The following is a 113,943-nucleotide window of genomic DNA, read 5'->3' on the forward strand; positions in this document are numbered from 1 at the left end:
CCCGAACGCGGAGATCCTCGTCGTCACGACCCCGCAGCAGGCGGCGGCCGAGGTCGCCGAGCGGGCCGGCTCGATCGCCGTGCAGACCCACCAGAAGATCGTGGGCGTCGTCGAGAACATGGCGGGCCTGCCGTGCCCGCACTGCGACGAGATGGTCGACGTGTTCGGCACCGGCGGCGGCCAGAAGGTCGCGGACGGTCTGACGCAGACCACGGGCGCGACCGTCCCGGTCCTCGGCTCGATCCCGATCGACGTGCGGCTGCGCGAGGGTGGCGACGACGGCAAGCCGGTCGTCCTGTCCGACCCGGACTCCCCCGCGGGCGCCGCGCTCCGCGCGATCGCGGGCAAGCTCGGCGGCCGTCAGCGCGGCCTGTCGGGCATGAGCCTGGGCATCACGCCGAGGAACAAGTTCTGAGAGACACGACATGACCGAAGGGCGCCCCCGTGCGGGGGCGCCCTTCGCCGCTTCTACGCGCCGTACGCGCCGAGGTCCTTCACCTGCGAGAAGCCGAGCCCGTACGCGCTCATCCCCCGCCCGTACGCACCGATGTGGACGTCCCCGGCGGAGCCGGCGAGGACCCAGCCGAACTCGGACTCCCGGTAGTGGAACGGCACCGTCACCCCGTCCACCGGCAGCGACAGCGCCGACCAGGCCGGCCCGTCGAGGTCGTCGGCGAGCTCGAAGGCGGTCTCCGTCTGCTGGTCGAGCCAGTGGTCCCGCAGCGCGTGGTCGAGCGAGGCGGGCCAGGTGTGGGCGAGGAGCCCGGAGCCGGCCAGCCAGGCGGCGGAGGACACCGTCGTGGCGTCCAGGACGCCGGTGCCGTCGCCGGTGCGGCGCACGGGGTTCGCCGCGACGGTCACGACGACGGCGAAGCGCTCCTTCTCGGCGCCGCCGGCCTCGGACTTTATCGACGGCTCGTCACCGTGCCCCATCGAGCCGTGCTGGACGGTGCCGTCCGCCGCCGTGCCGATCTGCATCAGCCGGCGAGGACCGCTGAACGCCTCGTCCAGCCCGTACCAGGCGAAGGGTGCGCGCAGAAAGCCATCGGCTTCCACCCGACTCGTCGTCTTCATCTCGGCCGCCTCCTCGTTCCGTCAACAGAGGGAGGATAGCCACCGCTGAGGAGCGGTTCGGTGACAGGCCGTCGTCAGGTGGCGTCGGAGTCGTACGGAGGACGCTCAGGAGCGCCCGGATCGTCCCGCTTGTCCTGCTTCTTCAGCAGGTCCGGGGAGCCGTTGACGGCGGCCGGGGCGGACGCGGGCGCGCTCTCCCGGCCGTGGACGGCGTCGGCGACCTCGTTCATCTCCTTCTTGAGGTCGAACGTACCGCGCAGCTCCTTGAGCTCCTTGAGGTCCTCGTTGCTCTCCATCTGCTTGCGGAGGAACGTCTTGGGATTGAGGTCCTCGAACTCGAAGTCCTTGAACTCCGGCCCCAGCTCGCTGCGGATGTCCTGCTTCGCGCTGTCGGAGAACTCACGGACCTTGCGGATGAACCGCGAGACGTCCTGGATCACCTTCGGGAGCTTGTCCGGCCCGAAGACGAGCACGGCGAGGACCACGAGCGTCACCAGCTCGAGTGCGCCTATGTCGCTGAACACCTAGTAGCTCCTTCACGCCGGTCCAGGGCCCGGTCCACGGTACCCGCCGAAACTGCCGGACGGGTACCTCCGGGTGTCCGCCACGTGGCGCTCACGTGCCCTGCGAGGAGCCGAGCGTCAACGTCTTTGTCAGCTCTTTGCCGTCCCGGGTCAGGGTGAGCTCCAGCCGGTCGCCGGGCCGGTGGGCGCGGATCTTCACGATGAGCTCCTCGCCGTTGTGCACGCGCTGGCCGTCGACCTTGGTGATGACGTCGCCGGGCCGCAGTCCCGCCTGGGCGGCCGGGCCGCCGGCGGTGACGGAGGCGGAGCCGTCCTTGCCCTTCTCGCCGACGCGGGCGCCGTCGCCGTTGAACTGCATGTCGAGGCTCACACCGATGACGGGGTGGGTGGCCTTGCCGGTGTTGATCAGCTCCTCGGCGACGCGCTTGCCCTGGTTGATCGGTATCGCGAAGCCGAGACCGATGGAGCCGGGCTGGCTCGCGCCGCCCTCGCCCTCGCCGGAGCCGCCGCCGGCCGCGCGGATCGCGCTGTTGATGCCGATGACCCGGGCCTTGGAGTCGAGCAGCGGGCCGCCGGAGTTCCCGGGGTTGATGGGGGCGTCGGTCTGGAGCGCGTCCACGTAACTGACGTCGCTGCCGTCGCCCTTCTCCCCGCCGGCCGTGATCGGGCGCTCCTTGGCGCTGATGATCCCGGAGGTGACGGTGTTGGAGAGGTCGAAGGGGGCGCCGATGGCGACGACGGGGTCGCCGACGCGGACGTTGTCGGAGTTGCCCAGCGGCAGCGCCTTGAGGCCGGAGACGCCGGTGACCTGGACGACGGCCAGGTCGTAGCCGGTGTCCTTGCCGATGAGCTTGGCGCGGGCCGTCTCGCCGCTGGAGAAGGTCACCGAGATGCTCCCGGAGGCCCCGGCCCCGTCGACGACGTGGTTGTTGGTGAGGATGTGGCCCTTGGTGTCGAGGACGAACCCGGTGCCGGTGCCGGACGATCCGCTGCCGGTGACGTGCAGGGTGACCACGCCGGGAAGGGCGCTGGCCGCGATCCCGGCGACGCTGTCGGGGGCGCGGTCGGTGTCCCCGGCCTCGGCCTGCGGCAGCTCGACGGTGGTGAGTCCGCCGTTGCGCTCGACGTACGCGCCGATCCCGCCGCCGATGACGCCGGTGATCAGGGCGAAGACGAGCGCGCCCGCGATCGCGAGCCCCTTCCGGGACTTCTTCGCGGGGAGCGGCGGAACGCCGGTCCCGGGAGCGCCCCAGGGGTCGTACTGCACCCAGGGCGCGGCGGCCGGGCCCTGCGGCTGCGGATGCGGGTGCTGGTGGGGCTGAGGCTGCGGGTGGGGCTGGTGAGGTGCCTGCTGCGGCGGTACGGAGGCGGGCGGGCGCTGTACGGGCGGCGCGGGCGCCCACGGCCCCGGCTCGCCGTACGGCGGCGTGCGGTACTCGTCAGGCGCGTGCAACGGCTGCGGGGCCGGCTCCGCCGGGGGGACGGGGGCGACCTCGGCGACGGGCTCCGGCGCGGGCGCGGGCACGGGGGCGGCGACGCCCTCCGGCGCGGGCGCGGGGGGCGCGGGCGCGGGAGCCGGCCCCGGCGCGGGCACGGGGGCTGCGACGGCCTCCGGCGCGGGCGCGGACTTCGTCAGCTCGACGACCGGTTCGGGCCCTGCGGCTGCCGCCGGGGCGACGGAAACCGGCGCGGGCTCTCCGCCCTGCGCGGGCACGGCGGCCGGCGCGGGACCGTCGGGCGCCGCGGGGTCGGCCGACGCGTCCGGCGCGGCAGGCTCAGCGGCCGAGGCGGGCGCGGCAGGCTCAGCGGCCGAGGCAGGCTCAGCGGACCCGGCCGGCACCGCGGCCTGCGCGGGGGCCGTGGTCGGGGCCGGTTCGTGGGGCGGCTGGGGTGCGGGCAGGGGGAAGTCGCCGCCCTCGTCGGCCGGGGACGGCGTGGGTATCCGCGCCGCCTCCGGTGCGCTCGAAGGCCGGCTCCACCAGTTCGGCTTCCCGTTGTTCATGCTCTCCCCGCAACCGCTGACCCGTCCGCGCCCCTGGGTCGGGCGCCCCTGCCCCTGGATTCAACCAGGTCGCGGGTCAGCGGTGGGAGCCGAGCGGCTCGGTCGTCGGGCTCGCCATCGGGCTGGGCCCGGGGGCGAAGGCCAGCTGGAGCGCCGGACCCGTCGGCCGTATGAACGGCGAGAGCGCGAACAGCGACTGCGGGACCCGCTCCCGGAGCCGTACGGCCACCAGCGGAGCGGCCGCGGAGCGCACCGCGTCCGGAGGGACCGCGCCCGACGGGACCGTGCCCTGGGCCGTGGCCGCGACGGGTCCCTGCGGCACGGCGGCCGGGGTCACCGCGGCGAGCGGCTCGGCTGCGTCGACGGACCGGGCGCCCGAACGCTCCCCGGACCGCGTGCCGCGCCCGGTGGCCGACGTGCCCGAGGACGCGCCGGCGCCGGACGTGGTGGCGCGCAGCGGGGTGACGGCGGTGCCGGTGCCCTGGGTCCCGCGGGCGCTCGCGTTCACCGAGGCTTCGAGCGGCAGGGTGCCGCCGAGGGCGATCGCCGCGAACGAGACGGCTCCGGCCGCCGCGACGGCGAAGCGCCGCCCCCGGCCGGAGGGCCCGGAGGGGCGGTAGCCGACCTCGTGGATGCGGAAGCCCGTCCCGGGGGTGCCGGGGCGCGGGGTGACGACGGCGGCCGTGGCGAAGCCGTCGGACTTCACTCCGCCCGCGCCGAGGAGCTCGTCGAGGGGGCCGCGCGGTCCGCCGGGGCCGCCCGGCTCACCGGGTCCCCCGGGGAGGCCCTGCAGCCGGGCGAGGAAGCCCTCGGACGGCGGTGGCGGGGCCGCGGAGGCGAAGACGCTCTTCAGCCTGCGCTGGGCGTCGGCCTCGGCCTTGCAGCGGGCGCAGGTCGCGAGGTGGGCGAGGACCCGCTCGCGGGCGTCGTGGCCGAGCTCGCCGTCGACGAGCGCGGCCAGCCGGTCCCCGAGGTGGTGCTCCGCGGGGGTCGGCGACGTGGGACGTGTGCCGCTCACGCTGTCCCTGCCTCCCATCCGACGGAGGCCAGCGCACGCTCCGCCCGGGCCTCGGGCGAGCGGTGCTTGAGGGCCTTGCGCAGGTGGGAGCGGCCGCGGTGGATGCGGCTGCGGACGGTGCCGAGCTTCACGCCGAGGGTCGCGGCGATCTCCTCGTACGACAGCCCCTCGATGTCGCAGAGCACGACGGCCGCGCGGAACTCCGGCGCGAGGGTGTCGAGGGCCTGCTGCACGTCGGCGTCGAAATGGGTGTCGTTGAACGCCTGCTGCGGGGAGGGCTCGCGGCTCGGGAGCCGCTCGGCGGCGTCGTCGGCGAGCGCGTCGAAGCGGATGCGCTGCTTGCGGCGGACCATGTCGAGGAAGAGGTTGGTGGTGATGCGGTGGAGCCAGCCCTCGAAGGTGCCCGGGGTGTACGTCGACAGCGAGCGGAACACGCGGACGAAGACCTCCTGGGTGAGGTCCTCGGCGTCGTGCTGGTTGCCCGTCAGGCGGTAGGCGAGGCGGTAGACCCGGCCACTGTGCGTGCTGACGATCTCCTCCCAGGTGGGAGGGGTCCACGCCTGCGATTCCGCATCCGATGCGAAGGTCGCGGTGGTGGGAGCGGAGTCGGTGGTGCGGAAACGGTCAGCGGTGTCGGTCACGGATTTCGGCTCACCCGCCGACCTGAGAAGACGCCGAAGCACTCCTCCCCGATCCACAGGCGCAGCCGCACCTCCCCTGTCGGCTCTGGTGGTGTCCAGTGGAGCCCCTACCATAGCCACCTCGCCCGTTAGCTCCGGATAAGAATCTTTACGCGAATTTGGGGCCGGGTCGCCCGGCCGCCTCCTGTCGCGTCCTTCCCCTGGTGAACGCACGGTCCCATCTGCGGGTTCCCGCGCACAGCGGATACAGTCACCGTTGCGTCAACTACGGGGACAGGAGAGGGCCATTACCGCCAACCGGCAGACGAGCTGGTCGTTCGCCGACGCCTTCGTCGCCGAGGACGAGGCTCTGCGCTGGGCCCGGGAGCGGGCCCGGGAGGCAGGGCTGCCCTCGGTGTCGCCGGGCACCGGTGGGGCGCTGCGCCTGCTCGCCGCGACGGCGGACGCCAAGGCGGTGGCGGAGATCGGCACGGGCACGGGCGTGTCGGGCATCTACCTGCTGCTCGGGATGCGGCCGGACGGCGTCCTGACGACGGTGGACCTCCAGCCGGAGCGCCAGCAGCTCGCCAAGACGGCGTTCCGCGCGGCGGGCTTCGCCGGCAACCGGGCCCGCTTCATCCCCGGCCGCGCCCTGGACGTGCTGCCGCGGCTCGCGGACGGCGGGTACGACCTCGTCTTCTGCGACGGCGACCGTCTCGAGTACCTGGACTATCTCGCTGAATCGTTGCGCCTGCTGCGACCGGGGGGCCTCGTCTGCTTCGAGGGGGTCTTCGCGGACGGCCGCACGGTCGATTCGGGGGCCCAGCCGGCGGAGGTGCAGCGGATCCGCGAGCTGCTGCGCGCGGTGCGGGAGAGCCAGGAGCTCATCCCGTCGCTGCTGCCGGTGGGCGACGGCCTGCTCTGCGCGGTGCGCCGGGGCTGACCGCGCCCCCGTCCGTCCCGTACCGCCCCTGCTCTCCCCGTGGGCCCCGGCCCGCCCCGTACCGTCCCCGGAGACACCACTGCCCCGGGGCGGCGGACCGTCCCGGGGCAGTGCTGGAAATCATGGAGAAGAGGGTCAGCCGACGACCTTCTTGAGGGCGTCGCCCAGTGCCTCGGCCTCGTCCGGGGTCAGCTCGACGACAAGCCGACCGCCGCCTTCGAGCGGAACGCGCATGACGATGCCCCGCCCCTCCTTGGTCACCTCGAGCGGGCCGTCACCCGTCCGCGGCTTCATGGCCGCCATGCTTGTTCCCCTTCCTGAAACCAGCTCATCGTCAGCCGGGCAGCTCCTTGATGTGGAGCACGCGTCACCGGCTTCGAACACATTGCTTCCAGGTCATTATCCCGCATGGCAGGACCCGATGACCAACATCGATCGGCATCGCTTGTGCAACGCGCTCCCGCAAAACCCCACAATTCGGCGATCGGCCTGCGATACTTCGCCGCTCGACGTCGGACGGACCCCCTCCGATCTCCCTCGGAACTCCCTCGATTCTTTGACGCAGCTCACATGGGCGGCGCCGGTGATCTCCGCCATGCTGGGCAGGTCAACCACGCGATGAGGCGAAGGGATCCTGATGGCCGACACGGTGCTGTACGAGGTGAGCGACGGGCTCGCCACCATCACGCTCAACCGGCCCGAGGCCATGAACGCGATGAACGTGGCGACGAAGGTCGCCCTCCGGGACGCCGCGGAGACGGCCGCGGCCGACCCCGCCGTGCGGGCGGTGCTGCTCACGGCGGCCGGCGACCGGGCGTTCTGCGTGGGCCAGGACCTGAAGGAGCACGTCGGGCTGCTCACGGCGGACCAGGAGTCCGGCACGCGCGAGACCATGAACACGGTCCGTGACCACTACAACCCGATCGTCCGCGCGCTCACCGGCATGCGCAAGCCGGTCGTCGCGGGCGTGAACGGCGTCGCCGCCGGGGCCGGCTTCGGCTTCGCGCTCGCGGCGGACTACCGGGTGGTCGCGGACACGGCCTCGTTCAACACCTCGTTCGCGGGGGTGGCGCTCACCGCGGACTCGGGCGTGTCGTGGACGCTGCCCCGGCTGATCGGCGCGAGCCGCGCCTCCGACCTGCTGCTCTTCCCGCGCTCGATCGGCGCCCAGGAGGCGTACGAGCTGGGCATCGTGAACCGTCTGGTCCCGGCCGCCGAGCTGGCCGCCGAGGCGGAGAAGGTGGCCCGCACCCTCGCGGCGGGCCCGACGGTGGCGTACGCGGCCCTCAAGGAGTCCCTCGCCTACGGCGCCGACCACTCCCTCACCGAGGCCCTCGGCAAGGAGGAGGAGCTCCAGAACCTGGCGGGCGCCTCGGAGGACCACACGATCGCGGTCCGCGCCTTCATCGCCAAGGAGAAGCCGCGGTACGTGGGCCGCTGAGGCCCGTCGGCCCGGGGCCCGCGGACTACCGCGCGCCCCGGGCCACACAGCCCGCCAGGTGGTCGTCGACCAGGCCGCAGGCCTGCATCAGGGCGTAGGCCGTGGTGGGGCCGATGAAGCGCAGGCCGCGCTTCTTGAGGGCCTTGGAGAGCGCCGTCGACTCGTCGGTGACCGCGGGGACCTCGGCGAGCGTGCGCGGGGCCGGGCGGGTCGCCGGGTCGGGGGCGTGGGACCAGATCAGCGCGTCGAGCTCGCCCGGGGACCAGTCGGCGAGCAGCTTCGCGTTGGCCAGGGTCGCGTCGACCTTGGCGCGGTTGCGGATGATGCCCTCGTCGGCGAGGAGCCGCTCGCGGTCGGCGTCGGCGAAGCGGGCCACGTCGGCGATCCGGAAGCCGGAGAACGCCTTCCGGAAGCCCTCGCGGCGGCGCAGGATGGTGATCCACGACAGGCCCGACTGGAAGGCCTCCAGGCAGAGCCGCTCGAACAGCGCGTCGTCGCCGTGGACCGGCCGGCCCCACTCCTCGTCGTGGTACGCCACGTAGTCCTCGGCCGACAGGCCCCAGGGGCAGCGCAGCCGCCCGTCGGGCCCGGGGATCGCCTCGCCCGTCACCGCTCGCCGCCCCCGGCGTCCGCGTCCCCGGCCGGGCCGGCGCCGGCGAGCGCCTCCTCCAGTTCGGCGATCCGGGCGTCGCGCTCGGCGAGCTCGGCGCCGAGCCGGACGAGGACGTCGTCCACGTCGGCCATCCGGTAGCCGCGGGGCGCGACGGGGAGGCGGAGCGCCTCGACGTCGGCGCGGTCCACCGGGCGGGCGGTGGGGAGCGGGTCGACGAGCTGCTCGGGCGCCACCTCGGGCAGCACCTCGCTGTCGCCGCCGCCGACCACGGCGAGGGTCACCGCGGCCACGACCACCACCATCGTGATGAGCAGAAACCAGAACACTGCGCGCCTCTCCCCGGAGTGGAAAACGTCCCGTGCCGATCGTGCCATGCGCCACCGACGGTTAGGGTCGCAGGCGAACGGACGCGAGGGAGGACAAAAGGGATGCTGCGCTTGGGACGGCGTGAATTCGGGCCGCACGAGCCGGTGATCATGGCGATCGTGAACCGGACCCCGGACTCCTTCTACGACCAGGGCGCGACCTTCCGGGACGAGCCGGCGCTCGACCGGGTCGAGCAGGCCGTGGCGGAGGGCGCGGCGATCATCGACATCGGCGGGGTGAAGGCAGGTCCCGGCGAGGAGGTGACGGCCGAGGAGGAGGCGCGGCGCACGGTCGGTTTCGTCGCCGAGGTCCGCAGGCGCCACCCCGACGTGGTGATCAGCGTCGACACCTGGCGGGCGGACGTCGGCGAGGCGGTCTGCGAGGCCGGGGCGGACGTCCTGAACGACGCGTGGGGCGGCGTCGACCCCCGGCTCGCGGAGGTCGCCGCGAAGTACGGCGCGGGCCTGGTGTGCACGCACGCGGGCGGCGCGGAGCCCCGGACCCGGCCGCACCGGGTGGAGTACGAGGACGTGATGGCCGACATCCTGCGGGTGACGGTGGGGCTCGCGGAGCGCGCGGCCTCGCTCGGCGTGCGGCGCGACGGCATCATGATCGACCCCGGTCACGACTTCGGGAAGAACACCCGGCACAGCCTGGAGGCGACCCGGCGGCTCGGCGAGATGGCGGAGACGGGGTGGCCGGTGCTGGTGTCGCTGTCCAACAAGGACTTCGTGGGCGAGACGCTGGACCGGCCGGTGAAGGAGCGGGTGCTCGGCACCCTGGCCACGACGGCCGTCTCCGCGTGGCTCGGCGCGCAGGTGTACCGGGTGCACGAGGTCGCCGAGACCCGCCAGGTCCTGGACATGGTGGCGTCCATCGCCGGCCACCGCGCCCCGGCGGTGGCCCGGCGCGGGCTGGCGTAGGAGACGGAAAGGGGGCGCCGGGATCCGGCGCCCCCGCCGGGGAGGGACGGGCCTACTTGCCGGTCTCCTTCGTGACCAGCGCGACCGCCTCCTCCACGTCGTCCGTGACGTGGAAGAGCAGGAGGTCGCGCTCGGAGGCCTTGCCGCCCGCGACGACCGAGTCGCGCAGCCAGTCGACCAGGCCCTTCCAGTACTCCGTGCCGAAGAGCACGATCGGGAAGCGGGTGACCTTGCGGGTCTGGACCAGGGTCAGCGCCTCGAAGAGCTCGTCGAGGGTGCCGAGGCCGCCGGGCAGGACGACGAAGCCCTGCGCGTACTTCACGAACATCGTCTTGCGGACGAAGAAGTAGCGGAAGTTCACGCCGATGTCGACGTGCGGGTTCAGCCCCTGCTCGAAGGGCAGCTCGATGCCGAGGCCCACCGAGACGCCCTTGGCCTCCCTGGCCCCCTTGTTGGCCGCCTCCATGGCGCCCGGGCCGCCGCCGGTGATGACCGCGAACCCGGCCTCGACGAGCGCCCTGCCGATCCGTACGCCCGCCTCGTACTCCGGCGACTCCGGCTTCGTGCGGGCCGAGCCGAAGACGCTGATCGCGCTGGGCAGTTCGGCGAGGGCGCCGAAGCCCTCGACGAACTCGGACTGGATGCGCATGACCCGCCAGGGGTCGGTGTGCACCCATTCCGAGTCGCCCTCGGTGTCGAGCAGCCTCTGGTCCGTGGTGCCCGGCTGGACCTGGTCCCTGCGCCTGAGCACCGGTCCCAGCCGCTGCTCCTCCGGCTTCGTCTCCCCTTCGGGGATACCCATGGCCTGCTCCCTCCGTCGAACCGACGATCTTCTGGTTGGGTCAGCGTAGGACCACAGAGGTGACGAAATGCGAAATTACGGGAGTCAGGCGGTCAGCCAGTCGCGGAGCCGTGCCTCGCAGTGGTGGATCCGCTCGACGGGGACGTGCTCGTCGCGCTTGTGCGCGTAGATCGGGTCGCCGGGACCGTAGTTGACGGCGGGCACCCCGAGGGCGCTGAAGCGGGCGACGTCGGTCCAGCCGAACTTGGGCTGCGCGCTGCCGCCGACCGCCTTCATGAAGGCCTCGGCCGCGGGGTGGGAGAGGCCGGGCAGGGCGCCGGGGCTCTCGTCGTCGACGACGAACTCGGAGATGCCGCAGCCGTCGAAGAAGGCGCGGACGTAGGCCAGGGCCTCGGCCGGGGAGCGGTCGGGGGCGTACCGGTAGTTGACGGTGACGGCGCAGGCGTCGGGGATGACGTTGGTGGCGACGCCGCCCTCGATCCGTACGGCGTTGAGGCCCTCGTGGTACTGGAGGCCGTCGATGACGGGCTTCCGCGGCTCGTAGGCGGCGAGGCGCGCGAGGATCGGGGCGGCGGCGTGGATGGCGTTGGAGCCCATCCAGGAGCGGGCGGAGTGGGCGCGCTCACCGGCGGTGTGCAGGATGACGCGCAGGGTGCCCTGGCAGCCGCCCTCGACCTGGGCGTCGGAGGGCTCCAGGAGCACGGCGAAGTCGCCTTCCAGCCAGTCGGGGTGCGCGGCGGCGATCTTCCCGAGGCCGTTGAGGTCGGCGGCGACCTCCTCGTTGTCGTAGAAGACGAAGGTGAGGTCGCGGTTGGGCTCGGGGACGGTGGCGGCGATCCGCAGCTGGACGGCCACCCCGGACTTCATGTCGGAGGTGCCGCAGCCCCACAGGACGCCGTTCTCGTCGAGGCGCGAGGGGACGTTGTCGGCGATCGGCACGGTGTCGATGTGGCCGGCGAGGACGACGCGCTCGTCGCGGCCGAGGTTCGTCCGGGCGACGACGTTGTTGCCGTACCGGTCGACGGTGAGGTGCGGCAGGAGGCGCAGGGCCTGCTCGATCGCGTCCGCGAGCGGCTGCTCGGTACCGCTGACGGAGGGGAAGTCGACGAGGGCGGCGGTGAGCTCGCCCCCGTCGCGGGAGAGGTCGAGGGCGCCGTCGAGCGGGGTGATGTCAGCCATGTGCCGACCCTAACGCGGCCTCCAGTACGGTGGGCCCCGTGTCCGAGTCCACCCGCCCCCGCCGTCGCGGCCGCCTCGCCCGTTCCGCGGCCGCCTTCGCCGCGCTCCTCGGCCTCGCCGCGTACGTGGCCTTCCACCAGATGACGGGGAGCACGGGCACGCCCCGGTGCACCGTGGGCAGCGGGGACAACCGCTACGAGTTCACTCCGGAGCAGGCGTCCAACGCGGCGACGATCTCGGCGGTGGGCACGACCCGGGGGCTGCCGGAGCGCGCGGTGACGATCGCGCTCGCGACCGCGCTCCAGGAGTCGGCGCTGCGGAACATCGAGCACGGCGACCGGGACTCCCTCGGCCTCTTCCAGCAGCGGCCCTCGATGGGCTGGGGAACACCGGCGCAGATCATGGACCCGGTGTACGCGTCGGGGAAGTTCTACGAGGGCCTGGAGAAGGTCCCGGGGTATTCGCGGCTGCCGCTGACCGTGGCGGCGCAGAAGGTGCAGAAGAGCGGTTTCCCGCAGGCGTACGCGAAGCACGAGCCGGACGCCACCCTGCTCTCGGCCGCGCTGACCGGCCGGTCCCCCGCGGCGCTGAGCTGCACGGCGAGCGAGGCGAAGGGCCGGCCGGGCGATCCCGAGCAGGTGCGCCGGGAGCTGGTCCGTGCCTTCGGGGAGAAGGCGGCGCCGAAGGCGGTGACGGGCGGTCCGAGCGCGGGGCGTTCGGCCTCGGAGCCGACGGTGCTCGTGGTGCCGGTGCGGGCGGCGGGCGCGTCGGGCCCGCCGGGAGCCGGTTCGGACGAGCGGCGCGGCTGGGAGCTGGCGCAGTGGGCGGTGGCGCGGGCGGACGCGCTGCGCATCACGGAGGTCTCGTTCGGGAACCGGGTGTGGCGGGCGGGCGAGGCCCGCGGCGGCTGGTCGGCTTCCACGCTCGGGGACGCCGTCTCCGTGCGGATGCGGCTCGCGCAGTAGCCGTCGGGGACCGGGCATCCGTACGGTCCTTCACCCGGTCGTGGCATGGTCCGGCCTCGTGGCGGAAGGAAATCGCGCGGCTCGCGAGCCGTCACCCCCCGGTGTCACTCCCGCCCCGCACACCCCTTGCGGCACAAGGGAAGTGACGGTTCGGCAGCGCGCCACGCAATGACACGTTCGTCCGTTTTCCTCCCCACCCGACAATACGACGCATTGCCAACTCTTTACCTTCGGTCGCCGCAACCTCCCCCGCCCCAGGGCCGGTTGTCACGGCGTAATCGTCCTCTCCGCCGAAGGAGCACCATGTCCCTCTCCCTGACCCGCCGGATCGCCCGTGCCGCCCTCATCGTCGCGGCCGGAGCAGCCCCCGTGGTCGGTGCGGCCGGCTCCGCGAGCGCCCTGGACCAGGGCCTCGCCCCCACCGGCGCCCTGGGCGGCGTGACCGCCCTGGACGCCGCCGGCGCGGGGAGCGCCCTCGACGGCGCCTCGCAGACCGCGACCGGCGTGGTCGGCGAGACCGGCAGCAAGGCCGTCGGCACGGCCGTCCCCGCCGCCGGCAAGACCGTCGGCACTGCGGGCAAGACCGCCACCCCGGCCGCCCAGGAGGTCGTCGGCAAGACGGCCGGCAGCACGGGCGAGGTCGTCGGCCAGACCGCCGGCGCCGCCGCCGAGAGCGCCGAGGCCCCCACCGGCGGCGCCCTCGGCGGCGGCCTGGGCGGCCTGCCGACCGGCCAGACCCTGGGCGGCCTGCCGATCGGCGGCTGACAAGCACCACGCTGCGCGAAGGGCCCGGGGAGCACACGCTCCCCGGGCCCTCCCGCGTTCCGCTCCGCCCGTCAGCCCAGGCGCTTGACCGCGGCCTCGACCCGCTCGTCCGTCGCCGTGAACGCCACCCGCACGAACCGCTCCCCGGCCTCGCCGTAGAAGTCGCCGGGCGCCACCAGGACGCCCTTCTCCGCCAGGTACGCCACCGTCTCCCAGCAGGGCTCGTCCCGGGTCGCCCACAGGTAGAGGCTCGCCTCGCTGTGCTCGATCCGGAAGCCGTGCGCCTCCAGGGCCGCCCGCAGCGCCGCCCGCCGGGCCGCGTACCGCTCGCGCTGCTCCGCCACGTGCGCGTCGTCGCCGAGCGCCGCGACCGTCGCCGCCTGCACCGGGGCCGCGGTCATCATGCCGCCGTGCTTGCGGATCTGGAGCAGCTCGCCCAGGACGGCCGCGTCGCCCGCGATGAACGCCGCCCGGTAGCCCGCCAGATTGGAGCGCTTGGACAGCGAGTGGACCGCGACGACGCCCTCGTACGAGCCTCCGCAGACGTCCGGGTGCAGCACCGAGACCGGATCGGCCTCCCAGCCCAGCTCCAGGTAGCACTCGTCGGAGAAGACGAGGACGCCGTGCTCGCGCGCCCAGGCCACGATCCGGGTCAGCTCGTCCTTCGCGAGGACCTTGCCGGTCGGGTTGGACGGGGAGTTGAGCCAGAGCAGCTTCAGCCCCGCCGGGTCCAGCTCCGTCGGGTCGTCGTAGACGACGGGCGTGGCGCCGCAGAGCCGCGCGCCGACCTCGTACGTCGGGTACGCCAGCCGCGGGTAGGCCACCACGTCACCGGCGCCGAGCCCCAGCTGCGTCGGCAGCCAGGCCACCAGCTCCTTGGAGCCGACCACCGGCAGCACGTTCTCGTGGGCGAAGCCGGTCGCGCCCAGGCGCCGCTCGCACCAGCCGGTGAGCGCGTCCCGCAGCTCCTGCGTCCCCCACACCGTGGGATAGCCCGGCGAGTCCGCGGCCGCGACCAGGGCCTCCTGGATCAGCGCGGGGACCGGGTCCACGGGCGTGCCGACGGACAGGTCGACGATTCCGTCCGGATGCGCCAGGGCCGTCTTCTTGTACGGCTCCAGCTTGTCCCAGGGGAAGACGGGAAGGCGCGAAGAGACTGCGCTCACGGGTTGGCTCACTTCCTCGTACGTACGGAAAACGCTTCGGCCCCGTACAGCGGCGAGGCCGTACGGGACCGAGGGCGGCGAACGATCAGCCGTTCTGCGGAGGCAGGGCGGCGATGAAGGGGTGGTCGCGCTCGATCTCGCCGAGCTTGGAGGCGCCACCGGGCGAACCGAGCTCGTCGAAGAACTCGACGTTCGCCTTGTAGTAGTCCTTCCACTCCTCCGGGGTGTCGTCCTCGTAGAAGATCGCCTCGACCGGGCAGACCGGCTCACAGGCCCCGCAGTCGACGCATTCGTCCGGGTGGATGTACAAGGACCGCTTGCCCTCGTAGATGCAGTCGACGGGGCACTCCTCGATGCACGCCTTGTCCTTGACGTCGACACAAGGCTGCGCGATGACGTAGGTCACGCTGTCGTTCCTCCTCGATAGGGCTGGTCTGCGCGGGAGCGCGGCGTCGTCGATGCCCGCACCTAGTATCTCCGTTCTTGGGGGCGATCCGAACAGGAGGGGCGGAGAAGCTGTGGAAATCACCGGCGGAGGGCGCCTTGAGGTCCGAATTACCAGCGCTGACGTGGGAAAACGTGTCTCCGTTCGGTACGTGACGGACTCGGCGGAAGCGGGCGCGAGGTTCACCGACGCGGTCGGGGTTCTCACATCATGGGACACCGGTGTGCTGCTGATCACACGAAAGAGCGGTGAGAGCGTCCGGATCGCGGAATCCGCGCTGGCCGCGGGCAAGGTCGTGCCGGCCGCCCCGGCCCGCCGGCGCGGCCCCGCCGCCACCTTCCCGGAGCTCGCCCGCGCCACCGCGCGCGCGTGGCAGCCGGTCGAGAGCGAGGCCCTCGGCGAGTGGACCCTGCGGGCGGCCGACGGCTTCACCCGCCGCGCCAACTCCGCTCTTCCGCTCGGCGACCCGGGCATGCCCGTCGCCGAGGCCCTGACGCACGTGCGCGCGTGGTACGCGGCCCGGAATCTGCCCGCGTACATCCAGACGTCCACCGGAGCCGAGGGCACCCAGGAACTCCTCTGCGCCGACCTCGACCGGCACGGCTGGCGGCGCGAGGTGTCCGCCGAGGTACGGATCGCGGCGCTCGCCCCGATCGGCGACCTGGACGCCGACGTCTCCGCCGTACGCCTCTCCCGGACGGTCGACGAGCCGTGGCTGCGCCGCTACCAGCGCTTCTCCGGCGACGGGCCGGCGAGCCCCACGGTCCGCTCCGTCCTCGCGTCCGGCCCCCGTGTGTGGTTCGCGTCCGTCGCGGGCACGGGAGGGACACCGGCGGCGATCGGACGCTGTGTGGTCGACGGCCGCTGGGCCGGCTTCATGGCGGTCGAGGTCGACCCCGACAGGCGGCGCCAGGGCCTGGCGACGGCCGTCATGACCGCGCTCGCCCGACAGGCGCTCGACGAGGGCGCCTCGGCGGCCTGGCTCCAGGTCGAGGCGGACAACGACGGCGCGCGGACGCTCTACGACGGGATGGGCTTCGCTCCGCACCACCACTACCACCACTACCGATGGGCGGAGGCGTGAGCGAGGACGAACCACCGGTCGACGCGCACGACTGGCGGCGGGAGTTCGCCGAGGAGGCCCGGGCCGAGCGGCCCGACCTCGCCCGGCTCTGCCTGCTGATCGGCGCGGTGGCCGATCCCGGATTCACCCGGCACGACCTCGACGAGGCCGAGATCGAACTCGACCGCCTCGCCGGACTCGTCCCGTACGCGACCCGGATCACCGGCGACTGGGCCGCCGAACTCGCCGCGCTCCTCGGCCGCCACGAGGGCTTCGAGGGCGTGCCCGCCGATTACCAGCGCCTGGAGTCCTCGCTCCTCCACGAGGTGCTCCGGCGCCGCCGGGGCCTGCCCATCCTGCTCTCCGTGGTCTGGATGGAGGTCGCCCGCCGGGCCGGCGCCCCCGTGTACGGCCTCGGGCTGCCCGGTCACTTCGTCGTCGGCTTCGGCGACCCGGCCGACCTGGACCTCGCCGACCCGTTCGCGGGCGGACGGGCCATGACGGGCGCGGACGCCGAACTCCTGGTGGCGAGCGCGACGGGCGAGGCGCTCGACCGCTCGATGCTCCGCCCCGCCGAGCCCGGCGCGATCGCCCTGCGGATCCTCAACAACATCCGCGCCTGGGCGGCCCCCCGCCCCGAACGCTCCGACGTGGCGCTGTGGGCGGTGGAACTCGCCCTGCTGCTCCCCTCGCACCCGGCGAGACTCCGCTACGAGAGGGCCGAACTGCTCGTCCAGCGCGGCGAGTTCCTCACGGGCGCGGTGGAGATGGAGGCGTACGCCCAGGTGATGGACGCGGTGGACCCGGAATCGGCCACGATGATCCGCCGGCGGGCCCAGGCGGCGCGGGCGCTGCTCAACTAGACGGACGGGGTGACCGGACGCGAACCGGGGGAGGCGGCACGCGCGAGCCCCCGTCCCGGAGGGGCGGGGGCTCGCGCGGGTGGGCAGGTGCGGTCAGCCCTGTCCCGTGAGGTCGATGGTCTTCGTGCGCTCCGCGAGGTTCTTGCCCTTCAGGGCGTCGCGCATCACGAAGGCCACGTCGTCAGCGGAGACCTGGTGCTTGCTGCCGTCACCCTTGGTGATCATGACGCCGTCGAACGCGCCGTCCAGGAGCCGCTCGATCGCCTTCTTGTCGTAGACCTCGATCAGACGGCCGTCGACGGCCTTCATCGAGAGGATCTGCGGCAGCGACCGGGCCGGGCCGAAGTCGATGTGCCTGCCGCCCGCCTGGATCCTGATCAGACCGGACATGGCGGGCGTCGCGAACTCCTTCATCGCCCGGTCCAGCTCGGCCTTGGTGACCGTCGGCCGGAGCGTGGTGACCGGCAGCTCGACCAGAGTGTTCCGACCGGTCTCCACCTGGGCGCGGAAGGCGTCCTGGACGGAGATCATCGAGCGCTGGACGTCGAGGCCCTTGCCCGGCTTGCCCTCGACCGGGGTCACCTTGTTCGGGGCGAAGACGATCGTGCCCTCGCTCGCCGAGGCCGAGGAACCCGCCAGGTCCGTCAGGGCCACGGCGAGCTTCTCCTTGTCGACCGGGAACACCGGGTTCGCGACCCGCTCCTGGCCGAAGAGGGAGCCGATGACCGACATCGGGTTGTAGTCGCTGCCCGCCGCCGCGCGGACGGTCTCCTGGGCGTCGAGCTTCAGACCCGCCTTGTCCGGTGCCAGCTGGACCTTCTTGCCGCCGACGTCGAGCTGGAGCGGTGTGGTCGCCCGCTTGCCGAGCGCCGCGTCCAGCTTGTTGACGGCCTCCTCCTTCGTACCGCCGCCGATGTCCACCCCGAGCACCGTGGTGCCCTTGGGGACGTCGGAGTGGTTGAGGAGCAGCCCGGCGCCGTACGCGACGCCCGCGAGGCCGAAGACCCCGGCCGCGACGAGCACCAGCTTGGAGCGGCCCTTCTTCGCCGGGGCCCGGCCTGCCGCCGGCGCCTGGCGCGGCGCCGGGGCGGGGGCCGGGGCCGGCCGCTCCTCGATGCGCGGGGTCAGGTTCGGGCGGGCCGCCGTCGGCGGGACCACGGGGATGCCGCTGGTGAGCGTGTCCCCGGAGATGTGCCCGCCGTCGCCGGCCGCCGCTGCGGGACCGGACCCCGGCACCGGGGCGGGCTGCTGCGGCGTCAGGATCGCGGTGTCGTCGGACATGCGGGGCGCGCCGCCGCCGTCGGCGGCGAACGGGGAGCCCACGCCCTGGCCGGCCCCGAACGGGCGGGGGGCGGTGGTGGCGCCGCCGAGGGAGGCGGTGCCGGTGACCGGGCCCGTGGTGGGGCCGGTCGGCGCCTTCGGGCCGCCCGGGCCGCGGTAGGCCGGCGTGCCGGAGGCCGGGGTGCCGTCGTACATCGGGGTGCCCGCGGCGGGCGTCCCGTCGTACCGCGGCGTGCCCGCGGCCGGCGTTCCCTCGTACCTCGGGGTGCCGCCCGACGGGGTGCCGTCGTACATCGGGGTGCCGCCCGACGGGGTGCCGCTGTCGTACAGCGGGTTGCCCGGCGGGGTCGGGGCGGAGGCCGTGACCGGACGGCTCGACGGGGTCGTGCCGACCGTCGGGACGCCGGAGGTCGCCGAGCCCGCGAAGCCGGTGCCCGGGGCGTCCGGTCCGGGGAGCGCGGGCGCCTGCTTGGCGGCCGGCGCCGGGGCGGGCGCGGGGGCGGGGCTGGGGCTGGGGGCCGACGGCTTGCGCGGGGCGAACCAGTCGCTCGTCTCCTTCGCCTGGGGAGCCTGAGGAGCCGACGGAGCCGACGGGCCGGACGGGCCCGCAGCGGCCGACGGGCCCTGAGGCGCCGCCTCGGCCCGCTGCGGCTCCGGGGCCACCGGCTCGGGCTCGGGCTCCGCGACGACGGCCGCGGCCGGGGCGGCGGGCTCCGGCTCGGAGTTCGACGCGGACGCCTCGTTGACCGTCTTGCGGACCACGACGGGCGGAATCGGACGCGAACCCGGGATGTTGATCCGGATCCGGGTCGTCAGCGTCGTCTCGGTCTTGGGCTCCTCCGGCGGCGCGGACGCGGCGGGCTCCTCCGGCGCGTCCTGCGTGGGGTGGAGCGACGGATACTGGCGGGATCCGTACGGCGGGGTACCCGAGGGGTAGGCGGCTCCACCGCGCCCCTGGGCGCCGGAGGACGAAGTGTCAGTCTCTCGACCAGTTTCACGACTCAAAGCAGGATCTCCCGGTTGGCTCCACCGCCCGCTCTTGCTGATGCTCGTGATGACCCGGGCGGTTCGGCGGCGCGCACCACCATACTGAACGCCGCCGACTCATACCCGACCCCTGGGCCACGGACGACGGGCAATCCGGCCGAAGTCAGGACGTCCCCGGTATCAAGTCGTCCTGTTCACGGGGCCGGTCGCGGCAGCCGGGGCAGCGTGGCGCACATCACAGCGAGCGCCATGCCTCCGAAGAGGAAGAGCAGCTCGCCGCCGCCTCCGCCGAACACGCCGTCGCCCTCGGGGCGTCCGAGACTCAGCAGGATGACGGCGACGAGCCAGCCTCCGCCGGCGGAGGCGACGCCGACCTGGGTGCCGGTGGCACGCAGGCCTCCGTAGAAGAGTCCGGCGGTGGCGAGGAGCGCGAGGAGCAAGCCGCCGGGGAACCAGGCGGCTTGGACCAGGGAGCCCGCGACGCCGACGAGGGCGCCGAGGACGAGCAGGACGGCGTACGCGGCGTACCGGACGCCCGGGGGGACCGCGGTGTCGCTCACCCCGTCACCCCCGCGAAGAGGTCCGTCTCGCGCTCGCCCTCCGGGGCGCCCGAGGCGCCCTGGACGAGTTCGTAGTACTCGGTGGTGAAGATCGGCTGGCCCAGGTCGTTGGAGAGGGCGAAGAAGGGACCGTCGACGGCGACTTGGGTGGCGTGCGCGGCCATCGCGGCGCTCTTGCGGGCCGTGTACGCGGGATCGGCGGCGATCTCGGCGGTGATCCGGTCCTCGTCGACGACGCCGGGGACGTCGTCGATCTCCGCGACGGCCGGGAAGACGGAGCCCTCGGCGCGGAGCCGGGCGAAGGCGGCCTCGGCGACGGGGCGCGGGACGCGGTTCCAGTAGATCTTGGCGATCGTGTGGGCCGGTCCGAGGTCGGTGCGGTAGTCCGGGTCGGCGGCGAGTTCGGCGGCGCGGGTGGCGACCCGGTGGGCCTGGATGTGGTCGGGGTGGCCGTAGCCGCCGTCGGGGTCGTAGGTGATCAGGACCTGCGGGCGGGTCTCGCGGATCACCTCGACGAGGTGGGGCGCGGCGGTGTCGACGTCGGTGTTCCAGAAGGCGTGGGCACGCTTGTTCTGCTCGGCGCCCATCATCCCGGAGTCGCGGAAACGCCCGGGGCCACCGAGGAAGCGGTGGTCGGTCACGCCCAGCTCGGTCATCGCGGCGGCGAGTTCGCCGACGCGGTGCGGGCCGAGCCGGTCCTCCCGGTCGGGGGCCAGGTGCGCGAGATCGGGCGGGATGACCTCGCCCTCCTCGCCGAGGGTGCAGGTGACGAGGGTGACGAGGGCGCCCTCGGCCGCGTACCTGGCCATGGTCGCGCCGTTGTTGATCGACTCGTCGTCCGGGTGCGCGTGCACCAGCAGCAGACGGCGGGCGGGGAGATCGGACATGCCCCCACCCTACGAGGTCAGCCGGCCGGTGGCGTCAGAACTTGAGGCCGCCGATCATGCCCGCCACGTTCGTGGTGAGGGTGCTGATGGAGGGGGCGATGGAGGAGCTCGCCAGGTAGAAGCCCAGGAGCGCACAGATCGCCGCATGTCCAGCCTTCAGTCCGGATTTCCGGATCAGCAGGAAGACGACGATCGCCAGCAGCACCACCACGGAGATCGAGAGTGCCACGGCGGTTCACCTCCACCTTCGGTCGGATATTCGATCGGTTCGGTCGATCAGCATGTGCCAGAGGGCATGCCAGTCCGATGCATACCCACCTAGCGCTACGGATCATAACTATCCGTGCGGCCGCATCGATCGGCGGACGGAGGCACGAGGGGGGCGCACAGCGCTAGTTTCAGCCGCATGACCTTGTCTTCGCAGCAGCCGGCCACACCCTCGGCCGGGCTCTCCTTCCCCCGCCAGTACGCCCGTACGCAGCGGTTCACCCTGGGGGTCCCGCGCGGTTTCTCGGTCTCCCCGGACGGGGAGCGCGTGGCGTTCGTCAGATCCGGGTCCGGGACGGACCGCTCGCACCGGCTGTGGGTGCTCGACCTGCCCCGGGACGGCGAGCCCGTGGAGCGGGTCGCCGCCGACCCGGTGGCGCTGCTGGCGGGCGCGGAGGAGGAGTTGTCGCCGCAGGAGCGGGCGCGCCGGGAGCGGAGCCGTGAGGGCTCGGCGGGGATCGTGGCCTACGCGGTGGACGGGGCCGTGGAGTTGGCGGCGTTCGCGCTGTCGGGGCGGCTGTTCACGGCGGAGCTGCGGGCGGGGACGGCGCGGGAGCTGCCGGTGCCGGGCCCGGTGATCGACCCCCGCCCTTCGCCGGACGGACGGTTCGTGGCGTACGTGACGGAGGGCGCCCTGCGGGTGGTGGGCGCGGACGGTACGGGCGACCGGGAGCTGGCCGGCCCCGAGGGCGGGCACGTCTCCTACGGATTGGCCGAATTCATCGCCTCGGAGGAGATGGGCCGGGAGCGCGGGTTCTGGTGGTCGCCCGCCTCGGACCGGCTGCTGGCGGCGCGCGCGGACGACCGGGCGGTGGGGCGCTGGTGGATCGCGGACCCGGCGCACCCGGGGCGGGAGCCGCAGTCGGTGGGGTATCCGGCGGCGGGCACCGCCAACGCCGAGGTGCGGCTGTTCGTCCTGGGCCTGGACGGCTCGCGCACGGAGGTGGTGTGGGACCGGGAGCGGTATCCGTACCTCGCGCGGGCGCACTGGTCGGCGGCGGGGGCGCCGCTGCTGCTCGTGCAGGCGCGCGACCAGCGGGAGCAGGCGTTCCTCGCGGTGGACCCGGAGTCGGGCAGGACCGCGACCGTACGGACGGAGACGGACCCGGCGTGGGTCGAGTTGCACCCCGGGGTGCCGGCGTGGGGGCCGGACGGCGGGCTCGTCCGGGTGACGGACGAGGGCGGCGCCCGTGTCCTGGCCGTCGGGGAGGAGGCGTGGACGGGCCCGGAGCTGCACGTCCGGGCGGTCCTCGACATCGGGGCGGACGACGTCCTGGTGTCGGCCTCGGCGGGCGAGGCGGCGGCCGAGCCGGAGACCGGCGAGATCCATGTGTACCGGGTGTCGGGGCGGGGCGTCGAGCGGCTGACGGGGAGCGTCGGCGTGCACGGCGCGGTGCGCTCGGGCGCGGTGACCGTCCTGGTGTCGACGCGGCCGGATGAGCCGGGCGGCGTGGCGCGGGTGCTGCGGGACGGCGAGCGGGTCGCGGTGGTGGCCTCGTACGCGCAGCGGCCGGTGATCTCCGCGCGCGTGCGGCTGACCGAGGCGGGGGCGCGGCGGATCCCGTGCGCGGTGCTGCTGCCCGCGGGGTACGAGGAGGGCGACGGGCCGCTGCCGGTCCTGATGGATCCGTACGGCGGTCCGCACGGGCAGCGGGTGCTCGCCGCGCACAACCCGCACCTGACCTCGCAGTGGTTCGCCGACCAGGGCTTCGCGGTGGTCGTGGCCGACGGGCGGGGCATGCCGGGCCGCTCCCCCGCCTGGGAGAAGTCGCTGCTGCGCGACCTGACGCCGACGCTCGACGACCAGGTGGAGGCGCTCCGGGGCCTCGCCGGCCGGTATCCGCTCGATCTGGACCGGGTGGCCGTCCGCGGCTGGTCGTACGGCGGATACCTGGCGGCGCGGGCGGTGCTCCAGCGGCCCGACGTCTTCCGGGCGGCCGTGGTCGGGGCGCCGGTGACGGACTGGCGGCTGTACGACACGCACTACACCGAGCGGTACCTCGGCACCCCGCAGGACGACCCCGAGGTGTACGCGGCGCAGTCGCTGCTGACCGACGACGGTCTCTCCGCCCCGGAGGAGCCGGCCCGGCCGATGATGATCGTGCACGGTCTGGCGGACGACAACGTGGTGGTGGGGCACGCGCTGCGGCTCTCGTCGGCGCTGCTCGCGGCGGGCCGGCCGCACGAGGTGCTGCCGCTGTCCGGGGTGACGCACATGACCCCGCAGGAGCAGGTGGCGGAGAACCTGCTGCTGCTCCAGGTCGACTTCCTGCGGCGGGCGCTCGGTCTCGCCCGGTGAGTCACCAGCCCGGCGGCCGGCGGCGCGGCGGGGCCGGGGACGGCACCCCGGCCGCCGGGTACGGTCCGGGCGCGGCGGCGGGGGCGCCGCGCCCGGCCAGGAGCACGAGCACCGTGAGGCCGGCGAGCAGTTCGAAGGCGCTGGTGAGGACGTCGACCGCGTCCGGGGTGGCGAGCTCGCCGAGGCGGACGAGGGTCTCGTACCGGACGGCGCGGGCGACCCCGCCGAGGCCGCCGGCCGTCAGCAGCACGGCGGCGAGGAGCCCGAAGGCCCGGCCGTGGCGGGCCCGTAAGAGGCAGGAGACGGCGGCTGTTCCGTACAGCCCGACGGCGATCGCCGACAGCCAGCCGGGCGGGGGCGCGAGGGCCGGTTTGACGACGGAGCGGCCGCCGGTGAAGCGGTCGACGGTGATCTCCAGGGGCAGTTCGCCGGCCCAGTACAGCTCCCACAGGGTCACGCCGAGCGCGGCGAGCGCGAGGAGGACCCCGGCGGCGATCGCGGGGCCGGTACGGGGCCGGCCCGGCTCCCGCTCGTGCGGGGTGTCCGCCGGGCGGCGGCCGACGGCGGCGGTGAGGACGAGGCCGGCGGCGAGGGCCAGTTCGAGGAGGGCGGTGACGAGGGTGCCGGTTCCGGGCGCCCAGAGTCCGGGGAGGCGCAGGGCGAGGGTGACCGCGCCGGCGGCGGCGAGGGCGGAGGCCGCGTGCCGTGAGCGGAGGGCCGCGACGACGGCGGCGGCGTAGACGGCGAGGAGGACGGGGTCGATCAGGGAGGTGGTGGAGCGTCCCCGGATCAGGAAGTGGTGGTCCCCGGCCCAGTACCACGCGAGGTCGGCGGGCGATCCGAGTGCGGCGAGGTCCTTGAGGATCCACACGGCGGCGATGAGGGCGAGCGCGGCGCAGAGCGCGGCGCCCGTGAGACGTGCCGGGCGTGTCACAGTCACGGCCCCGATACTCACGGTCGCGACCGACCGAAACAAGCGGTTCCGCATGAACGGCTCATGGCGCCGGCCGGGACGCGTGATGCGTCCCGGCCGGCTCACGGCACCCGCACGGCCGTACGGAGCCACGCTCCCGCGCCCGTATATCGGAACCGATTCCGCCGGGTTGCCCGCGGGTTAAAGCGACTTGGGCGCCTCCCCTGGGCCCTTCCCCGGGCCCGCACCGGGCGTCTCCCCTGAGCCCTCCCCTGGGCCCGCACCGGGCGTCTCCCCTGAGCCCTCCCCTGGGCCCGCACCGGGCGTCTCCCCTGAGCCCTCCCCCGGGCCCGCACCGGGCGTCTCCCCTGAGCCCTCCCCCGGGCCCGCACCGGGCGTCTCCCCTGGGCCCGCACCGGGCTGCGCCCCGGGCGCCTCCCCGCCGTCCTCCGGCGGCACCACCTGCTTCTCCTCCGCGAAGTGGCAGGCCGAGTCGTGTTTCGCGGGGCTGTCCGTGAGGCGGAAGACGGCCGGGACGGCGAGCAGCGGGACCTCCAGTTCGCAGCGTTCCTGGGCCTTCCAGCAGCGGGTGCGGAAGCGGCAGCCGGACGGGATGTTCGCCGGGGAGGGGACGTCGCCGGTGAGGATGATCCGCTCGCGGTGGGCGCGCGCCTCGGGGTCGGGGACGGGGACGGCGGAGAGCAGCGCCTGGGTGTAGGGGTGGGTGGGGTGGTCGTAGATCTGGGCGTCCGTGCCGATCTCGACGATCCGGCCGAGGTACATGACGCCGACGCGGTCGGAGATGTGCCGCACGATCGACAGGTCGTGGGCGATGAAGACGTACGACAGGGAGAACTCGGACTGGAGGTTGTCCAGGAGGTTGACGACCTGCGCCTGGACGGACACGTCGAGCGCGGAGACCGGCTCGTCGGCGACGATGATCTCCGGCTGGAGGGCGAGGCCGCGGGCGATGCCGATGCGCTGGCGCTGGCCGCCGGAGAACTGGTGCGGATAGCGGTTGATGTACTCGGGGTTGAGGCCGACGACGTCGAGGAGGTCCTGGACCTTGCGGCGCCGGTCGCCCTTGGGCGCGACCTCGGGGTGGATCTCGTACGGCTCGCCGATGATGTCGCCGACCGTCATGCGCGGGTTCAGCGAGGTGTACGGGTCCTGGAAGACCATCTGGATGTTGCGGCGGACGGCCTTGAGGGCCCGCGGGGAGAGCTTGGTGAGGTCCTCGCCCTTGTAGCGGATGGTCCCGGAGGTCGGACGCTCCAGGTTGACCAGCATCTTCGCGACGGTCGACTTGCCGCAGCCGGATTCGCCGACGATGCCGAGGGTCTCGCCGGCGGCCAGGTCGAAGTCGACGCCGTCGACGGCCTTGACGGCGCCGACCTGCTTCTTGAAGAGGATGCCCTGGGTGAGCGGGTAGTGCTTGTGGAGGTCCCGGACTTCGAGAATCGCCTCAGCCATGGAGGCACTCCTTCCAGAAGTGGCAGGCGCTGGTGCGCGGCACCGGGGACTCGGTCACGTCGTACAGCGGGGGTACGTCGGTCCGGCAGCGGTCCCGGGCGAGCGGACAGCGCGGGTTGAAGGAGCAGCCGGAGGGAATGGCGAGGAGGTTGGGCGGCAGGCCCTTGATCGCGTAGAGCTCCTGGCCCTTCTGGTCCAGGCGCGGGATCGAGTCGAGCAGGCCCCGGGTGTACGGGTGGGCGGGGGCCTTGTAGATTTCGTGGACGGGCGCCTGTTCGACGATCTTCCCCGCGTACATCACGGCGATCTTGTCGGCGACGTCGGCGACGACGCCGAGGTCGTGGGTGATGAGGATGAGGCCCATGTTGAGCTCGCTCTGGAGCTCGGCGAGGAGGTCCATGACCTGGGCCTGGACGGTGACGTCGAGGGCGGTGGTCGGCTCGTCGGCGATGATCAGCTCGGGTTCGAGGGCGAGCGCCATCGCGATCATGATGCGCTGGCGCATGCCGCCGGAGAACTGGTGGGGGTACTGGCCGACGCGTTCCTTGGCGGCGGGGATGCGGACCCGGTCCATCAGCTCGATGGCCTTGGCCTTGGCGTCCTTGCGGGACATCCCCTTGTGGACCTGGAACATCTCGCCGAGCTGGTCGCCGACGCTGAGGACGGGGTTGAGGGAGGACAGCGCGTCCTGGAAGATCATCGCCATCTTGGCGCCGCGGATCTTGCGCCGTTCCTCCTCCTTGAGCTTGAGGAGGTCCTGGCCCTGGAAGAGGATCTCGCCGGCGCTGATCTTCCCGGGCGGGATGTCGAGGATGCCCATGACGGCCTGGGCGGTGACGGACTTGCCGGAGCCGGACTCGCCGAGGACGGCGAGGGTCTCCCCCGCGTCGACGGAGTAGTTGACGCCGTTGACCGCCTTGGCCACCCCGTCGCGGGTGTGGAACTCCACGTGCAGGTCGCGCACTTCGAGCAGCATGGGTCCCTACCTCAGCTTCGGGTCGAGGGCGTCGCGCACCGCGTCGCCGAGCATGATGAACGCGAGGACGGTGATGGCGAGCGCGCCGGCCGGCCAGAGCAGCATGTGGGGCGCGTTGCGGATGTACTGCGAGGCCGAGGAGATGTCGATGCCCCAGGAGACGGTCGGCGGCTTCAGTCCGACGCCGAGGTACGACAGGGTCGCTTCGAGGGAGATGTACGTACCGAGGGCGATGGTGGCGACGACGATCACCGGGGCGACGGCGTTGGGCGCGATGTGCCGGAGCATCATCCGGGAGTTGGAGGCTCCGAGGGCCCGGGCGGCCTGGACGTAGTCGTTCTGTTTGGCGGTGATGACCGAGCCGCGGGCGATCCGGGAGAGCTGCGGCCAGCCGAGCAGCACCATGAAGCCGATGACGGGCCAGACGGTGGAGCTGGTCACCACGGACAGGAGCACGAGGCCGCCGAGGACGACGGGGATGGCGAAGAAGACGTCGGTGATCCGGGAGAGGACGCCGTCCCAGGCTCCGCCGAAGAAGCCGGCGAGCCCGCCGAGGATGCTGCCGAGGATCGCCACGCCGAGGGTGGCGAGGACGCCGACGGTGACGGAGGTGCGGGCGCCGTAGACCGTACGGGTGTAGACGTCGCAGCCCTGGCCGTTGAAGCCGAAGGGGTGGCCGGGCTGGGAGCCCTCCTGCGCCTTGGACAGGTCGCAGTCGAGGGGGTCTCCGGAGGCGATCAGCTGGGGCCAGATGGAGATGATCACCAGGAAGAGGATGACGAGCCCGGAGATGATGAAGATCGGGTTGCGGCGCAGGTCGTGCCAGGCGTCGGACCAGAGGGAGCGGGGCTTCTTGTCGGGACCGCTGTTCTCGGGCCCGTCATGAAGGTCCTCCAGGGTCTCCGCCTCGGCGGTGGCGAGGTCCGACGCTCCTCCGGCGCCGGTCGAGGCGATGGCGCGTCCTTCCTCGCCGTACGACTCAAGCGGCTCAAACGGCTCGGGCTCAGGCATAGCGGATCCTCGGGTCAAGGACGGCGTACAGGAGGTCGACCAGGAGGTTGGCCAGCAGGAAGATCAGGACGAGGATGGTCACGAAGCCGACCACGGTCTGGGTGTTCTGGCGGACGATGCCCTGGTAGAGCTGGTAGCCGACGCCGTGGATGTTGAAGATCCGCTCGGTGACGATGGCGCCGCCCATGAGCGCGCCGATGTCGGCGCCGATGAAGGTCACCACGGGGATCAGGCTGTTGCGCAGCAGGTGGCGGCCGATGACCCGGCGGCGGGGCAGGCCCTTGGCGACGGCGGTGCGGACGTAGTCGGCGCGCTTGTTCTCGGCGATCGAGGTGCGGGTGAGCCGGGTGACGTACGCGAGGGAGACCGAGGCGAGGACCAGGCCGGGGACGATCAGCTCGTCGAAGGGGGCCTCGGGCGAGACGGCGGGCTTGATCCAGCCCCACTTCACGCCGAGGAGGAGCTGGACGAGCAGGCCGGTGACGAAGGTGGGGACGGAGAGGACGACCAGGGTCAGCAGCAGGACGGTGGTGTCGACGGGGCGGCCGCGCTTGAGGCCGGTGACGACGCCCAGGCTGATGCCGATGACGATCTCGAAGAGGATCGCGACGATGGTGAGCCGGATGGTGACCGGGAAGGCGTTGGCCATCAGCTCGGTGACGGGCTGGCCGTTGAAGGCCGTGCCGAAGTCCCCGGTGAAGACGTTGCCCATGTACGTCAGGTATTGCTGCCAGACCGGCTTGTCGAGGCCGAACTCCTTCTCCAGCTGGGCGGCGGTGGCCGGGTCGCACTGGCGGTCGCCGCACAGTCCGGCGATGGGGTCGCCCATCACGTTCACCATCAGGAAGATCAACAGCGTGGCGCCGAAGAAGACCGGGATCATCTGCAGCAGCCGCCGGATCACATATCGACCCACGGGAACCTCCAGGGTGGGTGGGGTGCGGGACGGCGTACGGCCCGGTGCGGGGGTCCGCGGCCCGGGCCGTACACCGCCGAACTGCTACGGCGTCACTTGACCTTGATCTGGTCGTAGACCGGGACGCTGAAGGGGTTCAGGGTCACGTTCTCGACCCGGTCCGAGTAGCCGGCGCTGCCGTTCTGGTACCAGAGCGGGATCGCGCCCATGTCGTCGCGGAGGACGCCCTCGGCCTGCTGGAAGAGTCCGACGGCCTTCGCGGTGTCGGCCTCGGCGTTGGCCTCGTTGACCAGCTTGTCGAACTCGGGGCTGGAGTACTTGCCGTCGTTGGACGAGGCGTTGGTGTAGTACAGCGGCTGGAGGAAGTTCTGGATGAGCGGGTAGTCCATCTGCCAGCCGGCCCGGAAGGGGCCGTCCATCTTCGACTGGGTGACCTGGTTGCGGAAGTCGGCGAAGGTGCCGACCGGGTTGCCGACGCAGGCCTTGTTGTTGCCGAGGGCGCGGTTGATGGAGTTGCAGACGGCGTCCACCCACTCCTTGTGGGAGCCGGTGTCGGCGTTGTACGAGATCTTCATGGTGCCGCCGGGGATGCCGCCGCCCTCGGCGACGAGCTTCTTGGCCTGGGCCGCGTCGTACTTGCAGAAGTCGCCGCAGACGTCCTTGAAGCCGCCGTCCTCGCCCAGGACCGGGGAGGTCCAGTCGACGGCGGGGGTGCGGGTCTTCTGGAAGATCGTCTCGGTGATCTGGTCGCGGTCGATGGCCATGGAGAGGCCCTGGCGGAGCTTCTCCTGCCCGGGCTTGTTCCAGGCCGGGTCGTAGAACGGGAAGGAGAGCGTCTGGATGATGCCGGCGGGGACGTTGATGTACCGGCCGCCGAGGTCGGCGTCGACGTTCTTGAGCTGGGAGGCGGGCACGTCGTCGACGAGGTCGAGGTTGCCGGCCGTCAGGTCCGTGTAGGCGGTGTTGTTGTCGGTGTAGACCTTGAGCGTGATGCCGCCGTTCTGGGCCTTGTCCGGGCCGGGGTAGGCGTCCCACTTCTTCAGGGCCATCTGGGAGCCCTTGGAGTACGAGTCGACGGTGTACGGGCCGTTGCCGACGGGCTTCGAGAGCCATCCGGCGTGGTCGGTGTAGAACGCCTGGGGCAGCGGCGAGAAGGCCGCGTAGCCGAGGGTGATGGGCCAGGTGGAGAACTTCTGGGTGAGCGCGACCGTGAAGGTCTGGGGGCCCGTCACCTTGAGGCCGGACATCGTCTCGGCGGTGGGTTCGCCCTGGTCGGGGTGGACCTTGTCGTAGCCCTGGATCTGACCGAAGAAGTAGGCGTTCTTCTGGTTGTTCTTGAGGTGGGCGCCGTAGTTCCAGGCGTCGACGAAGGACTTCGCGGTGACCTTCTCGCCGTTCGAGAAGGTCCAGCCGTCCTTGACCGTGATGGTGAAGTTCTGCGAGTCGGTGGTGTCGATCTTCTCGGCGAGCATGTCCTTGGCCTCGCCGGTCTTGGGGTCGTACTGCTTGAGCCCCCGGAAGATCATGGAGAGGACCTTGCCGCCCTGGACCTCGTTGGTGTTGGCGGGCTCCAGCGGGTTCTGCGGGTCGCCCCACGAGGAACTCACGATGCCGTCGGCCCCTCCGCCACCGCCGCTGTCGTCGCCGCCGCCACAGGCGGTCGCCGCGAGGGCGACGGCGGTGGCCAGTGCGGCCCACTTGGCGTGCGTGGCTCCGCGCATGGAGTGCCTCCCGAATGTCCCTGAATGTGACTTAGGGCTCAATATGACCCGTATTCAAGAGGACTGCATGTTGTCCGCACCCATCGGTGCGCGACGCCGTCGGCACGACGAAGGGCGCCCCGGACCGTCGACACGGTCCGGGGCGCCCTCCCCGCTCGGGGCGTCAGTGCGTCAGTGCACCGGGACGACCTGCTTCTCCTCGGCGAAGTGGCACGCCGAGGAGTGCGCGGCCGGGGTGTCCAGGCCCTTGAAGCGCTGCGGCACCGCGAGGAGGGGCACCTCCTGCGAGCACTTCTCCTGCGCCTTCCAGCAGCGGGTGCGGAAGCTGCAGCCCGACGGCGGGTTGGCCGGCGAGGGGACGTCACCGGTGAGGATGATCCGCTCGCGGTGCGCGCGGGCCTCCGGGTCCGGCACCGGCACCGCGGAGAGCAGCGCCTGGGTGTACGGGTGCGTCGGGTGCTCGTAGATCTGCTCGTCCGTACCGATCTCGGCCATCTTGCCGAGGTACATGACGCCGACGCGGTCCGAGATGTGCCGGACGATCGACAGGTCGTGCGCGATGAAGATGTAGGACAGGTTGAACTCGTCCTGGAGCTTCCCCATCAGGTTGATGACCTGCGCCTGGACGGAGACGTCCAGGGCCGAGACCGGCTCGTCGCAGATGATGATCTCCGGGTTCAGCGCCAGGCCGCGGGCGATGCCGATGCGCTGGCGCTGGCCGCCGGAGAACTGGTGCGGGTACCGGTTGATGTACTCCGGGTTCAGACCGACGACGTCGAGGAGCTCCTGCACCTTGCGGCGCCGGTCGCCCTTCGGGGCCACCTCGGGGTGGATGTCGAAGGGCTCCCCGATGATGTCGCCGACCGTCATGCGCGGGTTCAGCGAGGTGTACGGGTCCTGGAACACCATCTGGATGTTGCGGCGGACGGCCTTCAGCGCGCGCCCGGACAGCTTGGTGATGTCCTGGCCCTTGTAGAAGACCTCGCCGGCGGTGGCCCGCTCCAGGTTCATCAGGAGCTTGGCGACCGTGGACTTGCCACAGCCGGACTCGCCCACGATGCCGAGGGTCTCGCCCTGGAAGAGGTCGAAGGAGACCCCGTCCACGGCCTTGACCGCGCCGACCTGCTTCTTGAAGAGGATGCCCTGCGTCAGCGGGAAGTGCTTCTGCAGGTTGCGCACCTGGAGGATCGGCTCGCCGCGGCCCACGGGGGCCTCGATGGCGGCGGCCACGGCCTCGTCGTTGTTGCTGAGGTCAGCCATGGATCGTCTCCTTCCAGAAGTGGCAGGCGCTCTTGCGGCCCGGGAGGTCCGCGCCGTTCTGCTCGGTGACCGGCACCAGCGCCGGGATCTCCGTGCGGCAGATGTCGTCGGCCTTGGGGCAGCGCGGGTTGAAGGCGCAGCCGGTGGGCACCTTGAGCAGGTTGGGCGGCAGGCCCTTGATCGCGTAGAGCTCCTGGCCCTTCTGGTCCAGGCGCGGGATCGAGTCGAGCAGACCGCGGGTGTACGGGTGGGCCGGACGCTTGTACAGCTCGTGGACCGGCGCCTGCTCGACGATGCGGCCGGCGTACATCACGGCGATCTTGTCCGCGACGTCGGCGACGACGCCGAGGTCGTGGGTGATCAGGATCAGACCCATGTTGTATTCCTGCTGGAGCTCCGCGAGGAGGTCCATGACCTGGGCCTGGACGGTCACGTCGAGAGCCGTGGTGGGCTCGTCGGCGATGATCAGGTCCGGCTCCAGGGCGAGCGCCATGGCGATCATGATGCGCTGGCGCATACCGCCGGAGAACTGGTGGGGGTAGTCGGTGACCCGGGCCTTGGCGGCGGGGATCTTGACCTTGTCCATCAGCTCGATGGCCTTGACCGTGGCGTCCTTCTTGGACATGCCGTGGTGCACCCGGAACATCTCGCCGAGCTGGTAGCCGACGGTGAGGACCGGGTTCAGGGAGGACAGCGCGTCCTGGAAGATCATCGCGATCTTCCGGCCGCGGATCTTCCGGCGCTCCTCCTCGGACATCTTCAGCATGTCCTCGCCGCGGAACAGGATCTCGCCCTGCGGGATCTTGCCGGGAGGCATGTCGAGGATGCCCATGATGGCCTGGGCGGTGACGGACTTGCCGGAGCCGGACTCGCCGAGGACGGCGAGGGTCTCGCCGGCGTTCACCGAGTAGTTGACGCCGTTGACCGCCTTGGCCACACCGTCACGGGTGTGGAACTCGACGTGCAGGTCCTTGACTTCGAGCAGCGGACCGTTGTGGTCGGAGCCGCCGCGCGGCGCGGGGACGGCCGCGGTCTTGTCGATGATGCTCATCTGGTACGCCCTCCTCAGCGCAGCTTGGGGTCGAGGGCGTTGCGGACGGCTTCGCCGAGCATGATGAACGCCAGAACGGTGATGCTCAGCATGATCGAGGGCCAGAGCAGGACGTGCGGGGCCACTCGGATCTGGGCGACACCCGCGGAGATGTCGACGCCCCACGAGACGGTCGGGGCGGCGAGGCCCAGACCGAGGTAGGACAGGGTCGCCTCGGCCGAGATGTAGCCGCCGAGCGCGATGGTGGCGACGACGATCACGGGGGCCATGGCGTTCGGCAGGATGTGCCGGAAGAGGATCCGGACCGTGCCGGCGCCGAGGGCCTTCGCCGCGTGGACGTAGTCGGCCTGCTTGACGGTGATCACGGCACCGCGCATGACGCGGGTGATCTGGGTCCAGCCGAGGAACGCGAGGGCGAAGACGACGACCCAGACGGTCCGCTCGACGAAGGCCTGCAGGACGACCATGGCGCCGAGCAGGAAGGGGATGCCGAAGAAGACGTCGGTGAGCCGGGAGAGCACGACGTCGACCCAGCCGCCGAAGTAACCGGCGATCATGCCCATCACGCCGCCGATGATCGTGACGATCGCGGTGACGGCGATGCCGACGGTGACCGAGGCGCGGGTGCCGTGGATCAGTCGGGCGTAGACGGAGCGGCCCTGCTGGTCGTAGCCCAGCCACTCGGGCGAGCCGACGCTGCCGAGCTCCGGCTTGCCGAGGAAGTGGTGGACCAGGTCACCGGCGGTCGGGGACGCGCTGGTGAAGAGGGTCGGCCACGCCGAGATCAGCAGCAGCAGCGCGATCAGGATCGAGGAGACGATGAAGTACGGGTTGCGGCGCAGGTCGGCCCAGGCGTCGCCCCAGAGGCTACGGGCCTTCTCCGCCTTGGCCGCGGGTGCGGACGCGTCCACCGAGGGGGGAGCGACGGCGTCCTCGACGGCGGCAGCGGTCTTGGTCACGTCAGGCATACCGGATCCTCGGGTCCAGGACCGCGTACAGCAGGTCGATGAGCAGGCTGGTGACGAGGTAGACGATCACCAGGATGGTGACGAGGCCCACCAGGGTCGAACCTTCGCGCCGGGAGATCGACTCGGCGATGACGCCGCCGATGCCCTTGATGTTGAAGATCGACTCGGTGACGACCGCGCCGCCCATGAGGGCGCCGATGTCGGTGCCGAGGAAGGTCACGACGGGGATCATCGAGTTGCGCATCAGGTGCACCCCGATGACGCGGCGACGCGGCAGGCCCTTGGCGACGGCCGTGCGCATGTAGTCGGCGCGCAGGTTCTCCGCCATGGAGGTGCGGGTGAGCCGCGCCACATAGGCAAGGGAGAGTCCACCGAGGACGATGGCGGGGGCGATCATCTCGGCCCACTGCGGCTCGGTGCTGACGTTCGGGTCGATCCAGCCCAGGTTGAAGGCGAACACCATCTTGATGATGTAGCCGAGGACGAAGACCGGGATCGCGATGATCAGCAGCGTGAAGATCAGGATCAGGTTGTCGGCCAGGCGGCCGGCGCGCAGACCACCGATGATGCCGAGGCCCAGGCCGAAGATGAGCTCGACGGCGAAGGCCAGTGCGGCCAGCTGGAGCGTGATGGGGAACGCGTCGCCCAGCACCTCGGTGACCGGCAGACCGTTGCGGATCTGGGTACCGAAGTCCAGGTGAAGGATCATGTCCCGCATGTACGTGACGTACTGCACCGGCAAGGACCTGTCGAGACCCAGCTCATGGCGCTTCGCGGCGAGCGTCGCCGGGTCGGCGCCCTTGTCGCCGAACATCGCCAGCACGGGGTCACCGGGCAGGCTGTGCACCATGAGGAAGATCAGCAGGGTTGTCCCGAGGAATACCGGGATCATCTGGAGCAGTCGTCGTGCGACATAACGCCCCATCATGCCTCCGTTGAGATGTGACAGCGCAACCGACGGGCCCTCCCCCGACAGCATGCCCGGATCCGGGCATGCCGATGTCGTGGAAGGGCCCCCCAGCCGCTGCGTAAGGCACCGAGACGGGACTGACGTTCCGTCAGTCCCGTGACGGCGTGCGGACTACGCTTGGGTGATTACTTCTTGACCTCGACGCCGGTCAGGATCGGGTCGCCGTCCTGACCGTAGGCGACACCCGAAACCTTCTCGGAGAAGCCCGCGTTGACCTTGTAGTACCAGAGCGGGATGGACGGCATGTAGTTCTTGAGGTCCTTCTCGATCGCCTGGTAGGCCTTGACGGACTCGTCAAGGGTGGCGGCCGAGTCGGCCTTCGCGATCTTGGCGTCCAGCTCCTTGTTGGAGAAGTCGCCCTGGTTGCCGCCCGCACCCGTGCGGAACAGGTCCGAGATGAAGTTGGCGTTCACCGGGTAGTCGAGCACCCAGCCGGAGCGGTAGAGCGACTTGACCTGCTTCGTCTTACGAGCGGTCAGGTCGGCCTGGAAGTCCGGCTTGCCGTCGCCGACGCACTGGACGCTGGTGGCCTGCTGGATGGAGTTGCAGACAGCGTCCACCCACTCCTTGTGGCCACCGTCGGCGTTGTACTGGATGGAGATCTTGTTGCCGGGGACGCCGCCGCCGGCCTTGATGAGCTCCTTGGCCTTGTTCGGGTCGAACGTGGTGACGCCGGCGCCACCGTCCTCCTGGAAGCCCAGGACACCCTTGGCGACCCAGCCGGTCGCGGGCTCACGCGTGCCGTTCAGCACCGTCTTGGTGATGGTGGCGCGGTCGATCGCCATCGAAAGACCCTGGATGACGCGCGGGTCGATCTGCTTCGGCTTCTTCCACTGGTCGGAGTAGAAGGCGACGGCGATGGTCTGGATCGCGGAGTACGGCTGGTCCACGGCGCGGTCGCCGAGGTCCTGGCGGTAGACCGGGAGGTCCTTCGGCGCGATCTGACGCAGGACGTCGACGTTGCCGGACTTCAGGTCCTCGTACGCGGCCTCGAGGGTGGTGTAGTTCTTGAAGACCACACCGCCGTTCTTCGCCTTGTTCGGGCCCTTGTAGCCGTCGTACCGGGTGATCTCGATCTTCTTCTTGTGGTCCCAGCTCTTGAACTTGTAGGGACCGTTGCCGACGGGGGCCGCACCGCGGGCCTTCGCGTCGAGCTTGTAGAAGGAGTCCGGCAGCGGCGCGAACACGATGTACGCGAGCTTGTGCGCGAAGTACGGGACCGGCTTGACGAGCTCGATCTTGAAGGTGTTCTCGTCGACGACGGTCAGACCGTCCATCTTGTCGGCGGTCTGCTTGGCGCCCTCGGCGTCCGGGTGGACCTTGTCGTAGCCCTTGATGTCCGCGAACCAGGACGACAGGCCCTGGGCGTTCTTCAGGCCGGCGTTCCAGTTCCACGCGTCCACGAAGGACTTGGAGGTGACGGGGGTGCCGTCGTGGAAGGTCCAGCCCGGCTTGAGCTTGACGGTCCACGTCTTCGAGTCCGTCGTGGTGACCGACTCGGCGTTGATCATCTCCAGGGAACCGTCGGCCTTGTAGTCGACCAGGGTCGAGAACAGGCCGGCCATGACGGCGGAGCCGTTGGACTCCATCGTGTCACCGGTGAGCAGGGGCTTCTCGGGCTCGCCCAGCTCGATGGAGAAGATTCCGTTCGGGTCAACAGCGCCCTTGGCGTCGCTGCCGCCGTCGCTCTTACCCCCGCCACAGGCGGTCGCAGCAAGGGCGACGATGATCGCGCCCGTTACCCACTTGGCGCTCTTGGCACCGCGCATGGGTTCCTCCTCATGAGTCCACTTTGTCACTACAAGAGGGGCACTCCGAGTTTCGCCGACACCCCTGACGGCTTTGGACTCAAGTGCCCCGAGTGTGCTCGTGAGTCGGCACTCCCCACAGTGCGTGACCCATTGACCCGAGCTCAATGGAGCCAACTATTAAGTACGTCCGGGCTGTAAACCACACTTAAGTGGTCTCGTTTTGACAACATCGCCAAGGCCCCGAAGACCGAAATCCGGACAAACTGAGCACAGACAGACACGCCCGAAACGGACCGTTAACACACGTACCGGAGAGCGATCGCCGATAACCGGACACCTCTGCTCCGAAATGGAGTTGACGGAACTTGACGAAAAGCCCGGGCCCCCACAGCTTCTGTGGGGGCCCGGGCTCCGGTGCTGACGTCATGTCAGCCGAGAGCGGCGAAGATCACAGGACCATGATCTACCCCGCCGTACTCGGCCGTATGCGACCTTACTCAGCCGTTCTTGGCGCGGGAAGACGCACGGCCACGCGCGTTCTGGTCGAGGATGACCTTGCGGATGCGCACGGCCTCCGGGGTCACCTCGACGCACTCGTCGTCGCGGCAGAACTCCAGCGACTGCTCCAGGGAGAGCTTCCGCGGCGGGACGATCGCCTCGAAGGAGTCGGCGGAGGAGGAGCGCATGTTGGTGAGCTTCTTCTCCTTGGTGATGTTCACGTCCATGTCGTCGGAGCGGGAGTTCTCGCCGACGATCATGCCCTCGTACACCTCGGTGCCGGGGTCGGTGAACAGGACGCCGCGCTCCTGGAGGTTGGTCATCGCGAAGGCGGTGACCGCACCGGCGCGGTCGGCGACCAGCGAGCCGTTGTTACGGGTCGTCAGGGCGCCGAACCACGGCTCGTGACCCTCGTGGATCGAGTGGGCGATGCCCGTACCGCGGGTGTTGGTGAGGAACTCCGTACGGAAGCCGATGAGGCCACGGGACGGAACGACGAACTCCATGCGGACCCAGCCGGAGCCGTGGTTCGACATGTTGTCCATGCGGCCCTTGCGGACGCCCATGAGCTGCGTGACCGCGCCCATGTGCTCCTCGGGGACGTCGACCGTGAGGCGCTCGACGGGCTCGTGGACCTTGCCGTCGACCTCCTTGGTGACGACCTGCGGCTTGCCGATGGTGAGCTCGAAGCCCTCGCGGCGCATCTGCTCGACCAGGATGGCGAGCGCGAGCTCACCGCGGCCCTGGACCTCCCAGGCGTCGGGACGCTCGGTGTCGAGGACGCGGAGCGAGACGTTACCGATCAGCTCGCGGTCCAGACGGTCCTTGACCTGGCGGGCGGTGACCTTGCGGTTCTTGACCGCGGCCTTGGCGTCCGCGCCCTTGCCCGTGCCACCGCGGCCGACGAGCGGCGAGGTGTTGGTGCCGATGGTCATGGAGATGGCCGGCTGGTCGACCGTGATCAGCGGGAGCGCGATCGGGTTCTCCGGGTCGGCCAGGGTCTCGCCGATCATGATGTCGGGGATACCGGCGACGGCGCAGATGTCACCGGGGCCGGCGACCTCGGCGGGCTTGCGGGTGAGCGCCTCGGTCATCATCAGCTCGGTGATGCGGACGTTGGAGATGGTGCCGTCCCGCTTGATCCACGCGACCGTCTGGCCCTTGCGCAGCTCGCCCTGCTCGACGCGGAGGAGCGCGATGCGGCCGAGGAAGTTGTCGGCGTCCAGGTTGGTGACGTGGGCCTGGAGGGGGGCCTCCTCGTCGTACACCGGGGCCGGGACGTGCTCGAGGATGGCCGAGAAGAACGGCTCCAGGTTGTCGCTGTCCGCGGGGACCGTGCCGTTCTCCGGCTTGGTCAGCGAGGCGATGCCGTCACGGCCGCAGGCGTAGACGATCGGGAACTCGATCTGGTCCTCGTCGGCGTCCAGGTCGAGGAACAGGTCGTAGGTCTCGTTGACGACCTCGTCGATCCGGGAGTCCGGGCGGTCCGTCTTGTTGATGCAGAGGATGACGGGCTTGCGCTGCTGGAGGGCCTTGCGCAGCACGAAGCGGGTCTGCGGGAGCGGACCCTCGGAAGCGTCCACCAGGAGGACGACCGCGTCGACCATCGACAGACCGCGCTCGACCTCGCCACCGAAGTCGGCGTGGCCGGGGGTGTCGATGATGTTGATCGTGATCGGGGCCCCGCCGTCCTTGGGGTGATACTTCACCGCCGTGTTCTTGGCGAGGATCGTGATGCCCTTCTCACGCTCCAGGTCGTTCGAGTCCATCATGCGGTCGTCGAGCTGCTGGTGGGCGGCGAAGGCACCGGCCTGCTTGAGCATGGCGTCGACGATGGTCGTCTTGCCATGGTCGACGTGGGCGACGATGGCGACGTTACGGATGTCGTGGCGCGTGGGCATGGGTGCTTGCGCTTCTCTCGGATCGTGGGATGCGGCGTCAGTTCCTCGTACGCCCGCCGGGCGGACGCGCCACGGCTATGTCCTATGGTACGGGGCTGCCGCGCAAGGGGCTTCCCCGGCCAAGATCCGAGAGGTGTTACCGGTAGTTCTCAAGGGTGTGGGGCAGGTCGTGCGACCGGGTCAAAGGGCCGACGCGATCCTGCCCGCCGGGATCACCGGCGGGCAAGGAACTTGAGCTGCTTCTGAGGTTGTGACCTGCGGTTTCAGAGGTTTCAGCGGTTTCGTTCCGCTCCCTTGGAGGATTCGGGCTTCTTGAAGCCGATGTCCTGGTAGCGGGGAGCGGCGAGACCCCAGGCCCCGGCGTTCACGAGATCGGCCCTGGCGGCCACGAGCTGCGGGCGCTGGTAGAGCGGGATGGAACCGGCGGCGGCCCAGATCCGGGCGTCGGCCTGGCGCACCAGCTCACGGGACTCCTCCTCGTCGAGCGTCCCGGCCGCCTGGTCGAAGAGCTGGTCGATGCGGTCCGTGCCGACCCGGGAGTAGTTCTGCTCGACCAGGAGCGAGCCGTCCGAGGCCGGCTCGGGCTTGGCGAAGATCGGCCGGGCGTCGGTCGCCGGGAAGGCGGAGGCCGGCCAGGAGTACAGCGCCAGGTCGTAGTCGCCCGAGGCCACGTGGTCCTTGAAGAAGCTGTCGTCCGAGACCTTGGTGACCTCGGTGCGGATCCCGACCGCGTCCAGCATCCGGACGATCCGGTCCCCGACCGTCCGCAGCGACTCGGAGCCCGGTCCGGACGGCAGGACGAAGCGGAGGCTGAGTGCCTTGCCGTCCTTGCCGAGCGCCTTGCCGGCCTCGGGGGCCGTCACCGGGGCGGCGGTGCCGCGCGGGGCGTAGGCCCCGGCCATGCCCTGGTCCGGCTTGGCGGCCGACTGGGCGCCGCGGGTGGTTCCGGTGTCCAGGGCTTCGGCGCGGGCGAGGAGCGCGGCGCTCTGGCGGGCGGCGGCGGGGGCCGGGGCGAGGACGCCGGTGCCGCTCTCGGGGCCGTTCGCGCCGATGGCGGGGGCGGGGGCGTCGGGGTGATCGGCGGGCTTGTCGTCGCCGACGATGTAGAGGCCCTCGTCGGAGGCGGTGTCGCTGCTCTTCTTGGCGTCGGTGGAGCCCTCGGCCTTCTTCTCCCCTTCCTTCTTCTCCCCTTCCTTCTTCTCCCCTTCCTTCTTCTCGGTCTTCTTCTCGGCCTCCTTCTCCGCCTCGCTGCCCGCCTTGGTGCCGGCGGGCTTCCGGAGCGCGCCGCCGGGGACCCAGCCCGCGTCGGCGAGGAGCGCCTGTGCCTCCTTGGTGTCCTGACCGCCGAGCGCGTCGCTGCTGTCCGCGTACGCCGCCTGGCCCGCGAGGGCGAGGTGGCTGCCGGGGGGCTGGGCGGGGAGGCCGAGCGGCTTGAGTACGGATTCGGCCAGTTCCTGGCGGTTGATGGCGCGGGCCACCGCCCGCCGCACCCGCTCGTCGGCCAGCGGACCGGACTCGCCGTTCAGCGAGAGCTGGGTGTAGGCGGGCTCCAGGGACTTGCGGACCACGTACTTCGCCAGGGTGTCCTGGGCGCTCGCGTACCGGGCGATCGCCTCCTGGTTCTCCTTGCGGGCGGCCCGTACCTCCGCCGCCTTCTCGTCGTCGGAGCCATGGGCGAGGGCCCAGGACTTCAGTGCCTTCGAGGGGGTGATCGACGAGCCGGGGCCGTGGGCGGCGGCGGCCTCGGCGCCGTTCCGGCCGGCGCGGGCGTCCCGGAGGGCGAGGGAGATCCGCTCGGCCGTGGAGCGGTCGATCTCGGCCAGGTCGAGGGTGCCGGCGGCGAGCGCGGCGGACCGCTCGGCCCGGGGGACGGCCTTGAGGACGACGCTGTCGAGCTTGGCGGGCTGTCCCCACCAGCGGGGGTTGCGGGCGAGGGTGACGTCGCCGCTCTTCCGGTCGATCGTCTTGAGCAGGAACGGTCCTGCAGTGGCCTTGAGGGTGGTGCGCGCCCCGTCGTTGAAGGAGTTCGGGGAGCCCATCACCTGCTTGGGGTAGAGCGGGGTGAAGAGGGACTGCCAGTCGGCGTAGGGCTTGGCGAAGGTGACCCGGACCTCCAGGTCGTTCTTGCCGCGCTCGATCTTCTCGATCCGCTCGTAGCCGGAGTTGCGGGCGGTCCAGTACGCGGTGTCGCGGCCGCTCAGCGCGCGCCACTGGGCCACGAAGTCGGGGGCGCCGATCTCACGGCCGTCGCTCCACACCGCCTGCTGGTTGAGCTTGTAGAGGACGACCTGCTTGGGCTCGGTCTCGACGACCTGCGCGGACTCCAGGTAGTCGGGGTTGAGTCGCGGCCTGCCCCGCCCGTCGAGCGTGTAGAGGGAGGGGAGGACGGCTCCGGCGATCCGCGAGGTGGTGCCGTCGGCGTCGGCCTGGAAGGTGTTGAGCGTGGTGGGCAGTGCGTCGACGGCCCAGCGCAGGGTGCCGCCGTCGGCGACCCGGTCGCGCGGCGCGGGCGCGTTGTCCTGGGCCGCCGCCGGGCTCTCGTCGGCCTCGTCGCCGGAGCTGCAGCCGGCGAGGACGGTGACGGCGAGGACCGCGCTGGTGAGGGTGGCGACGGAGCGGAGCGTGCGGGAGCGGGGGCTCCTGGAGCATGTCCTCCCGCGAGGGGCGCCGATCTGGGACATGACTTGTACCCCTTCGTCCAGATTTATTCCATTTGGAGATGATCAGACCTATTGCTCATACACTGAAAAGGACGGATCGGATCCGGCCACGGCGACACGGCGGCACCGCCGCCAAACCCCACTCGTGCGGCCCAACCGCTCGTGCACACGACTTCCCAAGCGGGATGTGACGCGCGACACTCACGAAGGTGAGGCCAACCATGTCCGTTCAGGACGATCTGGCGGCCGTCAGGCGCCGCCTGCAGGACCTGGAGCACACGGTCGAGGAGCTGGAGCGCCGCGTCGGCGGGGAGCGGGGCGCGCCTCCCCCGCCGTCCGCCGGCCGTGCGAAGAGCATGGTGACCATCCCCGACGCCCCGTACGACGCCGGGAAGTGGACCGACGTCGACGACGAGGGCCTCGGCGCACGCGACCGGCACGCGCCGTAGGACCGGGAGCCGCTCCGGGCCGTACGGCAGGAGAGGCAGCGGACGAGCCGTACAGCCGCAGAGCAGTGGAGCCACAGAGGTAGAGCCGTAGAGGTGGAGCCGTAGAGCCGAGGAGGCCCTGTTGGCCACAGGTACGCAGCCCCCGACGAGTCACAGAGCCGCGACGGGGGTGCGCTCCCCGGGGCGCGCCGCCATCGCCGCCCGCCATCTGCGGACCGACCGCTGGTGGCTCTCCCCCGCCGTCACCGCGGCCGGACTGCTCGCCTTCGTCGCCTACTCGACCTGGCGGGCCTTCGCGAACGCCGACTACTACGCCGCCCCCTACGTCTCCCCGTTCTACTCGCCCTGCCTGGCCGAGAACTGCGTGCCCATGCGGGGCGGCCCGAACTGGGAGCTCTTCGGCAGCTGGTGGGGACTCTCCCCCGCCCTCCTGATCCTGGTCTTCCCGCTGGGCTTCCGGCTGACCTGCTACTACTACCGCAAGGCGTACTACCGGGGCTTCTGGGCGGCACCCCCGGCCTGCGCCGTCGCCGAGCCCCACCGCACGTACACCGGAGAGACCCGCTTCCCGCTGCTCCTGCAGAACCTCCACCGGTACTTCTTCTACGCGGCCGTGCCGGTCGCGGGCATCCTCACGTACGACACCGCGCTGACCTTCCGGAACGCGGACTACGCGTGGGGCCACGCCGGGCTCGGGACGCTGATCTTCCTCGTCAACATCGCCCTCATCTGGGCGTACACCCTCTCCTGCCACTCCTGCCGGCACATCGTCGGCGGCCGCCTACGGCACTTCTCCAAGCACCCCGTCCGCTACCGGCTGTGGACCTGGGTGGGACGCCTGAACCGGCGTCACATGCAACTCGCCTGGGCGTCGCTGATCAGCGTCGCCGTCTGCGACCTGTACGTGTACCTGCTCGCCACCGGTGCCTTCGACGACCCGAGGTTCTTCTGACATGAGTCCTGTGAGCTCCGTGGAACGGCAGCGGTGGGACGTGGTCGTGGTCGGCGCGGGCGGCGCCGGGCTGCGGGCCGCGATCGAGGCGCGCCGGGCCGGCGCCCGCACCGCCGTCATCTGCAAGTCCCTCTTCGGCAAGGCGCACACGGTGATGGCCGAGGGCGGCATCGCCGCGTCCATGGCGAACGCCAACGAGCACGACGACTGGAAGACGCACTTCCGGGACACCATGCGCGGCGGGAAGTTCCTCAACCAGTGGCGGATGGCCGAGCTGCACGCCCAGGAGGCCCCCGAGCGGGTCTGGGAGCTGGAGACCTGGGGCGCGCTCTTCGACCGTACGGCCGACGGCCGGATCTCCCAGCGGAACTTCGGCGGCCACGAGTACCCGCGGCTCGCGCACGTCGGCGACCGCACCGGCCTCGAACTCCTGCGGACCCTCCAGCAGAAGGTGGTCGGCCTCCAGCAGGAGGACCACCGCGAGACCGGCGACCACGAGGCGCGCCTGAAGGTCTTCCAGGAGTTCACCGTCACCCGCGTCCTCAAGGACGGGTCGGGGAACGTCGCCGGGGTCTTCTGTTACGAGCGGGAAAGCGGCCGCTTCCTCGTCCTGGAGGCGCCCGCCGTGGTCCTCGCGACGGGCGGCATCGGCAAGTCCTTCAAGGTGACCTCGAACTCCTGGGAGTACACGGGCGACGGCCACGCGCTCGCCCTGCTCGCCGGGGCGCCCCTGGTGAACATGGAGTTCGTCCAGTTCCACCCGACCGGCATGGTCTGGCCGCCGTCGGTGAAGGGCATCCTCGTCACCGAGTCCGTACGCGGCGACGGCGGCGTCCTGCGGAACTCCGAGGGCCGGCGCTTCATGTTCGACTACGTCCCCGACGTCTTCAAGGAGAAGTACGCCGAGTCGGAGGAGGAGGGCGACCGCTGGTACGCGGACCCCGACCACAACCGGCGCCCGCCCGAACTGCTGCCGCGCGACGAGGTGGCGCGGGCCATCAACTCCGAGGTGAAGGCCGGACGCGGCTCCCCGCACGGCGGGGTGTTCCTGGACGTGTCGACCCGGATGCCGGCGGAGACGATCAGGCGCCGGCTGCCCTCGATGTACCACCAGTTCAAGGAGCTCGCCGACGTCGACATCACCGCCGAGGCGATGGAGGTCGGACCGACCTGCCACTACGTGATGGGCGGTGTCGCCGTCGACTCGGAGACGGCGGCCACCGTCGGGGTGCCCGGCCTCTTCGCCGCCGGCGAGGTCGCCGGCGGCATGCACGGCTCCAACCGGCTCGGCGGGAACTCCCTCTCCGACCTGCTGGTCTTCGGGCGGCGGGCCGGGCTCCACGCCGCGCAGTACGCGATGTCGGGGAGCGGAGGCGGAGTCGTCGAGGACGACGTGGCCGCCGCGCGGACGGAGGCACTGGCCCCGTTCGACCCGGCCGGCGCGGGGCCGCCGGAGAATCCGTACACACTGCACCAGGAGCTCCAGCAGACCATGAACGACCTCGTCGGGATCATCCGGCGGGAGGGCGAGATGGCCGAGGCCCTGGAGCGGATCGCCGCCCTGCGGGAGCGGGCCGGACGGATCGAGGTCGAGGGCCACCGGCAGTTCAACCCCGGCTGGCACCTCGCCCTCGACCTGCGGAACATGCTCCTCGTGAGCGAGTGCGTGGCCCGGGCCGCCCTCGAACGCACCGAGTCCCGGGGCGGGCACACCCGCGAGGACCGGCCCGCGATGGAGCGGTCCTGGCGGCCGGTGAACCTGCTCTGCCGGGCCGCGGACGGCGGCGTCGCCCTGGAACGGGTCCGCACCGAGCCCATCAGGCCCGACCTGCTCGCCCTCTTCGACAAGGAGGAGCTGGCGAAGTACCTGGCGGAGGAGGAGCTGGACGCATGAGCACGTATCAGGCCCGCTTCCGGATCTGGCGCGGGGACTCCGACGGCGGGGAACTCACCGACTACACCGTCGAGGTGCACGACGGCGAGGTCGTCCTCGACATCGTCCACCGCCTCCAGGCCACCCAGGCCCCCGACCTGGCCGTGCGCTGGAACTGCAAGGCCGGCAAGTGCGGGTCGTGCTCGGCCGAGGTCAACGGGCGGCCCCGGCTGATGTGCATGACCCGGATGTCGGTCTTCACGCGGGACGAGGTGGTCACGATCACCCCGATGCGCGCCTTCCCGGTCGTCCGGGACCTGGTCACGGACGTCTCCTTCAACTACGCGAAGGCCCGGGAGATCCCGGCGTTCGTCCCGCCCGCCGGGCTCGGCCCCGGCGAGTACCGGATGCGGCAGGAGGACGTGGACCGCTCGCAGGAGTTCAGGAAGTGCATCGAGTGCTTCCTGTGCCAGGACACCTGCCACGTGGTGCGCGACCACGAGGAGAACAAGGAGGCCTTCGCCGGGCCCCGCTTCCTCATGCGGATCGCGGAGCTGGACATGCACCCCCTGGACGCGGCGGAGGAGGCCGGGCTCGACCGGCGGGCGACCGCGCAGGAGGAACACGGCCTCGGCTACTGCAACATCACCAAGTGCTGCACCGAGGTCTGCCCGGAGTCCATCCGCATCACCGACAACGCCCTGATCCCGCTGAAGGAGCGGGTCGTGGACCGGAAGTACGACCCGCTCGTCTGGCTCGGGAAGACGATCAGGCGGCGGAAGACCTAGCTCCGGCGTCGCCCGCGCCCGCGCTCCACCGGCCGAGGACCGGTTCGGCGAGGGTGCGGGCGGGGAGGCACAGGGTCTGCCCGTGGCGGTCGAACAGCTCGTCGCGCGAGTCGAAGCGGCCGAGGTCCGTCCGCAGGTGCGCGGACAGATCGCAGGGGGCCGAGCCGGCGCACGCCGCCGGGGCGTCCCAGTCGACGGTGGTCCGGGCGACGGCCTCGAAGAGCGTCTCGGCACCGGAGTTGGTGAATCCGCCGCCGTGCGCGGAGGGGGCGAGGCCGGTGAAGAGCTCGGCGATCGGGACCCAGGCGTCGTCGAGGAGGAACTCCGGCCAGGCCAGCAGGACCTCCTCGGGCACGAGGGGGCGCAGCCTCGGGAACCTCGGGTACCAGAAGGAGCCGTCCACGAGCAGGCCGCGCACCCGGGTCGCCACGCCGAGGGACCGGGCCACCGCCTCCAGGACCGCCATCCGGCGGCTGCACGAGCCGCGGCCGAGCCGGAGCGTGCGCGACACCCGGTGCCGGTCCTCGACCGAGTACACCGGCCGCACGGCGGTGACGAGGATGCCGTGCGCCACCTGGAGCCGGCCACGGTCCGTGACCGCTCCCCGCGCCTCGGACTCGCGCAGCACCCTGGCCACGAGCTCCGTCACGAGCGGATGCTCCAGGTCCAGGATCGGGGTGGCCCGGGTGGACCCGGGGACCTCGCGCACCGGTGTGCGCTCGCCACGGGTGCGGACGGGCATCAGCAGACGGCTGGTCATGACGTTCTCCCCCTCGCCGGGCGGCCCGCCCGGGCCACCCGCCACCATCCTCCTCCGCACGCCCGACCCGCCACGCACGGGGTCCTGCGGCCGAGCGTGCGGTCGCGCTGCCGGGCGGGCGTGCGGTCGCGCTGCCGGGCGGGGGGTCCCGCTGCCGCGCGGGCGTGCGGAGTCCCGGCTACCGGGGCGTGCGGTCGCGCTGCCGGGCGGGTGGTCCCGCTGCCGGGCGGGTGGTCCCGCTGGCGCGCGGGTGGTCCCGCTGCCGGGCGGGCGTGCGGAGTCCCGGCTACCGGGGCGTGCGGTCGCGCTGCCGGGCGCGTTCGCGCGAGGACTCGCTGCCCCGGCCGCGGGCGGCGGCCCGCTCAGAGCCAGCCCTCGCGATAGGCGGCCCAGTCCCCCTCCCTCGCGGCGAAGTCGACGTACAGCGCGAGGCCGAACCGCTCGCGGCCGGGGTCGGTGCGGCCCAGGCCGAGTCTCGCGCCCTTGACCGCCGCGGCGACCGTCTCCGCGTTCTCGTGGTGGCCGAGGTCGTCCTCGTGGAAGAAGGGGAGGCCCATGAGCAGGTCCGTGGACTCCGGTGTGACGTCGAGGGCGAGGGCCGTCTGCTGGGCGACGTACCCGCCGTACAGGCTCTCCAGCGGCATCCAGGTGTCGTACGACATGACGGCGATCTGGTCGACGCGCCGGGCGACCTCGCCGAAGAACTCCTGCGACCACCACTTCTCGCTCCCGCTGAGCGCGCCGTTCACCGCGTGCAGGCCCGGCAGCGGGTCGATCTGGTGGGCGGCGACCGAGAGCGGGACCTTTCTGGAGCGGGTCAGCTTCCCGAGGTCGTCGAGGAGCGAGAGGTAGTCGCGGTCGTCGGAGAGCAGCGGCTCCAGGTCGAAGTGGACCCCGTCGAAGCTGGCGTCGAGGACCTGCCGGGCCGACCCCACGACGGCCCGGCGCGACCCGGCGTCCTCCAGGCGCAGCCCCACGGGCCCCTCGGTGGCCAGGACGTCGCCGAGCCAGGCCTGGACGCGTATCCCGGGCATCGCGCGGTGCACGCCGTCGATCAGCCATCGGGCGCGGGGGTACTGCGCCGCGCTCAGGGTCCCGTCGTGCTCCAGGGGCCCGGCGTGCACGTACAGGTCGCGTATGCCGCTGTCCTTCAGCCGCGCGGCGAGGGCCGTGAGGTCGGCGTCCTTCTTCCGTCCGTCGACCCAGGCGTGCCCGATCCAGAAGGCGTCCTTGCCCCGGGTCCGCGCGTCGTCCCTGAGGTCGCCCGTGTAGCTGACGCGCAGGGCCAGGGCGCCGAACAGCGGGGGCACCACGAGCAGCAGGACCAGGCCGAGGGCGAACCAGCGCCCCCGCCTCCACACACGCCTCAGCCGTCCGTCCACCCGAGCCCCCCAAGAGCCGTCGCGTCACTGGAAACCACCGTAGCGGCGGCTACCGACAGTGACGTTCGGGCGAGGGGAACAGTTGCAGGCCGCACAGGTCCGGTCGCGGGCGGCGATACCCGGACATAACCTCCCCCATGTGACGCGAATAGCCACCCGAGCCCTCCTCGCGGTGCTGGTGGCGGCGTGGTGGCTCCTCGTGCCCGCCGTACACGGCGCCCACGCCGACGACCCCGTCGTCCTGTCCCGGGACGGCCAGATCACCGACCGCGTGGACGCGCTCGGCGACCGCCGCCCCTCCGTGGTCCAGGCCCTCGAACGGCTCTACGAGGACCGGCGCGTGCAGCTCTTCGTCGTCTACGTACGGGACTTCTCCGGGCGCTCCGGCCAGAGCTGGGCCGACGCCACCGCGGAGCGCAACGCGCTCGGTCTCGACGACGTCCTGCTCGCCGTGGCCACCCACGACCGGCAGTACGGCTACTCGGCCGACCCCGGCTCCCGCTTCACCCAGGCCCAGCTCGACGAGGTCGCGCGGACCGCGATCGAACCGGCCCTGCGGCAGAACGACTGGGCCGGCGCCGCCATCGGCGCGGCGAACGGCTACGACGCCGTCCTCGCCGGCCGGCCCGTGCCCACCCCGACGATCACCCCCGGGCCGGCGGACCCCGGCGCCGCCGCCGACGACGGCACCTCGGCGACCGACCTCGTGCTGCCCGTGGTCCTCGTCGGCGGCGCGGCGGCCGTGGCGGCGTACGCGTACACCAAACGGCGGCGGCGCGCCGAGACCCGCACCACGCCCGGCGGCGGGCAGGGATGGGGCCCTCCCACGGAGACCGCGCCACCGTCACTCGACGAGCTCGACGGGGAGGCCCGGCGGACCCTGGTCGCCACCGACGACGCCGTCCGCACCAGCCGGGAGGAACTCGGCTTCGCGTCGGCCCAGTTCGGCGAGGAGGCCGTCCGCCCCTTCACGGAGGCGGTCGACTTCGCCGGAGAACAGCTGACGGCCTCGTTCCGGCTGCGGCAGAAACTCGACGACTCCTTCCCCGAGGACGACTCGACCCGCCGGGGCATGCTGGACGAGATCCTGCGCCGCTGCGCCGAGGCGAACGCGCGGCTCGACGCCGAGACGGAGGACTTCGACCGCCTCCGGGCCCTGGAGCGCACGGCACCGCAGGCGCTGGACACGGTCGAGGCGGCCTTCCGCGAGCAGACCGGGCGGATCGGGACGGCCGGGGCGGCGCTGACGGCGATGCGCGAGCGGTACGCCGAGTCGGCCGCCGCGCCCGTCGCCGGTGACGTCGAGCAGGCGAAGGACCGGCTCGTGTTCGCGACGACCCACGTCAACCAGGCCCGCCAGCAGATCGACGCCGGTGACAACGGCGCGGCGGCCGTCCACATCCGGGCCGCCGAGGGCGCCGTGGACCAGGCGGCCCGGCTGATCGAGGCGGTGGACCGACGGGCCCAGGAGCTGGCGGAGGCCGTGGGGAAGCTGACGGGCGCGCTCGCGGAGACGGACGCGGACCTGGCGGAGGCCCGCGGTCTGCTGCGGGGGACCGCCGAGGGCGTGTCCACGGCCGATCTCCAGGGCCGGATCGCCCGCGCCGAGTCGGTGATCGCCGAGGTCCGGCGCGTCGTGGACGCCGGGCGGTACGACCCGATCGACGCCCTGCGCCGGGTCGAGGAGGCCGACGCGGTGCTCGACGAGGCGCTGGAGGGCGCACGGGAGCGCGAATCGGGCACGCGGCGCGCCCGCGCGCTCCTCGATCAGGTGATGCTGACGGCCCGTTCGGCGATCGGCGCGGCCTCCGACTACATCACCACGCACCGGGGCGCGGTGGGCAGCGAGGCCCGTACGCGCCTCGCCGAGGCCCAGCGCCGCTGGGAGAAGGCCCGGTCACTGGCGGCCGACGACGACCCGCAGACGGCGCTCGTGGAGGCGCAGCAGGCGGACGCGCTGGCCCGGCGGGCGCAGGAGGTCGCCGAGCAGGACGTCCGGAGGTATGGGAACCCGAACGGCCTGGGCGGTGTAACAGGGGTGGGAGGAAGCGGTGGCGGCGGGCTCGGCGGTGCGGTGCTCGGCGGCATCATCCTCGGCGGATTGTTCGGTGGGGGACGGGGAGGCGGACATGGGGGTTTCGGTGGAGGTTCCGGTGGTGGTGGCGGGGGGATCGGGGGCGGAGGCTTCGGCGGCGGGCCCGGCAGCTTCGGCGGCAGCGGCACGCGCGGCCGACTGGGCGGCGGAGGCCGTTTCTGAGTTCCACGAGTTCTCCAAGGAGCAGAGCGATGAGCAGCAAGCAGACGATCCTCGGCCGGGTCACCCAGCTGGCGAAGGCGAACATCAACGCCCTCCTCGACCAGGCGGAGGATCCGCGGAAGATGCTGGACCAGCTGATCCGCGACTACGCGAACAACATCGCGGAGGCGGAGGAGGCGGTGGCCGCGACCATCGGCAACCTCCGGCTGATGGAGCAGGACCACCAGGAGGACCTGGACGCGGCGAAGGAGTGGGGCGGCAAGGCGCTCGCCGCCAGCAGGAAGGGGGACGAGCTGCGGGCCGGCGGGCAGACGGCGGAGGCGGACCGCTTCGACAACCTGGCGAAGGTGGCGCTGGGCCGCCAGCTGCAGTCGGAGAAGGAGGCGAGGACCGCCGAGCCGACGATCGCCGCCCAGACCGAGGTCGTGGGGAAGCTCAAGGCGGGACTCGACCAGATGAAGGCCAAGCTCGGCGAACTCCAGGCCAAGCGCGACGAGCTGGTCGCCCGCGCCACGTCGGCCCAGGCGCAGAACCGGATGATGGACGCCGTGAAGAACATCGACGTGCTCGATCCGACGAGCGAGCTGAGCCGCTTCGAGGACAAGGTGCGCCGGGAGGAGGCGAAGGCGCTCGGCAAGCAGGAGCTGGCCGCCTCCTCGCTGGACGCCCAGTTCGAGCAGCTCGACGCGCTCGGCGACAGCGCCGAGATCGAGGCCCGGCTGGCCGCGCTCAAGGGCTGATCCGACGGCTCCTCGCGTCTGTGTCGGAGTCCTGGTCAGAACATGCTGAGGAGCTGTTCCACCGTGGGCTCCGCCGCGCCCTCGCCGTCCGGCAGGTCCAGTTCGAACCAGACCGTCTTGCCGCGCGGGGTGCGGCGCGAGCCCCAGGAGGCCGAGAGGAGCCCGACGAGCTGGAGGCCGCGGCCGCCCTCGTCGGTGTCCCGGGCCCTGCGGCGGCGCGGCTGGACCAGGCCGGCGTCCCAGACCTCGCAGACGAGGGTGCGGTCGCGCAGCAGACGGAGCCGGATCTCGCCCTCGCCGTAGCGCAGGGCGTTGGTGACGAGCTCGCTGACGAGGAGTTCGACGGTGTCGACGAGGGGTTCGAGGTCCCAGGCGGCGAGCTGGGCGCGGGCGAGCTCGCGGGCCCGGCCGACCGAGCGGGGTTCCCTGGGCAGCTGCCAGTCGCCGACGGCCTCGCTGGGCAGCCCCTGGATCCTGGCCATGAGGAGGGCGATGTCGTCCTCGCCGTGCCCGGTGTTCAGGCTGGTCAGGACCCGGTCGCAGACGTCCTCCAGGGGGCGGGCCGGGTCGGTGAGGGCGCGCCGGAAGGCCTGGAGGCCCTCGTCCAGGGGGTGGTCGCGGGACTCGACGAGCCCGTCGGTGTAGAGGGCGAGGAGCGCGCCCTCGGGGAGTTCGACCTCGACCTCCTCGAAGGGTTCCCCGCCGACGCCGAGCGGCATCCCCGGGGGGACGTCGAGGAGCAGGGCCGCCTCGCCCGGTTCGACGAGGACCGGCGGGAGGTGCCCCGCGTTGGCGAAGGTGCAGCGGCGGGTGACCGGGTCGTAGACGGCGTAGACGCAGGTGGCGAGGTAGACCTCGGAGAGTTCGGGGCCCCGGTTCTTGTGGGCGCGGGACTGCTGGGCGCCGATGGGGGCGCCCAGGCCGCGGGCGATCTCGTCGAGGTGCGAGAGGACCTCGGCGGGCTCCAGGTCGAGCTGGGCGAGGGTGCGGACGGCGGTGCGGAGTTCGCCCATGGCGACGGCGGCGCGCAGCCCCCTGCCCATGACGTCGCCGATGACGAGCGCGGTGCGGTGGCCGGGCAGTTCGATGACGTCGAACCAGTCGCCGCCCACCTCGGTGGCGGCGGTGCCGGGGAGGTAGCGGCAGGCGATGTCGAGGCCGGCGGCCTCGGGGTCGCCGGGCGGGAGCAGGCTGCGCTGGAGGATCAGGGCCCGCTCGTGCTCGCGGCGGTACAGGCGCGCGTTGTCGATGCAGACGGCGGCGCGGGCGGCGAGTTCGACGGCGAGGGCGCGGTCGCGCTCCCCGAACGGCTCGCTGCCCTTGGTGCGGGAGAACTGGACGAGGCCGACGACCGTGTCGTGGGCGACCATCGGGACGACCAGGGTGGACTGGACGAGGTCGCCCTCGGAGCCCGGGACCGTGCGGATGCGTCCGGTGCGCAGGGCTCCGGCGCAGGGCGAGTTGAAGGGGTAGCGGTGGACGGCCCCGACCTCGATGGGCACGGGTCCGCAACACCCGCTGCCGGGGCCGTGGCCCTCGTCGGTTCTGAGGGGGGTGTCGGAGACGGCGCTGGCGAAGGCGACCCTGCGGAGTTCGGCGCTGCCCGCCCCGTAGCCGACGTCGTGGGAGTTGCCCCAGCGGCCCGGCGGAGCCTCGTCGCCGGTGAGGAGGCCCTGGTAGAGGTCGACGGAGGCGAGGTCGCAGAAGCCGGGGACGGCGACGTCGAGGAGCTCGCGGGCGGTGGCCTCCAGGTCGAGGGAGTTGCCGATGCGGGCTCCGGCCTCGTTGAGCAGGGCCAGGTTGCGGCGGGCGCTGGCGGCTTCCCGGGCCGCGTTGTGGCGACGGGTGACGTCGATGCCGAGCCCGGCGACGCCGATCGGGCGGCCGGAACCGCTGTGCACGCGGTAGAGGTTGATGGACCAGTGGCGGCGGTCCCGGGCGCCGGGGGCGGCGCCGACGATCTGGAAGTCGGTGACGGACTCGCCGGTCTCCAGGACCCGCCGGAGGGCGGCGGTCATCCGGTCGGCCTCGGCCCGGCCCAGGTAGTCGTGGACGGTCCGGCCCCGGTGGTCGTCGGCCTCGCCGCCGAAGACGGTGGCGAAGCGCCGGTTGGCCCGCTTCACGGTGAGGTCGGTGCCGAAGAGAAGGAAGCCGAAGGGGGATTGGCCGAATATCGCCTGGGAGGCGGCGAGGTCCGTCTCGATGCGGCGGAGGGCGCGCACGTCGACGACGATGCACAGCGCGGCCCGCTCCCCGGTCTGGGTCTCGCTCGGCATGACGTACATCTCGGCGATGCCCCGGGGTCGGTCCTCGCCCGGCATGCGGAACGGGACGAGGCCGGTCCACTCCTTGCCGTCGAGGATCTCCTTGACCCGGCGGTGACCGCGCTCTCGCAGGTCGGCGGGCATGAAGGCCTCGACGGGGTCCTTGCCCCTGGCCTCCTCCGCGGTGACCCCGAAGAGGTCCACGGCCCGTCGGCTCCACTGCTCGACGAGGCCGTCGGGCCCGATCGAGAAGGAGGCCACCCGGATGTAGTCATAGATCGAGCCGGGCGGGCTGCTCTGCCACACGACGCCGCCGCTCGCCGTCTCAGGTATCTCGCTCACGCGACCGTCCCCTCCAGCTCACCGCACCGGACCGGCCATGCCCGCAGTATTCAATACGGCAGGCCCCGACGGCACGACGTTCACGATCACAGGGTGGTCTCGTTCGTCCCTCGCCGAGTACCGGTGATCGTTGTCCCACCCTGTTTACTCACCAGGGAGAGCCAGCTCGAACCATACGGTTTTGCCCGTCCTTCCTCTACGGGTTCCCCAGCGGCGTGCGGAACAGGCCACGAGACCGAGCCCGCGACCCCCTTCGTCCTCGGGTCCAGGGGCCCGCGCGGTCGGGGGATCCGGAAGCGGATCGGAGACCTCCACCAGGAGCGCCGGCGGATGCGCCGGGTCGGCGCCGTCGGAGCGGGGGCGGACGAGACGCACCCCGATGGGGCCGGAGGCGTACCGCAGGGAGTTGGTCACCAGCTCGCTGACCAGCAGGACGGTCAGATCGCCGAGGGCCGTGTCGAGCTCCCAGGCACGCAGGGTCTCGCGCACCGCGTGGCGAGCCGTGCGCACGGCGTTCGCCTCCGCCGGGAAGTTCCACTCCGCGCGGTCGCCGTCGGTGTCGATCACACCCGATCACTTCCCCAGCCGTGCGTCAGCAGGAAGGCCCATGCCCCCTCCCAGGGGGTCATTCTGGACATACCCGCTATTTGGGGCGGGATATCCCGCCGGGGGCGTGAGCGGGCGCACGGTGGCACGAACGGCGTAGGGAGTCAGTCGCGCGCTCCGGCGGCAGGGCCCCCGGGGGGATCACCGCGCGCTCCGGCGGCAGGATCCGCTGGGGATCAGCCGCGTGCTCCGTCGGCAGGGCCCGCGGGGAGTCTCAGCGCCGCCTCGGCGACGGCGGGGCGGTCCTGGTCGAGCCAGTCCACGGACTCCAGCTCGTCCCGGGTGAGCCAGCGGAGTTCGTCGTGGTCCTCCAGGGGCCGCGGTTCACCGGAGAGCAGCCGGGCGGTCCACACCCGAAGGACGTATCCGGGCTTCAGCGGCCACTCGCCGGGAATGCGCTCGCCCGGCTCGACCTCCACGCCGAGTTCCTCGCGCAGCTCGCGGACCAGGGCCTGTTCCGGGCTCTCGCCCGGTTCGAGCTTGCCGCCGGGCAGTTCCCAGCGGCCGGCGAGTTCGGCGGGGGCGCTGCGGCGCGCGGCGAGCAGTCGGCCGCGGTCGTACAGGGCGCCCGCGACGACCACGACGCCGGCTCCCTGGCCGGGGCCGGCGTCGCGGTGGGACTCGTGGGGCGCGGTGTGGTCGGTGGTGCGTTCGGTCATGGGCGCGAGGGTAGCCCGGCCCGCTCGGTGCCCGCCGGGGTCAGAGGGCGGGGGTGCCGATGCGTTCGACCCAGTAGAGCTGCTTGTGGCCGCGGTCGTCGAGACTGTCCGCGATCTTCTGGGCTTCGTCCTTGGTCGCGTACCGCCCCACTCGGTAGCGGTTGCCGTTGTCGTCCTGCCGTATGACGAGCCAGGGAAGGACGGGGCCGCTGTCGGTCATCAGGCTTCTCCCTCCGCCGGTCCGGGTGCCGCTGAGGGTCTCCGGGAAACCGCAATCCGCATATGCCGGAGCTTACGCCTGACCTTCACACAGCGGATACGGGTTTTCACAAAGAGGCACGGATCGGCCGGGAACCGACGGAGGGAGGCCGAAGGTCACACCCCGGGCGCCCCCGTGGGGACGGTGGGCACCGGCATCAGGACCGGGCCCCGGCCCGCGCCCCCGGGGTCCTCGCGGCAGGCGTCTCCGCACGTGGCGTCGAGCGAGCAGCACAGGGAGCAGACGGGCCCGGACCGCACCGGGCAGTCGGCGACGTCCGGCAGCTCGTAGGCCGTCTCGCACTCCGCGCAGGTGTGGGTCGCCCGCTCGTCGGCGACCTCGGCTCCGGGGCCGTTCACCGTGTTGGGGCGGGCCAGGTAGTAGCGGCCCCGGGTCGCCCACGCGATGAGCGGGCAGAGGACGAGGGCGAGACCGGCGGCAATGAAGGTGGAGAAGGCCTCGGCGTAGTCGCCGAAGAGACCGAAGAAGGCGAGGATCGACACGACGGACGCGATGACCATGGCGCCGAAGCCGGCCGGGTTCACGGCGTACAGATAGGCGCGCTTGAACTCGATGTACGGGGGGCTCCAGCCGGCCCGCTTGTTGATGACGAGATCGGCGGCGACGGCCGTGATCCAGGCGATGCCGACGTTGGAGTAGAACCCGAGCAGCTTGTTCAGGGCGGCGAACATGTTCATCTCCATCAGCGTCAGCGCGATGGCGAGGTTGAGGAAGATGTACCAGACGCGCCCGGGGTGCCGGTGGGTGACGCGGGAGAAGAAGTTCGACCAGGACAGCGAGCCGCTGTAGGCGTTGGTGACGTTGATCTTGATCTGGGAGACGATCACGAAGAGCGCGGCGGCGGGCAGCGCGAGCGAGCCGAGCCAGGGCCTGAGCGCCTCGATCTGCGGGGCGATCGGCTCCAGGGCGTGGGTCTTGCCGACGGCTTCCAGGGCGACGAAGGCGAGGAGGGCGCCGCCGAGCTGCTTGGCCGCGCCGATCACGACCCAGCCGGGTCCGGCGGCGAGCACGGCGAGGTTCCACCGGCGCCTGTTCGTCTCGGTCTTCGCCGGCATGAAGCGCAGATAGTCGGCCTGCTCGCCGATCTGGGCGATCAGGGAGAGCGCGACGCCCGTGCCGAGGCCGAAGCCGATCCACGAGAAGCCGGCGCCGGCGCCCTCCGTGCCGCCGAAGGAGGTGAAGGCGCCCCAGGCGTCGGGGGCTTCGAAGGCGAGCACGACGAAGGGCAGCACCAGGCCGATGAGCCAGATCGGCTGGGTCCAGGCCTGCACCTTGGCGAGGGCGCCCATGCCCCGGAAGACGATCGGGATGACGATCAGGGTGGTGACGAGGTAGCCGATCTGCACGGGAAGGCCGACGGCCTGGTGCATGGCCTGGGCCATGATCGACCCTTCGAGCGCGAAGAAGATGAAGGTGAAGGAGGCGTAGATCAGCGAGGTGAGCGTGGAGCCGAAGTAGCCGAACCCGGCGCCGCGCGTGATGAGGTCCATGTCCAGGCCGTACGTGGCGCAGGCGCGGGCGATGGGGATGCCGGTGAGGAAGATGACGGCGGCGGCGGTGAGGATCGAGGCGAGGCCGCTGGTGAAGCCGTAGGTGAAGACGATCGAGGCGCCGATCGCGAAGTCCGCGAGGTAGGCGATGCCGCCGAGCGCGGTGCCGGCGACGGTCCCGGGGGACCATCGGCGGAAGGAGTGCGGGGCGTACCGCAGGGAGTAGTCCTCACGGCTCTCGTCGGCGGCGAGCCTGGCGTAGCTGCGGCGGGGGCCGGTGGGCGGCGGCGCGGGGACCGCCTCCGGTTCCGGGGTGGGTGGGGTGACCGTGTCCGTCATGGGGCTTCCTGTCGTCCGACCGGGTCGCGGGTACGGACGAGGAAGGTAGGAGCCGTGCGTGTCGCCCGGCGGCGACGGGCCGTTGCCGGGCGGTTACGCGAGCTGACGCCCCGTTAACTCGCGGTAACCCACCCGGACGCCGGGATCCGCTGAACGATCGCCGGGGCTGACGCCCCGGACCTCCCCCGATTCCGGAACCGTCCCCGGACGGGCGCCCCGGGGGCTCACCGACCGGGCCCCACCGTCCCGGGCCTCACCGACCGGGCCTCACCGACCCGGACTCACCGACCCGGACTCACCGACCCGGACTCACCGACCCGGACTCACCGACCCGGACTCACCGACCCGGACTCACCGACCGGGCCTCACCGACCCGGACTCACCGACCCGGACTCACCGACCGGGCCTCACCGTCCCGGGACTCACCGGCCAGGTCCCACCACCCAGGTCCCACCGCCCAGGACTCACCGGCCAGGACTCACCGGCCGGGCCCCACCGACCAGGGCTCACCTGACCGGCAGGTGGTAGGCGACGCGGTAGCGGTCGGCCGGGACGACGACGTCGGCCGTCTCCACGGCGCGGCCCGAGGCGTAGTACGTCCGCTCCAGGACCATGACCACGTGCCCCGGCACGCCGCCGAGGGCCAGGAGTTCCTCGGCGAGGCCGGGCCGGGCCCCCACCTCCTCCACCACGTTGTCCACGACGATGTCGATGGCCGCCATGCGCTCGACGACCCCGCAGCCGCCCAGCGGGCCGTCCTCGGGCAGCATGACCGGCGTCCGGCCGGTGACGGCGAGGGGCTCCCAGGAGGTGGAGACCATCATGGGCTCGCCCCCGTCCCGGTACACGTACCGCGTGCGCATCACCCGCTCCCCCGGTTCGATGCCGAGCCGCTCGGCCACCTCGACGCCGGCCGGCTCCTGCTCGCTGCGCGACTCCCAGGTGCCGCGGGCCCCCTCCGCGGCCTGCTCCTGGCGGAACGGGCTGGCGCCGGACACGGGGCGGTAGCCGGAGCGGGCGATCCGGCGCGGGACGGGCCTCTCGCGCACATAGGTCCCCGAGCCCGAGCGCCCCTCCACGAGCCCCTCGGCCATGAGCACCTTGCGGGCCTCCAGCGCGACGGTGTCCGACACCCCGTACTCCTCGCGGATGCGCGCCTGCGAGGGGAGGCGGGTATGCGGCGGAAGCGAGCCGTTGGCGATCTTCTCCCGCAGATCGCTCGCCACGCGCAGATAGGCGGGCTGCTCACCGAACGTCACTGGACACTCCCCTCAGGTTGACTGACAGCTACAGACTGACAACCGAGGGTCGCGATCCGCAAGCATGGGCCAGAGTTTCACTCGAAGTGATGACAATCCCGACCACCCCGGGTCACCCCGGAGAGATGCGCGCACACCCCTTGACCCCTATTGGTCCAGACCAATAAGTTCCTGCCCGCACGCTCCATCCCGCCTCGCACAGGAACGAGCCCATGCGCCCCAGAGTCCTGACCAAGCTGACCCTCGGCACCGCCGCCGCGGCCGCCCTCGGCCTCCTCGCCACCCTGGCCCCCGCCGCCGACGCCCACCCCCGGCCCGGACACGCGCCCGGGCTCAAGCGGATCGGCTACTTCACCCAATGGGGCATCTACGGAAGGAACTTCCAGGTCAAGGACCTGGAGACGAGCGGGACCGCCGCCAAGCTGAGCCACATCAACTACGCCTTCGGCGTGATCGGTCCCGACGGCAGGTGCCTCATGGGCAACGCCCCCGGCTCGGACCCCTGGGCCGACTACGTCCGCCCCGTCGACGCGGCGAACTCCGTCGACGGCGTCGGTGACACCGCCGACCAGCGACTGGCCGGGAACTTCAACGAACTGCGCGAGCTCAAGGCGAAGCACCCCGGCCTCAAGGTCATGATCTCGCTGGGCGGTTGGAGCGGTTCCGCGCACTTCTCCGACGCGGTGCGCACCGACGCCGGCCGCAAGGCCCTCGTGGCCTCCTGCATCGACACGTACATCAAGGGAGACCTTCCGGTCGACGGCGCCCGGGGCGGCGCCGGGGCGGCCGCCGGGCTCTTCGACGGCGTCGACCTGGACTGGGAGTGGCCCGGCTCCGAAGGCGCCCCCGGGAACGTGATCCGGCCCGAGGACAAGACCAACTTCACCAAGCTGGTACGGGAGTTCCGCACACAGCTCGACGCCTACGGCCGCTCGCGGGCGCAGCGCAGGCACTACGAGCTCAGCGCGTACGTGCCGACCGCGCCCGCCAAGATCGACGCGGGCTTCGAAGTCGCCAGGATCATGCGGGACTTCGACTTCGTGAACCTGCAGGGCTACGACTTCCACGTCTCCGGCGAGAAGACCACCGCCCAGCAGTCCGCGCTCTTCGCGAAGGACGACTTCAGCGTCGACCAGACCGTCCGGGCCTGGCTGCGGCGCGGCGCCCCCGCCCACAAGCTCGTGGTCGGCATGCCGTTCTACGGCCAGGGCTGGACCGGCGTGACCGGCGGCGGCGACGGACTCGGGCAGCCCGCGTCCGGCCCCGCCCCGGCGACCTGGACGGCCGGCTCGGAGGACTACGAGAACCTCAGGAAGCTGGCGGACTCGGGCACGTACAAGCTGTACCGCGGCCCGAAGAACGGCGACGCCTGGCTCTTCGACGGCACGACGCTGTGGACGTACGACGACCCGACCGTCCTGCGGACCAAGGCCTCGTACGTCCGGCAGCGCGGGCTCGGCGGCGCGATGGTCTGGTCCCTCGACGGGGACACCGCGGACGGCGAGCTGATCACCGCGATCGACCGGGGCCTGACCCGGCGCTGACGTCCCCAGGGGGTGTCGTACCGGTCAGGGCCGGACACCCCCCTCGCGCCTCTGCGCGCCCCATGAGCCGCGGACCGGCACCCCGCCGCTCACGGTGATCCGGAACGGCGGTCGGTCACGGGCCGCCGTCCCCGGTCCACCGTCCCCGGTCCGCACACGGCGGGGCCGGGCCCCACCAGGGAGCCCGGCCCCGTTCGCGTACGGCGGCGGCTCAGGCCTCGGTGCCCTCGCCCGCCGGCGGCGTGCCCGTGAGCCCGAGCGCGGCCCTCGCCTCGGCGCCCAGGTCCTCGGGAAGGGCCTCCCAGGCGGCGTCGTAGGCGGCCCAGTAGGCGTCGGCGTCGGCCGCGTGCGCCAGCGCGCCCCAGCGCTTCGAGGCCGTGTCGAGCTCCTTGCCGAGCGCCGCGACCGGGGCCTCGGACGTGCCGGGCCAGTCGTGCTCGCGGACGCCCGCGCGTGCGCCGTCGATCGCGGCCATCAGCTCTCCGGCCCACCGCCGGTTGACCTCGAAGTCCTCGTCCGGGTCCTCCTCCGGCTCCTGCCGGCCGACGGTCTCGATCGGGTTGACGCTCCGCAGGAAGTGCTCCTGGTCGGCGGTCAGTCGGCTCGCGTCGGAGCGCACCGAGCCCGAGAACGGCTTGTCGCCGGCGAGCACGCAGGTCACCATGCGGTCGCCGAGGCGCCAGCTCTCCCTGCTGGGCTGGTAGTAGGAGGTCCCGACGTCCCGGGGGATCGCCCAGGTGTCCATCGCGTACGCGAGGTTGGCCTCCTCGCAGCGCTGCTCGGCGATGCCCTCGATCGCGGTGTCCCCGGGCCACTTGGCGATGCCGGTGAGCTCGAAGCCTCCGCTGACCTCGCCGTCGTGCGGGCGGGCGCAGTCGACGACCTCGATGTCCGTCGCGTACTCCTCGCCCTGGCTGCCGTCGGTGAAGCACTGCCCCTCGCGCAGGTCGTAGGCCGACTGCGACCGGGAGGCCTCCTCCACGCCCTTCTCGAACTCGCTCCACGCCGAGCTGAATCCGCCGGTGGCGAGGCCGAGGACGAGCAGCAGGCAGCTGAGGGCGGAGAGCACGGTGCCGGCGATGGCCAGCCCCCTGCCGGACTGGTTCCTCCGCCTGATCTGCCGGAGGGCGACCAGGCCGAGGATCAGCCCGAGGGGCGGGAGGCAGCAGACGATGCCGGAGACGAGCGAGCCGATGGCGAGCCCGTTGGTGGTGCGCCGCGGCGGCTGTCCGTAGGGGGTGGTGTGGGGCATCCCCGGCGGCCCGTAGGGGGCGTACGGCATCCCCGGTGAGGTGTACGGCCCCGGGGATGCCCATCCCCCGGGCCGCCCCGGGGGATGCGCGGGCGGCTGGCTCGGCTGAGGCTGCGGGCTCGGCTGGCTCGGCTGGCTCGGCTCCACGAGTACGGGCTCCTGTTGCGGACGGGCGATGCGAACAAACGCTCGGTCGCGCATCGTACGCAAGGGGCGGCCGCCCGCAGGCGACCGCCCCCCGTTTCACGCCGTGTACCGGACCGCAACCGTCAGAACTGCAGGGCCCAGGAGTCGATCTTCCCGGTGTCGAGGTTCGCGTTGTCCGTGACGCGCAGCTTCCAGGTGCCGTTGGCGGCCTCCGAGGAGGCGTTCACGGTGTAGGTGGTGTTGATGTTGTCCGTGCTGCCGCCGGTGCCGAAGGCCTTCAGCGTGTACGCCGAGCCGTCGGGGGCGATCAGCTGGACCTGGAGGTCGCCGATGTACGTGTGGACGATGTTCACCGGCACCTGGAGCGCGGCGGGGGCGTTGCCCGTAACGCCGCTGACGGTGACGGGGGACTCCACGGTCGCGTTGTCGTTGATCGCGAAGTCCGCGGTGTTCTCGAACTTCGGTCCCGTGGGCGGCTGGGTGGTGCCGCCGCCGACGTACAGGAGCCTGTTCGGGGATCCGCTGCCGGGGCTGGTGACGACGTTCGGCGTGGCGGCGCTCACGAGCGCCGTGGAGACCTGCGCCGGGGTCGCCGTGGGGTTGTCCGCCAGGTAGAGGGCGGCGGCGCCGGCGACGTGGGGGGTCGCCATCGACGTGCCGGAGATGGTGTTGGTGGCGGTGTCGCCGGTGCCCCACGAGGAGGTGATGGAGGAGCCGGGGGCGAAGAGGTCGAGGCCGCTGCCGTAGTTCGAGTAGCCGGCCTTGGCGTCGCTCGACGTGGTGGCGCCGACCGTGATCGCCTCGGCCACGCGCGCGGGTGAGTGGTTCGCGGCGTTGTCGGTCTCGTTGCCGGCGGCGACCGCGTAGGTGACGCCGGAGGCGATCGAGTTGCGGACGGCCTGGTCGAGGACGCTGTCGACGCCGCCGCCGAGGCTCATGTTGGCGACGGCCGGCTTGACGGCGTTCCGCGTGACCCAGTCGATGCCGGCGACGACCTGCTCGGTCGTGCCGGAGCCGGAGTTGTCGAGCACGCGGACGCCGACGATCTTCGCCTTCTTGGCGACGCCGTACGACGTGCCCGCGACGGTGCCGGCGACGTGGGTGCCGTGGCCGTGGCCGTCCTGGGCGGTGTTGTCGTTGTCGATGGCGTCGTAGCCGTAGGAGGCGCGGCCCCCGAAGTCGGTGTGGGTGATGCGGACGCCGGTGTCGATGATGTACGCCGTGACGCCCTGGCCCGCGGAGTCCGGGTAGGTGTAGCTCTGGTTCAGCGGAAGGGCCTTCTGGTCGATCCGGTCCAGACCCCAGGAGGGCGGGGAGGGCTGGGTGCCGTCGACGTGGAAGACGCGGTTCTGGACGACGGACGTCACGGCCGGGTCGGCCGCGAGCTTCTTCGCCTGCGCCTCGGAGAGCTCGACCGAGTAGCCGTTGAGCGCCGAGGTGTAGGTCCGCTTGATCTTCGCGCCGAACTTGGCGGCGACGGCCCGCCCCTGGGCGGTCTCGGCCTGGGCGGACTCGTCGAGGGTGACGAGGTAGCTGCCCGGGACGGTGCCCTCGGCCCCGGCGTTCTCGATGACGCCTTCGGGGGCGCCCGGCGCGGCGGCGGCCGGGAGGGCGGTGAGGGAGCCGAGGGCGAGGGCGGCGACGGCTATGGCCGCCGCGGTGGCGGTCCTGCGACGCGGCGCGCGCATCACTGACATGTGGGGATCCTCCTCGTGGGGGTAAGGCAGGAGCACGACATGATTCAGACATGGACATGTCAATAAGACGCGGAGACCCGCGCCGTCTCGAACGTCCGGCTGCCGAGCGAAAGATTGACTGATCCATAGGAATCACACAAGGGCTCGCACAGACCCGCAACACCCCTGCCACGCGGGTGACATGCTTCCTGTCATGACCACCTACGAGTGCCCCAGCTGCCGGATCCAGTCCCCCGTCGACGCCCTCACCTGGTGTTGTCCGAAGTGCCGCGGCCCCTGGGACCTCGTGTTCACGAGCGCGCCGGTTCCCCTCCCGTCACTCGCCTCACGCGTGAATTCACTGTGGCGTTACGCGGAAGCACTGCCTCCGCTCCCGCACGGGCCCGAGGTGAGCCTCGGCGAGGGCCGCACGCCGCTCGTCCGGCTCGACGACTCCGTCTCGGCCAAGCTCGACTTCCTCATGCCGACCCTGTCCTTCAAGGACCGCGGTGCCGCCCTGCTCGCCGCGCACGCCCGCCGCCTGGAGCCCCGCACGGTCCTCGCCGACAGCAGCGGCAACGCGGGCACCGCGATCGCCGCGTACAGCGCGCGGGCCGGACTCGACTGCGTCGTGTACGTCCCCGAGGGCACCTCCCCCAAGAAGCTGGAGCAGATCCGGGCACACGGGGCCCGGGTCGTCGAGGTGGCCGGAGACCGCGAGGCGACGGCGCGCGCCGCGCGCGAGGCCGCCGACGAGCCGGGCGTCTTCTACGCCTCGCACGTCTACAACCCGTACTTCCTGCACGGCACCAAGACCTACGTGTACGAGCTGTGGGAGGAGCTCGGCGGACGCCTCCCGGACACGATCGTCGTCCCCGTCGGCAACGGCACCCTGCTCCTCGGCGCCGCCCTCGCCCTCGACGAGCTGCACCGCCACGGCCTCGTCGACAACCGGCCCGCCCTCGTCGCCGTACAGGCGGAGGCCGTGTCCCCGCTGGCCGAGGCCTTCCACGCGGGCGCGGACGACCTCACGGGTCCGGCCGCCGCGCGCCCCACCCTCGCCGAGGGCATCGCGATCCCGGCCCCGCCCCGCGCCCGCCAGATCCTGCGGGCGGTCCGCGCGACGGGCGGTACGTTCCTGACGGTGACGGAGGACCAGATCCGCGCCGCCCAGCGGGACCTGGCCCGCCGCGGCCTCTTCGTGGAGGCGACCGGCGTGGCCTGCTGGGCCGCGGTGAACGCGGCCCCGCCGCGCCCCGGCCTCACGGTGGTGCCGCTGTGCGGCGCGGGCGCGAAGACGGGCCTGGCCGCGTGAGCCCCGGGCCGGCGCGGGCCTGACGGACGGACGGGGCGTAAACGCCTGGCCGCCCGGCGCCGTTCCCCGGCAGACTGCGCCCCATGAGCAGCAGCCGAGAGGTGACCGGCGTCGAGGCCCACGTGGCGGGCGCCGCCGGACGGGTCGTCGTGCGGGACCCCCGGGACAGCGGGCACGGCGACGTCGTGGAGCGGTACGTGATCGCCCGGGGCGAGGGCCGCCCGCGCTATCTGCGGCTGCTCGGCGGCCGCTTCCTGCAGCCCGGGCAGCAGCCGGACCACGACTTCGTCCGCCGGATCGTCGAGGACGCGGCGGCCGTCACCGACGGGGAGCTGGACGCCCTGCTCGCCTACGAGTGGCGGTCACGGTTCACGGCGGCCTGGCTGATCGGGGTGGACCGGCGGGACCGGTTCCGCGAGCGGCTCGGCGAACTGCTCCTGGCCAGCGAGGTCTGCTACGCGGGCGGGGCCTACTGCTTCGCCCTCGCCAGGTTCGGCACCCGTGCCGACGCGGAGCTCCTCGTCGCCTACCTGGACCGCTACCTGCCCCGTACCGACCTCCGGTACGAACAGCCCACGGCCCTCGGCTCCCTGCTGCGGCTCGACGCCGCCCTGGGGACCTCGTACGCCGAGCGGTTCCTCACCCCGGACGGACTCTGGGACAGGTGGCTCGGCGCGTCGTCCGGGCTGCGCGCGTCCCCCGCGTTCACCCCGGCGAACCTGCGCGGGTCGAGTGACCTCCGGTGCGACTTCGCGGACGGCTGGACCCGTCCCTGATGCCGCACCGGCGGCGCGCATGCCGTCGTACGGATCAGAACTCGTCGGCGCCGTTGCGGAGCTCGTACGTCCAGTAGCCCGTCTTCGCGGCGGCCTCGTCGACGGCCAGGCCGCCGGCGGGGGCCTTGACGACGATGCTGCCCTCGGCCGGGCCCTCGGCGGCGAAGAGGTTCACGTTGAACTCGTTCACGACCTTGTTGTCCTCGTGGACGCCGCCGAGCGAGACCCGCACGTTCGCGTAGGCGGGCGCACCGGGCTTGAGCACGATCGGCGTGCCCGGCTTGCTCTTCGCGACGGACGGGACGTCCTTGGCGGTCTGGATCGGACCGAAGGCGATGAGCGGGTACTCCAGCAGGGTGCACGAACGGCCGGAGGTGTTGGTGGCGGTGAGGACGATGTGCTCGGTCGGGACCTCGTCCGCCTTCGCCGCCGTGACCTTGATGTCGCCGTAGGCGCAGGCGCGGGCCTCGGTGGAGCTCTTGCCGCCGGTGGAGGAGCCGGTGGAGCCGGAGGCCTTCGTGGAGCCGGAGCCCTGCGTCGAGCCCGAGGCGGTCGACCCGGAGCCGGTCGAGCCGGAGCCGGTGGAGCCGGAGGCCGTGGAGCCGCCGGTCGAGCCGCCCGCGGAACCCGAGCCGCCCTTCGCGGTCGTCTGGTCCGCCGTGCCGCCGGCCGTGACGGTGGTGGACTGGGCGGAGCTCGCGCTCCCCGCGTCCTTGGCGGCGTCGTCCCCGCCGCCGCAGGCGGTCAGGCCCAGCGAGAGGGCGGCGATGGCGGCGGCCAGGACGGTGTGCTTGCGGTGGTTGCGCATGGTGGTTCTCCCCCGTTGACGCGGTCGGCCGAGGAGCGCGCCCGGTGCGCGTGCCTCGCGGCACCGTCGTGCTCTCCTCGGTGCCGCGTTCAGCTTCGCGGCCCGCGCTGCCGTCCCGCTTGCGTACCGCTAACGATTCGCTGTCAGCCGCGACAGGTGCGCCGCCGCGCGCGCCGAACCCTCCTTGAAACCGGCCGCGTCGGCCGCGACGATCGCACGTTCCAGCTGGTCGGTGGCCTCGTCGAGGCGGCCGATGCCGGCCAGTGCCTCACCCAGGGTGATCTGCAGCGAGGCCCGGATGACCACCGCGTCGGGCGCGACCAGTTCCCCGGCGCGAAGGGTGTGGGCGAGCGCCGCCTCGTACTCCTGCGCCTTCAGGCAGTGGCCCGCCAGGTGCTGGAGCGTGAGCACCTGGGTGGACGGGTGGCCGGTGCGGTCGGCGAGCGAGACGGCGTGCAGCATGAGCAGCCCGGCCCGCTCGTGCTCCCCGGTCGCGTCCAGGACGGCGGCGTGGTTGACGTACGCGATCGCCTCGCTGATCGGGTCGCCGGCCCGGGCGGCCAGGCCGGGCGCCTTCTCCAGGTGGACCAGCGCCTCGGCGTCCCGGCCCTCCTCGTGCAGGATCCAGCCGAGCAGGGCACAGGTGCGTGACTGGGCGTCGAGATCGCCGACCGCCTCGGCCGAGGCGAGCCCGGCCTCCAGGAGCGGCGTCCAGCCGTCCCCGATCCGCATGAGCATCAGCGGCCACGGGACGAGCGCGATCCGCCAGGCCCGGTCGTGCATGCCGAGGGCGGCCGCGGCGGCGACCGCGCCCTCCAGGGCGGTCCGCTCGGCCGCGTACCAGTCGAGCGCGGCCGTGCGGTCCTCGAACTCCCTGGTCGAGGCGGGCCGCCGGGCGTCGGCGGGCAGCCCGTAACAGGGCTGCGAGCCGGGCTCGGCGGCGGCGTCGGCAGCGAGGCCGGTGTACAGGTAGTGGTCGAGCAGCCGGGGCAGGCCCTCCTGGTCGGCGCCCGGGGCGACGTGGCGGGCGTAGAGCCGCACCAGGTCGTGGGGCGTCCAGCGGCCGGGGACGGCCTCGGTGAGCAGATGCGCGGCGGAGAGCCGGTCCAGGTCGGCGGAGGCCTGCCAGGGTGTCGTCCCGGCGAGCGCGCCCGCGGCGAACCGGTCCACGTCGGAGCCGGTGTGCAGGCCGAGCGCGCGGAACATCCGGGCGGCGGACTCGGGCAGTTGCTGCACGGTGAGGCGCAGCGCGGCCGAGACGCCCCGGTCCTCGACGTCCAGCAGCGCCAGCCTGCTCTGCTCGTCGGCGAGCTCGCCGACCATGGCGTCGAGCGTCCACTGCGGCCGTTCGGCCAGTCGGGCCGCCGTGACCCGCAGGGCCAGCGGGAGGCCGTCGCAGAGACGGGCGAGACGGGTGGCGGCGGCAGGTTCGGCGGCGACCCGGTCCTGGCCGAGCACGGTGGTGAGGAGGGCCGCGGAGGCGGCGGCCTTGAGGTGCCCGAGGGGTACGGGGCGGGCGGCGTCGGACGCGACGAGGCCGCCGAGCCGGTCACGGCTGGTGATGAGCGTGGCGCAGTGATCGCCGCCGGGCAGCAGCGGCCGGACCTGCTCGGAGGAGCGGGCGTTGTCGAGGACGACGAGCAGCCGCAGACCGGCGGTGAGGGAGCGGAACAGCGCACCGCGCGCGTCGACGGTCTCCGGGATCCGCTGCGGCGAGACGCCGAGCGCGAGCAGGAACTCGCGCAGGACGGCGGCGGCCTCGGGCGGCGGGGTGTCGCTGAAGCCGCGCAGGTCGGCGAAGAGCCGCCCGTCGGGGAAGTCGGCCCGCCGCTCGTAGGCCCAGTGGACGGCGAAGGCGGTCTTGCCGACGCCCGCGGGCCCGGTCACGAGACAGACCGGCCCGTCCCCGGCGCGGACGGCGCGGTCGAGGGCTGCCAGCTCGGCCGCGCGCCCGGTGAAGCCGCGCGGGGCCCGGGGCAGGCCCTCGGGCGCCGCGGCCTTGACCTCGGCGGCGGGCCGGGGCACGGAGACCGGCTCGGCGGAGCGGAGCAGCGTCGCGTACGCCTCGCTGAGGGTCTCGCCCGGGTCGACGCCCAGCTCCTCGGCGAGCAGCCGCCGCGTCCGGTGGTACCAGTCGATCGCGTCCGACTGCCGGCCGGAGCGGGCGAGCGCCAGCATCAGCGCGGCGGCCAGGGACTCGCGCAGCGGGTGGGCGACGGCCTCGGTACGGAGGACGGCGGCGGCCCTGCCGTGCTCGCCGAGCTGCCCGTACGCCTCCGCCAGCGCCTCCACCGACGCGAGGCGCATCTCCTCCAGGCCCCCGGCGGCGGCCTCCAGGGGCATGCTGTGCACCGTCCCGGTGAGCGCGGGCCCCTGCCAGTACGACAGCGCCTCCCGCAGCATCCGCACGGTGTCGGCGGGGCGGCGCTGCGCCTGGGCGAGCCCGACGAGCTCCTCGAAGCGGTGGGCGTCCACCAGTGACTCCGGCATCCGCAGCACATAGGCGGACCCCTGCGTGGCGAGCTCGACCCCGTACGCCTCGGCCCCGCGCTCGGCGAGCAGCGCCCGCAGCCGCGAGACGTGCCCCTGGAGGACGGTCTTGGCGTGCGTGGGCGGCTCCTCCTCCCACAGGGCGTCGATCAACTGACCGACGTTCACCGCGGTGTTGGGCCGCAGCAGGAGCATGGCGAGCAGACTGGACCGCTTGGCGGGCCCCAAGGCTACGTCCCCGTCCTCCGTCACCAACGCGACGGAGCCGAGCAGCCGGAACTCCACCAGTACACCTCCGCGATCCGTTCCCCCCGTTCCGAGGAAACGAGGATACGCGGGGCCACGAGCCGCCGGCCGTGCGCTCCCCCCTGCCCGAAACGACAAGACCGCCCCCGTCCCGTCATTCCCCGACGTCAGACGGCGAAAGCCGCCACGGAGACGGCCACCGCGTCGATCGGGACCGATGAGTCGCTCATGGCCGAATGTCAGGTGGGTGGCCGGTTGCGGCGCGGCACGTCGCCGAAAGCTCGACCAGCGCAACCGAGTCAGCACGGGGACGCAGAAGGGGTCGGACTCACGCGAGTCCGCCCCCTTCCGAGCTGCAGACGCTTCGACTACACGTTGAAGCGGAACTCCACCACGTCGCCGTCCTGCATGACGTACTCCTTGCCCTCCATGCGGGCCTTGCCGGCCGCGCGGGCGTCGGCGACCGAGCCCGTTTCGACGAGGTCGGCGAAGGAGATGACCTCGGCCTTGATGAAGCCCTTCTGGAAGTCGGTGTGGATGACACCGGCCGCCTCGGGGGCCGTCGCGCCCTGCTTGATCGTCCAGGCGCGGGATTCCTTCGGGCCGGCCGTCAGGTAGGTCTGGAGGCCGAGGGTCGCGAAGCCGACGCGGGCGAGGGTGGCGAGGCCGGGCTCCTCGGCGCCGACGGACTGGAGGAGCTCCATGGCGTCCTCCTCGTCGAGCTCGGCGAGGTCCTGCTCCAGCTTGGCGTTGAGGAAGATCGCCTCGGCCGGGGCGACCAGGGCGCTCTGCTCGGCCTTGAAGGCGTCGTCCGTCAGCTCGTCCTCGTCCACGTTGAAGACGTACAGGAACGGCTTGGTGGTGAGGAGGTGGAGGTCGTGCAGGAGCTCCGCCTTCTCCGAGCCCTGGACGATGCCCTGCGAGAAGAGCGTGTCGCCCTTCTCCAGGATCGCCTGGGCGGCCTCGACGGCGGCGACCTTGGGCGCCGTGTCCTTCTTGATCCGCATCTCCTTCTGGAGGCGCGGCAGGACCTTCTCGATCGTCTGGAGGTCCGCGAGGATCAGCTCCGTGTTGATCGTCTCGATGTCGTCCTTCGGCGAGACCTTGCCGTCGACGTGGACGACGTTCTCGTCCTTGAAGGCACGGATGACCTGGCAGATCGCGTCCGACTCGCGGATGTTCGCGAGGAACTTGTTGCCGAGGCCCTCGCCCTCGCTCGCGCCGCGCACGATGCCGGCGATGTCGACGAAGTCGACCGTCGCCGGGAGGATGCGCTGGGAGCTGAAGATCTCCGCGAGCTTGGTCAGGCGGGCGTCCGGGACGCCGACGACGCCGACGTTGGGCTCGATCGTGGCGAACGGGTAGTTGGCCGCCAGCACGTCGTTCTTGGTCAGGGCGTTGAACAGGGTCGACTTGCCGACATTCGGCAGACCGACGATTCCGATCGTGAGCGACACGGTGGCGACTTCCTGAAGTGTGGATGGTGGGCCGATCCCCCAGTTTACGGGCGGGCCGAACCGGCCAGTGACGCCGACCTTCGGTCGTTCTGAGGGGCAACGTCACCCAAAGGGCGTGTCCCGGACCCGGTTCCCGCCCCCTTCCGACCTACGTTGGTCGTGTGGAGCAGCACAGGACAAGTCAGCCGCAAGGCCGCCGAAGGCCGCAGAACCCCGCCACGCCGCCGGTCGCACCGCCCGGCGCGCTCGTGGAGGGGGCGGCCGTCTACCGCGTGACCGGCAGAGCCGGCCGCGCGCGCGTGGAGCGGGCCGCCGCGGCCGCAGCGGGTGCGGCCGCCGCCCCGGGTGCCGCCGGGGCGGCTCCGGCCGGCCGCGGTTCCGGGCGCCCCGCCGGGCGCCGATCCGTGCCACCGGTGGTCCTCGCCCTGCGCCGGCTCCCGTCGCCCCGCCTCACCGGGCTCGGCGCCGGGCTCTTCGCCTCGGCCGTCATGCTCGCCCTCGGTCTTCTCGACCAGCTGCTCCTCGACGGCTCCGCCGTCGTCTACGGGCTGCTGTTCCTGCCGGTCAGCGCCCTGACGGCGCTCTGGGTCCGGACCGCCGACCTGGTCACCGCCCCGATCGGCGTCCCCATCGCGTTCGCCGTCGGCGTCGTCCCCATCGCGGGCGGCACGGGCGGCTTCGGCGGCCAGGCCATGGCGGTGGTGACGGCCCTCGCCGTGCACGCCGGGTGGCTCTACGGCGGCACCCTGGTCGCCGGTCTCATCGCGAGCGTCCGCAAGGTGCGGGACATGGGCCGCCGCCACCAGCGCGCCACCGCCCGGACGGCTTCCGGGGGCGGCGCCGGTTCCGGCGAAGCCCCGGGCGTGCGCCCCCGGGCGGCGGGGCGCAGGCCGGTGACGTAGCCGAGGGGTACGTCGGCGGCGGGGCGTCCTCAGGCCGCTCCCGCCGCCATTCCCGCGCCCACGATCCCCGCGTTGTTCTGGAGTTCCGCCGGGACGATCTCCGCGCGGATGCCCTCGATCAGGGGCAGGAACTTGTCCGCCTTGCGGCTCACGCCGCCGCCGATGATGAACAGCTCCGGCGAGAAGAGCATCTCCACGTGCGCGAGGTACTTGCGCAGCCGCCGGGTCGCCCAGTGGTCCCAGCTGAGGTCCTCGTCCTCCTTGGCCTTGGTGGAGGCCCGGGTCTCCGCGTCGTGGCCCTTGAGCTCCAGGTGGCCGAGTTCGGTGTTCGGGACGAGCCGGCCGTCGACGAAGAGGGCCGAGCCGATGCCCGTACCGAGCGTCAGCAGGATCACCGTGCCCTTGCGGCCGCGGCCGGCGCCGAAGGTCATCTCCGCGACCCCGGCCGCGTCCGCGTCGTTCAGGACGGTCACCGGGAGCCCGCCGAGCCGGTCGCTCAGCAGGGTGCCCGCGTCGACACCGATCCAGGACTTGTCGACGTTGGCGGCGGTACGGATCGTGGAACCCGTCACGACGCCCGGGAAGGTCACCCCCACCGGCCCCGTCCAGCCGAAGTGCGCCACGACCTCCGCGACGCAGCCCGCCACACCGTCGGGTGTGGCGGGCTGCGGGGTCAGTACCTTGTGGCGCTCCTCGGCGAGCACGCCGTGCTTCAGATCCACGGGGGCGCCCTTGATGCCCGAGCCGCCGATGTCCACTCCGAAGACGTTCATGGACCCACGGTAAGGGCTGGCGCGCCGCGCTACTCCTCGACGGAGGAGACGGGGCCGGCCGCCGCGAGCTTCTCGGCCTCGGCCCGCAGGTCCTTGTTGCGGAGCTCCTTGGGCAGCGAGAAGGTCAGGGACTCGTCCGCCGTCTTGACGATCTCCACGTCCGCGTAGCCGCGCTCGGCGAGCCACTCCAGGACCTCCTGGACGAGGACGTCCGGGACGGAGGCGCCGGAGGAGAGGCCGACGCTGGTGACGCCCTCCAGCCAGGCCTCGTCGATCTCGCTGGCGAAGTCCACCAGGTACGCGGCGGGGACGCCGGCCTGCTTGGCGACCTCGACCATGCGGATCGAGTTCGAGGAGTTCTTCGAGCCGACGACGATCACCAGCTCGGCCTGGCCGGCGAGCTCCTTGATCGCGATCTGGCGGTTCTGCGTGGCGTAGCAGATGTCGTCGGAGGGCGGGGAGATCAGCTGCGGGAACTTCTCCTTCAGCGCGTCGACCGTCTCCATCGTCTCGTCGACCGAGAGCGTGGTCTGGGAGAGCCAGACGACCCGGGAGGGGTCGCGGACCTCGACCTTGGCCACGTCCTCGGGGCCGTCGACCAGCTGGATGTGGTCGGGGGCCTCGCCGGAGGTGCCGATGACCTCCTCGTGGCCCTCGTGGCCGATGAGGAGGATGTCGAAGTCCTCCTTGGCGAAGCGGACGGCCTCCTTGTGGACCTTGGTGACCAGCGGGCAGGTGGCGTCGATGGTCGCGAGGCGGCCCGCGCGGGCCTCCTCGTGGACGGTCGGGGCGACGCCGTGCGCGGAGAACATCACGATGTTGCCGGGCGGCACCTCGGTCGCCTGGTCGACGAAGATCGCGCCCTTCCGCTCCAGGGTCTGGACGACGTACTTGTTGTGGACGATCTCGTGCCGGACGTAGATCGGCGCCCCGTACTGCTCCAGGGCCTTCTCCACGGCGATCACGGCACGGTCCACGCCCGCGCAGTAGCCGCGGGGGGCGGCGAGCAGGACACGCTTCGGGCGGTTCGTCGCGGAGGCGGAATCGGGCGTCGGCGCGGGCGTTGCAGTCATGCGTCCCATCGTAAGGCCGCGTCGGTGAGGGCTTGGAGCGGCGCCGTGGCCGAAACTGGCGCCATGGCTGAGGAGACGCGGGTGGCGGACCACGAGAAGCTGCGGCGGAACCTCGGTTTCCGTGACCTCGTCGTGTACGGACTGCTGTTCATCGCCCCCATGGCGCCGGTCGGCGTCTTCGGCACGCTCGACGCGAAGTCGCACGGAGCGGTCGCACTGGTGTACGTCGTGGCCACCGTCGCCATGGCGTTCACGGCGTTCAGCTACGCCCAGATGGTGCGGGTGGCGCCGCAGGCCGGCTCCGTCTTCGCGTACGCGCGCAAGGGCCTGGGGGAAGGGCCGGGTTTCATCGCCGGGTGGATGGCGATGCTCGACTACCTGCTCATCCCGGCCGTCGCCTACCTCTTCGCGGGCATCGCGATGGAGGCGCTGGTCCCGGAGGTCCACCGATGGGTGTGGACGGGGATCGCGGTGGTGCTCACCACCCTGCTGAACCTGTGGGGCGTGCGGGCGGCGGCCCGGGTCGGTTTCGCGGTCCTCGTGATGGAGATCGTCGTCCTCCTCGTCTTCGTCGTCTCGGCGGTGGTGGTGCTCGTACGGGACGGGGCCGAGCGCGACGCGTGGTCGCCGCTCACCGGCGACGGCTCCTTCTCGCTCGCGGCGGTCGTGGGCGCGGTGTCGGTGGCCGTCCTGTCGTACCTGGGCTTCGACGCGATCGCCTCCTTCGCGGAGGAGGTCACGGGGGGCTCGGCGAAGGTGGCGCGGGCGGTGCTGTTCTGCCTGGTCCTCGCGGGCGCCCTGTTCGTGGCCCAGACCTGGCTCGTGGCGCTCCTCGAACCGGTCTCCTCGGCCGAGCTCGCCGCCGACCCCGGCAAGCAGGGCTCGGCCTTCTACGACGCCGTGGACGCCTCGGTGGGGGGCTGGCTGCACGACCTGGTGGCCGTGTCGAAGGCGATCGGCGCGGCCTTCGCGGCGCTCGCGGGACAGGCGGCGGGCGGGCGGCTGCTGTTCGCCATGGGGCGCGAAGGGCGCCTTCCGCACCTCCTGGCGCGCACCGACGGGGGCGTCCCGCGGGTGGCGCTGCTCGTGTCGGCGACGGTGACGATGATCGCGGCCCTGTGGGCGGCACGCCGGGACGACGGCCTCGACCACCTGGTCTCGGTCGTCGACGTCGGCGCGCTGACCGCCTTCATCCTGCTGCACGCGAGCGTGGTGGGCTGGTTCGCCGTGCGGCGGGCCGAGGGGCCGCCGCACTGGCTGAGGCACGTGGTCCTGCCGGTGGTCGGCGCGGCGATCCTGATCGCGGTGATCGTCGAGGCCTCGGCCGCCGCGCAGGTGGTGGGCGTGGTGTGGCTGGGGGTGGGCCTGGTGGTCCTGGCGGTCCAGGGCGCGACGAGGCCGCCGGCGAACCCCTGAACCGGCGCGGGACGCCGGGCGCCGGGGCCGTCGTGTCCGGCGCCGCGTCGCGCGGCCCTGACGTTGTCGTACCGCGCGGTTACGCTCGGTCCATGGGTCTGACTACGTCCGCAGAAGCACCGCTTCCCGTCGGTGAGGTCTCCCGGATGATCGGGGGGTGGATCGACCGGCTCGGGGCGATCTGGGTCGAGGGGCAGATCACGCAGCTGTCCCGGCGCCCCGGCGCCGGGGTCGTCTTCCTGACGCTGCGGGATCCCTCGTACGACATCTCCATCGGCGTCACCTGCTACCGCCAGGTCTTCGACGCGGTCGCGGACCTCGTCTCGGAGGGCGCGCGGGTCGTCGTGCACGCCAAGCCCGAGTGGTACGCGCCGCGCGGGCAGCTGTCGCTGCGGGCGGTGGAGATCAAGCCGGTCGGGATCGGCGAGCTCCTCGCGCGCCTGGAGCAGCTGAAGCGGAGCCTGGCCTCGGAGGGCCTGTTCGCGCTCGACCGGAAGAAGCCCCTGCCGTTCCTGCCGCACCTCGTCGGCCTGGTCTGCGGCCGCGCCTCGGCGGCCGAGCGGGACGTCCTGGAGAACGCGCGCCGTCGCTGGCCCGCCGTCCGCTTCGAGGTGCGGAACGTCGCGGTGCAGGGCGTGAAGGCGGTCCCCCAGGTCGTCCAGGCGGTCAAGGAGCTGGACGCGCACGAGGACGTGGACGTGATCATCGTGGCCCGCGGCGGCGGCAGCGTCGAGGACCTGCTGCCGTTCTCGGACGAGCAGCTGGTCCGGGCGGTCGCCGCGTGCCGGACGCCGGTGGTGTCGGCGATCGGGCACGAGCCGGACTCGCCGCTGCTCGACCTGGTGGCCGATCTGCGCGCCTCGACGCCGACGGACGCGGCCAAGAAGGTCGTCCCGGACGTCGGCGAGGAGCTGGAGCGGGTGCGCGGGCTGCGGGACCGGGCGCTGCGGACCGTCCGCGGCCTGCTGGAGCGCGAGGAGCGGGGCCTGGCGCACGCGCTCGCGCGGCCTGTCATGGAGCATCCGCAGCGCATGGTCGAGGTCCGGGAGGACGAGGTCGCGGCGCTCCTGGCCCGGAGCCGCCGGGTCCTCGGGCACCTGCTCGACCGGGCGGACTCGGAGCTCTCGCACACGCGGGCGCGGGTCAGGGCGCTGTCGCCCGCCGCGACGCTGGAGCGGGGGTACGCGGTGCTCCAGCAGTCGGACGGGGCGGTGGTCCGCTCCCCCGAGGAGGTCGCGGAGGGCGAGGAGCTGCGGGCGCGGGTCGCCGAGGGCGAGCTCACGGTGCGGCGCGTGGCCGACCCGGCCTGAACGGCGGCCTGAACGGCCTGAACGGCCGGGGCGAACAGAGACGACGGATACCGAGGATGGAGCGGGAGCGGCAGATGGCAGCGGGAACGGACGCGGGAATGGGCGCGGGCGCGGAAGAGGCGGCCCTCGGGTACGAGCAGGCGCGGGACGAGCTGATCGAGGTCGTCCGACGCCTTGAGGCGGGCGGGACGTCCCTGGAGGAGTCCCTCGCGCTCTGGGAGCGCGGCGAGGAGCTGGCCAAGGTGTGCCGGCGCCGCCTGGAGGGCGCCCGGGCCCGGCTCGACGCCTCACTGGCGGCGGAGCAGGCCGCCGAGGCGGAGGCCGAGGACGAGGAGGCGTGAGACGCCGGGTCCCGAGGCGCCGGACCTGAGGCCCGGGTCACGAGGGGGCCCGGTCGGGAAGCCCGGGTCCCGGGGCGCCGGACCTGAGGCCCGGGTCACGAGGGGGCCCAGTCGGGAGGCCCGGTCCCGAGGCCCGGGTCATGAGGGGCCCCGGTCGGGAGGCCCGGTCCCGAGGCGCCGGACCTGAGGCCCGGGTGATGCGGAGGGTCCTGCGCAGAGGCCCCGGCCCCGGGCCCCGAGGCCCCGGCCCCGAGGCCCGGGCGCGCGGCGCCGGTCGCGCGGCGCCCGGTCGGGCCGCGCCGGTCGGGCGGTGTGACGCCCTGTGGCGGGCGCACCCCGGCGTGTAGACTCCGAGTGAAGCGGATCACTATCCGGATGGATTAGTTGAATTTTCACCAATCCTCGGCGTACTGTCGGGACATCGCTCGGAACCACGTACGAGCGAACCCCCTTGCAGTCCGGAAGGTACGCAGCATGTCTCTCGCCCTTGACGCCGTCGCCCAGGACCTCCTCTTCCGTGAGGCCCGCACCGCCAACACGTTCACCGACGAGCCGGTGACCGACGAGCAAATCCAGGCGATCTACGAGCTGGTGAAGTACGGCCCGACCGCCTTCAACCAGTCCCCGCTGCGCGTCACCCTGGTCCGCTCCCCCGAGGCCCGCGAGCGCCTGGTGAAGCACATGGCCGAGGGCAACCAGGCCAAGACCGCCTCCGCCCCGCTGGTCGCGATCCTCTCCGCCGACAACGAGTTCCACGAGGAGCTCCCGGCCCTGCTCCCGCACTTCCCGCAGGCCAAGGACATGTTCTTCTCCGAGCGCCCGGTCCGCGAGGGCTCCGCCCTGCTGAACGCCGCCCTCCAGGCCGCCTACTTCATCGTGGGCGTCCGCGCCGCCGGCCTGGCCGCCGGTCCGATGACGGGCCTGGACTTCGCCGGCGTCCAGAAGGAGTTCCTGGACGACGACCACACCCCGCTGATGGTCGTCAACATCGGCAAGCCGGGCGAGGACGCCTGGTTCCCGCGCTCCCCGCGCCTCTCCTACGACGAGGTCATCACCACCGTCTGAGTGGCACGCGAGAAGGGCCCCGCACTCCACGAGTGCGGGGCCCTTCCCTGTTGTGCCCAGGCGGGACTTTCCGGACGCGGCCTAGGCCTTCTTCGACTGGAGCGACCCGGCCATCTCGGCCAGCCGCTCGAAGGAGGCCGTGCCGGTCACCACGGTCGTCGCGCCGTTCTCCGTGCGGACGAGCGCGTCGTACTTCGGGCCCTCCCAGCGCTGCCAGACCTGGCCGGCGACCGTCTGGGTCTTCCCCGTGTCCTTGGCCTTCTGCGTCACCTCGGGCACGAACTTCCCGGGCTCCGCAGTCGACTGGTTCACGGCCACGTACTGGGTGTCCGGGGAGAGGAAGCCCAGCTGCCAGGCGTCGGACTTCTCGCGCTTGTACGAGACCACCGTCGCCTTCCAGCCCTCGCCCAGGCCCTCGGGGGCCAGCACCGGATAGGGCGCCGCCCGCTGGGCCGTGAGGAGCTCGACCCGGTAGTCCTTCGCCTTGACCGGAGCCGCGTCCTCGTCGTGCGGGATGAAGAGATACATCACGCCCGCGGCGACCATGATCACCCCGAGGGACTGGAACATCCCGCGTACCGTCTGCCTGCCTCGCATACCTGCCACGCCCACCATGGTCGCATCATGGTGCTGTGCTCATACGTGGGCCCCTCTGCTCATTTTGTCGACGTACCGATAGAGTCGCAGCACCCTCTTTTTTCCGGCCGTCGCCGTACAGAAAGGTGCGTTCCGATGACCGAGCACCACCACCTTCCGCCCGAGCTTGTCGTTTCCCCCGAGGCCCCCGACCGCAACCTCGCCCTTGAGCTGGTCCGCGTCACCGAGGCCGCCGCCATGGCCGCCGGCCGCTGGGTCGGTCGCGGCGACAAGATCGGCGCGGACGGGGCGGCGGTCAACGCCATGCGGACCCTGATCTCCACCGTCTCGATGAACGGCGTCGTCGTCATCGGCGAGGGCGAGAAGGACGAAGCCCCCATGCTCTTCAACGGCGAGCGGGTCGGCGACGGCACCGGCGCCGAGGTCGACATCGCCGTGGACCCGATCGACGGCACCACGCTCAACGCCAAGGGCATGCCCAACGCGATCGCCGTCCTGGCCGCCGCCGACCGCGGCACCATGTTCGACCCGTCCGCGGTCTTCTACATGGACAAGCTGGTCACCGGCCCCGAGGCCGCCGACTTCGTCGACATCAACGCCCCCGTCTCGGTCAACATCCGCCGGGTCGCCAAGGCGAAGAACTCCTCGCCCGAGGACATCACGGTCGTCATCCTGGACCGCCCGCGTCACGAGGGCATCGTCAAGGAGATCCGCGAGACCGGCGCCCGGATCAAGTTCATCTCCGACGGCGACGTCGCCGGTTCGATCATGGCCGTCCGCGAGGGCACCGGCGTCGACATGCTCATGGGCATCGGCGGCACCCCCGAGGGCATCATCTCCGCCTGCGCCATCAAGTGCCTCGGCGGCGTGATCCAGGGCAAGCTGTGGCCGAAGGACGACGCCGAGCGCCAGAAGGCGCTGGACGCGGGTCACGACCTGGACCGCGTGCTCTCCACGAACGACCTGGTCTCCGGCGACAACGTGTTCTTCGTCGCCACCGGCATCACCGACGGCGAGATCCTGCGCGGGGTGCGCTACCGCGCCGAGACGGCGACCACGCAGTCGCTGGTCATGCGCTCGAAGTCGGGCACGATCCGTCAGATCGACTCGACGCACCGCCTCTCGAAGCTGCGCGCGTACAGCAAGATCGACTTCGACCGCGCGAAGTAACGATCAGGCACGACGGTACGAAGAGGGGCGCCCCCATGTGCGGTGGGGGCGCCCCTTCTCGTACGGACCGGGGGTGGGTTCCTCGATCCCGTCAGCCCGCCTGTGCGATGCGCTCGGTCGCGGCCGCCTTCCGCAGCTCCACCTCACGCCGCCGGCGCCGGGCGAGGACCACACGGCGCTCCGCGGCCGTGAGCCCGCCCCACACCCCGTACGGCTCGGGCTGGAGCAGCGCGTGCTCCCGGCACTCGACCATCACCGGACAGCGCGCGCAGACCCGCTTGGCCGCCTCCTCGCGGGCGAGCCGCGCGGCGGTCGGCTCCTTGGAGGGAGCGAAGAAGAGCCCGGCTTCGTCCCGGCGGCACACCGCCTCCGCGTGCCATGGACCGCCCTCGTCCTCCCGGGCAGGGGCGCGCTGAGGGGGTACGGCGGCGACCTGGAGGGGCTGATGCGGCAGTTGCAGCACGGTCTACTCCTGACGACGGCTTCGCGAGCGAGCGGCGATGCACCAGCCCTACCCGCTGTGCGCGCGCCTATGCACTGCGTGCCCCGCCGTTCCGCACTGCGGATACCCGAAGGCGAATTCCGGTCACCTTCGCGCCTCCTCGGGGCGCCGCGCGGGAGTCAGTTCCCCAGCTTCTTGCGGAGCCGCCCCTGGAGGTCGGTGATCCACTTGCCACGCTTGGGCCTGGCCTCGACGTTCCCGAAGACCGAGTAGCCGTTGATGACGACGACCGGCGCCTGCGGGTCGGCCCCTTCCAGGGTCACGACCTCGAAGTTCCCGAAGATGCCGCTGCCGTTGCCGCGCAGGCTGATGTTCTCCGGGACCCGCACCTCGACGTTGCCGAAGATGGAGGTGGCGTTGATCGTGGTGAGCCGCTGGGCGAAGATCGCCTCGGTCAGGTCGATCTCGATGTTCCCGAAGAGGGCGAAGGCGTTCGTCCGGCGGCTCACCCGCCAGCGGCCCTTGCGGGTGGTGCTGGAGAAGATCGCGACGAGGTTGTCCGCCGGGCCCTCGGGGTCGTCGGAGCCCCAGGCGGCGGCCTGTTCGGGCTCGTGGGCGGTGCGGGCGTCCGGCAGGTCGCGGACGATCGGCTCCAGCTCCCCGACGGTCTTGGCCCGGTAGACCGCGTCGATCCGGTCCGAGTGCTCCTCGGCGTCGAGCCGGCCCTCCGCGAGGGCGTCCCTGAGGATGTCCGCGATCCGGTCCCGGTCCGCGTCCGAGGCCCGCAGCGAGCCCTTCGGATCGGCGTACGCGGGCTCGGCGAGAGCGGGCTCGGCGGGGGCGACCGGACGCTGCGGCTGCGGCTGCTTCTCGGGTTCGGGCTGCTTTTCGAGGTCCACGGAGCCAGCCTAGCGAAACGCGATAGATCGCAACCAGAGGGAGACACCCTGGTCCCGTCCCCTAGGGGACACCCCGGGACGCGCGGGCGGGACACGGAAACACGCCATTCCGGTGCGCTCCCTCCCCCTACTGAGCCTTACCTCACAGGATCCGCGCCGCTCCCGCGTCATACGCTGGAGGGCGCGCCGCCAACGGAGGCGGCGCAGCTGTCTGCCGAGTGAGGAATGGCCCCCGTCATGGCTGAGTTTGCGTACTCCGATCTGCTCCCCCTGGGAGAGGACACCACGCCCTACCGCCTGGTGACCGCCGAAGGTGTCTCCACCTTCGAGGCCGACGGGCGTACGTTCCTCAAGGTCGAGCCCGAGGCGCTGCGCAAGCTGGCCGCCGAGGCCATCCACGACATCCAGCACTTCCTGCGCCCGGCCCACCTGGCCCAGCTGCGCCGGATCATCGACGACCCGGAGGCGTCGGGCAACGACAAGTTCGTGGCGCTCGACCTCCTCAAGAACGCGAACATCGCCGCCGCCGGCGTGCTGCCCATGTGCCAGGACACCGGCACCGCGATCGTCATGGGCAAGCGCGGCCAGAACGTGCTGACCTCCGGCCGCGACGAGGAGGCCCTGTCGAAGGGCATCTACGACGCCTACACCAAGCTGAACCTGCGCTACTCGCAGATGGCCCCGGTGACCATGTGGGAGGAGAAGAACACCGGCTCGAACCTGCCCGCGCAGATCGAGCTGTACGCGACCGACGGCGGCGCGTACAAGTTCCTCTTCATGGCCAAGGGCGGCGGCTCGGCCAACAAGTCCTTCCTCTACCAGGAGACCAAGGCGGTCCTGAACGAGGCCTCCATGATGAAGTTCCTGGAGGAGAAGATCCGTTCGCTGGGCACGGCCGCCTGCCCGCCGTACCACCTGGCGATCGTCGTCGGCGGCACGAGCGCCGAGTTCGCGCTGAAGACCGCGAAGTACGCCTCCGCGCACTACCTGGACGAGCTGCCCACCGAGGGCTCGGCCGAGACCGGCCACGGCTTCCGCGACAAGGAGCTGGAGGAGAAGGTCTTCGAGCTGACGCAGAAGATCGGCATCGGCGCGCAGTTCGGCGGCAAGTACTTCTGCCACGACGTCCGGGTCGTCCGCCTCCCCCGTCACGGCGCCTCGCTGCCCGTCGCGATCGCCGTGTCCTGCTCGGCCGACCGCCAGGCCGTCGCGAAGATCACCGCCGAGGGCGTCTTCCTGGAGCAGCTGGAGACCGACCCGGCGCGCTTCCTGCCGGAGACGACGGACGCGCACCTCTCCGAGGAGAGCGACGTCGTCACGATCGACCTGAACCAGCCGATGGACGAGATCCTCGCCGAGCTGACCAAGTACCCGGTCAAGACCCGGCTCTCGCTCAACGGCCCGCTGGTCGTGGCGCGCGACATCGCGCACGCCAAGATCAAGGAGCGCCTGGACGCGGGTGAGGAGATGCCGCAGTACCTGAAGGACCACCCGGTCTACTACGCGGGCCCCGCGAAGACCCCCGAGGGATACGCCTCGGGCTCCTTCGGCCCGACGACGGCCGGCCGCATGGACTCGTACGTGGAGCAGTTCCAGGCGGCGGGCGGCTCGAAGGTCATGCTGGCCAAGGGCAACCGCTCGCAGCAGGTGACGAACGCCTGCGGCGCGCACGGCGGTTTCTACCTGGGCTCGATCGGCGGCCCGGCGGCCCGTCTCGCGCAGGACTGCATCAAGAAGGTCGAGGTCGTCGAGTACGAGGAGCTCGGCATGGAGGCGGTCTGGAAGATCGAGGTCGAGGACTTCCCGGCGTTCATCGTCGTCGACGACAAGGGCAACGACTTCTTCCAGAACCCGGCGCCGGAGCCGACGTTCACGCACATTCCGGTGCGCCAGGGGTCGCAGCTGTCCTGACGCTCTCGTGAGGCCCCCCGGTCCGTCCGCAAGGCCGGACCCGGGGGGCCTCGTCGATCTTCGCTCAGAAAGTCGCTACCGAGCGGTAGCCTTCCCGTCGCCTACTGGTCAGTATGGGGCGCGAGCATGTCAACCACTGAGCCGGTCGACCACTCGGGAGCCCCCCATGCCCTCCGCCAAGGCCACCGCCACGGCCACCACCGCCCTCGGCCTGACGGCCCTCCTCGTCGTCGGCGCCGCGCCCACCGCCTCCGCCGCCGACCCCGACTCCCACGTCACCTCGGCCGCCGCCCTCGCGGACGTCGACTACACGACGTGGCGCCGTGACGTGGCGGCCGTCGTCGCCGAGGCCCGCCCGTACATCGAGGCGCGCGCCGACAACGCCGGCCGCGAGAAGCAGGCCATCGTCCTCGACATCGACAACAGCTCCCTGGAGACGGACTTCCACCCCTTCTGGGAGCTGCCGACCCCGGCCATCGCCGATGTGCGGACGCTCGTCCGCGACGCCCACGCGCGCGGGGTGGCCGTCTTCTTCGTGACCGCCCGGCCCGGAATCATCCAGTCCCTGACGGACTGGAACCTGAAGAAGGCCGGCTACCCCGTCGACGGCCTGTACGTGCGCTCGCTGCCCGATCTGTTCGCCGAGGTCAGCGCGTACAAGACGGAGAAGCGCGCGGAGATCGAGGCCAAGGGCTACACGATCATCGCGAACATCGGCAACAACACGACCGACCTCGTCGGCGGCCACGCCGAGCGCACCTTCAAGCTCCCCGACTACGGCGGCAAGCTGTCGTGACGGGCTCACCGCACGGTGACGTGGAACTCCATCCGCGAGTAGTCCCCGTCGGGGGTCGTACTCACGTATCCACGCGCCTGCGTGAAGTCGCCGGTGCCGCCGGTGATGGCGATGTCGTAGGCGGCCGGCGCCTCGTTCGAGACGTCGAAGGTGACGAGGGCCTGGGCGGTGAGCTGTCCGCCCGGTCCGCCGTTCAGGACGAAGGTGCCGACGCAGTTCACGTCGGCCTGGTCCCCGGAGACGCGCACCACGGCGCAGGTCACACCGTCGCGGCCGACCTTGCTGCCGCCCTTGGTCTTGTACAGGTCGTCGGCGATCGTGAAGACGTCTCCGACCTCGGGTGACTGCTGGCTCTCACTCGCCCCGGCGGACGGGACCTCCTTGGAGTAGAGGGTGAACTCGAATCCGTCCCCGTCGTCGGCGGAGACGGGCGCGGCGGAGGTGAAGGAGACGGCCGCGACGGCCGCCACCGCGCAGACGCCCAGCGCGCCGGTCCTCCTGTAGGTGCGGATCATGTCCTGCCTCCCGTGGGATGGGGGTCCCCCTCGGCACGCTTCACATTGTCCGGGGACCACGCCGGATTCGCCCGTCCGGCGCAGTCCTCCGAGGTCACGTCGGGGATCATGGCGCCATGGCACTGAGAGCACGCCCGATACGCACGTCCGCCGTCCCGGCCGCCCTGGTGGCGGCCGGGCTGCTGCTGACCGCCTGTGGCACCACCCCGCAGCCCGCCACACCGGCGGCCGGCGCGTCCACGGCGGCCGGCGCGCCCGCCGCGCCCCAGGCCGCCGCGACCCTCGGCGGCCCCGGTTCCGCCTGCGCGCTCCCCGTCTCCTTCGCGCTCGCGGCGGACTGGAAGCCGCGGGCGATCGAGGACCCGGAGAACCCCGAGTTCGCGGCGCTCACCCGCCAGGGCCCCGCCACCGTCCGCTGCGAGGTCGACGCCAAGCCGGCGGGGAACATCGGCTACCTGCGGGTGTGGACGGCCGCGAAGGGCCCCGCCCGGACCGCCCTCGAAGCCTTCGTGAAGGCGGAGAAGGGCAGTTCGGCGGCCTCGTACCGGGAGACGAAGGCCGGGACGCTGCCGGCGGCCGAGGTGACGTACACGGTCGGCGAACCGCTGCTCGGGGAGTCCAAGGAGGAGCGGGCCTTCGCCGTCTCCACCCCGAAGGGGACGGTCATCGTCCATCTCGGCGGCCTCGACACCGACGAGCACCGGGCGATGCTCCCGGCCTACGAGCTGGCGCGAAGCACCACGAAGGCGCTCTGAGCCGGCCGCGTCCCGTCCGGGCATGACCGTGGCCCCCCGTCCCGCACCGGACGGGGGGCCACGGCGTGTGCGGGGGCTCCTAGGCGAACTTCTGGTTCGCCGAGCCGTCGCAGGTCTGGAGCCGGACCGGCTCCTTCGCCGCGCCCTGGGTGAGGCAGAGCCCGGTCGCGGCGGCGGGCCGGACCGTGGCGCCGTCACGGACGAAGTTCTGGTTGGCGGCGCCGCTGCAGTTCCAGACGATGAGCGCCTTGCCGGCCTGGTAGGCGGCCCCCGGGACGTCCAGGCAGCGGTCCTGGGTGAGCTGCGTGTGGAGGGTCTGCCGGGCGGAGTCGTACCACCAGCCCTGGTTGCGGCCGCCGTGGCAGTCCCAGCCGAGGACGGCGGTGCCGTTGGCGGACTCGGAGGCGTTCACGTCCAGGCAGTTGCCGGTCGCCTGGTTCTTCAGCGGCTTGTACGCGTCGTCCCAGGCGAGCGGGAAGAGCGTCGGGGTCCCGGAGGAGTCGACGTCGGCGCAGCTCGCCTCGCGCAGGCCCGAGTTGTAGATCTGGGTCAGGCAGGAGGCGAAGGCGGCGTGGCCGCTCCGGTTCGGGTGGAAGGACTGGCGGACGGAGTTCTCGTCGAGGCCGCCGGGCTTGGAGAGGTCGATGTAGAGGCCCCGGGCCCAGGTGTCCTCCATGCAGACCTCGTGGCCGTGGAAGAGCCGCGAGTTGTCGAGGTAGGTGGCGCCGGTGTCGGCCGCCGCCTTGCGCATCCCGCGCTCGAAGGCGGGGACGGCGGTGTTGCGGCCCCACTTGGTGTCGGAGTCGTACCCCATGCCGCCGCAGGAGAGCTTGCCGGGGAAGTTCGGGTTGTCGTGGAAGTCCGGGCCGATCGGGCTGGGGTAGCCCATGAGGACCAGCTTGTAGTCGCCGTCGGCGTATCCGGCGTCGCTCATGACGGTCCTGAGGTCGCGGACGGTCTGCTCGACCTTGGGGACGAGCGCGTCGACGCGGGCCTGCCAGCCGGGGTCGTACTTGGGCTCGCAGGTGCCCTGGCTGAGCACGAACCGCTGGACGCAGTCGGTCATGACGGGCCCGAACTGCAGGTCGTCGTTGGCGCCGGCGACGAGCAGCACCATCTTGATGCGGGTGTTGCGGGCCTTGACCGCGAGGTTGTCGCTCTGGACGAGCTCGTCGGCGTACTGCTTGGAGCCGCCGATCCGGATGTTGCCGGTGTAGGCACCGGAGCAGGAGACGTTGAAGGTGAGGTCCGCGGGGATCCCGGTGCGGTGGATGGCGGAGTCCGGGGAGCGGTGGCACCAGTTGGTGGGCCCGTTGGTGGGCGATTCGTACGTGCCGACGCCCTCGCCGGAGATCTCGCTGTCGCCGAGCGAGATCAGGCCGGTCCTGCGCTGGGCGAGCGGGCGCTCCTCGGGGCTGCCGTAGATCTTGGTGGCCTCGGCCGCCCGGATCGCCTCCAGCTCGGGAGAGAGCGGTACGGAGGTGATTCCGGCCGCCGCGCTCGTGTCGGCCGCGCCGGCGGGGACGGCGGCGGTCATGCTGCCGAGGGCCGCCGCGGCGGCGGCGACGACCGCGACGGGCCAGCGGAGTCTGTACCTGGTGCGCTTCACTGCGCCTCCTGGAAGTGGGGTTACCCACGGTTTTTACTGGCCGGTACGCGCCTTGGGAATACATCGAACAAGACAAGTGCTCATCTTTTTCAGGAGGTTGAGAAACATGAACGAGGCAGACGGATACCGGATCGAGCACGACTCCATGGGCGAGGTGCGGGTCCCCGCGCACGCCAAGTGGCGCGCCCAGACCCAGCGGGCCGTGGAGAACTTCCCGGTCTCCGGACAGCGACTCGAGCGCGCCCACATCGAGGCCCTGGCCCGGATCAAGGCCGCCGCCGCCCGGGTCAACGCCCAGCTCGGAGTGATCGACGAGGACCGCGCCGAGGCGATCGCCTCGGCCGCCGACGAGGTCGCCGGAGGACGCTGGGACGAGCACTTCCCCGTGGACGTCTTCCAGACCGGCTCGGGCACCTCGTCCAACATGAACACCAACGAGGTGATCGCCACCCTCGCCACCGAACGGCTCCCCGAGGGGCGCGAGGTCCACCCCAACGACCACGTCAACGCCTCGCAGTCCTCGAACGACGTCTTCCCCTCCTCCATCCACATCGCGGCCACCGGCGCCGTCACCCGCGACCTGATCCCCGCGCTCGACCACCTGGCCGCCTCCCTGGAGCGAAAATCGGCCGAATTCGCGACGGTGGTGAAGTCCGGCCGTACGCATCTGATGGACGCCACCCCGGTCACCCTGGGCCAGGAGTTCGGCGGCTACGCGGCCCAGGTCAGGTACGGCGCGGAGCGGCTGCGCGCCGCGCTCCCCCGGCTCGCCGAACTCCCCCTCGGCGGAACGGCGGTGGGCACCGGGATCAACACCCCGGCCGGCTTCTCCGCCGCCGTCATCGCCGAGGTCGCCCACGCCACCGGGCTGCCGCTGACCGAGGCCCGCGACCACTTCGAGGCCCAGGGCGCCCGCGACGCCCTCGTGGAGACGTCCGGGCAGCTCCGTACCGTCGCCGTCTCCCTCACCAAGATCGCCAACGATCTGCGCTGGATGGCCAGCGGGCCGCGCACGGGCCTCGCCGAGATCAACCTCCCCGACCTCCAGCCCGGCTCCTCGATCATGCCGGGCAAGGTCAACCCGGTGATCCCCGAGGCGGTCCTGATGGTCGCCGCGCAGGTCACGGGCAACGACACCACGGTGGCGGTGGCCGGCGCCGCCGGGAACTTCGAGCTCAACGTGATGCTGCCGGTGATGGCCAAGAACCTGCTGGAGTCCGTACGACTTCTGGCCAACGCCTCCCGGCTCCTCGCCGACCGCACGGTCGACGGGATCACGGCCAACGTGGAGCGCGCCCGGGAGTACGCCGAGTCCTCCCCGTCCGTGGTCACCCCGCTGAACAAGTACATCGGCTACGAGGAGGCCGCGAAGGTCGCGAAGAAGTCGCTCGCCGAGCGCAAGACCATCCGCGAGGTGGTCCTGGAGTCCGGCTACGTCGAGCGGGGCGACCTCACCGTCGCGCAGCTCGACGAGGCGCTGGACGTCCTGCGGATGACCCACCCCTAGGCCGTGGCCGGAGGGTCCCGCCCGGGCCGCGACGCCCGGCGCGGCGTCCCCCGGGCTCAGGTGACCGGCCGGTAGCGACCGGCCGGTAGCCGACGGCTCCGTGATCTGTGCCGCAGCGGTCGTGGGAGCGCGCCCCTAAGATCTGCGCATGACAGGATCGGACGGCTCACAGCACTGGGCGCCGGGGGAGCACATCCTCTGGCGCTACCGCGGCAACGGCACCGGAGAGGTGCACATCTGCCGGCCGGTGACGGTCGTCCAGGACACCCCCGAGCTGCTCGCGGTCTGGATGGCGCCCGGCACCGAGTGCGTCCGGCCGGTGCTGGCCGACGGCACGCCCGTCCACGAGGAGCCGCTCGCCACCCGGTACACCGCCCCGCGCACCGTCGAGCGCGCGCGCTGGTCCGGCAGCGGGGTGCTGAAGCTGGCCCGGCCCGGCGAGCCGTGGTCGGTGTGGCTGTTCTGGGAGCGCGGCTGGCGCTTCCGCAGCTGGTACGTGAACCTTGAGGAGCCGCGGGTCCGGTGGTCCGGCGGCTTCGACTCCGAGGACCATTTCCTCGACATCTCCGTCTACCCCGACCGCAGCTGGCTGTGGCGGGACGAGGACGAGTTCGCGCAGGCCCAGCGGTCCGGTCTGATGGGCCCGGCGCAGGCGGCCCGGGTGCGGGCGGCCGGGGAGCGGGCGGTGGAGCGGATCAAGACGTGGGGGGCGCCGTTCGCGGACGGCTGGGAGGACTGGCGGCCCGATCCGGGATGGCCCGTTCCCGAGCTGCCGGCGGACTGGGATCGCACCCCGGCGCACACGGCGCCGTGAGACCCTTGATGCGCCCCCGGGGTTCAAACGTAGGATCGTCCTCCGCACGGCAGAGGCGGAACGAACACCACGTCAGACGCACCGGACATCACGTCAGACCGACCGAACAGCACGTCAACGACTCAGCACAGCACAGGACCTGACCAGAAGTCATCCACGAGGGGGAGCAGTGCCGGACGTGCGCCCGGGTGTGCGGACCCCTGCCGTTGCCGCGGTTCGCGGAGCGTCCACATCCGCTGCATACGAGGGGTTTATCCCCGCCGAAGGCGCGGCATCGGCGAGAAGAGCGAGTGCATCGCACCACCGGCCCGGACGGACGGAATCCCACGCGTGACGGAGCATCCCACCTCCCACGAAGGCCGGCAGCCCCTGGCTGCCCGGTCGCAGGAACGCGCGCGCCCTCGCCAGGAGGCGGCGGCCGGCCTGCCCTCCGACGTGCCCGGACAGCCGGGCGCTCCCGCGGCCCCCGGCGCGGACGTGCCCGCCCGGGGCGCCGCCCAGGACGCCCAGGGCGGCCCCGGCCGGCCGGGCACTCCGGGCGGCGGGCAGCGCCCGGCCGGTCCCGGCGGTGCGGGCCACCCCGGCGGCCCCGGCTCCCCGGGCGCCATGGCCGTCGCGGTCTCCCCCCAGCCGCCCGGCGGCGGGGCCCGCGGCGCGGACACCTCCGCGCGCCGGGAGGGCGACCGGCTGCGGTTCGTCGGAGCGGCGACCCGGCGCATCGCGCGGGGCATCGACCTGGACGAGATCGTGCTCGGTCTGTGCCGGGCCACCGTGCCGACCTTCTCCGACGAGATCCTGGTCTACCTCCGCGATCCGCTCCCGGTGGGCGACGAGCGGCCGGTGGCGCCGTTCGTGCTGCGGCTGCGCCGCACCGACCGGCTGCGGTTAAGCGAGGGGGAGGGCGAGGAGCTCGTCCTCGTGCCCGATCCGGATCCGACCCCCGCGGCCGAACTCTGCGAGGTGCGGAACGGCGGGGCGCTCGCCGAGGTCCTGCGCGGGGTCCGGCCGGTCTTCGGCGACTCCGCGGCCGCCAAGGCGGCGCTCACCGAACTGCTCGGGCCCGAGCACCCGTTGCCCGGCGGGCTGCGGGCGGTCCTCGCGCCGCTGCGCGGCCGGCGCCGGGTGATCGGGGCCGCCGTGTTCCTGCGCCGCCCCGAGCGGGCCGGCTTCGAGCCGAACGACCTGCTCGTCGCGGCGCAGCTGGCCACGCACACCGCGCTCGGCATCGACAAGGCCGTGCTGTACGGCCGTGAGGCGTACATCGCGGACGAGCTCCAGCGGACGATGCTGCCGGACTCGCTGCCGCAGCCGACCGGCGTCAAGCTCGCCTCGCGCTATCTGCCGGCGGCCGAGACCGCCCGCGTCGGCGGCGACTGGTACGACGCGATCCCGCTGCCCGGCAGCAGGGTCGCCCTGGTCGTCGGCGACGTCATGGGCCACTCCATGACCTCGGCGGCGATCATGGGCCAGCTGCGCACCACGGCGCAGACCCTGGCCGGTCTCGACCTGCCGCCGCAGGAGGTCCTGCACCACCTGGACGAGCAGGCGCAGCGGCTCGGCGAGAACCGCATGGCGACCTGCATGTACGCGGTGTACGACCCGGTCTCGCACCGGATCACGGTCGCGAACGCGGGCCATCCGCCGCCGATACTGCTCCACCTGGGCGGGCGCGCCGAGGTGCTGCGGGTGCCGCCCGGCGCCCCGATCGGGGTCGGCGGGGTGGACTTCGAGGCGGTCGAGCTGGACGCCCCGGCCGGTGCCACGCTGCTGCTGTACACGGACGGTCTGGTCGAGTCCCGGCTGCGGGACGTGTGGACCGGGATCGAGCAGCTGCGGGAGCGTCTCGCGGCGACGGCGCAGCTGACGGGCCCGGACCACTCGCCCCCGCTGGAGGCGCTCTGCGACGACGTCCTCGACATGCTGGGTCCGGGCGACCGGGACGACGACATCGCGCTGCTCGCGGCGCGGTTCGACGGGATCGCGCCGAGCGACGTGGCGTACTGGTTCCTGGAGCCGGAGGACGCGGCCCCGGGCCGGGCCCGGCGGCTCGCCCGGCGGGCGCTGGCGCGCTGGGACCTGGAGGAGCTGACGGACTCGGTCGAGCTGCTGATCAGCGAGGTCGTGACGAACGCCGTGCGGTACGCGGAGCGGCCGGTGACGCTGCGGCTGCTGCGGACGGACGTGCTGCGCTGCGAGGTCGGCGACGACTCCCCGCAGCTGCCCCGGCAGCGGCGGGCGCGCGACACGGACGAGGGCGGGCGCGGGCTGTTCCTGGTGAACCGGCTGGCCCGGCGGTGGGGGGCGACCCGGCTCTCGGGCGGCAAGGTGGTCTGGTTCGAGCTGGCGACCCGCACCTGAGGCGGCGCCGGAAGCGGCCCCGTACGACCCGTACCTGAGGCGGCGCCGGAAGCGGCCCCGTACGACCGAAGGCCGGACCCCTGTGCGGGGTCCGGCCTTCGGTCGTGGGGGCCGCCGTCAGCGCGGCGGGCCTCCGGTGCTGTTCGTGTCCGGTTCGCCGCCGTCCGGCGGCTGGACGGTCGTCGGCGCGGTCGTCGGCTCCTGGGTCCGCGTCGGTTCCTGGGTGGGCTCCGGCGGCGTGGTGACCGGGTCGGTCGTCGGCTGCGGCGGGGTGGTGGCCGTCGAGGTCGGCGGGGAGGTCGGGTCCGGGGAGGCCGTGGTGGGCTCCTGGGTCGGCTCCTCGGTCTCCGGGGCCTCGGTGGTCGGCGTGGGGTCCGGGGCGCTGCCGTCCGAGGAGGGGTCGGTCTCCAGGTCGAAGGTGGCGTCCGAGCCGCCGTTCAGGGCGCGCTCGGTGTAGTCGCCCCAGATCTGGGCGGGCGTGCGGCCACCGTTGGCGCGGCCGGGGTTGATGGTGTCGGTGAGGGTGACCTGGTTGCCCTTGGCGTCCTCGCCGAAGAGGCCGACGGCGGTGACCAGTTCGGGGGTGTAGCCCACGAACCAGGCGGAGCGGTTGTTCTCGGAGGTGCCGGTCTTGCCGGCGGCCTCGTAGTCGCCGGCGGCGCGCGTGCCGGAACCGCTGCGCACGACGCCCGTCATGGCCTTGGTGGCGGTGTCGGCGGCCTCACGGCTGATGACCTGCTCGCCGATCGCCTTGGCGCCCTTGACCGTGCGGTCCTTGTGCTCGGCGGTCTTCACCAGGGTCGGGGTGACCTTCTGGCCGTGGTTGTCGAGCGTCGCGTAGGCGCCGGCCATGTCCATGGTCGAGGCGCCCATGGTGCCGAGCGAGATGGCCGGGGTCTCGACGAAGTCCGCGCCGTCCTTCATGCCGAGGGCGAGGGCGGTCTTCTTGGCCTTGGCCGGGGTGACGTCGACGATCATCTGGGCGTAGACCGAGTTGATCGAGCTGTTGGTGGCCTTCTGGACGGTGACGGGTCCGTAGTCGTCGTCGTCCTCGTTCTCCGGGGCGAAGGCGATGGGGCTGCCGACGACCGGCCGCCGGCTGTTGCCGTCGTAGACGGTGCCGAGGCCGATCTCGCGGCCGTCCTGGGTGAGCGCCCTGTTGTCGATGGCGGAGGCCAGGACGATCGGCTTGAAGGTGGAGGCGGGCTGGTAGTCGCGGCGGGTCGCGTTGGACATCCAGTGCTCGGTGGCGCCGACGCCGCCGTACATCGCGACGACCGCGCCGGTCTTCGGGTCGACGGAGGTGGCGCCGGCCTGGACGGTGGCCTGCTTCTTGTCGTTCTTGCGGTCGAGCTTGTCCTCCAGCTGCTTGTCGACCGCCTTGACGAGGTCCTTCTGCCGCTTCTCGTCGATGTTGAGGGTGATGGTCCAGCCGCCGGCCTTGATGTCCTCCTCGCTGACGCCCTGGCGCATCAGCTCCTGGTTGGCGGCCTCGACGATGTAGCCGGTCTGGCCCTCCATGCCGGGGGCGGGCTTGGGCTTCTGCGGGACGGGGAACTTCATGCCGGCGCGCTCGGAGGGGCTGAGCCAGCCCTCGCCGACCATGTTGTCGAGGACGTAGTTCCAGCGCTCCTCGACGAGCTTGCGGCCGGTGGTGCTCGCCGAGGTCCAGTCGTACTGGTTGGGCGCCTGGAGCAGCGAGGCGAGGTAGGCGCCCTGCGCGGTGGTGAGCCGGGTGGCGTCGGTGCCGTAGTACGAGCGGGCGGCGGCCTGGATGCCGTAGGCGCTGCGCCCGTAGTAGCTGGTGTTCATGTACCCGGCGAGGATGTCGCTCTTGCTCATCTGCTGGTCCACCTTGACGGCGATGACCATTTCCTTGAGCTTGCGCGTGGCCGTCTGGTCCTGGCTCAGGTAGAAGTTCTTGACGTACTGCTGGGTGATCGTCGAGCCGCCCTGCTTGCCCTTGCCGGTGAGGGTGTTCCAGGCGGCGCGGGTGGTGCCCTTGATGTCGACGCCGTTGTCCTTGTAGAAGGTCTTGTTCTCGGCGGCGACGAACGCCTGCTGGACCTGCAGGGGGATCTTGTCGAGGCCGACGATCTCACGGTTGATCCTGCCCGTGCGGGCGAGGATCTTGCCGTTGGAGTACTTGTAGATGTTGCTCTGCATCGTCGCCTCGGCGTTGGCCGTCGGCACCGGGACCAGCAGGTACACGACGTAGAGGGCACCCATGCCGAGCAGGCAGAACACGAAGAAGGTGCCCAGGAGCTTCTTCCAGGTGAAGAGGCGGCGTATGCCGCGCTTCTTCGCCTTGCCCTTGTCCGATCGCCCCATGTGTCCAGTCGCTCCGCTCGTCGTGTGTCCGGCGCCCGTCGGTGCTGAGCCCGTCCGCGCCGGATCAGCTCAGCAAGCTAACACCGGCGAGGCGGACAAAGGACAACCGATCACGTCTTTTCCGGACGTGAGAATCAGCACCCATACCCACAGGAACCGACGCTCGGGCGGGGCGGATGGTTGCGTGAGGAGCCCGCTCCGCTTAGGCGGCGGAACCTCGCGCCCCGGGCTATACATCGTGCGTATACACCCCATGTACAGTGATCCCCATGTCCATCGGTCACACCCTGCTCGGGCTCCTGGAGTCCGGACCGCGCCACGGCTACGACCTCAAGCGCGCCTTCGACGAGAAGTTCGGCCAGGACCGGCCGCTCCATTACGGCCAGGTCTACTCGACCATGTCCCGGCTCCTGAAGAACGGCCTGGTCGTCGTCGACGGCATCGAGGCCGGCGGCGGCCCCGAGCGGAAGCGGTACGCGATCACCGAGGCCGGCATCACCGATGTCGCCCAGTGGCTCGCCACCCCCGAGAAGCCGGAGCCGTACCTCCAGTCCACGCTCTACACCAAGGTCGTGCTGGCCCTGCTCACCGGCCGCGGGGCCGCCGACATCCTCGACACCCAGCGCGCCGAGCACCTGCGCCTGATGCGCGAGCTCACCCGGCGCAAGCGGGACGGCGACCTCGCCGACCAGCTCATCTGCGACCACGCGCTCTTCCACCTGGAGGCGGACCTGCGCTGGCTGGAACTGACCGCCGCCCGCCTCGACGCCCTCGCCGAGGAGGTCCGCCGATGAGCACCGCCCCGCTGCTGACCGCCGCCGGCCTGGACAAGGCCTACGGCCCGACCCCGGCACTCGCGGGCGCCGACTTCGCGCTCCGGGCCGGCGAGGTCGTCGCCGTCATGGGCCCCTCCGGCTCGGGCAAGTCGACGCTCCTCCACTGCCTGGCCGGCATCGTCCGCCCCGACGCCGGCACCATCACCTACGACGGACGCGAGCTCACCGCGCTGTCCGACGGCGCGCGCAGCTCCCTGCGCCGCACCGACTTCGGCTTCGTCTTCCAGTTCGGCCAGCTCGTCCCCGAGCTGACCTGCGTCGAGAACGTCGCCCTGCCGCTCCGGCTGAACGGCGAGAAGCGCAAGGCCGCCGAGGCCAGGGCCGCCGAATGGCTCGCCCGCCTGGAGGTCGACGCCGTCGCGGGCAAGCGCCCCGGCGAGATATCCGGCGGCCAGGGCCAGCGCGTCGCCGTCGCCCGCGCCCTCGTCACCGCCCCGCGCGTGATCTTCGCCGACGAGCCGACCGGCGCGCTCGACTCCCTCAACGGCGAGCGGGTCATGCGCCTCCTCACCGACGCCTCCCGGGACACCGGCGCGGCCGTCGTCCTCGTCACCCACGAGGCCCGGGTCGCCGCGTACTCCGACCGCGAGGTCGTCGTGCGGGACGGTTCGGTACGGGACGCGGAGTGGGCGGCATGAGCCTCGGCACCTGGGCCCGCGACCTGACGCTCGGCGCCCGGTTCGCGGTCACCGGCGGCCGCTCCGGCCTGCTCCGCACCGTGCTGACCGCGACCGGCGTCGGCTTCGGCGTCGCCCTGCTGCTGCTCGCCGCCTCCTTCCCGAACATGCTCTTCCAGCGGGAGGTGCGGGAGTCGGTCCGGGCCGTCGACGGCAGCGAGCAGGTCACCTCGCCGCGCCCCGACTCCTTTCTCCACCTCACCCGGAACACCGTCTACCGGGACGACGTCATCAGCGGACTGCTGCTGCGCCCCGAGGGCGACGCGCCCCCGCTCCCGCCCGGCGCTCCGGCGTTCCCCGGGACCGGCGAGATGCTGGTCTCCCCCGCGCTCGGGAAGCTGCTCGACTCCCCCGAGGGCGCCCTGCTCAAGGAGCGGCTCCCCTACCGGACCGTCGGCACCATCGGACCGGCCGGGCTCATCGGCCCCGCCGAACTGCGGTACGTCGCCCACGTCGACTTCCTCAGCCCCGAGAACCTCGACGGGCGCGGCACGCGCTACGGCTGGTCGGTGCCCGAGGAACCGATGAACGCGTTCCTGATCCTCCTCGTCGTCGTCGCCTGCGTCGTCCTGCTCCTCCCGGTGCTGGTCTTCATCGCGACCGCCGTCCGCTTCGGCGGCGAGCAGCGCGACCGCCGGCTCGCGGCGCTGCGGCTGATCGGCGCGGACACCGCCACGACCCGGCGGATCGCGGCGGGCGAGTCCCTCGCGAGCGCGCTCCTCGGGCTCCTCGCGGGCCTCGGATTCTTCGCGGTGGCCCGGCAGTTCGCCGGCACCTTCACCATCTGGGACGTCAACGCCTACCCCGACGACGTCGTGCCGATGACCGCGCTCGCCGTGCTCGTCCTCGCCGTCGTCCCCGTCGCCTCGGTCGTGGTGAGCCTCTTCGCGCTGCGCGGGGTGGCGATCGAACCGCTCGGCGTGGTCCGCACGTCCACCCCGCGCCGCCGTCGGCTGTGGTGGCGGCTGCTGCTCCTCGTGGTCGGCGCGGCCTTCCTCGTCCCGCTCGTGGGCGAGGTGCAGGTGGCGGAGACCAGCATCGACGCCGTGGGCGTCGTGACGGGCACCACGCTCGCCCTGATCGGCCTCACCACGCTGCTGCCGTGGCTGGTCGAGGCCGGTGTGAAGCGGCTGCATTCCGGCCCGGTGGCCTGGCAGCTCGCGGTCCGCAGACTCCAGATGAGCAGCGGCACCGCGGCCCGCGCGGTCAGCGGGATCGTCGTCGCCGCGACCGGGGCGATCGCGCTCCAGATGCTCTTCCAGGCGATGGAGAGCGAGTTCACGCGGATCAGCGGCGAGGACCCCGCACGCGCCCAGATCGCGATCGGCATCGACGCCGGCACCGCGGCCGAGGCCCGCGGGATCATCGACCGGTTCGAGCGGACCGAGGGCGTGAGCGGAGCGATCGGCGTCGTCGAGTCGCACGTGTGGCGACCCGGGCCCCTGAAGGCGGGCGAGGACTTCTCCCCGATGGTCTCGCTCCGGGTCGGCGACTGCGCCTCCCTCCGGGAGTTCGCGAAGCTGCCCTCGTGCGCGGACGGCGACGTCTTCGTCTTCCTCGCGCACGGCGCCCAGGGCAACCCGGACGACACGTTCGTCACCAGGGCCGCCCGCCCCGGCGCCACGGTCGCCCTGCGCGACCCGCATCCGCACCCGAGCACGCCGCGGCCCCCGAAGGGCACCCCGCTGCCGCAGTGGCGCATCCCCGCCACGGCCAGGGTCGTGGACTCCCGCCCGGACCCGACGGGCATGTACGAGTACGGCGTCCTCGCCACCCCGTCGTCGATCGGCACGCTCCCGCTCGACGAGCCCGAGGCGACGACCATGGTGCGGCTCGACCCGGCGGTGCCGGACGCCGCCGACCGCGTACGGAACACGGCGGACGCCATCGACCCGACCTCCTGGGTCCGCACGCTGAAGGAGACCGAGCGCGACGCGGCGTTCTCCAGCGTCCGCACCGGCATCCTCGTGGGCTCCACGCTGACGATGCTCCTGGTGGCGGCCTCGCTCCTGGTCGCGACCCTGGAGCAGTTGAGGGACCGCAAGCGGCTGCTCTCCTCGCTGGTCGCCTTCGGCACCCGGCGCTCCACCCTGAGCTGGTCGGTGCTGTGGCAGACGGCGGTGCCGATCCTCATCGGGCTGGTGCTGTCCGTGGCGGGCGGCCTCGGCCTCGGCGTGGTCCTGCTGAAGCTGGGCGGACTGCCGGTCCTGGACTGGTGGGGCTTCCTGCCCGTCGTCGGGATCGGCCTCGGGCTGATCGCCGCCGTGACGGTGCTGAGCATGCCGGTGCTGTGGCGGCTGATGCGGGCGGACGGGCTGCGCACGGAGTAACCCGCCGATCGCGCGTACGAGGGGGGCGTCGGCTCCTGGTGCCGGGGGGCGCCAGGAGCGGGCGCCCCTCACCCGTACGAGGTCACCCGCACCGGAAGCTCGGCCATCGCCCCGCGCAGGGCCTCGGCGAGCTCCTCGAACTCGGCGTGCCGGGCCGCGCCCGCCCGCATCGCCAGGGCGATCCGCCGCGAGGGCGCCGGCTCGGCGAAGCGCCCGGTCCACAGGGCGGTGTTACGGGCGGTCTCCACGGTCACGGCGGTGCGCGGCAGCAGGGTCACCCCGAGACCGCCGGCGACGAGCTGCACCAGGGTGGCGAGCCCGGCGGCGGTGGTGGTGACCTCGGCGCCGTCGGCCCGCCCGGCCTCCCGGCAGATGTCGAGGGCCTGGTCGCGCAGGCAGTGCCCCTCGTCGAGCAGCAGCAGCCGCAGCTCCCTGAGGGCCTCGCGCGGGATGTCGTCCCGCCCCGCGAGCGGGTGGCCCTCCGGGGTGACCAGGACGAAGTCCTCGTCGAAGAGCGGGAGTTCGGTGACGCCGGGCACACCGAGCGGCACGGCGAGCAGCAGCAGGTCGAGCCGCCCGGCGGCGAGTCCCTCCAGGAGCGAGGAGGTCTGCTCCTCGTGGACCTGGAGGTCGAGGTCGGGGTAGCTCCGGTGGACGAGCCGCAGGACGGTGGGCAGCAGGTACGGCGCCACGGTGGGGATCACGCCGAGCCGCAGGACGCCGGTGAAGGGGGCCTGGGCCGCCTCGGCCTCCTCCATGAGCTCCGCCACCGCGTCGAGGACGGTCCGGGCGCGGGCCGCGAGCCGTTCCCCCGCGGGCGAGAGCAGCACCTTCCGCGTCGTACGCTCAAGGAGCTGGACACCGAGTGCCTCTTCGAGAGCCGAAACCGCGCCCGAGAGTGCGGGCTGACTCATGCCGATGGCGGACGCCGCGTCGCGGAAGTGCAGATGCTCGGCGACCGCCACGAAGGCTCTGAGCTGCGAAAGGCTCGGCTGTTTGCCGCGGTGCGGGCCGTGCGGGGGGCTGTACGGGGATGCCACTGATAACCACCTTCGATCAACACGACCCACTCTAGCTATTTCACTGATCAATGCACTCCGTGCCATGCTGTGAGCCGTCCAACCCCTCACGGAAGACCCCAAAAGGGCACCTTCCACCCTGCAAGGAGAGCGCGTGCTCACTGTCGGTGACAAGTTCCCCACCTACGACCTGACCGCCTGCGTGTCGCTGGAGAGCGGCAAGGAGTTCGCGCAGATCGACCACAAGTCCTACGAGGGCAAGTGGCGCGTGGTGTTCTTCTGGCCGAAGGACTTCACCTTCGTCTGCCCGACCGAGATCGCCGCGTTCGGCAAGCTGAACGACGAGTTCGCCGACCGCGACGCGCAGATCCTCGGCGTCTCCGGCGACTCCGAGTTCGTGCACCACGCCTGGCGCAAGGACCACGCCGACCTGCGTGACCTGCCCTTCCCGATGCTGGCCGACTCGAAGCACGAGCTCATGAGCGACTGCGGCGTCCGCGGCGAGGACGGCTTCGCCCAGCGCGCCGTCTTCATCGTGGACCCGAACAACGAGATCCAGTTCACCATGGTGACCGCCGGCTCCGTCGGCCGTAACCCCAAGGAGGTCCTGCGGGTCCTCGACGCCCTGCAGACCGACGAGCTCTGCCCGTGCAACTGGAACAAGGGCGAGAGCACCCTCGACGCCGCCGCCCTCCTCTCGGGCGAGTAAGGGCGATCCGACATGGCTCTCGACGAACTGAAGTCCGCCATACCGGACTTCGCCAAGGACCTGAAGCTGAACCTCGGTTCGGTCATCGGCAACAGTGACCTCCCGCAGCAGCAGCTGTGGGGCACCGTCCTCGCCTGCGCGATCGCCTCGCGCTCGCCGAAGGTGCTCAAGGAGCTGGAGCCCGAGGCCCAGGCCAACCTGAAGCCCGAGGCGTACCAGGCCGCCAAGTCCGCCGCCGCGATCATGGCGATGAACAACGTCTTCTACCGGACCCGGCACCTGCTGTCGGACCCCGAGTACGGGACGCTGCGCGCCGGCCTGCGGATGAACGTCATCGGCAACCCGGGCGTCGAGAAGGTCGACTTCGAGCTGTGGTCGCTGGCCGTCTCCGCGATCAACGGCTGCGGCCAGTGCCTCGACTCGCACGAGCAGGTCCTGCGGCAGGCCGGTGTCGACCGCGCCACCATCCAGGAGGCCGTGAAGATCGCCGCGGTGATCCAGGCGGTCGGCGTCACGCTGGACGCGGAAGCGGTCCTCGCCGAGTAGGGCGACGCCGTCGTACGAGAAGGGCCCCGGGGCTTCGCGCCCCGGGGCCCTTCCGTCACTTCTTGAGCACCGCCATGAGCGCCAGCATGTCCTGGGTCATGGGGACGTCGATCCCGGACAGGTCGAGCCACTTGCCCTCGCCGAGCGGGTTCCCGTTCGCGTCGGTCGAGTACTGCCGGTAGATGCTCAGCTCGATCTCGGCGTGCCCGTCGAGGATCCTGAGCTCCCCACCGTCGCCGCCGCTGTCGGTGAACCAGGCCTGCTCCCCGAGACCGCCGATCGGCGTGGTGAGGTCGGCGTACTTCGCCCGTGCCGCGAACTCGGGCTCCGGGTCCGTCACCTTGTGCAGGCTGTACGTCAGGGTGGCGCTGTACCCGGCGTCCGGGTCGCCGAAGGCCATCGAGCACGAGGTCTCGTACACGGCCGGCTCGTTCATCTCGGGTCCGACGCCGTCCTGGCTGCGCTTGCCGAGGATCCCGCCGAGCGCCTTCAGCTTCGCCACCCCGCAGAGGTCCACCTCCGCGGTGTACCCGCCCAGTGCGGGGCCCGGTTCCTTCTTCTGCCCGTACGCGTAGAGCCCGCCGCCCCACACCGCCGAGGCGAGCACCGCGCCGCCGAGCGCCCACAGCCAGGGGCGGCGGGCCCGGGGCGGGCGCGGCGGCGGGACCTCGGTGAGCACCTCGGGGGCGTCGAACCCCTCGCCGCCCACGAGCTCCGGCTCGGATATCACTTGTACTCCCCCTCGGCGGCGCCGGGCGCCGGGACGGGTGCCACGGCGAAGGCGGTCGCGCCGCGCGGCTCGGGGGTGCTGCGGAGGGCCTGTTCGGTGCTGTACGCGCGGAGGTAGCCGACGACAGTGTTGAGGACGGCGACCAGCGGGACGGCGACGACGGCGCCGCCGATCCCGGCGGTGAGGCCGCCGGCGGCGACGGCGAGGACGACGGCGAGGGGGTGGACGCGGACGGCCCGGCCGAGGATGAACGGCTGGAGGACGTGGCCTTCGATCTGCTGCACGGCGAGCACGACGACCAGCACCATCAGGGCGGTGAACACCCCGTTGGTGACGAGGGCGACGACGCAGGCGAGGGCACCGGAGATGACGGCGCCGACCAGCGGGATGAAGGCGAAGAGGAAGATGAACACGGCCAGCGGCACGGCCATCGGCACGTCGAGGAACCAGAGCCCGAGGCCGATGAAGACGGCGTCGATGAGGGCCACGAGGACCGTGCCGCGGACGTAGGCGGTGAGGGTGCGCCAGGCGCGCGGTCCGGCGCCGGCGACACCGGGGCGGGCCTGGGCGGGCACGAGCTTGAGCGTCCACTCCCAGACCTTCTTCCCGTCGTAGAGCAGGAAGAGGGTGCAGAACATGGCCAGCAGGATGCCGGTCATGGCCTCCACGATGACGGTGACGCCCTGGAGTCCGGCGGAGGTGATCTGCTCGGCGTTGGCGCCGATGGCCTCGCTGAGGTTCTTGGCGATGTCGTTGATCTGCTGCTCGGTGACGTGGAACGGGCTGTCGAGCAGCCAGTGCTTGAGCTCCTCGATGCCGTCCTTGACGCGGTCGGACAGGTTGTCGACGTTGTCCATGACCTGCCAGACCACGAACCAGCCGACCAGGCCCATGATCACGAAGCCGGAGACGGCGGTGACGGCGGTGGCGAGCCCGCGGGGCAGGCCCTTGCGGCGCAGCATGGCCACGGTGGGCTGGAGCAGCGCGGTGACGAGGAGCGCCGCGACGAAGGCGAGGACGACCAGCTGCACGGAGCTGATCACCTTCATCAGGACCCAGACCGTGCCGGCGAGGACGAGCAGCCGCCACCCCGCCTCGGCGGCCACGCGCATGCCCCAGGGGATGGCGGCGACGGGGTCGGGGCGGGCGGCCACGGCGGGCGCGTACGACGGGGGCGCGGGGACGGAGCGGCCGGACTCGGCGGGGGCCTCGGCCGGCTCGGCGGCCTCGGTCTCCGGGAGCGGCGCGGCGGTGTCGGGGTCGGGTTCGGCGTCCGGCCGCGCGGACCCGGCCTCCTGCGGGAGGTCGTGGACGTACGGCGGTCCGAGCGGGTCCTCCCGCTCCGCCTCGGCCCGGCGCTCGTCGAGTCGTTCACCCATGCGGCTCAGGCTCTCGCCCAGCCGGCCCAGCCACCCTGGCACTCCGGACATCTTCTCTCTCTTCCCCCCGCTCATTCCTCCTCGCGAACCTACACGCAAGAAGCCCCTCACCGTAGGACGGTGAGGGGCTCCCGGAGGTTGAGCGCGGTACTAGTACCAGCGGTTGGCCTGCCAGAACGACCAGGCACCGCACGGGCTGCCGTAGCGGCTGTCCATGTAGTTGAGGCCCCACTTGATCTGGGTGGCCGGGTTCGTCTGCCAGTCGGCGCCGGCCGAGGACATCTTGGAGCCGGGAAGGGCCTGCACGAGACCGTAGGCACCCGAGGACGGGTTCGTCGCGCGGTAGTTCCAGCCGGACTCGTGGTCCACGATGTTGCTGAAGCACGAGAACTGGTCGGACGACATCATCTGCCGCGCCATCGCCTTGACGTCGGCGACGCTGTAGGAGCCCTGCGCGGCGAAGGACGTCGCGTCGCGGACGGAGGAGCGGTTGGCGCGCTCCTCGGCCTCCTTGCGCTCCTTCTCGGCCTTCTCCTCGGCGGCGGCCTTGTCGGCGGCCTTCTTCTTCGCCTCGGCGTCCTTGGCGGCGCGGATGCGGGCCGCCTCCTCCGCGGACTTCTTCGCGGCCGAGTCGGCAGCGGCGGCCTGCGCGTCGGCCTGCTCCGTGAGGGAGGAGACCTGTACCTGCGCCTGCTCCCCCGCGGGGATGTCCGCGAGCAGCGTGGTGTCGGCCGCGGTGGCCTCGAAGTTGTCGTCCGAGGCCTGGGCGGCGTTGCCCGAGGCAACACCCACGACAGCGCCGACGGTGGTGACCGCAGTGGCCGAAGCCACCGCGAATCCCCGGACCGAGATCCGGCTCACACGGTTTCCTTCCAGCACGCCCGCACAGGTGACCACGCGGGCGAAATCGTGCCCCTGGCACTGGTCTCCGACGTACGGGGTCACAGAAGACACGGGCCCGTGGTGCTGTGGGCGGCATACGACGACGACTGTGGAGTTGTGTGGTGCTGGTGCGCACCCTGAGGGTGCACGTGTGCCGTATGCGGGGCCTGACGGAAGCAAGACTCTGCCGGACGGCGACGCCGCAAGGCAATTCCGTGTTGCGTGTGAAAGCTCACACCTCGGTGGACGCAGGTGTTTTGACGGATACCCGGGACAAGGGGGCGCCGCCCGGCTAAGCTCCCACGCTCTGCCGGGCGGCGCCAACTTCCTTACCCGTACGGACGGGTACGAATCGGTCAGATCTGACCGTCCTCCAGCATCTCGGTCACGAGCGCGGCGATCTGCGAGCGCTCGGAGCGGGTGAGGGTGACGTGGGCGAAGAGCGGATGCCCCTTCAGTTTCTCGACCACGGCGACGACTCCGTCGTACCGCCCCACCCGGAGGTTGTCCCGCTGGGCGACGTCATGGGTCAGGACGACCCGGGAATTCGCCCCGATCCTGGACAGAACGGTCAACAGGACGTTCCGCTCCAGGGACTGTGCCTCGTCCACGATGACGAAGGCGTCGTGGAGGGAGCGGCCCCGGATGTGGGTGAGCGGCAGGACCTCCAGCATCCCGCGCCCGAGCACCTCCTCGATGACCTCGCGGCTCGCGACCGAGGACAGCGTGTCGAAGACGGCCTGGGCCCACGGGCTCATCTTCTCGGACTCGCTGCCCGGCAGGTATCCGAGCTCCTGGCCGCCGACCGCGTACAGCGGACGGAAGACCATCACCTTCTGGTGCTGACGGCGCTCCAGGACCGCTTCCAGGCCCGCGCAGAGCGCGAGCGCGGACTTGCCGGTGCCGGCCCGGCCGCCCATCGAGATGATGCCGACGTCCGGGTCGAGCAGCAGGTCCAGCGCGATCCGCTGCTCGGCGCTGCGGCCGTGCAGCCCGAAGGCCTCGCGGTCGCCGCGGACGAGCCGTACGTTCCCCTCGGGGGTGACCCGGCCGAGCGCCTTGCCGCGCTCGGACTGGAGCACCAGGCCCGTGTGGACCGGAAGCTCGGCGGCCTCCGGCACGTACAGCGTGTTCTGCTCGAAGAGCAGGTCGACCTGCTCGCCGGAGAGCGCCAGCTCGGACATCCCGGTCCAGCCGTTGGCGTCCGTGATGGCGAGCTCGGCGCGGTACTCCTCGGCGAGGAGCCCGACCGAGGAGGCCTTGATGCGCAGCGGCAGGTCCTTGGAGACGACGGTGACGTCGTACCCCTCCGCCTGGAGGTTGCGCGCGACCGCGAGGATCCGTGAGTCGTTGTCCCCCAACCTGTAGCCGGCGGGCAGGACGCCGGGGTCGGAATGGTTGAGTTCGACACGCAGGGTGCCGCCCAGCTCCCCGACGGGGAGGGGGGCGTCGAGGCGTCCGTACCGGACCCGGAAGTCGTCGAGCAGGCGGAGTGCCTGCCGGGCGAAGTAGCCGAGTTCGGGATGGTGCCGCTTGGCCTCCAGCTCCGTCACGACGACGATCGGGAGCACCACCTCGTGCTCCTCGAACCGCGAGACGGCGTTGGGGTCGGCCAGCAGGACGCTGGTGTCGAGAACATAGGTGCGCCGGTCGGAAAGGCGGCGCTTCGTGCTGGTCACCACGGAAGGACAGACCCCCTCGGAAGACCCCTGTGAGGTCGGGGTGCGACGGAACCGGTGTCGCTGCGGAATGGGACCGGGCTCAGGCCGCGATGCGCGGGCCGAACCTCGGCCCTCCGCTTCTCCCGTACGTGTCCCGCACGGTCGTCCTGGTGCAAGGGGCCTCCCGGGTGGCGGTCTCCGTGCCGCTCACTTCACCAGGGATATGCCCTCGAACACCGTCTGCCATGCCATGGCATATGACGACGTGTTCATGAACACGAGGTGATCGTTTCCGACCGGGAATGTCCGGAGGGTGTTCCGAAGGCGATCAGGAGCCGTAGCGCCGGTGCCGGGCCGCGTAGTCCCGCAGCGCCCGCAGGAAGTCGACCTTCCGGAAGGCCGGCCAGTGGACCTCGCAGAAGTAGTACTCCGAGTGCGCGCTCTGCCACAGCATGAACCCGGAGAGGCGCTGCTCGCCGCTGGTCCTGATCACCAGGTCCGGATCGGGCTGACCGCGCGTGTACAGGTGCTCCGAGATGTGCTCGACGTCCACGATCTCGGCGAGCTCCTCGAAGCTCGTCCCCCGCTCCGCGTGCTCAAGGAGCAGCGAGCGGACCGCGTCCGCGATCTCCTGCCGGCCCCCGTAGCCCACCGCGACGTTCACGAGTATCCCCGTGTTGCCCTGGGTGGCCTGCTCGGCCTCCTTCAGCACCGTCTGGGTCCGCGCCGGCAGCAGGTCCATCGTGCCCACGTGGTGGACCCGCCAGCGGCCGTCGGCGGCCAGCGAACGCACCGCGTTCTCGATGATGCCGAGCAGCGGGACGAGCTGCTCCTCGGGGCGGTTCAGGTTGTCCGTGGAGAGCATCCAGAGCGTGACGACCTCGACGTCCGTCTCGGCACACCAGCCGAGCAGCTCCTGGATCTTGTCCGCACCGGCCTTGTGTCCCTGCTCGGGGGTCCCGCCGGACGCCTTCGCCCAGCGACGGTTCCCGTCGAGGATGACCCCGATGTGCTTGGGCACCTGGGTGTGGTCGAGGCGGCCTTCCACCCGGCGTGCGTAGAGCCCGTACACCAGGTCGCGCAGGTTCACTGTTCTTTACCCCTCCATGCAGTGTCGGCCCCCGAAGCCGCCACACTACTGCGCACGGGCGACGGGCTCCCAGCCCAGGACTGTCACAAGTCCGTGATAAGCAGAGATACGTGACTGATTCCCCCCTGTACCGCGCTTCCGCGGACCGTTACGAGACCATGGAGTACCGCCGCACCGGCCGCAGCGGCCTCAAGCTCCCGGCGGTCTCGCTCGGCCTCTGGCACAACTTCGGCGACGACAAGGCCCTCGACACCCAGCGCGCGATCCTGCGCCGCGCCTTCGACCTCGGCGTCACCCACTTCGACCTGGCGAACAACTACGGGCCGCCGCCCGGCTCCGCCGAGCTGAACTTCGGCAAGCTCTTCGCCCAGGACTTCGCGCCCTACCGCGACGAGCTGATCATCTCCACCAAGGCCGGCTACGAGATGCACCCCGGCCCCTACGGCGAGTGGGGCTCCCGCAAGTACCTGATGTCCTCGCTCGACGCCTCCCTGAAGCGGATGGGCCTCGACTACGTCGACATCTTCTACTCGCACCGCTTCGACCCGCACACCCCGCTGGAGGAGACGATGGGGGCCCTGGCCTCCGCCGTCCAGCAGGGCAAGGCGCTGTACGTCGGCGTCTCCTCGTACAACAGCGAGCAGACCGCCGAGGCCGCCCGGATCCTCACCGAGATGGGCGTCCGCCCGCTCATCCACCAGCCCTCGTACTCCATGATCAACCGGTGGACCGAGGAGGACGCCCTCCTGGACACCCTGGAGGCGGCCGGCATGGGCTGCATCTCCTTCGTCCCGCTCGCGCAGGGACTGCTCACCAACAAGTACCTGAAGGGCATCCCGGAGGGCTCGCGGGCCACCCAGGGCAAGTCCCTCGACCCGAACCTGCTCTCCGACGAGGTGCTGCGCCGGCTGCGCGGCCTCGCGGACATCGCCGAGCGGCGCGGGCAGTCCCTCGCCCAGCTGGCGCTGGCCTGGGTGCTGCGGGACGAGCGGATGACCTCGGCGCTGATCGGCGCCTCCAGCGTCGCCCAGCTGGAGGAGAACGTGGCCGCCGTCGCGGGCCCCCCGCTCACCGACGAGGAGCTCAAGGAGATCGACTCGTTCGCGGTCGACACCGCCGGCACGAACATCTGGGCCGGCCGGGGCTGACGGTCCCGGAGGGAAGCGGGACAAGAAAAACGGGCCGGTCCGTGGGGGGGATACGGACCGGCCCGAGGGGGGGTTTCCACCATAACCCTTCGATAGTCGTGTTGCGCGCCACGTGCGCCGAACGAACCCGCTCGGATTCGCCGGATCCCAAGCGGCACAAGGGATCCGGGGCCCCGTGGCGGGTTTGCGCCCCGGCGTGGCGGCGGGGATCCGTCCCTCCGAAGAGGGACCGGCCGGCCGGGGCGCGGCGTTGACGGAAGCGGCCCCGCGGGCCGCCCTTCCGGCAAGTCGGCGGCCGGTCCGGCACCGCACGGGCCCCGAGGCGGGCAGGGTCCTCAGGCCGGGGCGGTGAACGCGCCGAGGAGAAGGCCGAGCAGCCCTCCCCCGAGCATGAAGGGGCCGAACGGGATCGCCGAGGAACGGCCCGCCCGCCCGAGCAGGACGAGACCGAGGCCGTACACCGCGCCGAGCAGGAAGCCCGCGAAGGCCCCCGCGAACAGCACGCCCCAGCCGTACCAGCCGAGCGCGGCGCCCAGCGGGACCGCCAGCTTCACGTCGCCGAAGCCGAGCCCGCCCGGGTTGACCGCGTGCAGCACCAGATAGGCCCCTCCGAGGACGAGCCCGCCCAGCAGCGCGTGGACCCAGGAGCCCGCCGCGTACGGAAGGAGAGCGGCCGCGCCGAGCAGCAGCGGCACCCCGGCCGCGAGCGGCAGGGTCACGCCGTCCGGAAGCCGGTGCACGCGCGCGTCCACCCCGGCGAGGAGGACCGCGAACGGCACGACGAGCAGCCAGACCACGAGCTCCGGCCGGGGCAGGCCGGTCGCGGCGGCGAGCACCGCGCAGGCGAGCCCGGTGAGCGACGGGGCGAGCAGCGGACTCGCGGTGGTCGCGCAGGCCCGCCGCCCCGGACCGCCGAGCCAGCCGCGCGCCGGCCCGGCGAGGACGTGCCCGGCGGGACAGCGGTCCCGCCACGGCTCCTCCGGCTCCACGGCGAGCCGGTACGCGGCCCGGGGCACGAGCAGCCCGACGGCGGCCCCCCACAGGGCGGCGACGGCGATCAGCGTGACGTACACGGACGAGACCCTAGGCGTCCCTGGCGCTACGGTCTGCCGCATGGGGAAATGGGTGGACGGGACGGGGACGCTGGCGGTGGCCGGCCTGGAGGTCCCACTGGAGGTGGCCGCCTCGTACCGGGCCCGCCGGCGGGGGCTCCTCGGCCGGGACGGACTCCCGGGGGCGCTGCTCATCGTCCGGACGAACAGCGTGCACACCTTCGGCATGCGGTTCCCGATCGACGTGGCCTACCTGGACGGGTCGCTCACGGTCCGGTCCGTGGTGACGATGCGTCCGGGACGGCTCGGCATGATCCGGCCGCTCGGCCGGCACGTGCTGGAGGCGGAGGCGGGCGCCATGGCGGGATGGGGTCTGGAACGGGGGGTACGCGTGCGCGTGGACCTCACGGGGGCCCCGAACCCAGCAGGGTGAACGCCCCGTACGCACCGGAGGCCAGCGCCAGCCCGGCGAGGACGGGCACGGCGGTGCGGCGCCGCACCCGCGCGAGGGCCACGGCGGGCGGCAGCAGCAGCCCGAACGCCGGCATCATCAGCCGCGGCCGGGAACCGAAGTACGCCGCGCCGACGAGCGAGACGAACACCACGCCGATCGTGTACACGAGCAGCGGCAGCGGCTGCCGCTGACGCACGCACAGCGCGACCAGCCACCCCAGCAGCCCGACCGCCGCGCACAGGCCGAGGGCGGCCGGCCACGGCAGGCCCGCGATGAACCGGGCCAGGGCGACACCGCCGTCGATGGAGTTGCCCCAGGCCGCCTGCACGTCGAAGTAGGCGGTGGGGCTCCCCTCACGGACCCCGACGTAGGCGATGTACGCGAGCCAGCCCAGCGGCGCGATCAGCACACCGGCCACCGTCCGCGCGGGCAGCCGCCGTTCCCGTACGAGCGTGACGAGGGCCGTGACGCCCAGCGCGGCGATCAGCGCGGCGGCCGTCGGACGGGTCAGCCCGGCGGCCGCGCACAGGACACCCGCCAGGATCCAGCGCCCGCGCAGCACCGCGTACAGCGACCAGGCGGCGAGGGCCGTGAACAGCGTCTCGGTGTACGCCATCGACTGGACGAACGCCGTGGGGTACACGCCCCAGAGGACGGCGAGGAGCACGCCCGCGCGTGGACCGGCGACCTGGGCGCCGCACCGGTGGATCCCCCAGGCGGCGGCGAGCCCGGCGGTCCAGGAGACGAGGAGTCCGGCGGTGCCGGCGTCGACCGGGAGAACGGCCGACAGACCGCGCTCCAGAGCCGGGAACAGCGGGAAGAAGGCGAGGTCGGAGTGGACGTCGCCGTTCGGCAGGGTGACCTGGTAGCCGTACCCGTGCTCCGCGACCCGGACGTACCAGACGGAGTCCCAGCGCCCCTTGAGCCGGTGCAGCCCGTCCTCACCGGACGCCGCGGCGGCCACGGCCAGGACGACGAGACCGACGAGGCGGGTGGCGGCGTAGCCGCCGAGGGCGGCGAGGGTGGCGCGATCGGGCCGGCCGGGCAGGGAGAGGGACGGGGACATGCGTCCGATTATCCCGGCGGCCCGATCGACTCAGCCGAGGGGCCTTATCCGGACGAACTTCGCGGCCATCACGGGACCCAGCTGCTCGACGATGCCGTGCCCCGGCTCCTGCGGCGAGGGCAGGTCCCCCAGGAAGGAGGTGACGATGACCTCGTCGATGCCGAGGACCCCGCGCGCGCTCTGCTCCTCCAGGAAGGCGAGCGTGCTGCGCCAGTCGGCGGCGCCGGGAGCCTCGCCGAGGAAGGAGCGGACGGTGTCCTGCACGACGTCCCAGAAGAAGACGTGCGGCAGGACACCGCCCTGATGGAAGACATGGGTCTCGTACACGCCCCGGAACTCGGGGATGCGGGTGACGAGATCACTGACCAACTGCACGCCGGAAGCGACGTTCGGGCTCGCCGTCATCTGTCCAGAATGCTCCTGCCAGGGACATACGTCTCGCCGTATTTACGCTTTCCTGGCGACGTCTTTCGCCGGGTTTTCCACAGGGGGTGCGAAGTGTCCCCCTTCCGTGGATCGTTGCGCGTATGTACGAGTTGGCGATCCTCGCCAGGGGCGGGGTCCTCCTGACGGTCTGGGCGGTCGCGGCGGGCTGGCCGCCGGGCCGGCTGGCCGGACGGCTGCGCCGCGACGGCTGGCAGCGGATCTGCCGGGGCGCCTGGGCGGCGCCCGGCAGAGAGGTGGACTGGCGGCTGCGGGCGACCGCCCTCCAGTTCCTGCGCCCCGAGCTGGTGTGCAGCCACACGACGGCGGCGCGACTGCACCGCATCGACGTGCTGGACGGGCAGTCCACGCCGGAGCGCCTCCACTTCACGGCGCCGCGTCCGGCCGGCCCGGCCCGAGGCGACGGCATCCGGATCCACACGACCGCCTTCCTCACCGACCGGGACCGGGCGCTCCGGAGAGGGCTGCGGACGACGACCCCGGCGCGGACGGTCGGCGACCTGATACGGGCCTCCGCGACCCGGGAGCAGGCGGTGGTCGTCGCGGACTCCGCCCTTGGACGGCGAGCGGTCGAAGGCGTGCGCCGGGAGGCCCTCGTCCGGTACGAGGAGCTGGTCGCCGAACTCGCCGCACCCCGCCGCGGCGCGGCCCGCGCCCGCACCTGGCTGCCCCTGGCGGAACCGGCGTCGGGGTCCCCGGCGGAGACGGTGGCCCGGCTCCGGATGGGTGACGCGGGCCTCGTCCCCGAATGCCAGCCGGTCCTCCACACGGCGGACGGCCGGCCCCTGCGCCCGGACTTCCTCTTCCGCACGGCGGGCCTGGCGGTCGAGGTCGAGGGCTACGCCTTCCACGGCACCCGCCGCGCCCACGAACGGGACGTGGCCCGCTTCAACGCGCTCCAGTCCTGCCCGGAGGTCCGCCGGGTGCTGCGCTTCACCGCCAGGGAGGTCTTCCACCGCCCGGACCGCATGACGGCCACGATCCGGGCGGCGCTGGAGCTCTAGGGCGGTCAGACAGGCCCTAGGGGGCGGAGGTCCGGGGGAAGGAGATCTCGACGCGCCGGTTCTTCTTCCGCCCCTCCTCGGTGCGGTTGTCGGCGATCGGGTAGTCCTCGCTGTAGCCGCGGACGTCGAACGCCGTGCCGGGGTCGAGGGCGCGGGCCAGCACCTGCTGCACGGCGACGGCCCGCTGCTTCGACAGCTTGAGCCCGTGCTCGTACGTCCCGAGATCGTCGGTGAACCCGAAGACCCGGACCCGCCCGGAGCCCATCTTCTCGACCTCGGCGGCGATCGCGGCGATGCGGGCGGAGGCGGCGGGGGTGAGCGTGGCGCTGTTCTTCGGGAACAGCACCTCGGCCTGCAAGGCGAACGTCACGTCCACGTTGGTGTCCTGCCGCCGCTGCTGCCCGCCCTCCTCCTCGACGATCTGCTTGATGTCGAGCACCTTGGCGGGGGCGAGGGTGGCGCCGTCGGGGAGCATCAGCCCCGGGGACTCCGGATCGATGACGGGCGCGGGCGAGGCACTCCCGGCGGACCCGGGCGGATCGTCGGCGTGAGCGACGGGCACGGGCAGGAGCACGACGGCCGTGAGCACGAGAGCGGCGAGGCGGCGGTGAGTGATCATCGTCATGACGTCGCCTCAGGAGAGCTTGAGGGTGGCGGGTTCGAAGGTGGGGAGCTGGAGGGAGACTTCGGTGGTGTTGGCGGGGGGTGCGGGGAATTGCATGAAGACGTCGACAGCCTTTCCAGCCGAGACGATGCCCAGACCCGTTGTGGTCAACGGCCGCCCATCCGTGTCACGCAGAACGTAGTAGCGCTTCTTCCCTACGCCGTCGACGAGCGTCGCTCCTCCGAGGGACGTGCCGTGCTTCAGCACCTCCGTTTCGTCCCCCCTCACGTTGTCGGGAACAGCACGTCCCTTGTCGGACGTGTTCTTCAGAGTGCCCTTGAGCGTCAGGAACCCGCCGGAGTCACGCTCCGCCGTATTGATGGTCAGCTCGAAGCCGTCTTGCCCCTTGGTGACCGCCAGTGTCTCCACCGGCTCCTCTGCAGGCTCTGCCGCCGGCGCACTCACGTTCCCGCGTGTAGCCGACGCCGTGGATGCAGGCTTGTCCGCCTTCGGCTCCTCCTCGGCCGTGCAGCCGACCGTGAGCAGAGCCATTGAAGCAATCGCCAGGGAGGCCAGCCCCTTTCGTGCGTACCGAACATCCATGAAGGGCGCTTCCTTTACTCGTCGTCGCCGGCCAGTCGGACAGTGAACAGATCCGCAGCACTCGGCAGTTTCGGGTCGCGGGGGTCGATGATCCAAGGTTCGCCATCACAAGTGAGTCCGAGAATCGGCTCGTCCTGCTCGTCCGGCTCCTCAGCAGGTGACGTGGGGTCGGGATCCGGGCTCTGAGACTCCTCCGGTTCAGACTCCTCCGGTTCCGTGAAGGTGCACTTCGGCTCGATCAAGGCATTGGCGGACGCCGTAGCGTGCTGTGCCTCCGTTCCGGGGATGATCGACCGCCCGACGCTTCGCGTCGTACGCACTCGGACGCTGAAGCCCTCACGCCCCGAGTCAAGTTGCCCACAGCCATCGTCCACGACTTCCGCATCGTTCCTGGCGGCAAAGACAGCCGCCGAACGACATGCAGAGAGGGAGTCATAATCCCTCCCCTGCAGAAAGTCATCCCATTGCTGGGGATCTGCAATCACCCCGAGCCAACCCGTTCGCAGTTGCTCCCTCGCATCCTGCGCCGCGGCCAACGCGGCTGCGTCAGCGGCGGTCTGTGCGCCATTGCGAGTTGACGCAGCCTGTCCCACCACGAAGTAGACGAATGCAAGGAACAGCAACCCGGCGATCACCGCGACGTAGACAGGAAACGCCTGCCCCCTATCCCCGCCTCTGCCGCAGGCGACGGCTATCCGGCCAGCTCCGCGACCTTGTTCTTGATCGCGGTCATGATCGTGGTCCCGATATCCGTACCCGTGATCGCGATAACGATCGCCACCACCACCACGATGATCCCCAGATACTCCACCGCCGTCTGCCCGCGGTCCCCCCGCAGCAGTCGGCCGGTCACCGTCAGCTTGGCCCTCGTCAGGGCCTTGAGCATCGCGTCGTTCATCGTGGTCCCCTCCGCGTTCGGACGCCTGCGCTTGGGCACCGTACGCCGACGGGCGGGTCGGCGGGCAGGGCCCGGTCGGCGGGTGGGACCGATGAAGCATCCGGTCCATCGGCGCCCACCCCCCTCACACTCTGTCCGCACTCTGGCACATCGGGTTGCGCCCGCGAAGACCTTTCCCCGGAATATGTCACCGCACCGCGCCGGTCCTCACTCCCCCGTCACCGACCCGAAGTCCGTCCCCGTGCCCAGGAACAGTCCCGCGCCCAGCAGGATCATCGTCGCCGGGACCATCAGCGTCGTGATCACCATCGTCGCCTTCGGCACCGCCTTCGCCGCCTTCCGTCGTGCGTTCTGCGCGTCCGTGCGCCGCATGTCGTTGGCGATCTGTATGAGGGTGTCGACGATGGGCGCGCCCAGTTCCTCTCCCTGCTGCAGCGCCGTCACGAACTGCGCCACCTGCTCCGAGTCGTTCCGCCTGCGCAGTTCGTCGAAGGCCTGGCGACGGCTCACGCCCATGTCCATCTGGCGGAGCGTGATGCGGAGTTCGTCGGACCACGGGCCCTCGTACTTCTCCGCCACCCGTTCCAGCGCCTGCCGGAAGCCCAGGCCCGCGCTGACCACGACCGCCAGGACGTCCAGGAAGTCCGGCAGGGTCCGTTCGATCTGGTCCTTGCGGATGCGGACCGCCGACCAGATCCCGACCTCCGTCCAGAACGCGCCGAACGCCAGGAGCAGCAGCGCCGTCACGTACGAGCCCTTGCCGATCATCACCAGGCCGCCGAGCCCGCCCAGGAAGCCGTAGACCGCCCGCCTCGCCCCGTACCGGTCGATCGTCAGGCCACCGGGGTTCCCCGCGAGGTCGATGCGGCGGCGGACCGCGTTCACCCGCTTGGGGCCCATGAGCCGCAGCACCGCCGGTGACCACCGCATCCCCAGGCGGTCGACGGCCGAGTCGACGGCTCCCGTGCGCGTGGCGCCGACCTCCAGCGCGAGCCTGAGGTCGTCGGGGAGTTTCGCGTCGGCCCGGTAGAGCCGCAGCCCGTAGGCGAAGCCCGCGACGGCGAGGCCCGCGAGGAGGGCGAGGAGAAGGTCCACGGCGGCGCTCCCTACACGTCGATCTTCGAGAAGCGGCGGATGACGGCGAAGCCGACGACGTACAACGCGAACGCCACGACCACGGCGAGCTGTCCGAGGCCCGATCCGGTCATCCGGTCGAGCGCCCCCGGCTGCATGTTGTCGATGAGCAGCAGCGAGCCGACGCCGATCACCGGGACGGAGTACGCGGTCATGCTCACCTGGGACAGCTGGGTGCGGACCTCGCGCCGGGTCTCCTTGCGCTCCTCCAGGGTCTCCGTGAGGTTCCGCAGGGAGGACACGACGGTGCCGCCGGCCCGGTTCGCGAGGACGAGGGTGGTGACGAGGACGACGAGTTCGCGGGAGGGCAGGCGCTCGGCGAGCTCTCCCAGGGCGTCGTCCAGCGAGGTGCCGACGGCCAGCTGCTGCGCCACCTTCTCCAGTTCGTCCCCGGCCGGCGCCTCCATCTCGTCGGCGGCCAGGCCGAGGGCCATGCGCAGGGCGAGTCCGGCCTGTGTGGCGTTGGCCAGGATCCGGGACAGTTCGGGGAGCTGGTTGATGAACCGCTCGATCCGCTTCTGCCGCTGCCAGTTGAGGTAGCCCATGGCCACCCAGATCCCGAGCAGCCCGCAGATCGGGCCGAAGAAGGGGGACAGCGCGGCCTGCCCCACGATCCAGAGGACCGTCACCGTCGCCGCCAGCGCCATCGTGAACTCGCCCGGCGTGACGTCGAGGCCCGTCGCCGCGATCCGCAGTTCCAGCTTCCGGCCGAGCGCGGTCTTCCGGACGCGCCGGTCGACGCCCCGGAAGCGCCTCCTGCGGCGGCCGGTCGCCGCCTCCGGTGCGCCGCTCTCGTCGAGACGGGCGACGAGGGCCGCGTGGCGGCGCGCCCCGCTCGCGTACAGCTGGACGCCGACGACTCCGAGGACGCAGGCGAGCAGTGCCACCCCGGTGGTGAGCCAGAAGGGGTCGATGGTCATCGCGGCGACTGTCATCACTCGGCCTCTCGGGTCGCCAGCAGGGCGTCCGTCGCCGCCACGCCGAAGGCCTGCGGGATGGGCTGGCCCGCCAGGTACAGGCGTTCGGCGACCCGCCGGGGCAGGGGGTGGTACGTGAACCGGCCGTACACCCGTCCGTCGGCCGCGACCGGTTCGGCCTGGAAGCGGCAGACGGTGGCGAGCAGGAAGCGTTCCCGGCCGTGCGAGGCGAGGACGGAGATCTCGGTGATGCGGCGGGTGCCGTCGGGGTGCCTGGTCAGCTGCACGAGGACGTCGACCGCGCTGTTGATCTGGTCGCGGAGCGCCTCGAACGGCACTTTCACCTCGGACATCGACGCCAGGGTCTGGAGCCGCATGAGGGCGTCCTCGGCGGAGTTCGCGTGGACGGTGGCGAGCGAGCCGTCGTGGCCGGTGGACATGGCCTGGAGCATGTCGAGGGTCTCGCCGCCGCGTACCTCTCCGACGATGATGCGGTCGGGGCGCATGCGCAGGGAGTTGCGGACGAGGTCCCGGATGGAGATGGCTCCCCGGCCCTCGATGTTCGGCGGGCGGGCCTCCAGGCGGATGACGTGGGACTGCTGGAGCTGGAGTTCCGCCGAGTCCTCGATGGTGATGATCCGCTCGCCGTCCGGGACGAGCCCGGACAGGGCGTTGAGGAGGGTCGTCTTCCCGGTGCCGGTGGCGCCCGAGACGATCAGGTTGAACTTGGCCTGCACGAGGCCGGAGAGCAGGAGCAGCATCTGCTCGTCGAGCGAGCCGAGCCCGATCATCTCGTGGAGCGTGTACGCCCGGGGGAAGCGGCGGATGGTGAGGGTGGCCCCGGTGAGGCTGAGCGGCGGGATGATGACGTTGACGCGCTCGCCGGAGGGGAGCCGGGCGTCG

General features: G+C 72.0%; 104 protein-coding genes (2 of these 104 only partly in view). 38 read left to right on the top strand and 66 right to left on the bottom strand.

Annotated features, from left to right (window positions below; genetic code table 11):
• Positions 1-415: the 3' portion of an Mrp/NBP35 family ATP-binding protein gene (locus tag ABTY59_RS00520; RefSeq protein ID WP_352016699.1), read on the top strand. It extends 719 nt beyond the left edge of the window; 415 of the gene's 1,134 nt are visible here — the last part of the coding sequence; the start codon falls outside the window, past its left edge; it ends in the stop codon at positions 413-415.
• Positions 416-468: 53 nt separating this feature from the next.
• Here ABTY59_RS00520 and ABTY59_RS00525 read toward each other — a convergent pair whose 3' ends face one another.
• The 5 genes from ABTY59_RS00525 to sigE all read right to left on the bottom strand — a co-directional run bounded on the left by ABTY59_RS00525 (position 469) and on the right by sigE (position 5,373).
• Positions 469-1,074 carry a hypothetical protein gene (locus tag ABTY59_RS00525; protein ID WP_352016700.1) on the bottom strand — a complete coding sequence of 202 codons (606 nt, stop codon included), beginning with the start codon at positions 1,072-1,074 and terminating at the stop codon, positions 469-471.
• 74 nt (positions 1,075-1,148) lie between these two features.
• On the bottom strand, positions 1,149-1,598 hold the full coding sequence (locus ABTY59_RS00530) for a sec-independent translocase (protein ID WP_352016701.1): 450 nt from the start codon (positions 1,596-1,598) through the stop codon (positions 1,149-1,151).
• A gap of 91 nt (positions 1,599-1,689) precedes the next feature.
• On the bottom strand, positions 1,690-3,600 hold the full coding sequence (locus ABTY59_RS00535; protein WP_352016702.1) for a S1C family serine protease: 1,911 nt from the start codon (positions 3,598-3,600) through the stop codon (positions 1,690-1,692).
• 76 nt (positions 3,601-3,676) lie between these two features.
• Positions 3,677-4,618 carry an anti-sigma factor family protein gene (locus ABTY59_RS00540; protein ID WP_352016703.1) on the bottom strand — a complete coding sequence of 314 codons (942 nt, stop codon included), beginning with the start codon at positions 4,616-4,618 and terminating at the stop codon, positions 3,677-3,679.
• Entirely contained in the window at positions 4,615-5,373 is a 759-nt protein-coding gene (gene sigE / locus ABTY59_RS00545; RefSeq protein WP_078908486.1) for an RNA polymerase sigma factor SigE, read from the bottom strand. Before sigE ends, ABTY59_RS00540 begins: the two co-directional genes overlap by 4 nt.
• A 142-nt stretch (positions 5,374-5,515) precedes the next feature.
• On the opposite strand from sigE, the gene ABTY59_RS00550 reads away from it, so the two are divergent.
• Positions 5,516-6,181 carry an O-methyltransferase gene (locus ABTY59_RS00550; RefSeq protein WP_352016704.1) on the top strand — a complete coding sequence of 222 codons (666 nt, stop codon included), beginning with the start codon at positions 5,516-5,518 and terminating at the stop codon, positions 6,179-6,181.
• A 135-nt stretch (positions 6,182-6,316) separates the two neighbouring features.
• Here ABTY59_RS00550 and ABTY59_RS00555 read toward each other — a convergent pair whose 3' ends face one another.
• On the bottom strand, positions 6,317-6,484 hold the full coding sequence (locus ABTY59_RS00555) for a DUF3117 domain-containing protein (RefSeq protein ID WP_009997451.1): 168 nt from the start codon (positions 6,482-6,484) through the stop codon (positions 6,317-6,319).
• 334 nt (positions 6,485-6,818) lie between these two features.
• Between ABTY59_RS00555 and chcB the strand changes: the two genes are divergently transcribed.
• Positions 6,819-7,622 (top strand): 2-cyclohexenylcarbonyl CoA isomerase, encoded by an 804-nt coding sequence (gene chcB / locus ABTY59_RS00560; protein ID WP_352016705.1) that lies wholly within the window; start codon positions 6,819-6,821, stop codon positions 7,620-7,622.
• Positions 7,623-7,647: 25 nt separating this feature from the next.
• Here chcB and ABTY59_RS00565 read toward each other — a convergent pair whose 3' ends face one another.
• Both ABTY59_RS00565 and ABTY59_RS00570 read right to left on the bottom strand, forming a co-directional pair.
• A complete protein-coding gene (locus tag ABTY59_RS00565; protein WP_352016706.1) occupies positions 7,648-8,232 on the bottom strand; it encodes a DNA-3-methyladenine glycosylase I in 585 nt (194 codons plus the stop codon).
• A complete protein-coding gene (locus ABTY59_RS00570) occupies positions 8,229-8,561 on the bottom strand; it encodes a hypothetical protein (RefSeq protein ID WP_352016707.1) in 333 nt (110 codons plus the stop codon). The genes ABTY59_RS00565 and ABTY59_RS00570 overlap by 4 nt, the downstream gene beginning before the upstream one ends.
• 102 nt (positions 8,562-8,663) lie before the next feature.
• Here ABTY59_RS00570 and folP point away from each other — a divergent pair, with 102 nt between their 5' ends.
• A complete protein-coding gene (gene folP, locus ABTY59_RS00575) occupies positions 8,664-9,524 on the top strand; it encodes a dihydropteroate synthase (protein WP_352016708.1) in 861 nt (286 codons plus the stop codon).
• A gap of 52 nt (positions 9,525-9,576) precedes the next feature.
• Here the strand turns inward: folP and ABTY59_RS00580 are convergent, their stop codons facing one another.
• Both ABTY59_RS00580 and dapE read right to left on the bottom strand, forming a co-directional pair.
• Positions 9,577-10,326, bottom strand: coding sequence for an LOG family protein (locus ABTY59_RS00580; RefSeq protein ID WP_352016709.1), 750 nt, complete (start codon positions 10,324-10,326; stop codon positions 9,577-9,579).
• A gap of 84 nt (positions 10,327-10,410) precedes the next feature.
• Positions 10,411-11,505: a succinyl-diaminopimelate desuccinylase gene (gene dapE, locus ABTY59_RS00585; RefSeq protein WP_352016710.1), complete on the bottom strand. Its 1,095-nt coding sequence runs from the start codon at positions 11,503-11,505 to the stop codon at positions 10,411-10,413.
• Positions 11,506-11,534: 29 nt separating this feature from the next.
• Here dapE and ABTY59_RS00590 point away from each other — a divergent pair, with 29 nt between their 5' ends.
• Together ABTY59_RS00590 and ABTY59_RS00595 are read left to right on the top strand one after the other, a co-directional pair.
• Entirely contained in the window at positions 11,535-12,470 is a 936-nt protein-coding gene (locus ABTY59_RS00590; RefSeq protein ID WP_352016711.1) for a hypothetical protein, read from the top strand.
• Between the two features lie 303 nt (positions 12,471-12,773).
• Positions 12,774-13,235 carry an ATP-binding protein gene (locus tag ABTY59_RS00595; RefSeq protein WP_352016712.1) on the top strand — a complete coding sequence of 154 codons (462 nt, stop codon included), beginning with the start codon at positions 12,774-12,776 and terminating at the stop codon, positions 13,233-13,235.
• Positions 13,236-13,306: 71 nt separating this feature from the next.
• On the opposite strand, the gene ABTY59_RS00600 is transcribed toward ABTY59_RS00595, so the two are convergent.
• Positions 13,307-14,401, bottom strand: a complete 1,095-nt coding sequence (locus ABTY59_RS00600) for a bifunctional succinyldiaminopimelate transaminase/glutamate-prephenate aminotransferase (RefSeq protein WP_352016713.1) — start codon at positions 14,399-14,401, stop codon at positions 13,307-13,309.
• An 85-nt stretch (positions 14,402-14,486) separates the two neighbouring features.
• Complete coding sequence (gene fdxA, locus ABTY59_RS00605; protein WP_015035968.1) at positions 14,487-14,807, bottom strand: ferredoxin; 321 nt, start codon at positions 14,805-14,807, stop codon at positions 14,487-14,489.
• A gap of 112 nt (positions 14,808-14,919) precedes the next feature.
• Here fdxA and ABTY59_RS00610 point away from each other — a divergent pair, with 112 nt between their 5' ends.
• Together ABTY59_RS00610 and ABTY59_RS00615 are read left to right on the top strand one after the other, a co-directional pair.
• The gene (locus ABTY59_RS00610; protein ID WP_352016714.1) at positions 14,920-15,930 is read left to right on the top strand and encodes a GNAT family N-acetyltransferase; all 1,011 of its coding nucleotides are present in this window, start codon (positions 14,920-14,922) and stop codon (positions 15,928-15,930) included.
• On the top strand, positions 15,915-16,772 hold the full coding sequence (locus ABTY59_RS00615; protein WP_352016715.1) for a transglutaminase family protein: 858 nt from the start codon (positions 15,915-15,917) through the stop codon (positions 16,770-16,772). Before ABTY59_RS00610 ends, ABTY59_RS00615 begins: the two co-directional genes overlap by 16 nt.
• A gap of 93 nt (positions 16,773-16,865) precedes the next feature.
• On the opposite strand, the gene ABTY59_RS00620 is transcribed toward ABTY59_RS00615, so the two are convergent.
• The 4 genes from ABTY59_RS00620 to ABTY59_RS00635 all read right to left on the bottom strand — a co-directional run bounded on the left by ABTY59_RS00620 (position 16,866) and on the right by ABTY59_RS00635 (position 20,716).
• Entirely contained in the window at positions 16,866-19,058 is a 2,193-nt protein-coding gene (locus tag ABTY59_RS00620) for a peptidoglycan binding domain-containing protein (protein WP_502995318.1), read from the bottom strand.
• A gap of 176 nt (positions 19,059-19,234) precedes the next feature.
• Complete coding sequence (locus ABTY59_RS00625; RefSeq protein WP_352016717.1) at positions 19,235-19,600, bottom strand: DUF6113 family protein; 366 nt, start codon at positions 19,598-19,600, stop codon at positions 19,235-19,237.
• Positions 19,597-20,487 carry an N-acetyl-1-D-myo-inositol-2-amino-2-deoxy-alpha-D-glucopyranoside deacetylase gene (gene mshB / locus ABTY59_RS00630; RefSeq protein ID WP_352016718.1) on the bottom strand — a complete coding sequence of 297 codons (891 nt, stop codon included), beginning with the start codon at positions 20,485-20,487 and terminating at the stop codon, positions 19,597-19,599. The genes ABTY59_RS00625 and mshB overlap by 4 nt, the downstream gene beginning before the upstream one ends.
• A 34-nt stretch (positions 20,488-20,521) precedes the next feature.
• Positions 20,522-20,716 (bottom strand): hypothetical protein, encoded by a 195-nt coding sequence (locus tag ABTY59_RS00635; RefSeq protein WP_053640878.1) that lies wholly within the window; start codon positions 20,714-20,716, stop codon positions 20,522-20,524.
• A 177-nt stretch (positions 20,717-20,893) separates the two neighbouring features.
• On the opposite strand from ABTY59_RS00635, the gene ABTY59_RS00640 reads away from it, so the two are divergent.
• Complete coding sequence (locus tag ABTY59_RS00640) at positions 20,894-23,053, top strand: S9 family peptidase (RefSeq protein WP_352016719.1); 2,160 nt, start codon at positions 20,894-20,896, stop codon at positions 23,051-23,053.
• Between the two features lies 1 nt (position 23,054).
• Here ABTY59_RS00640 and ABTY59_RS00645 read toward each other — a convergent pair whose 3' ends face one another.
• The 13 genes from ABTY59_RS00645 to ABTY59_RS00705 form a co-directional block, all read right to left on the bottom strand.
• Positions 23,055-23,993, bottom strand: coding sequence for a hypothetical protein (locus ABTY59_RS00645; protein WP_352016720.1), 939 nt, complete (start codon positions 23,991-23,993; stop codon positions 23,055-23,057).
• Positions 23,994-24,167: 174 nt separating this feature from the next.
• Entirely contained in the window at positions 24,168-25,439 is a 1,272-nt protein-coding gene (locus tag ABTY59_RS00650) for an ABC transporter ATP-binding protein (protein WP_352016721.1), read from the bottom strand.
• A complete protein-coding gene (locus tag ABTY59_RS00655) occupies positions 25,432-26,415 on the bottom strand; it encodes an ABC transporter ATP-binding protein (protein WP_352016722.1) in 984 nt (327 codons plus the stop codon). The genes ABTY59_RS00650 and ABTY59_RS00655 overlap by 8 nt, the downstream gene beginning before the upstream one ends.
• A 6-nt stretch (positions 26,416-26,421) precedes the next feature.
• Positions 26,422-27,426: an ABC transporter permease gene (locus tag ABTY59_RS00660; RefSeq protein ID WP_352016723.1), complete on the bottom strand. Its 1,005-nt coding sequence runs from the start codon at positions 27,424-27,426 to the stop codon at positions 26,422-26,424.
• A complete protein-coding gene (locus ABTY59_RS00665; protein ID WP_352016724.1) occupies positions 27,419-28,342 on the bottom strand; it encodes an ABC transporter permease in 924 nt (307 codons plus the stop codon). The genes ABTY59_RS00660 and ABTY59_RS00665 overlap by 8 nt, the downstream gene beginning before the upstream one ends.
• A gap of 92 nt (positions 28,343-28,434) precedes the next feature.
• Positions 28,435-30,063 (bottom strand): peptide ABC transporter substrate-binding protein, encoded by a 1,629-nt coding sequence (locus ABTY59_RS00670; RefSeq protein WP_352016725.1) that lies wholly within the window; start codon positions 30,061-30,063, stop codon positions 28,435-28,437.
• 171 nt (positions 30,064-30,234) lie between these two features.
• Positions 30,235-31,323 (bottom strand): ABC transporter ATP-binding protein, encoded by a 1,089-nt coding sequence (locus tag ABTY59_RS00675; RefSeq protein ID WP_352016726.1) that lies wholly within the window; start codon positions 31,321-31,323, stop codon positions 30,235-30,237.
• Positions 31,316-32,374 carry an ABC transporter ATP-binding protein gene (locus ABTY59_RS00680; protein ID WP_352016727.1) on the bottom strand — a complete coding sequence of 353 codons (1,059 nt, stop codon included), beginning with the start codon at positions 32,372-32,374 and terminating at the stop codon, positions 31,316-31,318. The genes ABTY59_RS00675 and ABTY59_RS00680 overlap by 8 nt, the downstream gene beginning before the upstream one ends.
• A 14-nt stretch (positions 32,375-32,388) precedes the next feature.
• Entirely contained in the window at positions 32,389-33,342 is a 954-nt protein-coding gene (locus tag ABTY59_RS00685; RefSeq protein ID WP_352016728.1) for an ABC transporter permease, read from the bottom strand.
• Positions 33,335-34,267 (bottom strand): ABC transporter permease, encoded by a 933-nt coding sequence (locus tag ABTY59_RS00690; RefSeq protein ID WP_352017290.1) that lies wholly within the window; start codon positions 34,265-34,267, stop codon positions 33,335-33,337. The genes ABTY59_RS00685 and ABTY59_RS00690 overlap by 8 nt, the downstream gene beginning before the upstream one ends.
• Positions 34,268-34,437: 170 nt before the next feature.
• A complete protein-coding gene (locus tag ABTY59_RS00695) occupies positions 34,438-36,081 on the bottom strand; it encodes a peptide ABC transporter substrate-binding protein (RefSeq protein ID WP_352016729.1) in 1,644 nt (547 codons plus the stop codon).
• Positions 36,082-36,560: 479 nt separating this feature from the next.
• Positions 36,561-38,462, bottom strand: a complete 1,902-nt coding sequence (typA, locus tag ABTY59_RS00700; RefSeq protein ID WP_352016730.1) for a translational GTPase TypA — start codon at positions 38,460-38,462, stop codon at positions 36,561-36,563.
• 272 nt (positions 38,463-38,734) lie between these two features.
• Complete coding sequence (locus ABTY59_RS00705; RefSeq protein ID WP_352016731.1) at positions 38,735-41,143, bottom strand: ABC transporter family substrate-binding protein; 2,409 nt, start codon at positions 41,141-41,143, stop codon at positions 38,735-38,737.
• Positions 41,144-41,343: 200 nt separating this feature from the next.
• Here ABTY59_RS00705 and ABTY59_RS00710 point away from each other — a divergent pair, with 200 nt between their 5' ends.
• From ABTY59_RS00710 to ABTY59_RS00725, 4 genes are all read left to right on the top strand, one after another.
• Complete coding sequence (locus ABTY59_RS00710; protein ID WP_352016732.1) at positions 41,344-41,571, top strand: Rv0250c family protein; 228 nt, start codon at positions 41,344-41,346, stop codon at positions 41,569-41,571.
• A gap of 121 nt (positions 41,572-41,692) precedes the next feature.
• A complete protein-coding gene (sdhC, locus tag ABTY59_RS00715; protein WP_352016733.1) occupies positions 41,693-42,523 on the top strand; it encodes a succinate dehydrogenase subunit SdhC in 831 nt (276 codons plus the stop codon).
• 10 nt (positions 42,524-42,533) lie between these two features.
• Positions 42,534-44,417: a fumarate reductase/succinate dehydrogenase flavoprotein subunit gene (locus ABTY59_RS00720; protein ID WP_352017291.1), complete on the top strand. Its 1,884-nt coding sequence runs from the start codon at positions 42,534-42,536 to the stop codon at positions 44,415-44,417.
• Entirely contained in the window at positions 44,414-45,184 is a 771-nt protein-coding gene (locus tag ABTY59_RS00725; RefSeq protein WP_352016734.1) for a succinate dehydrogenase/fumarate reductase iron-sulfur subunit, read from the top strand. Before ABTY59_RS00720 ends, ABTY59_RS00725 begins: the two co-directional genes overlap by 4 nt.
• Here ABTY59_RS00725 and ABTY59_RS00730 read toward each other — a convergent pair.
• Complete coding sequence (locus ABTY59_RS00730) at positions 45,165-45,944, bottom strand: transglutaminase domain-containing protein (RefSeq protein ID WP_352016735.1); 780 nt, start codon at positions 45,942-45,944, stop codon at positions 45,165-45,167. The genes ABTY59_RS00725 and ABTY59_RS00730 overlap by 20 nt on opposite strands.
• A gap of 362 nt (positions 45,945-46,306) precedes the next feature.
• Complete coding sequence (locus ABTY59_RS00735; protein WP_352016736.1) at positions 46,307-47,305, bottom strand: glycoside hydrolase family 18 protein; 999 nt, start codon at positions 47,303-47,305, stop codon at positions 46,307-46,309.
• A gap of 160 nt (positions 47,306-47,465) precedes the next feature.
• Between ABTY59_RS00735 and ABTY59_RS00740 the strand changes: the two genes are divergently transcribed.
• Both ABTY59_RS00740 and ABTY59_RS00745 read left to right on the top strand, forming a co-directional pair.
• Positions 47,466-49,583, top strand: a complete 2,118-nt coding sequence (locus ABTY59_RS00740; protein ID WP_352016737.1) for a TPM domain-containing protein — start codon at positions 47,466-47,468, stop codon at positions 49,581-49,583.
• Between the two features lie 29 nt (positions 49,584-49,612).
• Positions 49,613-50,323 (top strand): PspA/IM30 family protein, encoded by a 711-nt coding sequence (locus tag ABTY59_RS00745; RefSeq protein WP_352016738.1) that lies wholly within the window; start codon positions 49,613-49,615, stop codon positions 50,321-50,323.
• A 35-nt stretch (positions 50,324-50,358) separates the two neighbouring features.
• On the opposite strand, the gene ABTY59_RS00750 is transcribed toward ABTY59_RS00745, so the two are convergent.
• The 6 genes from ABTY59_RS00750 to ABTY59_RS00775 all read right to left on the bottom strand — a co-directional run bounded on the left by ABTY59_RS00750 (position 50,359) and on the right by ABTY59_RS00775 (position 57,562).
• Positions 50,359-52,929, bottom strand: coding sequence for a SpoIIE family protein phosphatase (locus ABTY59_RS00750; protein ID WP_352016739.1), 2,571 nt, complete (start codon positions 52,927-52,929; stop codon positions 50,359-50,361).
• Between the two features lie 144 nt (positions 52,930-53,073).
• A complete protein-coding gene (locus tag ABTY59_RS00755) occupies positions 53,074-53,496 on the bottom strand; it encodes an ATP-binding protein (RefSeq protein ID WP_352016740.1) in 423 nt (140 codons plus the stop codon).
• 215 nt (positions 53,497-53,711) lie between these two features.
• On the bottom strand, positions 53,712-54,194 hold the full coding sequence (locus tag ABTY59_RS00760) for a (deoxy)nucleoside triphosphate pyrophosphohydrolase (protein ID WP_403536210.1): 483 nt from the start codon (positions 54,192-54,194) through the stop codon (positions 53,712-53,714).
• A 40-nt stretch (positions 54,195-54,234) separates the two neighbouring features.
• On the bottom strand, positions 54,235-54,414 hold the full coding sequence (locus tag ABTY59_RS00765; protein ID WP_189800079.1) for an SPOR domain-containing protein: 180 nt from the start codon (positions 54,412-54,414) through the stop codon (positions 54,235-54,237).
• 155 nt (positions 54,415-54,569) lie between these two features.
• Positions 54,570-56,303 carry a purine-cytosine permease family protein gene (locus ABTY59_RS00770; RefSeq protein ID WP_352016741.1) on the bottom strand — a complete coding sequence of 578 codons (1,734 nt, stop codon included), beginning with the start codon at positions 56,301-56,303 and terminating at the stop codon, positions 54,570-54,572.
• A 506-nt stretch (positions 56,304-56,809) separates the two neighbouring features.
• On the bottom strand, positions 56,810-57,562 hold the full coding sequence (locus tag ABTY59_RS00775) for a GntR family transcriptional regulator (protein ID WP_352016742.1): 753 nt from the start codon (positions 57,560-57,562) through the stop codon (positions 56,810-56,812).
• Positions 57,563-57,774: 212 nt separating this feature from the next.
• Here ABTY59_RS00775 and ABTY59_RS00780 point away from each other — a divergent pair, with 212 nt between their 5' ends.
• A complete protein-coding gene (locus ABTY59_RS00780; RefSeq protein ID WP_352016743.1) occupies positions 57,775-59,106 on the top strand; it encodes a glycoside hydrolase family 18 protein in 1,332 nt (443 codons plus the stop codon).
• A gap of 211 nt (positions 59,107-59,317) precedes the next feature.
• Here ABTY59_RS00780 and ABTY59_RS00785 read toward each other — a convergent pair whose 3' ends face one another.
• Entirely contained in the window at positions 59,318-60,388 is a 1,071-nt protein-coding gene (locus ABTY59_RS00785) for a DUF4190 domain-containing protein (RefSeq protein WP_352016744.1), read from the bottom strand.
• Between the two features lie 239 nt (positions 60,389-60,627).
• A complete protein-coding gene (locus ABTY59_RS00790) occupies positions 60,628-62,202 on the bottom strand; it encodes a S8 family peptidase (RefSeq protein ID WP_352016745.1) in 1,575 nt (524 codons plus the stop codon).
• 181 nt (positions 62,203-62,383) lie between these two features.
• On the opposite strand from ABTY59_RS00790, the gene ABTY59_RS00795 reads away from it, so the two are divergent.
• Positions 62,384-63,496: a threonine synthase gene (locus tag ABTY59_RS00795; RefSeq protein WP_352016746.1), complete on the top strand. Its 1,113-nt coding sequence runs from the start codon at positions 62,384-62,386 to the stop codon at positions 63,494-63,496.
• Between the two features lie 83 nt (positions 63,497-63,579).
• Positions 63,580-64,272 (top strand): DUF6000 family protein, encoded by a 693-nt coding sequence (locus ABTY59_RS00800; protein ID WP_352016747.1) that lies wholly within the window; start codon positions 63,580-63,582, stop codon positions 64,270-64,272.
• 34 nt (positions 64,273-64,306) lie between these two features.
• Here the strand turns inward: ABTY59_RS00800 and ABTY59_RS00805 are convergent, their stop codons facing one another.
• The 3 genes from ABTY59_RS00805 to ychF all read right to left on the bottom strand — a co-directional run bounded on the left by ABTY59_RS00805 (position 64,307) and on the right by ychF (position 69,273).
• Complete coding sequence (locus ABTY59_RS00805) at positions 64,307-65,080, bottom strand: DUF4232 domain-containing protein (RefSeq protein WP_352016748.1); 774 nt, start codon at positions 65,078-65,080, stop codon at positions 64,307-64,309.
• 129 nt (positions 65,081-65,209) lie between these two features.
• Positions 65,210-67,855, bottom strand: coding sequence for an AfsR/SARP family transcriptional regulator (locus ABTY59_RS00810; protein WP_352016749.1), 2,646 nt, complete (start codon positions 67,853-67,855; stop codon positions 65,210-65,212).
• A 329-nt stretch (positions 67,856-68,184) separates the two neighbouring features.
• Complete coding sequence (gene ychF, locus ABTY59_RS00815; RefSeq protein ID WP_030320605.1) at positions 68,185-69,273, bottom strand: redox-regulated ATPase YchF; 1,089 nt, start codon at positions 69,271-69,273, stop codon at positions 68,185-68,187.
• Between the two features lie 161 nt (positions 69,274-69,434).
• On the opposite strand from ychF, the gene ABTY59_RS00820 reads away from it, so the two are divergent.
• Positions 69,435-70,175 carry a DUF6542 domain-containing protein gene (locus tag ABTY59_RS00820; RefSeq protein ID WP_352016750.1) on the top strand — a complete coding sequence of 247 codons (741 nt, stop codon included), beginning with the start codon at positions 69,435-69,437 and terminating at the stop codon, positions 70,173-70,175.
• A 29-nt stretch (positions 70,176-70,204) separates the two neighbouring features.
• Here the strand turns inward: ABTY59_RS00820 and ppgK are convergent, their stop codons facing one another.
• Complete coding sequence (gene ppgK / locus ABTY59_RS00825) at positions 70,205-70,948, bottom strand: polyphosphate--glucose phosphotransferase (protein ID WP_352016751.1); 744 nt, start codon at positions 70,946-70,948, stop codon at positions 70,205-70,207.
• 29 nt (positions 70,949-70,977) lie between these two features.
• On the bottom strand, positions 70,978-72,030 hold the full coding sequence (locus tag ABTY59_RS00830) for a 4-hydroxy-3-methylbut-2-enyl diphosphate reductase (RefSeq protein ID WP_352016752.1): 1,053 nt from the start codon (positions 72,028-72,030) through the stop codon (positions 70,978-70,980).
• A gap of 54 nt (positions 72,031-72,084) precedes the next feature.
• Here ABTY59_RS00830 and ABTY59_RS00835 point away from each other — a divergent pair, with 54 nt between their 5' ends.
• The 4 genes from ABTY59_RS00835 (at position 72,085) to ABTY59_RS00850 (ending at position 76,153) form a co-directional block, all read left to right on the top strand.
• Positions 72,085-73,437, top strand: coding sequence for an APC family permease (locus ABTY59_RS00835; protein WP_352016753.1), 1,353 nt, complete (start codon positions 72,085-72,087; stop codon positions 73,435-73,437).
• A 92-nt stretch (positions 73,438-73,529) separates the two neighbouring features.
• Positions 73,530-74,747 (top strand): exodeoxyribonuclease VII large subunit, encoded by a 1,218-nt coding sequence (xseA, locus tag ABTY59_RS00840; protein ID WP_352016754.1) that lies wholly within the window; start codon positions 73,530-73,532, stop codon positions 74,745-74,747.
• Positions 74,748-74,821: 74 nt separating this feature from the next.
• Entirely contained in the window at positions 74,822-75,088 is a 267-nt protein-coding gene (locus ABTY59_RS00845; protein ID WP_502995319.1) for an exodeoxyribonuclease VII small subunit, read from the top strand.
• Between the two features lie 474 nt (positions 75,089-75,562).
• A complete protein-coding gene (locus ABTY59_RS00850) occupies positions 75,563-76,153 on the top strand; it encodes a malonic semialdehyde reductase (RefSeq protein WP_352016755.1) in 591 nt (196 codons plus the stop codon).
• An 81-nt stretch (positions 76,154-76,234) separates the two neighbouring features.
• On the opposite strand, the gene ABTY59_RS00855 is transcribed toward ABTY59_RS00850, so the two are convergent.
• Positions 76,235-76,768 (bottom strand): DUF4245 domain-containing protein, encoded by a 534-nt coding sequence (locus tag ABTY59_RS00855; RefSeq protein ID WP_352016756.1) that lies wholly within the window; start codon positions 76,766-76,768, stop codon positions 76,235-76,237.
• A gap of 117 nt (positions 76,769-76,885) precedes the next feature.
• Here ABTY59_RS00855 and glpX point away from each other — a divergent pair, with 117 nt between their 5' ends.
• Positions 76,886-77,920, top strand: a complete 1,035-nt coding sequence (glpX, locus tag ABTY59_RS00860; protein WP_329854066.1) for a class II fructose-bisphosphatase — start codon at positions 76,886-76,888, stop codon at positions 77,918-77,920.
• A 91-nt stretch (positions 77,921-78,011) separates the two neighbouring features.
• Here the strand turns inward: glpX and ABTY59_RS00865 are convergent, their stop codons facing one another.
• Positions 78,012-78,383 carry a WhiB family transcriptional regulator gene (locus ABTY59_RS00865; protein WP_352016757.1) on the bottom strand — a complete coding sequence of 124 codons (372 nt, stop codon included), beginning with the start codon at positions 78,381-78,383 and terminating at the stop codon, positions 78,012-78,014.
• A 158-nt stretch (positions 78,384-78,541) separates the two neighbouring features.
• Complete coding sequence (locus ABTY59_RS00870; RefSeq protein ID WP_352016758.1) at positions 78,542-79,261, bottom strand: DUF1707 SHOCT-like domain-containing protein; 720 nt, start codon at positions 79,259-79,261, stop codon at positions 78,542-78,544.
• A gap of 237 nt (positions 79,262-79,498) precedes the next feature.
• Between ABTY59_RS00870 and ABTY59_RS00875 the strand changes: the two genes are divergently transcribed.
• Entirely contained in the window at positions 79,499-81,172 is a 1,674-nt protein-coding gene (locus tag ABTY59_RS00875) for a fumarate hydratase (RefSeq protein WP_352016759.1), read from the top strand.
• 166 nt (positions 81,173-81,338) lie between these two features.
• Positions 81,339-81,968, top strand: coding sequence for an HAD family acid phosphatase (locus tag ABTY59_RS00880; protein ID WP_352016760.1), 630 nt, complete (start codon positions 81,339-81,341; stop codon positions 81,966-81,968).
• A gap of 5 nt (positions 81,969-81,973) precedes the next feature.
• On the opposite strand, the gene ABTY59_RS00885 is transcribed toward ABTY59_RS00880, so the two are convergent.
• The gene (locus ABTY59_RS00885) at positions 81,974-82,483 is read right to left on the bottom strand and encodes a dirigent protein (RefSeq protein WP_352016761.1); all 510 of its coding nucleotides are present in this window, start codon (positions 82,481-82,483) and stop codon (positions 81,974-81,976) included.
• Positions 82,484-82,599: 116 nt separating this feature from the next.
• Here ABTY59_RS00885 and ABTY59_RS00890 point away from each other — a divergent pair, with 116 nt between their 5' ends.
• Entirely contained in the window at positions 82,600-83,238 is a 639-nt protein-coding gene (locus tag ABTY59_RS00890; protein ID WP_352016762.1) for a lipoprotein, read from the top strand.
• Positions 83,239-83,317: 79 nt separating this feature from the next.
• Here ABTY59_RS00890 and ABTY59_RS00895 read toward each other — a convergent pair whose 3' ends face one another.
• A complete protein-coding gene (locus ABTY59_RS00895) occupies positions 83,318-84,847 on the bottom strand; it encodes a ricin-type beta-trefoil lectin domain protein (protein ID WP_352016763.1) in 1,530 nt (509 codons plus the stop codon).
• Positions 84,848-84,953: 106 nt separating this feature from the next.
• Here ABTY59_RS00895 and ABTY59_RS00900 point away from each other — a divergent pair, with 106 nt between their 5' ends.
• From ABTY59_RS00900 to ABTY59_RS00910, 3 genes are all read left to right on the top strand, one after another.
• Positions 84,954-86,354, top strand: coding sequence for a class II fumarate hydratase (locus ABTY59_RS00900; protein WP_352016764.1), 1,401 nt, complete (start codon positions 84,954-84,956; stop codon positions 86,352-86,354).
• A gap of 148 nt (positions 86,355-86,502) precedes the next feature.
• Positions 86,503-87,168: a cytidylyl-2-hydroxypropylphosphonate hydrolase gene (gene fomD / locus ABTY59_RS00905; protein ID WP_352016765.1), complete on the top strand. Its 666-nt coding sequence runs from the start codon at positions 86,503-86,505 to the stop codon at positions 87,166-87,168.
• Between the two features lie 330 nt (positions 87,169-87,498).
• Complete coding sequence (locus ABTY59_RS00910) at positions 87,499-89,526, top strand: SpoIIE family protein phosphatase (protein ID WP_352016766.1); 2,028 nt, start codon at positions 87,499-87,501, stop codon at positions 89,524-89,526.
• A 117-nt stretch (positions 89,527-89,643) separates the two neighbouring features.
• On the opposite strand, the gene ABTY59_RS00915 is transcribed toward ABTY59_RS00910, so the two are convergent.
• Positions 89,644-91,857, bottom strand: a complete 2,214-nt coding sequence (locus ABTY59_RS00915) for a transglycosylase domain-containing protein (RefSeq protein ID WP_352016767.1) — start codon at positions 91,855-91,857, stop codon at positions 89,644-89,646.
• A 269-nt stretch (positions 91,858-92,126) separates the two neighbouring features.
• Between ABTY59_RS00915 and ABTY59_RS00920 the strand changes: the two genes are divergently transcribed.
• The 3 genes from ABTY59_RS00920 to ABTY59_RS00930 are packed head-to-tail and all read left to right on the top strand — an operon-like array spanning position 92,127 to position 95,700.
• Positions 92,127-92,651, top strand: a complete 525-nt coding sequence (locus ABTY59_RS00920) for a PadR family transcriptional regulator (protein ID WP_352016768.1) — start codon at positions 92,127-92,129, stop codon at positions 92,649-92,651.
• Positions 92,648-93,331 carry an ABC transporter ATP-binding protein gene (locus ABTY59_RS00925; protein ID WP_352016769.1) on the top strand — a complete coding sequence of 228 codons (684 nt, stop codon included), beginning with the start codon at positions 92,648-92,650 and terminating at the stop codon, positions 93,329-93,331. Before ABTY59_RS00920 ends, ABTY59_RS00925 begins: the two co-directional genes overlap by 4 nt.
• A complete protein-coding gene (locus ABTY59_RS00930; RefSeq protein WP_352016770.1) occupies positions 93,328-95,700 on the top strand; it encodes an FtsX-like permease family protein in 2,373 nt (790 codons plus the stop codon). The genes ABTY59_RS00925 and ABTY59_RS00930 overlap by 4 nt, the downstream gene beginning before the upstream one ends.
• 68 nt (positions 95,701-95,768) lie before the next feature.
• Here the strand turns inward: ABTY59_RS00930 and ABTY59_RS00935 are convergent, their stop codons facing one another.
• The gene (locus tag ABTY59_RS00935; RefSeq protein WP_352016771.1) at positions 95,769-96,740 is read right to left on the bottom strand and encodes a LysR substrate-binding domain-containing protein; all 972 of its coding nucleotides are present in this window, start codon (positions 96,738-96,740) and stop codon (positions 95,769-95,771) included.
• A 133-nt stretch (positions 96,741-96,873) separates the two neighbouring features.
• On the opposite strand from ABTY59_RS00935, the gene ABTY59_RS00940 reads away from it, so the two are divergent.
• The gene (locus ABTY59_RS00940; RefSeq protein WP_352016772.1) at positions 96,874-97,428 is read left to right on the top strand and encodes a peroxiredoxin; all 555 of its coding nucleotides are present in this window, start codon (positions 96,874-96,876) and stop codon (positions 97,426-97,428) included.
• 12 nt (positions 97,429-97,440) lie between these two features.
• Complete coding sequence (locus tag ABTY59_RS00945; protein WP_017239860.1) at positions 97,441-97,974, top strand: alkyl hydroperoxide reductase; 534 nt, start codon at positions 97,441-97,443, stop codon at positions 97,972-97,974.
• A 55-nt stretch (positions 97,975-98,029) separates the two neighbouring features.
• Here ABTY59_RS00945 and ABTY59_RS00950 read toward each other — a convergent pair whose 3' ends face one another.
• From ABTY59_RS00950 to ABTY59_RS00970, 5 genes are all read right to left on the bottom strand, one after another.
• On the bottom strand, positions 98,030-98,704 hold the full coding sequence (locus ABTY59_RS00950; protein ID WP_352016773.1) for a hypothetical protein: 675 nt from the start codon (positions 98,702-98,704) through the stop codon (positions 98,030-98,032).
• The gene (locus tag ABTY59_RS00955) at positions 98,701-100,134 is read right to left on the bottom strand and encodes an AI-2E family transporter (protein ID WP_352016774.1); all 1,434 of its coding nucleotides are present in this window, start codon (positions 100,132-100,134) and stop codon (positions 98,701-98,703) included. The genes ABTY59_RS00950 and ABTY59_RS00955 overlap by 4 nt, the downstream gene beginning before the upstream one ends.
• 99 nt (positions 100,135-100,233) lie before the next feature.
• The gene (locus tag ABTY59_RS00960; RefSeq protein WP_352016775.1) at positions 100,234-100,944 is read right to left on the bottom strand and encodes an aggregation-promoting factor C-terminal-like domain-containing protein; all 711 of its coding nucleotides are present in this window, start codon (positions 100,942-100,944) and stop codon (positions 100,234-100,236) included.
• 377 nt (positions 100,945-101,321) lie between these two features.
• The gene (gene phoH2, locus ABTY59_RS00965; protein WP_352016776.1) at positions 101,322-102,647 is read right to left on the bottom strand and encodes an RNA 5'-3' helicase PhoH2; all 1,326 of its coding nucleotides are present in this window, start codon (positions 102,645-102,647) and stop codon (positions 101,322-101,324) included.
• Positions 102,648-102,954: 307 nt separating this feature from the next.
• Positions 102,955-103,716, bottom strand: a complete 762-nt coding sequence (locus tag ABTY59_RS00970; RefSeq protein ID WP_352016777.1) for an isoprenyl transferase — start codon at positions 103,714-103,716, stop codon at positions 102,955-102,957.
• A 110-nt stretch (positions 103,717-103,826) separates the two neighbouring features.
• Here ABTY59_RS00970 and mgrA point away from each other — a divergent pair, with 110 nt between their 5' ends.
• A complete protein-coding gene (gene mgrA / locus ABTY59_RS00975) occupies positions 103,827-104,864 on the top strand; it encodes an L-glyceraldehyde 3-phosphate reductase (protein WP_352016778.1) in 1,038 nt (345 codons plus the stop codon).
• Positions 104,865-105,199: 335 nt separating this feature from the next.
• On the opposite strand, the gene ABTY59_RS00980 is transcribed toward mgrA, so the two are convergent.
• On the bottom strand, positions 105,200-105,937 hold the full coding sequence (locus ABTY59_RS00980) for a prepilin peptidase (RefSeq protein ID WP_352016779.1): 738 nt from the start codon (positions 105,935-105,937) through the stop codon (positions 105,200-105,202).
• 40 nt (positions 105,938-105,977) lie between these two features.
• Here ABTY59_RS00980 and ABTY59_RS00985 point away from each other — a divergent pair, with 40 nt between their 5' ends.
• Positions 105,978-106,349, top strand: coding sequence for a DUF192 domain-containing protein (locus ABTY59_RS00985; protein ID WP_352016780.1), 372 nt, complete (start codon positions 105,978-105,980; stop codon positions 106,347-106,349).
• Here ABTY59_RS00985 and ABTY59_RS00990 read toward each other — a convergent pair.
• Both ABTY59_RS00990 and ABTY59_RS00995 read right to left on the bottom strand, forming a co-directional pair.
• Positions 106,321-107,436: a putative hexosyltransferase gene (locus ABTY59_RS00990; RefSeq protein ID WP_352016781.1), complete on the bottom strand. Its 1,116-nt coding sequence runs from the start codon at positions 107,434-107,436 to the stop codon at positions 106,321-106,323. The two genes, ABTY59_RS00985 and ABTY59_RS00990, sit on opposite strands and share 29 nt — an antisense overlap.
• 30 nt (positions 107,437-107,466) lie before the next feature.
• Positions 107,467-107,841: a hypothetical protein gene (locus tag ABTY59_RS00995; RefSeq protein WP_352016782.1), complete on the bottom strand. Its 375-nt coding sequence runs from the start codon at positions 107,839-107,841 to the stop codon at positions 107,467-107,469.
• 122 nt (positions 107,842-107,963) lie between these two features.
• Between ABTY59_RS00995 and ABTY59_RS01000 the strand changes: the two genes are divergently transcribed.
• Positions 107,964-108,884 (top strand): hypothetical protein, encoded by a 921-nt coding sequence (locus ABTY59_RS01000; RefSeq protein WP_352016783.1) that lies wholly within the window; start codon positions 107,964-107,966, stop codon positions 108,882-108,884.
• Positions 108,885-108,900: 16 nt separating this feature from the next.
• On the opposite strand, the gene ABTY59_RS01005 is transcribed toward ABTY59_RS01000, so the two are convergent.
• The 7 genes from ABTY59_RS01005 to ABTY59_RS01035 form a co-directional block, all read right to left on the bottom strand.
• Positions 108,901-109,509, bottom strand: coding sequence for an OmpA family protein (locus tag ABTY59_RS01005; RefSeq protein WP_352016784.1), 609 nt, complete (start codon positions 109,507-109,509; stop codon positions 108,901-108,903).
• 9 nt (positions 109,510-109,518) lie between these two features.
• On the bottom strand, positions 109,519-110,091 hold the full coding sequence (locus tag ABTY59_RS01010) for a hypothetical protein (RefSeq protein ID WP_352016785.1): 573 nt from the start codon (positions 110,089-110,091) through the stop codon (positions 109,519-109,521).
• A gap of 14 nt (positions 110,092-110,105) precedes the next feature.
• On the bottom strand, positions 110,106-110,786 hold the full coding sequence (locus ABTY59_RS01015; protein ID WP_352017294.1) for a pilus assembly protein TadG-related protein: 681 nt from the start codon (positions 110,784-110,786) through the stop codon (positions 110,106-110,108).
• Positions 110,783-110,989, bottom strand: coding sequence for a Flp family type IVb pilin (locus ABTY59_RS01020; RefSeq protein WP_352017295.1), 207 nt, complete (start codon positions 110,987-110,989; stop codon positions 110,783-110,785). Before ABTY59_RS01020 ends, ABTY59_RS01015 begins: the two co-directional genes overlap by 4 nt.
• A 207-nt stretch (positions 110,990-111,196) precedes the next feature.
• On the bottom strand, positions 111,197-112,084 hold the full coding sequence (locus ABTY59_RS01025) for a DUF5936 domain-containing protein (RefSeq protein ID WP_352016786.1): 888 nt from the start codon (positions 112,082-112,084) through the stop codon (positions 111,197-111,199).
• 11 nt (positions 112,085-112,095) lie between these two features.
• Positions 112,096-113,043: a type II secretion system F family protein gene (locus ABTY59_RS01030; protein ID WP_352016787.1), complete on the bottom strand. Its 948-nt coding sequence runs from the start codon at positions 113,041-113,043 to the stop codon at positions 112,096-112,098.
• Positions 113,044-113,057: 14 nt separating this feature from the next.
• Positions 113,058-113,943: the 3' portion of a TadA family conjugal transfer-associated ATPase gene (locus ABTY59_RS01035; RefSeq protein WP_352016788.1), read on the bottom strand. The gene runs 458 nt beyond the window's last position; 886 of the gene's 1,344 nt are visible here — the last part of the coding sequence; its start codon lies off the right edge, out of view — the gene reads right to left on this strand; its stop codon occupies positions 113,058-113,060.

The sequence above is a fragment of the Streptomyces sp. NPDC096079 genome, assembly GCF_040303145.1.
Classification (GTDB): Bacteria; Actinomycetota; Actinomycetes; order Streptomycetales; family Streptomycetaceae; genus Streptomyces.

Coding starts and splice junctions, on each gene's coding strand:
- ABTY59_RS00845 (WP_502995319.1), top strand. CDS start 74,822: ATGGCAGCGGGAACGGACGCGGGAATGGGCGCGGGCGCGGAAGAGGCG.
- ABTY59_RS00670 (WP_352016725.1), bottom strand. CDS start 30,063: ATGCGCGGAGCCACGCACGCCAAGTGGGCCGCACTGGCCACCGCCGTC.
- ABTY59_RS00685 (WP_352016728.1), bottom strand. CDS start 33,342: ATGCCTGACGTGACCAAGACCGCTGCCGCCGTCGAGGACGCCGTCGCT.
- ABTY59_RS00710 (WP_352016732.1), top strand. CDS start 41,344: ATGTCCGTTCAGGACGATCTGGCGGCCGTCAGGCGCCGCCTGCAGGAC.
- ABTY59_RS00930 (WP_352016770.1), top strand. CDS start 93,328: ATGAGCCTCGGCACCTGGGCCCGCGACCTGACGCTCGGCGCCCGGTTC.
- ABTY59_RS01000 (WP_352016783.1), top strand. CDS start 107,964: ATGTACGAGTTGGCGATCCTCGCCAGGGGCGGGGTCCTCCTGACGGTC.
- ABTY59_RS00790 (WP_352016745.1), bottom strand. CDS start 62,202: ATGTCAGTGATGCGCGCGCCGCGTCGCAGGACCGCCACCGCGGCGGCC.
- ABTY59_RS00955 (WP_352016774.1), bottom strand. CDS start 100,134: ATGTCCGGAGTGCCAGGGTGGCTGGGCCGGCTGGGCGAGAGCCTGAGC.
- ABTY59_RS00615 (WP_352016715.1), top strand. CDS start 15,915: ATGGGCGGAGGCGTGAGCGAGGACGAACCACCGGTCGACGCGCACGAC.
- ABTY59_RS00640 (WP_352016719.1), top strand. CDS start 20,894: ATGACCTTGTCTTCGCAGCAGCCGGCCACACCCTCGGCCGGGCTCTCC.
- ABTY59_RS00880 (WP_352016760.1), top strand. CDS start 81,339: ATGCCCTCCGCCAAGGCCACCGCCACGGCCACCACCGCCCTCGGCCTG.
- ABTY59_RS00890 (WP_352016762.1), top strand. CDS start 82,600: ATGGCACTGAGAGCACGCCCGATACGCACGTCCGCCGTCCCGGCCGCC.
- ABTY59_RS00780 (WP_352016743.1), top strand. CDS start 57,775: ATGCGCCCCAGAGTCCTGACCAAGCTGACCCTCGGCACCGCCGCCGCG.
- ABTY59_RS00765 (WP_189800079.1), bottom strand. CDS start 54,414: ATGACCGACAGCGGCCCCGTCCTTCCCTGGCTCGTCATACGGCAGGAC.
- sigE (WP_078908486.1), bottom strand. CDS start 5,373: ATGGTAGGGGCTCCACTGGACACCACCAGAGCCGACAGGGGAGGTGCG.
- ABTY59_RS00995 (WP_352016782.1), bottom strand. CDS start 107,841: ATGACGGCGAGCCCGAACGTCGCTTCCGGCGTGCAGTTGGTCAGTGAT.
- ABTY59_RS00805 (WP_352016748.1), bottom strand. CDS start 65,080: ATGCGCAACCACCGCAAGCACACCGTCCTGGCCGCCGCCATCGCCGCC.
- ABTY59_RS00695 (WP_352016729.1), bottom strand. CDS start 36,081: ATGCGCGGTGCCAAGAGCGCCAAGTGGGTAACGGGCGCGATCATCGTC.
- ABTY59_RS00705 (WP_352016731.1), bottom strand. CDS start 41,143: ATGTCCCAGATCGGCGCCCCTCGCGGGAGGACATGCTCCAGGAGCCCC.
- ABTY59_RS00745 (WP_352016738.1), top strand. CDS start 49,613: ATGAGCAGCAAGCAGACGATCCTCGGCCGGGTCACCCAGCTGGCGAAG.
- ABTY59_RS00680 (WP_352016727.1), bottom strand. CDS start 32,374: ATGAGCATCATCGACAAGACCGCGGCCGTCCCCGCGCCGCGCGGCGGC.
- ABTY59_RS00830 (WP_352016752.1), bottom strand. CDS start 72,030: ATGGGACGCATGACTGCAACGCCCGCGCCGACGCCCGATTCCGCCTCC.
- ABTY59_RS01010 (WP_352016785.1), bottom strand. CDS start 110,091: ATGGATGTTCGGTACGCACGAAAGGGGCTGGCCTCCCTGGCGATTGCT.
- ABTY59_RS00990 (WP_352016781.1), bottom strand. CDS start 107,436: ATGTCCCCGTCCCTCTCCCTGCCCGGCCGGCCCGATCGCGCCACCCTC.
- ABTY59_RS00875 (WP_352016759.1), top strand. CDS start 79,499: ATGGCTGAGTTTGCGTACTCCGATCTGCTCCCCCTGGGAGAGGACACC.
- ABTY59_RS00555 (WP_009997451.1), bottom strand. CDS start 6,484: ATGGCGGCCATGAAGCCGCGGACGGGTGACGGCCCGCTCGAGGTGACC.
- ABTY59_RS00580 (WP_352016709.1), bottom strand. CDS start 10,326: ATGGGTATCCCCGAAGGGGAGACGAAGCCGGAGGAGCAGCGGCTGGGA.
- mshB (WP_352016718.1), bottom strand. CDS start 20,487: ATGTCCGATCTCCCCGCCCGCCGTCTGCTGCTGGTGCACGCGCACCCG.
- ABTY59_RS00650 (WP_352016721.1), bottom strand. CDS start 25,439: ATGGCTGAGGCGATTCTCGAAGTCCGGGACCTCCACAAGCACTACCCG.
- ABTY59_RS00525 (WP_352016700.1), bottom strand. CDS start 1,074: ATGAAGACGACGAGTCGGGTGGAAGCCGATGGCTTTCTGCGCGCACCC.
- ABTY59_RS00885 (WP_352016761.1), bottom strand. CDS start 82,483: ATGATCCGCACCTACAGGAGGACCGGCGCGCTGGGCGTCTGCGCGGTG.
- dapE (WP_352016710.1), bottom strand. CDS start 11,505: ATGGCTGACATCACCCCGCTCGACGGCGCCCTCGACCTCTCCCGCGAC.
- ABTY59_RS00760 (WP_403536210.1), bottom strand. CDS start 54,194: ATGACCGAACGCACCACCGACCACACCGCGCCCCACGAGTCCCACCGC.
- ABTY59_RS01030 (WP_352016787.1), bottom strand. CDS start 113,043: ATGACCATCGACCCCTTCTGGCTCACCACCGGGGTGGCACTGCTCGCC.
- ABTY59_RS00730 (WP_352016735.1), bottom strand. CDS start 45,944: ATGACCAGCCGTCTGCTGATGCCCGTCCGCACCCGTGGCGAGCGCACA.
- chcB (WP_352016705.1), top strand. CDS start 6,819: ATGGCCGACACGGTGCTGTACGAGGTGAGCGACGGGCTCGCCACCATC.
- ABTY59_RS00925 (WP_352016769.1), top strand. CDS start 92,648: ATGAGCACCGCCCCGCTGCTGACCGCCGCCGGCCTGGACAAGGCCTAC.
- ABTY59_RS00675 (WP_352016726.1), bottom strand. CDS start 31,323: ATGGCTGACCTCAGCAACAACGACGAGGCCGTGGCCGCCGCCATCGAG.
- ABTY59_RS00785 (WP_352016744.1), bottom strand. CDS start 60,388: ATGCCGTACGCCCCCTACGGGCCGCCGGGGATGCCCCACACCACCCCC.
- ABTY59_RS00800 (WP_352016747.1), top strand. CDS start 63,580: ATGAGCAGCAGCCGAGAGGTGACCGGCGTCGAGGCCCACGTGGCGGGC.
- ABTY59_RS01020 (WP_352017295.1), bottom strand. CDS start 110,989: ATGAACGACGCGATGCTCAAGGCCCTGACGAGGGCCAAGCTGACGGTG.
- ABTY59_RS00855 (WP_352016756.1), bottom strand. CDS start 76,768: ATGGTGGGCGTGGCAGGTATGCGAGGCAGGCAGACGGTACGCGGGATG.
- ABTY59_RS00920 (WP_352016768.1), top strand. CDS start 92,127: ATGTCCATCGGTCACACCCTGCTCGGGCTCCTGGAGTCCGGACCGCGC.
- ABTY59_RS00655 (WP_352016722.1), bottom strand. CDS start 26,415: ATGCTGCTCGAAGTGCGCGACCTGCACGTGGAGTTCCACACCCGCGAC.
- ABTY59_RS00985 (WP_352016780.1), top strand. CDS start 105,978: ATGGGGAAATGGGTGGACGGGACGGGGACGCTGGCGGTGGCCGGCCTG.
- folP (WP_352016708.1), top strand. CDS start 8,664: ATGCTGCGCTTGGGACGGCGTGAATTCGGGCCGCACGAGCCGGTGATC.
- ABTY59_RS00835 (WP_352016753.1), top strand. CDS start 72,085: ATGGCTGAGGAGACGCGGGTGGCGGACCACGAGAAGCTGCGGCGGAAC.
- ABTY59_RS00690 (WP_352017290.1), bottom strand. CDS start 34,267: ATGGGGCGTTATGTCGCACGACGACTGCTCCAGATGATCCCGGTATTC.
- ABTY59_RS00770 (WP_352016741.1), bottom strand. CDS start 56,303: ATGACGGACACGGTCACCCCACCCACCCCGGAACCGGAGGCGGTCCCC.
- fomD (WP_352016765.1), top strand. CDS start 86,503: ATGACAGGATCGGACGGCTCACAGCACTGGGCGCCGGGGGAGCACATC.
- glpX (WP_329854066.1), top strand. CDS start 76,886: ATGACCGAGCACCACCACCTTCCGCCCGAGCTTGTCGTTTCCCCCGAG.
- xseA (WP_352016754.1), top strand. CDS start 73,530: ATGGGTCTGACTACGTCCGCAGAAGCACCGCTTCCCGTCGGTGAGGTC.
- ABTY59_RS00915 (WP_352016767.1), bottom strand. CDS start 91,857: ATGGGGCGATCGGACAAGGGCAAGGCGAAGAAGCGCGGCATACGCCGC.
- typA (WP_352016730.1), bottom strand. CDS start 38,462: ATGCCCACGCGCCACGACATCCGTAACGTCGCCATCGTCGCCCACGTC.
- ABTY59_RS01005 (WP_352016784.1), bottom strand. CDS start 109,509: ATGACGATGATCACTCACCGCCGCCTCGCCGCTCTCGTGCTCACGGCC.
- ABTY59_RS00850 (WP_352016755.1), top strand. CDS start 75,563: ATGTCTCTCGCCCTTGACGCCGTCGCCCAGGACCTCCTCTTCCGTGAG.
- ABTY59_RS00535 (WP_352016702.1), bottom strand. CDS start 3,600: ATGAACAACGGGAAGCCGAACTGGTGGAGCCGGCCTTCGAGCGCACCG.
- ABTY59_RS00900 (WP_352016764.1), top strand. CDS start 84,954: ATGAACGAGGCAGACGGATACCGGATCGAGCACGACTCCATGGGCGAG.
- ABTY59_RS00660 (WP_352016723.1), bottom strand. CDS start 27,426: ATGCCTGAGCCCGAGCCGTTTGAGCCGCTTGAGTCGTACGGCGAGGAA.
- ppgK (WP_352016751.1), bottom strand. CDS start 70,948: ATGAACGTCTTCGGAGTGGACATCGGCGGCTCGGGCATCAAGGGCGCC.
- ABTY59_RS00795 (WP_352016746.1), top strand. CDS start 62,384: ATGCTTCCTGTCATGACCACCTACGAGTGCCCCAGCTGCCGGATCCAG.
- ABTY59_RS00595 (WP_352016712.1), top strand. CDS start 12,774: ATGTCCCTCTCCCTGACCCGCCGGATCGCCCGTGCCGCCCTCATCGTC.
- ABTY59_RS00945 (WP_017239860.1), top strand. CDS start 97,441: ATGGCTCTCGACGAACTGAAGTCCGCCATACCGGACTTCGCCAAGGAC.
- ABTY59_RS00725 (WP_352016734.1), top strand. CDS start 44,414: ATGAGCACGTATCAGGCCCGCTTCCGGATCTGGCGCGGGGACTCCGAC.